Origin of the sequence: Streptomyces sp. NPDC006733 (assembly GCF_040636125.1) — a bacterium.
Classification (GTDB): Bacteria; Actinomycetota; Actinomycetes; order Streptomycetales; family Streptomycetaceae; genus Actinacidiphila.
This window is the reverse complement of sequence record NZ_JBEYJD010000026.1, coordinates 1-112,128: the sequence shown is the minus strand read 5'-3', so window position 1 is coordinate 112,128 and position 112,128 is coordinate 1. Positions and strand designations below refer to the sequence as shown.

At 72.7% G+C, this 112,128-nt stretch carries 108 protein-coding genes (1 of these 108 only partly in view); 59 read left to right on the top strand and 49 right to left on the bottom strand.

Annotated features, from left to right (window positions below; genetic code table 11):
• Positions 1–124: the end of a DUF2306 domain-containing protein gene (locus ABZ721_RS23420; RefSeq protein ID WP_358790627.1), read on the top strand. It extends 1,118 nt beyond the left edge of the window; only the last 124 of its 1,242 coding nucleotides appear in the window; the start codon falls outside the window, past its left edge; its stop codon occupies positions 122–124.
• Between the two features lie 12 nt (positions 125–136).
• A complete protein-coding gene (locus ABZ721_RS23415) occupies positions 137–1,117 on the top strand; it encodes a hypothetical protein (RefSeq protein WP_358790626.1) in 981 nt (326 codons plus the stop codon).
• Here ABZ721_RS23415 and ABZ721_RS23410 read toward each other — a convergent pair.
• From ABZ721_RS23410 to ABZ721_RS23385, 6 genes are all read right to left on the bottom strand, one after another.
• Positions 1,086–1,409: a MerR family transcriptional regulator gene (locus tag ABZ721_RS23410; protein WP_358790625.1), complete on the bottom strand. Its 324-nt coding sequence runs from the start codon at positions 1,407–1,409 to the stop codon at positions 1,086–1,088. The two genes, ABZ721_RS23415 and ABZ721_RS23410, sit on opposite strands and share 32 nt — an antisense overlap.
• A 404-nt stretch (positions 1,410–1,813) precedes the next feature.
• A complete protein-coding gene (locus tag ABZ721_RS23405; protein ID WP_358790624.1) occupies positions 1,814–2,155 on the bottom strand; it encodes an STAS domain-containing protein in 342 nt (113 codons plus the stop codon).
• A complete protein-coding gene (locus ABZ721_RS23400) occupies positions 2,152–3,471 on the bottom strand; it encodes a SpoIIE family protein phosphatase (RefSeq protein WP_358790623.1) in 1,320 nt (439 codons plus the stop codon). Before ABZ721_RS23400 ends, ABZ721_RS23405 begins: the two co-directional genes overlap by 4 nt.
• Positions 3,471–4,280: an alpha/beta hydrolase gene (locus tag ABZ721_RS23395; RefSeq protein ID WP_358790622.1), complete on the bottom strand. Its 810-nt coding sequence runs from the start codon at positions 4,278–4,280 to the stop codon at positions 3,471–3,473. The genes ABZ721_RS23400 and ABZ721_RS23395 overlap by 1 nt, the downstream gene beginning before the upstream one ends.
• 336 nt (positions 4,281–4,616) lie before the next feature.
• Positions 4,617–4,967, bottom strand: coding sequence for a PRC-barrel domain-containing protein (locus ABZ721_RS23390; protein ID WP_358790621.1), 351 nt, complete (start codon positions 4,965–4,967; stop codon positions 4,617–4,619).
• A 112-nt stretch (positions 4,968–5,079) separates the two neighbouring features.
• Entirely contained in the window at positions 5,080–6,003 is a 924-nt protein-coding gene (locus ABZ721_RS23385) for an aminoglycoside 3'-phosphotransferase/choline kinase family protein (protein ID WP_358790620.1), read from the bottom strand.
• Positions 6,004–6,202: 199 nt separating this feature from the next.
• Here ABZ721_RS23385 and ABZ721_RS23380 point away from each other — a divergent pair, with 199 nt between their 5' ends.
• From ABZ721_RS23380 to ABZ721_RS23355, 6 genes are all read left to right on the top strand, one after another.
• Complete coding sequence (locus tag ABZ721_RS23380; protein WP_358790619.1) at positions 6,203–7,489, top strand: serine/threonine-protein kinase; 1,287 nt, start codon at positions 6,203–6,205, stop codon at positions 7,487–7,489.
• A gap of 137 nt (positions 7,490–7,626) precedes the next feature.
• A complete protein-coding gene (locus tag ABZ721_RS23375; RefSeq protein ID WP_358790654.1) occupies positions 7,627–8,166 on the top strand; it encodes a type 1 glutamine amidotransferase domain-containing protein in 540 nt (179 codons plus the stop codon).
• A 107-nt stretch (positions 8,167–8,273) separates the two neighbouring features.
• Positions 8,274–9,386, top strand: coding sequence for a thiamine pyrophosphate-binding protein (locus ABZ721_RS23370; protein ID WP_358790618.1), 1,113 nt, complete (start codon positions 8,274–8,276; stop codon positions 9,384–9,386).
• On the top strand, positions 9,383–9,910 hold the full coding sequence (locus ABZ721_RS23365; protein ID WP_358790617.1) for a DUF6328 family protein: 528 nt from the start codon (positions 9,383–9,385) through the stop codon (positions 9,908–9,910). Before ABZ721_RS23370 ends, ABZ721_RS23365 begins: the two co-directional genes overlap by 4 nt.
• A 50-nt stretch (positions 9,911–9,960) precedes the next feature.
• The gene (locus ABZ721_RS23360) at positions 9,961–10,926 is read left to right on the top strand and encodes an LLM class F420-dependent oxidoreductase (RefSeq protein WP_358790616.1); all 966 of its coding nucleotides are present in this window, start codon (positions 9,961–9,963) and stop codon (positions 10,924–10,926) included.
• 164 nt (positions 10,927–11,090) lie between these two features.
• A complete protein-coding gene (locus ABZ721_RS23355; RefSeq protein WP_358790615.1) occupies positions 11,091–11,354 on the top strand; it encodes a WhiB family transcriptional regulator in 264 nt (87 codons plus the stop codon).
• A gap of 13 nt (positions 11,355–11,367) precedes the next feature.
• Here ABZ721_RS23355 and ABZ721_RS23350 read toward each other — a convergent pair whose 3' ends face one another.
• The 8 genes from ABZ721_RS23350 to ABZ721_RS23315 form a co-directional block, all read right to left on the bottom strand.
• Positions 11,368–12,531 carry an FAD-dependent monooxygenase gene (locus ABZ721_RS23350; RefSeq protein ID WP_358790614.1) on the bottom strand — a complete coding sequence of 388 codons (1,164 nt, stop codon included), beginning with the start codon at positions 12,529–12,531 and terminating at the stop codon, positions 11,368–11,370.
• Positions 12,532–12,718: 187 nt separating this feature from the next.
• A complete protein-coding gene (locus tag ABZ721_RS23345) occupies positions 12,719–13,630 on the bottom strand; it encodes a DUF5829 family protein (RefSeq protein WP_358790653.1) in 912 nt (303 codons plus the stop codon).
• A 173-nt stretch (positions 13,631–13,803) separates the two neighbouring features.
• Positions 13,804–16,623 (bottom strand): hypothetical protein, encoded by a 2,820-nt coding sequence (locus tag ABZ721_RS23340; RefSeq protein WP_358790613.1) that lies wholly within the window; start codon positions 16,621–16,623, stop codon positions 13,804–13,806.
• Positions 16,620–17,732, bottom strand: coding sequence for an AAA family ATPase (locus ABZ721_RS23335; protein WP_358790612.1), 1,113 nt, complete (start codon positions 17,730–17,732; stop codon positions 16,620–16,622). Before ABZ721_RS23335 ends, ABZ721_RS23340 begins: the two co-directional genes overlap by 4 nt.
• Before the next feature lie 12 nt (positions 17,733–17,744).
• Positions 17,745–19,157 carry a VWA domain-containing protein gene (locus ABZ721_RS23330; protein WP_358790611.1) on the bottom strand — a complete coding sequence of 471 codons (1,413 nt, stop codon included), beginning with the start codon at positions 19,155–19,157 and terminating at the stop codon, positions 17,745–17,747.
• Positions 19,154–20,542 (bottom strand): hypothetical protein, encoded by a 1,389-nt coding sequence (locus ABZ721_RS23325; RefSeq protein WP_358790610.1) that lies wholly within the window; start codon positions 20,540–20,542, stop codon positions 19,154–19,156. The genes ABZ721_RS23330 and ABZ721_RS23325 overlap by 4 nt, the downstream gene beginning before the upstream one ends.
• Positions 20,542–21,045, bottom strand: coding sequence for a hypothetical protein (locus ABZ721_RS23320; protein WP_358790609.1), 504 nt, complete (start codon positions 21,043–21,045; stop codon positions 20,542–20,544). The genes ABZ721_RS23325 and ABZ721_RS23320 overlap by 1 nt, the downstream gene beginning before the upstream one ends.
• A 159-nt stretch (positions 21,046–21,204) precedes the next feature.
• On the bottom strand, positions 21,205–21,528 hold the full coding sequence (locus ABZ721_RS23315; protein WP_358790608.1) for a putative quinol monooxygenase: 324 nt from the start codon (positions 21,526–21,528) through the stop codon (positions 21,205–21,207).
• A 204-nt stretch (positions 21,529–21,732) separates the two neighbouring features.
• Between ABZ721_RS23315 and ABZ721_RS23310 the strand changes: the two genes are divergently transcribed.
• The 3 genes from ABZ721_RS23310 (at position 21,733) to pip (ending at position 23,560) form a co-directional block, all read left to right on the top strand.
• Complete coding sequence (locus tag ABZ721_RS23310; RefSeq protein WP_358790607.1) at positions 21,733–22,137, top strand: DUF4190 domain-containing protein; 405 nt, start codon at positions 21,733–21,735, stop codon at positions 22,135–22,137.
• Between the two features lie 109 nt (positions 22,138–22,246).
• The gene (locus ABZ721_RS23305; RefSeq protein ID WP_358790606.1) at positions 22,247–22,522 is read left to right on the top strand and encodes a hypothetical protein; all 276 of its coding nucleotides are present in this window, start codon (positions 22,247–22,249) and stop codon (positions 22,520–22,522) included.
• Between the two features lie 78 nt (positions 22,523–22,600).
• Complete coding sequence (gene pip / locus ABZ721_RS23300) at positions 22,601–23,560, top strand: prolyl aminopeptidase (protein ID WP_358790605.1); 960 nt, start codon at positions 22,601–22,603, stop codon at positions 23,558–23,560.
• A gap of 27 nt (positions 23,561–23,587) precedes the next feature.
• Here pip and ABZ721_RS23295 read toward each other — a convergent pair whose 3' ends face one another.
• The 3 genes from ABZ721_RS23295 to ABZ721_RS23285 all read right to left on the bottom strand — a co-directional run bounded on the left by ABZ721_RS23295 (position 23,588) and on the right by ABZ721_RS23285 (position 26,761).
• On the bottom strand, positions 23,588–24,820 hold the full coding sequence (locus tag ABZ721_RS23295; protein WP_358790604.1) for a cytochrome P450: 1,233 nt from the start codon (positions 24,818–24,820) through the stop codon (positions 23,588–23,590).
• Between the two features lie 73 nt (positions 24,821–24,893).
• Positions 24,894–25,571 (bottom strand): response regulator transcription factor, encoded by a 678-nt coding sequence (locus ABZ721_RS23290; protein ID WP_358790603.1) that lies wholly within the window; start codon positions 25,569–25,571, stop codon positions 24,894–24,896.
• Positions 25,568–26,761: a histidine kinase gene (locus ABZ721_RS23285; protein ID WP_358790602.1), complete on the bottom strand. Its 1,194-nt coding sequence runs from the start codon at positions 26,759–26,761 to the stop codon at positions 25,568–25,570. The genes ABZ721_RS23290 and ABZ721_RS23285 overlap by 4 nt, the downstream gene beginning before the upstream one ends.
• A 266-nt stretch (positions 26,762–27,027) precedes the next feature.
• Here ABZ721_RS23285 and ABZ721_RS23280 point away from each other — a divergent pair, with 266 nt between their 5' ends.
• The 5 genes from ABZ721_RS23280 to ABZ721_RS23260 all read left to right on the top strand — a co-directional run bounded on the left by ABZ721_RS23280 (position 27,028) and on the right by ABZ721_RS23260 (position 33,288).
• On the top strand, positions 27,028–29,241 hold the full coding sequence (locus tag ABZ721_RS23280) for an MMPL family transporter (protein ID WP_358790601.1): 2,214 nt from the start codon (positions 27,028–27,030) through the stop codon (positions 29,239–29,241).
• Positions 29,242–29,355: 114 nt separating this feature from the next.
• Positions 29,356–30,240, top strand: a complete 885-nt coding sequence (locus ABZ721_RS23275) for a class I SAM-dependent methyltransferase (protein WP_358790600.1) — start codon at positions 29,356–29,358, stop codon at positions 30,238–30,240.
• 154 nt (positions 30,241–30,394) lie between these two features.
• Positions 30,395–31,198: an SDR family oxidoreductase gene (locus tag ABZ721_RS23270; protein ID WP_358790599.1), complete on the top strand. Its 804-nt coding sequence runs from the start codon at positions 30,395–30,397 to the stop codon at positions 31,196–31,198.
• Positions 31,195–32,010, top strand: a complete 816-nt coding sequence (locus ABZ721_RS23265) for an enoyl-CoA hydratase/isomerase family protein (protein ID WP_358790598.1) — start codon at positions 31,195–31,197, stop codon at positions 32,008–32,010. Before ABZ721_RS23270 ends, ABZ721_RS23265 begins: the two co-directional genes overlap by 4 nt.
• A gap of 129 nt (positions 32,011–32,139) precedes the next feature.
• On the top strand, positions 32,140–33,288 hold the full coding sequence (locus ABZ721_RS23260; protein WP_358790597.1) for a 3-oxoacyl-[acyl-carrier-protein] synthase III C-terminal domain-containing protein: 1,149 nt from the start codon (positions 32,140–32,142) through the stop codon (positions 33,286–33,288).
• A gap of 64 nt (positions 33,289–33,352) precedes the next feature.
• On the opposite strand, the gene helR is transcribed toward ABZ721_RS23260, so the two are convergent.
• Complete coding sequence (gene helR / locus ABZ721_RS23255; protein WP_358790596.1) at positions 33,353–35,497, bottom strand: RNA polymerase recycling motor ATPase HelR; 2,145 nt, start codon at positions 35,495–35,497, stop codon at positions 33,353–33,355.
• A gap of 223 nt (positions 35,498–35,720) precedes the next feature.
• On the opposite strand from helR, the gene ABZ721_RS23250 reads away from it, so the two are divergent.
• Positions 35,721–37,514, top strand: coding sequence for a protein kinase (locus tag ABZ721_RS23250; protein WP_358790595.1), 1,794 nt, complete (start codon positions 35,721–35,723; stop codon positions 37,512–37,514).
• Between the two features lie 66 nt (positions 37,515–37,580).
• Here ABZ721_RS23250 and ABZ721_RS23245 read toward each other — a convergent pair whose 3' ends face one another.
• Entirely contained in the window at positions 37,581–38,144 is a 564-nt protein-coding gene (locus tag ABZ721_RS23245) for an isochorismatase family protein (RefSeq protein ID WP_358790594.1), read from the bottom strand.
• Positions 38,145–38,378: 234 nt separating this feature from the next.
• Here ABZ721_RS23245 and ABZ721_RS23240 point away from each other — a divergent pair, with 234 nt between their 5' ends.
• Positions 38,379–39,449: a right-handed parallel beta-helix repeat-containing protein gene (locus ABZ721_RS23240; protein WP_358790593.1), complete on the top strand. Its 1,071-nt coding sequence runs from the start codon at positions 38,379–38,381 to the stop codon at positions 39,447–39,449.
• A 102-nt stretch (positions 39,450–39,551) separates the two neighbouring features.
• Here the strand turns inward: ABZ721_RS23240 and ABZ721_RS23235 are convergent, their stop codons facing one another.
• Positions 39,552–39,884: a DUF427 domain-containing protein gene (locus tag ABZ721_RS23235; protein WP_358790592.1), complete on the bottom strand. Its 333-nt coding sequence runs from the start codon at positions 39,882–39,884 to the stop codon at positions 39,552–39,554.
• Entirely contained in the window at positions 39,881–41,110 is a 1,230-nt protein-coding gene (locus ABZ721_RS23230; RefSeq protein WP_358790591.1) for an MFS transporter, read from the bottom strand. The genes ABZ721_RS23235 and ABZ721_RS23230 overlap by 4 nt, the downstream gene beginning before the upstream one ends.
• A 79-nt stretch (positions 41,111–41,189) precedes the next feature.
• Between ABZ721_RS23230 and ABZ721_RS23225 the strand changes: the two genes are divergently transcribed.
• On the top strand, positions 41,190–41,768 hold the full coding sequence (locus ABZ721_RS23225; protein WP_358790590.1) for a CGNR zinc finger domain-containing protein: 579 nt from the start codon (positions 41,190–41,192) through the stop codon (positions 41,766–41,768).
• A gap of 153 nt (positions 41,769–41,921) precedes the next feature.
• Entirely contained in the window at positions 41,922–43,100 is a 1,179-nt protein-coding gene (locus tag ABZ721_RS23220) for a serine hydrolase domain-containing protein (protein ID WP_358790589.1), read from the top strand.
• Between the two features lie 49 nt (positions 43,101–43,149).
• Here the strand turns inward: ABZ721_RS23220 and ABZ721_RS23215 are convergent, their stop codons facing one another.
• The 3 genes from ABZ721_RS23215 to ABZ721_RS23205 form a co-directional block, all read right to left on the bottom strand.
• Positions 43,150–44,088: an AraC family transcriptional regulator gene (locus ABZ721_RS23215; RefSeq protein ID WP_358790588.1), complete on the bottom strand. Its 939-nt coding sequence runs from the start codon at positions 44,086–44,088 to the stop codon at positions 43,150–43,152.
• A 34-nt stretch (positions 44,089–44,122) separates the two neighbouring features.
• A complete protein-coding gene (locus ABZ721_RS23210) occupies positions 44,123–45,046 on the bottom strand; it encodes an NADP-dependent oxidoreductase (protein WP_358790587.1) in 924 nt (307 codons plus the stop codon).
• A gap of 149 nt (positions 45,047–45,195) precedes the next feature.
• The gene (locus ABZ721_RS23205) at positions 45,196–46,134 is read right to left on the bottom strand and encodes an EamA family transporter (RefSeq protein ID WP_358790586.1); all 939 of its coding nucleotides are present in this window, start codon (positions 46,132–46,134) and stop codon (positions 45,196–45,198) included.
• An 83-nt stretch (positions 46,135–46,217) separates the two neighbouring features.
• Between ABZ721_RS23205 and ABZ721_RS23200 the strand changes: the two genes are divergently transcribed.
• The 3 genes from ABZ721_RS23200 to thrS all read left to right on the top strand — a co-directional run bounded on the left by ABZ721_RS23200 (position 46,218) and on the right by thrS (position 49,326).
• Positions 46,218–47,150, top strand: coding sequence for a LysR family transcriptional regulator (locus ABZ721_RS23200; RefSeq protein WP_358790585.1), 933 nt, complete (start codon positions 46,218–46,220; stop codon positions 47,148–47,150).
• Positions 47,151–47,337: 187 nt separating this feature from the next.
• On the top strand, positions 47,338–47,832 hold the full coding sequence (locus tag ABZ721_RS23195) for a cupin domain-containing protein (protein WP_358790584.1): 495 nt from the start codon (positions 47,338–47,340) through the stop codon (positions 47,830–47,832).
• Between the two features lie 225 nt (positions 47,833–48,057).
• On the top strand, positions 48,058–49,326 hold the full coding sequence (thrS, locus tag ABZ721_RS23190) for a threonine--tRNA ligase (RefSeq protein WP_358790583.1): 1,269 nt from the start codon (positions 48,058–48,060) through the stop codon (positions 49,324–49,326).
• A gap of 31 nt (positions 49,327–49,357) precedes the next feature.
• Here the strand turns inward: thrS and ABZ721_RS23185 are convergent, their stop codons facing one another.
• The 4 genes from ABZ721_RS23185 to ABZ721_RS23170 form a co-directional block, all read right to left on the bottom strand.
• Positions 49,358–49,624, bottom strand: a complete 267-nt coding sequence (locus ABZ721_RS23185) for a hypothetical protein (RefSeq protein WP_358790582.1) — start codon at positions 49,622–49,624, stop codon at positions 49,358–49,360.
• A gap of 68 nt (positions 49,625–49,692) precedes the next feature.
• Positions 49,693–50,667, bottom strand: a complete 975-nt coding sequence (locus ABZ721_RS23180) for a hypothetical protein (RefSeq protein WP_358790581.1) — start codon at positions 50,665–50,667, stop codon at positions 49,693–49,695.
• Positions 50,668–50,744: 77 nt separating this feature from the next.
• Entirely contained in the window at positions 50,745–51,563 is an 819-nt protein-coding gene (locus ABZ721_RS23175; RefSeq protein ID WP_358790580.1) for a hypothetical protein, read from the bottom strand.
• Positions 51,564–51,690: 127 nt separating this feature from the next.
• Complete coding sequence (locus ABZ721_RS23170; RefSeq protein WP_358790579.1) at positions 51,691–53,109, bottom strand: MFS transporter; 1,419 nt, start codon at positions 53,107–53,109, stop codon at positions 51,691–51,693.
• A gap of 137 nt (positions 53,110–53,246) precedes the next feature.
• Here ABZ721_RS23170 and ABZ721_RS23165 point away from each other — a divergent pair, with 137 nt between their 5' ends.
• The 3 genes from ABZ721_RS23165 to ABZ721_RS23155 all read left to right on the top strand — a co-directional run bounded on the left by ABZ721_RS23165 (position 53,247) and on the right by ABZ721_RS23155 (position 55,319).
• Positions 53,247–54,143 carry a LysR family transcriptional regulator gene (locus tag ABZ721_RS23165; protein WP_358790578.1) on the top strand — a complete coding sequence of 299 codons (897 nt, stop codon included), beginning with the start codon at positions 53,247–53,249 and terminating at the stop codon, positions 54,141–54,143.
• Between the two features lie 10 nt (positions 54,144–54,153).
• On the top strand, positions 54,154–54,546 hold the full coding sequence (locus ABZ721_RS23160) for a TOBE domain-containing protein (RefSeq protein WP_358790577.1): 393 nt from the start codon (positions 54,154–54,156) through the stop codon (positions 54,544–54,546).
• 143 nt (positions 54,547–54,689) lie between these two features.
• A complete protein-coding gene (locus tag ABZ721_RS23155) occupies positions 54,690–55,319 on the top strand; it encodes a dihydrofolate reductase family protein (RefSeq protein ID WP_358790576.1) in 630 nt (209 codons plus the stop codon).
• Positions 55,320–55,355: 36 nt separating this feature from the next.
• On the opposite strand, the gene ABZ721_RS23150 is transcribed toward ABZ721_RS23155, so the two are convergent.
• Positions 55,356–55,493 carry a hypothetical protein gene (locus tag ABZ721_RS23150; protein ID WP_358790575.1) on the bottom strand — a complete coding sequence of 46 codons (138 nt, stop codon included), beginning with the start codon at positions 55,491–55,493 and terminating at the stop codon, positions 55,356–55,358.
• Positions 55,477–56,490 (bottom strand): hypothetical protein, encoded by a 1,014-nt coding sequence (locus ABZ721_RS23145; protein WP_358790574.1) that lies wholly within the window; start codon positions 56,488–56,490, stop codon positions 55,477–55,479. The genes ABZ721_RS23150 and ABZ721_RS23145 overlap by 17 nt, the downstream gene beginning before the upstream one ends.
• Before the next feature lie 29 nt (positions 56,491–56,519).
• Between ABZ721_RS23145 and ABZ721_RS23140 the strand changes: the two genes are divergently transcribed.
• Positions 56,520–56,849 (top strand): hypothetical protein, encoded by a 330-nt coding sequence (locus tag ABZ721_RS23140; protein WP_358790573.1) that lies wholly within the window; start codon positions 56,520–56,522, stop codon positions 56,847–56,849.
• Positions 56,850–56,878: 29 nt separating this feature from the next.
• Here the strand turns inward: ABZ721_RS23140 and ABZ721_RS23135 are convergent, their stop codons facing one another.
• A complete protein-coding gene (locus ABZ721_RS23135) occupies positions 56,879–57,373 on the bottom strand; it encodes a GNAT family N-acetyltransferase (protein ID WP_358790572.1) in 495 nt (164 codons plus the stop codon).
• Positions 57,374–57,395: 22 nt separating this feature from the next.
• On the bottom strand, positions 57,396–58,061 hold the full coding sequence (locus ABZ721_RS23130; protein WP_358790571.1) for a hypothetical protein: 666 nt from the start codon (positions 58,059–58,061) through the stop codon (positions 57,396–57,398).
• 105 nt (positions 58,062–58,166) lie between these two features.
• Here ABZ721_RS23130 and ABZ721_RS23125 point away from each other — a divergent pair, with 105 nt between their 5' ends.
• The gene (locus tag ABZ721_RS23125) at positions 58,167–58,742 is read left to right on the top strand and encodes an HAD domain-containing protein (RefSeq protein ID WP_358790570.1); all 576 of its coding nucleotides are present in this window, start codon (positions 58,167–58,169) and stop codon (positions 58,740–58,742) included.
• Between the two features lie 98 nt (positions 58,743–58,840).
• On the opposite strand, the gene ABZ721_RS23120 is transcribed toward ABZ721_RS23125, so the two are convergent.
• Positions 58,841–60,121, bottom strand: coding sequence for a family 16 glycosylhydrolase (locus tag ABZ721_RS23120; RefSeq protein WP_358790569.1), 1,281 nt, complete (start codon positions 60,119–60,121; stop codon positions 58,841–58,843).
• Between the two features lie 586 nt (positions 60,122–60,707).
• Here ABZ721_RS23120 and ABZ721_RS23115 point away from each other — a divergent pair.
• Entirely contained in the window at positions 60,708–62,261 is a 1,554-nt protein-coding gene (locus tag ABZ721_RS23115) for a ThuA domain-containing protein (RefSeq protein WP_358790568.1), read from the top strand.
• Positions 62,262–62,342: 81 nt separating this feature from the next.
• On the opposite strand, the gene ABZ721_RS23110 is transcribed toward ABZ721_RS23115, so the two are convergent.
• The 3 genes from ABZ721_RS23110 to ABZ721_RS23100 form a co-directional block, all read right to left on the bottom strand.
• Positions 62,343–63,161, bottom strand: coding sequence for a tyrosinase family protein (locus ABZ721_RS23110; RefSeq protein ID WP_358790567.1), 819 nt, complete (start codon positions 63,159–63,161; stop codon positions 62,343–62,345).
• Positions 63,162–63,222: 61 nt separating this feature from the next.
• Positions 63,223–63,630: a tyrosinase cofactor gene (locus ABZ721_RS23105; RefSeq protein ID WP_358790566.1), complete on the bottom strand. Its 408-nt coding sequence runs from the start codon at positions 63,628–63,630 to the stop codon at positions 63,223–63,225.
• Between the two features lie 350 nt (positions 63,631–63,980).
• Positions 63,981–64,268, bottom strand: coding sequence for a hypothetical protein (locus ABZ721_RS23100; RefSeq protein WP_358790565.1), 288 nt, complete (start codon positions 64,266–64,268; stop codon positions 63,981–63,983).
• A 129-nt stretch (positions 64,269–64,397) separates the two neighbouring features.
• Between ABZ721_RS23100 and ABZ721_RS23095 the strand changes: the two genes are divergently transcribed.
• The 3 genes from ABZ721_RS23095 to ABZ721_RS23085 all read left to right on the top strand — a co-directional run bounded on the left by ABZ721_RS23095 (position 64,398) and on the right by ABZ721_RS23085 (position 69,001).
• Positions 64,398–65,687 carry an EfeM/EfeO family lipoprotein gene (locus ABZ721_RS23095; RefSeq protein WP_358790564.1) on the top strand — a complete coding sequence of 430 codons (1,290 nt, stop codon included), beginning with the start codon at positions 64,398–64,400 and terminating at the stop codon, positions 65,685–65,687.
• Positions 65,684–66,964: an iron uptake transporter deferrochelatase/peroxidase subunit gene (gene efeB / locus ABZ721_RS23090; protein WP_358790563.1), complete on the top strand. Its 1,281-nt coding sequence runs from the start codon at positions 65,684–65,686 to the stop codon at positions 66,962–66,964. The genes ABZ721_RS23095 and efeB overlap by 4 nt, the downstream gene beginning before the upstream one ends.
• A 150-nt stretch (positions 66,965–67,114) precedes the next feature.
• Positions 67,115–69,001 carry an alkaline phosphatase family protein gene (locus tag ABZ721_RS23085; protein WP_358790562.1) on the top strand — a complete coding sequence of 629 codons (1,887 nt, stop codon included), beginning with the start codon at positions 67,115–67,117 and terminating at the stop codon, positions 68,999–69,001.
• Between the two features lie 52 nt (positions 69,002–69,053).
• On the opposite strand, the gene ABZ721_RS23080 is transcribed toward ABZ721_RS23085, so the two are convergent.
• Both ABZ721_RS23080 and ABZ721_RS23075 read right to left on the bottom strand, forming a co-directional pair.
• Positions 69,054–69,566: a cupin domain-containing protein gene (locus ABZ721_RS23080; protein WP_358790561.1), complete on the bottom strand. Its 513-nt coding sequence runs from the start codon at positions 69,564–69,566 to the stop codon at positions 69,054–69,056.
• An 88-nt stretch (positions 69,567–69,654) separates the two neighbouring features.
• The gene (locus ABZ721_RS23075) at positions 69,655–70,539 is read right to left on the bottom strand and encodes an NmrA/HSCARG family protein (protein WP_358790560.1); all 885 of its coding nucleotides are present in this window, start codon (positions 70,537–70,539) and stop codon (positions 69,655–69,657) included.
• 139 nt (positions 70,540–70,678) lie between these two features.
• Between ABZ721_RS23075 and ABZ721_RS23070 the strand changes: the two genes are divergently transcribed.
• Positions 70,679–71,533, top strand: a complete 855-nt coding sequence (locus ABZ721_RS23070) for a helix-turn-helix transcriptional regulator (RefSeq protein WP_358790559.1) — start codon at positions 70,679–70,681, stop codon at positions 71,531–71,533.
• A gap of 32 nt (positions 71,534–71,565) precedes the next feature.
• Here the strand turns inward: ABZ721_RS23070 and ABZ721_RS23065 are convergent, their stop codons facing one another.
• Complete coding sequence (locus ABZ721_RS23065; protein WP_358790558.1) at positions 71,566–72,225, bottom strand: TetR/AcrR family transcriptional regulator; 660 nt, start codon at positions 72,223–72,225, stop codon at positions 71,566–71,568.
• Positions 72,226–72,277: 52 nt separating this feature from the next.
• Here ABZ721_RS23065 and ABZ721_RS23060 point away from each other — a divergent pair, with 52 nt between their 5' ends.
• A complete protein-coding gene (locus tag ABZ721_RS23060; RefSeq protein ID WP_358790557.1) occupies positions 72,278–73,606 on the top strand; it encodes an aldehyde dehydrogenase family protein in 1,329 nt (442 codons plus the stop codon).
• Between the two features lie 78 nt (positions 73,607–73,684).
• On the opposite strand, the gene ABZ721_RS23055 is transcribed toward ABZ721_RS23060, so the two are convergent.
• Together ABZ721_RS23055 and ABZ721_RS23050 are read right to left on the bottom strand one after the other, a co-directional pair.
• On the bottom strand, positions 73,685–73,951 hold the full coding sequence (locus tag ABZ721_RS23055) for a DUF6295 family protein (protein WP_358790556.1): 267 nt from the start codon (positions 73,949–73,951) through the stop codon (positions 73,685–73,687).
• Positions 73,952–73,953: 2 nt separating this feature from the next.
• Entirely contained in the window at positions 73,954–74,697 is a 744-nt protein-coding gene (locus ABZ721_RS23050; protein ID WP_358790555.1) for a dienelactone hydrolase family protein, read from the bottom strand.
• A 98-nt stretch (positions 74,698–74,795) separates the two neighbouring features.
• Here ABZ721_RS23050 and ABZ721_RS23045 point away from each other — a divergent pair, with 98 nt between their 5' ends.
• The 4 genes from ABZ721_RS23045 to ABZ721_RS23030 all read left to right on the top strand — a co-directional run bounded on the left by ABZ721_RS23045 (position 74,796) and on the right by ABZ721_RS23030 (position 81,581).
• Positions 74,796–76,310 (top strand): 3' terminal RNA ribose 2'-O-methyltransferase Hen1, encoded by a 1,515-nt coding sequence (locus ABZ721_RS23045; RefSeq protein ID WP_358790554.1) that lies wholly within the window; start codon positions 74,796–74,798, stop codon positions 76,308–76,310.
• Positions 76,307–78,883: a polynucleotide kinase-phosphatase gene (locus ABZ721_RS23040; protein ID WP_358790553.1), complete on the top strand. Its 2,577-nt coding sequence runs from the start codon at positions 76,307–76,309 to the stop codon at positions 78,881–78,883. Before ABZ721_RS23045 ends, ABZ721_RS23040 begins: the two co-directional genes overlap by 4 nt.
• Positions 78,884–79,017: 134 nt before the next feature.
• A complete protein-coding gene (locus ABZ721_RS23035; protein WP_358790552.1) occupies positions 79,018–79,371 on the top strand; it encodes a DUF805 domain-containing protein in 354 nt (117 codons plus the stop codon).
• 221 nt (positions 79,372–79,592) lie between these two features.
• Positions 79,593–81,581, top strand: a complete 1,989-nt coding sequence (locus tag ABZ721_RS23030; protein WP_358790551.1) for a translation factor GTPase family protein — start codon at positions 79,593–79,595, stop codon at positions 81,579–81,581.
• 40 nt (positions 81,582–81,621) lie between these two features.
• On the opposite strand, the gene ABZ721_RS23025 is transcribed toward ABZ721_RS23030, so the two are convergent.
• Positions 81,622–82,221 (bottom strand): TetR/AcrR family transcriptional regulator, encoded by a 600-nt coding sequence (locus ABZ721_RS23025; RefSeq protein WP_358790550.1) that lies wholly within the window; start codon positions 82,219–82,221, stop codon positions 81,622–81,624.
• 109 nt (positions 82,222–82,330) lie between these two features.
• On the opposite strand from ABZ721_RS23025, the gene ABZ721_RS23020 reads away from it, so the two are divergent.
• Entirely contained in the window at positions 82,331–83,203 is an 873-nt protein-coding gene (locus tag ABZ721_RS23020; protein WP_358790549.1) for an NAD(P)H-binding protein, read from the top strand.
• A 27-nt stretch (positions 83,204–83,230) separates the two neighbouring features.
• On the opposite strand, the gene ABZ721_RS23015 is transcribed toward ABZ721_RS23020, so the two are convergent.
• The 3 genes from ABZ721_RS23015 to ABZ721_RS23005 all read right to left on the bottom strand — a co-directional run bounded on the left by ABZ721_RS23015 (position 83,231) and on the right by ABZ721_RS23005 (position 86,273).
• Positions 83,231–83,989, bottom strand: a complete 759-nt coding sequence (locus ABZ721_RS23015) for a VOC family protein (protein WP_358790548.1) — start codon at positions 83,987–83,989, stop codon at positions 83,231–83,233.
• A gap of 129 nt (positions 83,990–84,118) precedes the next feature.
• Entirely contained in the window at positions 84,119–85,156 is a 1,038-nt protein-coding gene (locus tag ABZ721_RS23010; RefSeq protein WP_358790547.1) for a PHP domain-containing protein, read from the bottom strand.
• Positions 85,157–85,514: 358 nt separating this feature from the next.
• Positions 85,515–86,273 (bottom strand): DeoR/GlpR family DNA-binding transcription regulator, encoded by a 759-nt coding sequence (locus ABZ721_RS23005; protein ID WP_358790546.1) that lies wholly within the window; start codon positions 86,271–86,273, stop codon positions 85,515–85,517.
• Positions 86,274–86,500: 227 nt separating this feature from the next.
• On the opposite strand from ABZ721_RS23005, the gene ABZ721_RS23000 reads away from it, so the two are divergent.
• From ABZ721_RS23000 to ABZ721_RS22965, 8 genes are all read left to right on the top strand, one after another.
• Entirely contained in the window at positions 86,501–87,454 is a 954-nt protein-coding gene (locus ABZ721_RS23000) for an SIS domain-containing protein (RefSeq protein ID WP_358790545.1), read from the top strand.
• Positions 87,447–88,475 carry an ROK family protein gene (locus tag ABZ721_RS22995; RefSeq protein WP_358790544.1) on the top strand — a complete coding sequence of 343 codons (1,029 nt, stop codon included), beginning with the start codon at positions 87,447–87,449 and terminating at the stop codon, positions 88,473–88,475. Before ABZ721_RS23000 ends, ABZ721_RS22995 begins: the two co-directional genes overlap by 8 nt.
• Entirely contained in the window at positions 88,472–89,407 is a 936-nt protein-coding gene (locus ABZ721_RS22990; RefSeq protein WP_358790543.1) for a 1-phosphofructokinase family hexose kinase, read from the top strand. Before ABZ721_RS22995 ends, ABZ721_RS22990 begins: the two co-directional genes overlap by 4 nt.
• On the top strand, positions 89,385–90,224 hold the full coding sequence (locus ABZ721_RS22985) for a class II fructose-bisphosphate aldolase (protein ID WP_358790542.1): 840 nt from the start codon (positions 89,385–89,387) through the stop codon (positions 90,222–90,224). Before ABZ721_RS22990 ends, ABZ721_RS22985 begins: the two co-directional genes overlap by 23 nt.
• A gap of 330 nt (positions 90,225–90,554) precedes the next feature.
• Positions 90,555–92,909: a chitobiase/beta-hexosaminidase C-terminal domain-containing protein gene (locus ABZ721_RS22980; RefSeq protein ID WP_358790541.1), complete on the top strand. Its 2,355-nt coding sequence runs from the start codon at positions 90,555–90,557 to the stop codon at positions 92,907–92,909.
• Positions 92,910–93,140: 231 nt separating this feature from the next.
• Positions 93,141–94,535 (top strand): hypothetical protein, encoded by a 1,395-nt coding sequence (locus tag ABZ721_RS22975; protein ID WP_358790540.1) that lies wholly within the window; start codon positions 93,141–93,143, stop codon positions 94,533–94,535.
• Positions 94,536–94,604: 69 nt separating this feature from the next.
• Entirely contained in the window at positions 94,605–95,867 is a 1,263-nt protein-coding gene (locus tag ABZ721_RS22970) for a MoxR family ATPase (protein WP_358790539.1), read from the top strand.
• Complete coding sequence (locus tag ABZ721_RS22965; RefSeq protein ID WP_358790538.1) at positions 95,864–97,111, top strand: VWA-like domain-containing protein; 1,248 nt, start codon at positions 95,864–95,866, stop codon at positions 97,109–97,111. The genes ABZ721_RS22970 and ABZ721_RS22965 overlap by 4 nt, the downstream gene beginning before the upstream one ends.
• 16 nt (positions 97,112–97,127) lie before the next feature.
• On the opposite strand, the gene ABZ721_RS22960 is transcribed toward ABZ721_RS22965, so the two are convergent.
• From ABZ721_RS22960 to ABZ721_RS22950, 3 genes are all read right to left on the bottom strand, one after another.
• Positions 97,128–97,817 carry a ribonuclease H gene (locus ABZ721_RS22960; RefSeq protein ID WP_358790537.1) on the bottom strand — a complete coding sequence of 230 codons (690 nt, stop codon included), beginning with the start codon at positions 97,815–97,817 and terminating at the stop codon, positions 97,128–97,130.
• 78 nt (positions 97,818–97,895) lie between these two features.
• Complete coding sequence (locus tag ABZ721_RS22955; protein WP_358790536.1) at positions 97,896–100,283, bottom strand: FtsX-like permease family protein; 2,388 nt, start codon at positions 100,281–100,283, stop codon at positions 97,896–97,898.
• Positions 100,280–100,981, bottom strand: a complete 702-nt coding sequence (locus ABZ721_RS22950; RefSeq protein WP_358790535.1) for an ABC transporter ATP-binding protein — start codon at positions 100,979–100,981, stop codon at positions 100,280–100,282. The genes ABZ721_RS22955 and ABZ721_RS22950 overlap by 4 nt, the downstream gene beginning before the upstream one ends.
• Before the next feature lie 239 nt (positions 100,982–101,220).
• Here ABZ721_RS22950 and ABZ721_RS22945 point away from each other — a divergent pair, with 239 nt between their 5' ends.
• The 10 genes from ABZ721_RS22945 to ABZ721_RS22900 all read left to right on the top strand — a co-directional run bounded on the left by ABZ721_RS22945 (position 101,221) and on the right by ABZ721_RS22900 (position 109,762).
• Positions 101,221–102,546, top strand: coding sequence for a histidine kinase (locus ABZ721_RS22945; protein WP_358790534.1), 1,326 nt, complete (start codon positions 101,221–101,223; stop codon positions 102,544–102,546).
• Positions 102,543–103,220 carry a response regulator transcription factor gene (locus tag ABZ721_RS22940; protein WP_358790533.1) on the top strand — a complete coding sequence of 226 codons (678 nt, stop codon included), beginning with the start codon at positions 102,543–102,545 and terminating at the stop codon, positions 103,218–103,220. The genes ABZ721_RS22945 and ABZ721_RS22940 overlap by 4 nt, the downstream gene beginning before the upstream one ends.
• 532 nt (positions 103,221–103,752) lie before the next feature.
• Entirely contained in the window at positions 103,753–103,986 is a 234-nt protein-coding gene (locus tag ABZ721_RS22935; RefSeq protein ID WP_358790532.1) for a hypothetical protein, read from the top strand.
• A 341-nt stretch (positions 103,987–104,327) separates the two neighbouring features.
• Complete coding sequence (locus ABZ721_RS22930) at positions 104,328–105,356, top strand: serine/threonine-protein kinase (protein WP_358790531.1); 1,029 nt, start codon at positions 104,328–104,330, stop codon at positions 105,354–105,356.
• Positions 105,343–105,798: a hypothetical protein gene (locus ABZ721_RS22925; protein ID WP_358790530.1), complete on the top strand. Its 456-nt coding sequence runs from the start codon at positions 105,343–105,345 to the stop codon at positions 105,796–105,798. The genes ABZ721_RS22930 and ABZ721_RS22925 overlap by 14 nt, the downstream gene beginning before the upstream one ends.
• Positions 105,799–105,831: 33 nt before the next feature.
• Positions 105,832–106,560 (top strand): hypothetical protein, encoded by a 729-nt coding sequence (locus ABZ721_RS22920; RefSeq protein ID WP_358790529.1) that lies wholly within the window; start codon positions 105,832–105,834, stop codon positions 106,558–106,560.
• 10 nt (positions 106,561–106,570) lie between these two features.
• Complete coding sequence (locus tag ABZ721_RS22915; RefSeq protein ID WP_358790528.1) at positions 106,571–107,341, top strand: hypothetical protein; 771 nt, start codon at positions 106,571–106,573, stop codon at positions 107,339–107,341.
• 44 nt (positions 107,342–107,385) lie between these two features.
• A complete protein-coding gene (locus tag ABZ721_RS22910; protein ID WP_358790527.1) occupies positions 107,386–108,195 on the top strand; it encodes a PP2C family serine/threonine-protein phosphatase in 810 nt (269 codons plus the stop codon).
• Positions 108,192–109,343 (top strand): hypothetical protein, encoded by a 1,152-nt coding sequence (locus ABZ721_RS22905; RefSeq protein WP_358790526.1) that lies wholly within the window; start codon positions 108,192–108,194, stop codon positions 109,341–109,343. Before ABZ721_RS22910 ends, ABZ721_RS22905 begins: the two co-directional genes overlap by 4 nt.
• Before the next feature lie 89 nt (positions 109,344–109,432).
• A complete protein-coding gene (locus tag ABZ721_RS22900) occupies positions 109,433–109,762 on the top strand; it encodes a thioredoxin domain-containing protein (protein ID WP_358790525.1) in 330 nt (109 codons plus the stop codon).
• Between the two features lie 63 nt (positions 109,763–109,825).
• On the opposite strand, the gene ABZ721_RS22895 is transcribed toward ABZ721_RS22900, so the two are convergent.
• Positions 109,826–110,908 carry a hypothetical protein gene (locus ABZ721_RS22895; protein WP_358790524.1) on the bottom strand — a complete coding sequence of 361 codons (1,083 nt, stop codon included), beginning with the start codon at positions 110,906–110,908 and terminating at the stop codon, positions 109,826–109,828.
• Between the two features lie 328 nt (positions 110,909–111,236).
• Between ABZ721_RS22895 and ABZ721_RS22890 the strand changes: the two genes are divergently transcribed.
• Both ABZ721_RS22890 and ABZ721_RS22885 read left to right on the top strand, forming a co-directional pair.
• A complete protein-coding gene (locus tag ABZ721_RS22890) occupies positions 111,237–111,614 on the top strand; it encodes a luciferase family protein (RefSeq protein WP_358790523.1) in 378 nt (125 codons plus the stop codon).
• Between the two features lie 161 nt (positions 111,615–111,775).
• The coding region (locus ABZ721_RS22885; protein ID WP_358790522.1) for a rodlin at positions 111,776–112,128 on the top strand (353 nt) is incomplete at its 3' end.

Sequence of the window (112,128 nt, the reverse complement as noted above, 5' to 3'; positions counted from 1 at the left end):
CAAGCGGCAGGGTCCGGCCACCGCGCCCAGCGCGCACCGGATCCCGGCGCCGGCCGCGCCGACCGCGTCGGTCACCCCGCACACCGCACCGCACGCCGTGCGCAGTGCCCGAGAGACGATCTGAGACGGAGCGCAGATGCCCGAGGCCATGGACCCGTCCGCACCCGCGGAGCCCACCGTCGCACCCGCGGAAGTCGGCGTCGCACCCGCCGAGCCCGCCGTCGCACCGGCGCAGGACGCCGGCGGACGGGCGCTCACGCCGGCCGTTCCGATGCTGGCCGTCGCCGTGGCAATCGTCAGCCTCCTGGTCGGCGCGCTCATGGCCGCGGTGAGCGTCGCCGGCCACGTCTTCGGGGCCTGGAGGTCACCCGAGGCGCTGACCCCCGGACTGATCGGCGCGGCGATGCTCGGCGTCTCGCCCGGACTGCTGGTGATCGGCCGGGCCCGCGTCTGGGAGGAGGTCCGCACGCTCGCCCTCCCGCTGGCCGTCGTGCTCGTCGGGCTGCTCGCCGTGAGCCTGGGCAACGGCGGCAACCTGCAGGTGGCCGAGGGCGGCTCGGTGGTCCTCGTCCTGTTCAGCCTCGGCTGGATCGCCGTCCTCGGCGTCCTCGCCACCGCCGCGGTCATCTGCGTCGGATGGCAGTACACGAAGCCGGCCCGGCCGCTCGCGGCGCGGATCGCGCCGCTGCCGGGCTGGTCGAAGCCGCTGCTGGCGGTCCTCGGCTCGTCCTGGCTGGGGATCGGGGCGGGCCTGGTCGCCAGGCCGCGCTTCTGGGCCGACTTCGTCCCGTGGACGGTCAACCGGTCGGACGCGCAGGCCCTCGGCGTCTGGGCCCTCGCGCTCGGCGTCGGCGTCCTCGGCGCGCTGGCCGAGGACGACCTGCACCGGCTCCGGCCCGCACTCCTCGCCGTCCCCGGCATCGCCCTCGCCGCGGCGGTCGTCCTGGGCGCCCACGCGTCGGACGTCGACTGGACGTCCGGCCCCGGCCTCTCCCTGACCGTCATGATCGTCGGCCTGCTGGTGACGGGCGCGACCGGAGCCCGGCTGCTGTCCCGCGGCCCCGCCGCACTCGCGGCGGCAGGGCTCAGGGGGAGCGTCGGCGCAGTTCCTCGTTGAGCGCGAGCGCCTCTTCGAGCTGGTCCTCCAGCGCCACGATGCGGCACGCCGTCTCGATCGTGGTGCCCTGGTCGACGAGCTCGCGGGCGCGGGCGGCGATGCGCAACTGGTAGCGGGAGTAGCGGCGGTGGCCGCCCTCGGAGCGCAGCGGGGTGATCAACCGCGCCTCACCGATCGCGCGCAGGAACGCGGCATTGGTGCCGATCATCTCGGCGGCCCGGCCCATGGTGTAAGCGGGGTAGTCCTCGTCGTCGAACCGGTCCGCAGGGGTCGCGGGGGTCTGCTCACTCATCACGCCTCTTCGTGTCTGACGGTCATACGGCCTCCAAGGAAACGCATGGAGGGGCCCCGGGAGCCGTCTCGGCTTCCGGGGCCCCAAAGGGCGGTTCAACACCATCGGCGGCTACCGGCGCGCAAGCACCGGTCCTGCCGTGTCCGCACGGCCGCGCCGGGGGAACGCGGAGTGCGGGGATCGTGAATGCCTGACCGGGGACCACCTTCCAATCCGGGGCCTTGCGAGTACCCGCGCGATACCGTCGCGCGAGCGATCCTGATGGCGTCGCTCCGAACCTTCCTGCTCGAATCCGGCCAGCGGTCTCTGCTGACCTTTGGCTACTACAGGAACAGTACCCAGCCTGAGAATCGAATGTCTACTGCACGCAAGACAGATTTCCCCGTGCAGGAAAACCAGGCAATTCACCCCTCGCCGGTGCCCGCCCCGGCTCCGGGCCGGATGTCGAAGATCTGGTCCAGGCCCAGGAGCCGCAGGATGCGGACGGTGGCCGCGGGGACCTCCGCCAGCGTGATGTCGGCGCCCTGTTCCTGGACCTGGTTGCGGGCGGCGATGAGCGCGGTGATGCCGCTGGAGTCGCAGAAGGTCAGACCGCGCAGATCCACGACCAGCACGTCACCCCGGTGGAGGGCGACGAGGCCCACAGCGCTGCGGAACCGGCCGGCGCTGGCGTGGTCGAGATCACCGGCCACTGCCAGGTCCGCGCCCGTCGGTGTGCTGCGGGTGACGAGGTTCAGGTCCGTCATGGCGCGGTGCCCCTGGGGGTTGCGGTGGCGGGTACGCCGAGGGCGAGCAGGGCGGTGTCGTCGTCCAGACCGTCCCCGAAGCCCTGCAGCAGTCCGGTCAGGGCGGTGATGGTCTGCTGGGCGCCGGCCGGTGCCAGGTCGCCGGCGAAGGCGTGCAGGGCGTCCTCGCTGTAGCGGGGGCCGTCGGCGGTCCGCGCCTCGGTCAGGCCGTCGGTGTAGAGCAGCAGCGTGTCGCCCGGATACAGGACGGCGGTGGTCCGGGTGAAGTTCGGGCGCGGCATGATGCCGACGAGCATGCCGCCGGGCGTGGGCAGGCAGTGCGCGCTGCCGTCGGCGCGCAGCAGCAGTGCCGGCGGGTGGCCGCCGCTGGCCAGCGTGACGTGGAGCGCGCCCTCGTGCGAGGTGAGGGTGCCCGCGATGGTGGTGCAGTAGCGGGGATCGTCCCCGGGGTAGCCCGCGAGCATCGCCGCGTTCAGGGTGCCCAGGGCCTGGGCGGGATCGTCGGCGTGCAGCGACGCGGCACGCAGCGTGTAGCGGATCAGCGAGGTGACCGCGGCCGCCTCGGGGCCCTTGCCGCAGACATCGCCGAGGAAGAACCCCCACCGGCCGTCGCCGAGCGCGAACAGGTCGTAGAAGTCGCCGCCGAGCTCGTCGGCGGAGGCCGTGTGGTAGTACGCGGCGGCCTCCACTCCCGGCACCTGCGGCAGGGCCGGGGGCAGGAGGCTGTTCTGCAGGATGGCCAGCACCTGGTGCAGTCGCGCCCGCTCGGCCTCGGCGACCCGGTGGGCCTCTTCGGCCTCCCTGCGGGCGCGCAGCAGCTCCTGCTCGTAGGCGCGGCGGTCGCGGGCGTCGAACAGCGTGGTGCGGATCAGCAGCGGCTCCCCGTCCGTACCGGTCTTGACCACCGAGGTGACCAGGACCGGCAGCCGGCTGCCGTCGGACGCCTTGAGCTCCAGCGCGATCCCGGAGACCTTGTTCTGCATGGCGAGCAGGGGCGCGAAGTGCGTCTCGTGGTAGAGCTTGCCGCCCACCGTCAACAGGTCCGAGAAGCGGCGGCGGCCCACCAGCTCGGCGCGGGTGTAGCCGAGCCAATCCAGCAGTGTCGTGTTCACCTTGGCGATCCGGCCGTCCAGCAGCGTCGACAGGTATCCGCACGGGGCGTTGTCGTAGAGGTCCTCGATGCTGTCCTCCAGCAGCGCGGAGAACTCCGCGTGCTCCGCGTGCTCCGCGTCGCCGCGCGCGGCGCCCGCCCTCCGGTGCTTGTCCGGGTCCTGTCTGCGGTACGAGCCGTCGGACGCGTCGTCCGTCTCGCACATCACCGGGCGGCGCCGACGAAGTCCGCGATCTCCCGGGCGGTGGCGTCGGGGGCGCTGAGCTGCGGGCAGTGCCCGGTCGCGGCCAGCGTCACCAGCCGGCTGCCGGGGATGGCGGCGTGCACGAACGCGCCGACCTCGCGGGGGGCGATGACGTCCTGCGCGCACTCCAGCACCAGCGTGGGCATGCGGACGGACGCCAGCTCGGCGCGGGAGTCGGACAGGAACGTGGTGCGGGCGAAGACCGCGGCCATGCCCGGGTCGGTGGCGCAGAAGCTGTTGGTCAGCTCCTGCCCGAGCTCGGGCCGGTCCGGGTTGCCCATGATGACCGGCGCCATCGCCGCCGACCAGCCCAGGTAGTTGCTGTCCAGCGACTCCAGCAGCTCATCGATGTCGTCGGCGCTGAATCCCCCGACGTAGCCCGACCCCGGGTCGTCGATGTAGCAGGGCGAGGGCGTCACCATGACCAGCTTGGCGAAGCGCCGCGGCTCGCGGGCCACCGCGCGCACCCCGATCATCGAGCTGACCGAGTGCCCCACGAACGCCACCTCGGACAGGTCCAGCTCGTCGCAGATGTTCAGGACGTCGCTCGCGTAGCCGTCCAGGGAGGCGTAGCGCTGCTCGTCCCAGGCCGACAGGTCCGAGCGCCCCGAGCCGACGTAGTCGAACATCACCACCCGGAACCGCTCGGCCAGCACCGGCACCACCAGACGCCACATGTTCTGGTCGCACCCGAAACCGTGCGCCAGCATGACCACCGGTCCGTCCGGCGGCCCCGTGACCGTGACGTTGTTCCTACCGACCGCGTCCATGCCGAACATCCTTTCACGGGTGGTCGCACCGGCAACCGGCACGTGAGACGCGGCGCAACGAGCCGGGTCGGCCGCCTACCGGTCCGCCTGCCGGTCCGCCGACCCGCGCCGCGGACGCCGCCACCGCGTGCTGCGCGGTGCGGCGGTGCCGCGTGGGCGGACGCGGTTGCTCCGGACGGGTGACCCCGGAGGGACGCCCTGCTCCCCGGGGCGCTGTGCGCGGTCGCCCCGCTCGACCGGAGGTGAGGACGCCTCCGTCCCGCCGGCAGCGAGCGCGACGGGACGGAGGCGGGGGCGGGGGCCGGCGCCGGGCGCTGGCCGGCGGCGCAGGGCCGTTCAGGGGCGCTCGGCCCCGTAGTAGACCTCGACCTGCTCGTGGTAACCCGAGTCACCGGTGTGCTTGTCCTTGTCGAACTCCGGAGCGTTCTTGATCTCGTCCTTGTCGCGGGCGACGTATATCTTGCGCTCCGCGACGTCGATGGCCTGGATCGTCCCGGCCGGGAGCAGGACGTGCTTGCCGAAGATCCACATTCCGGTGTCGACGACGATGTAGGCGGCGCTCACCTCGTCGGAGTGCTTGTCGACCTTGCCGATGCTGCCGTTGGTCGCCTCGACCGTGAATCCGGTCAGGTCCGTGCCGGTCTGGTGGCCTGCGGTTGCCAGGTATCCCCACATGCTGTCGGTCACAAGGACCCCTTCCGTCGTGGTGCGGTGGCGTGAGGTCCCCTGCCGATCGGTTCGGCGGGCCGCCCTCGGACGGCGCCTGCCCGGCGGTCCGGCGGCGCACACGCATTCGCCGTCAGCCGGTGCCGAACCAGGTTTCGGCCAGCGCGTCCCACGTGTCCTCGGGCGGGGCCGGCAGCTCCCGGAAGTACCAGGGCAGGTTGCTGTAGACGTGCAGGAGCGTGTACGCCATCAGCACGCGGGGCGGAAAGGTGCGGCCGTAGGCCGCGGCGATCCGGGCGAACAGCCGCGGATCACCGCGGGACACGAACAGGCCGACGGCGACGAACTCGTAGGCGCCGTCGCCGAGCATGGCCGGCTCGAAGTCGAACAGGCCGCTGAGCGTCCATCGGCCGGGGTCCACCAGCAGGTGTTCCCGCATGACCTCGGTGTGCAGCAGCACCCGCTCCGGTTCCGCGGCCAACGGGACCGAGGCGAGGAAGTCCGGTATCCGCTCCAGCCAGGGTTCGGGCAGCTCGCGCTCGCGCTGGCGCGCCACGGTCCCCGCCCGCTGCCGGGCCAGGAACGCGCTCCAGCCCGGCGGCCCGAGCACCGTCCGCAACGGTTCGGCGTCGAGCGCGTGCAGGGCCGCGAGCGCGGCGCCGACCTCACTGGCCAACCGGTCCTGGTCCGCCCCGGGCACCCGTGGCCACGCCGCGGCCAGCCCTTGGCCGGGGAGTTGCGTCATCAGGACGTAGCGCCAGCCGTTCTCGTACGCGCCGGCGGCGTGCACCTCCGGGGTGGCCACGGGCAGCTTGCCGTGGAGGTGTTCCAGGACGTGTGCCTCGGTGCGGCCGTCGTCGGCGGAGACGGTGGGGTACAGCTTGAGCACATGCCGGTCCCCCACCGCGTAGACCGGGACGGAGCCCTCGGGATAGCGCCGCAGGGGCTGCCCGGCGAGGCCCAGACGGCCCGTCAGATGCTCCGCTCCGGGCCGGATGACCGTCTCGTCGCCGACGACGGCGTCCCACTCTTCGTTCGTGTGCACGGGGGGCAGCATGCGCCGGAGATTACTGAGCCGGTGGCGGCCGGCACGAGTGCTTTTCCGCCGGCACGGCAGACCGGCGGGAGAAAACCGATCGAACGATGGCGCGAGCGCCCGCGCCGGATCACACTGATCGCGTACAACCCGCTGTCTGCATAAGCCATTGAGGGCCGGGTAGACGACGGTCCACTGCAGGACGCGCCAGGGAGACCGCATGACCGCCCACCCCAGCCGAACCCTGAATTCCGGCCCCCACGCGGGCGATGTCATCGGCGGCCGCTACCGCCTGGACGAACTGCTGGGAGCGGGCGGCACCGCGGACGTGTTCCAGGGCACCGACCTGCAACTGCCGCGCGAGGTCGCGATCAAGGTCTTCCGGCCCGGGGCCACGGCGGCGACGGCGGACGGGTTCTGCAAGGAGGCGCTGCTCCTGGGGCGGCTCGCGCACCCCTCCCTGGTCCCGGTCTACGACATGGGCCGGCACGAGGGCGGCGCCTATGTGGTGATGCACCTGATCCGCGGGGTGACCCTGCGCGACCGCTTAAGCGATGGCCCCCTCGACGGCGAGCATGTGGCGCGCCTGGGCGTCCGGCTGGCGTCGGCGCTGGCGCACGTGCACGCGGCGGGCATCATCCACCGCGACGTGAAGCCGTCCAACATCCTGATCGGTCCCGACGAGGCCCCCTACCTGGCCGACTTCGGGCTGTCCCGCCTCGTCGACGAGCCCACGCGCGCCGAACCGGGCACGGTCGTCGGCACCATCGCCTACCTCTCCCCCGAGCAGGTCCTCGGACAGCGCTCGGGGCCCGCCAGTGACATCTACGGTCTGGGTCTGGTCCTGCTCGAAGCGCTCAAGGGCGAGCGCGAGTACCAGGGCAATCCTCCCGAGGTCGGAACCGCCCGGCTGCTGCGCCCGCCGGTGATATCCCCGTGCGTGCCGGAACCGCTGGCGTCCGTCATCGAGGCCATGACCGACACCGATCCCGGCGCCCGGCCGGACGCCGCCCGCTGCGTCCAGCTCCTCGAGGACGCGGCCGCCGTGGGCTTCCCCACGGCGGTGGCCGCGGCCGCCGCGCTGCCGGTGGGCGCCACGGCCCTCGGCCGGGCGCGCTTCGACTCCGACGACACCACTCCCCCGGGCGCGGCGGGGCCCTCGCCCCGGCGGCGGCGCGTGCTGGTCGCGGCCGTGGCCGCCGGCGTGCTGCTGGGCGGCGCGGGAGCCGCCCTGTCGATGCTGGACGACCGACCGGAAACCCCCGACGCGGCCGTCCAGCACCCGCTGCCCAGCAGCAGTGCCCCCGCCCAGCCGTCGCCCTCGCGCGGCACCACCGGCGCGCCGCCCACCGCCACGCCCGCGGCTCCGGCGCACACCACGCGGGACGCGCCGACCGCGGCCGTCCAGGGGACCCGAGCCCCGGCCACCGCAGCCGACGCGGGCGGCAGCGGCCACGGAAAAGGCAAGGCCAAGGACAAGTCGCACGGCAAGGCCGGCAAGTCCTAGCCGCCCCGGGCATCGGTGCCGGACATCTCCCGCCCCGAACGGGCCAACAGGCCACCCCCCTGGTTTTGGCATGGGCCGCTCGGGCAGGCGTGACATGGAAAGGCTGTACAAAACGGAAGAAACGGATGTGAGTGAAGATGAAGGTCGCCTTCCTCGTGGCTCCTGAGGGCATCGAACAGGTCGAGCTGACCGAGCCGTGGCAGGCCGTCACCGCCGCCGGCGGCATCGCCCGGCTGATCTCCACCGAAAGCGGGGAGGTCCAGGCGTTCAACCACCTGGACAAGGCCGACACCTTCCCCGTCGACGAGGTCGTCGGCGAGGCGTCGGTCGACGACTTCGACGGGCTGGTCCTGCCCGGCGGCGTCGCCAACCCGGACGCGCTGCGCCTGGACGAAGCGGCCGTGTCGTTCGTCAAGGCCTTCTTCGACGCGGGCAAGCCGGTCGCCGCGATCTGCCACGCCCCCTGGACCCTCATCGAAGCCGGCGTCGTGCACGGGCGCACCCTCACCTCCTGGCCGAGCCTGCGCACCGACCTCACCAACGCGGGCGCCACCTGGGTCGACGAGCAGGTCAAGGTGTGCACCGGCGGACCCAACACGCTGGTCACCAGCCGCAAGCCGGACGACCTCAAGGCCTTCAACGACACGTTCCTGGCGGTGTTCGGCGGTACGGCGTAGCGGAGCGGCGGTCGCGGTGAGGGTTTGCCCCCGGTAGCGCGGGTTACCCGACCACCCTCACCGCCCCCGCCGCACGGAGGCCGACGACGATCCAGGGGAGCCGCTCCATGAGCACGACGGTTTCGGACCACCTGCTCTCCCGGCTGCGGGAGTGGGGAGTCGAGCAGGTCTCCGCCTATCCGGGTGACGGCATCAACGGCCTGCTCGCCGCCTGGGGCCGGGCGGACGACAACCCGCGGTTCATCCAGGCGCGGCACGAGGAGATGGCGGCCTTCCAGGCCGTCGGCCACGCCAAGTTCTCCGGGAAGGTCGGGGTGTACTGCGCCACCTCGGGGCCGGGGGCGATCCACCTGCTCAACGGCCTGTACGACGCGAAACTCGACCACGTCCCGGTGGTGGCCATCGTCGGCCGGACCGACCGCAGCGCCATCGGCGGCTCCTACCAGCAGGAAGTGGACCTGCACTCGCTGTTCAAGGACGTGGCGTCCGACTTCGTCGAGACGGTCACCGTGCCGGAACAGCTCCCCGACGTCCTGGACCGGGCGATCCGCACCGCCTACACGCGCCGCGCGCCCACCGCCGTCATCATCCCGGCCGACGTGCAGGAGCTGGAGTACGCGGCGCCCACGCACGACTTCACGATGGTGCCCTCCAGCCTCGGCGTGAGCGAGTGGTCGGCCATTCCCGCCGCCGGCGCGCTCGCGAAGGCCGCCGACGTGCTGATCGCCCTGGTCGGTGACGGCGCGATGCAGATGAACGGCCTGGCGGAACTGATCACCGCGGCGAAGTACCGCGCCGAGTGGCAGGACCCGCGCCTGGTCGTCGCCGTGTGGAACAACCAGGACCTCAACCAGGTCGGCTGGGAGATGCGCGCCCTGCGCGGCGCCCCGCGGTTCCTGCCCTCGCAGTCCCTGCCGGACGTGCCCTACGCGGAGTTCGCCGCGTCCATCGGCCTGACCGGGATCCGGGTGGAGAAGCCGGAGGACGTCACACCCGCCTGGGACGCCGCTCTGACGGCGAGCGGCCCGGTGGTGGTGGAGTTCCGTACGGATCCGGCCGTGCCGCCGATCCCGCCGCACGCCACCTGGGAGCAGATGGAGGCGACCGCCGCCGCCCTCCTCACAGGGGACAGCGACCGCGCCGGCATGATCAAACAGGGCGTCAAGGCCAAGATCCAGGAGTTCCTCCCCGGCCGTAAGAAGGCAGGCGAACCGGCATGACCGCGCCGGCGGACAACAGGCAGACGCGCAGCGACGAGGATCCGGAGCAGCGCGCCGACCGGCTGTGGCTGGAGCTGCTGCAGGAGGTGCGGGTCGCCGAGACCGGGGTGCAGATCCTGCTGGGGTTCCTGCTGACCGTCGCGTTCACACCGCGCTTCGTCGACCTCTCCGACGTCGACCGGACCATCTACCTCACGACGGTCCTGCTGGGCGCGGCCGCCACCGGCGCGCTCATTGCCCCCGTCTCCCTGCACCGCCTGGTCACCGGCCACCGGCTGAAGCCCGAGGCGGTGGTGTGGGGGTCCCGGTTCACCCTGGTCGGACTGGTGCTGCTGCTCGGCACGGTCGCCTCGGCGCTGCTGCTGATCCTGCGGGTGGCCGCTTCCGCGTCCACGGCGGGGGTGTGGGTGGGCGTGATGGTGGTGTGGTTCGCAGTCTGCTGGTTCCTGCCCGCCCTCTGGTTGCGGCACCGGGACCGCAGCGACACGCCGCCGCGGGAGGAGCGGCCGGGGTCGAACGGGTGACGGCGGGCGGGGGGCGTTAACCGCCGGTCTGGGCGGGAACCCGGAGACACATGGTGAAAATCGGCTACACGATGATGACCGAGCAGGCCGGCCCGGTCGAGCTCGTCGAGCACGTCGTCCGGGCGGAGGAGGTGGGCTTTGACTTCTCCGTCATCTCGGACCACTACTCCCCGTGGCTCGACTCGCAGGGGCACGCCCCCTACGCGTGGAGCGTGCTGGGCGCGGCCGCCCAGGCCACCTCGCGCATCCCGCTGATGACGTACGTGACCTGCCCGACGATGCGCTACCACCCCGCGGTGATCGCCCAGAAGGCCGCGACGATGCAGCTGCTGGCGCAGGGCCGGTTCCGGCTCGGCCTGGGAGCGGGCGAGAACCTCAACGAACACGTCGTCGGCGGCGGCTGGCCGACCGCCGGGGTGCGGCAGGAGATGCTGGCGGAGGCCGTCGGCATCATCCGGTCCCTGTTCGCCGGCGGCTACGTCAACCACCACGGCACGCACTTCGACGTCGAGGGCGCCAAGCTGTGGGACCTGCCCGACCAGCCGCCGCCCATCGGGATCGCCGTCTCCGGCCCCCGCTCGTGCGCCCTGGCGGGCGAACTCGCCGACCTGGTGATCGCCACCGAACCCGAGGCGGAGCTGCTGGAGGCCTTCGACCGCCACGGCGGGGCCGGCAAGCCCCGGGTGGGCCAGCTCCCCGTCTGCTACGACCCCGACCGCGACGCGGCGGTCGAACGCGCCCACGACCAGTTCCGCTGGTTCGGCGGCGGCTGGAAGGTCAACGCGGACCTGCCGGGCACCAGCGGCTTCGCGGGAGCCACCCAGTTCGTCCGGCCCGAGGACGTCGCCGGCGCCATCCCCTGCGGAAACGACGTCACGGCCTTCGTCGACGCGGTCCGCCCCTACGCGGAGGCCGGCTTCACCGAGATCGCCCTGGTCCAGATCGGGGGCGAGCACCAACTGCCCTTCCTGGAGTGGGCCGAGCACACCCTGTTGCCGGCGCTGCGGGAGCTGTGACGCCCTGCCCGGGCGGCCGCGGATCGGGCGCCCGGGCATCTGCCGGCATCCGATGGAGTCCCGCTGTGTGGATCACAGAACTCTGGGCACGCGTGACACACGGCGGCACCGAGCGGGCCCGACCGGCGAGCCCGCCGCCCGCGACACGCATCGGAGGGATTCCCTTGAACTGGCGACACCGTGCGGCCTGTCGTGACGAGGACCCCGAACTGTTCTTCCCCGTCGGCACCACCGGCCCGTCCCTGCTGCAGATCGAGCAGGCGAAGGCGGTGTGCCACCGCTGCCCTGTGCAGGACTCCTGCCTGAGCTGGGCCCTGGAGTCCGGACAGGACGCCGGCGTCTGCGGCGGGATGAGCGAGGACGAGCGGCGGGCGGCGAAGCGCCGTGCGGCCCGGGGCCGCGCCGCGGCCGCGAGAACCACCCACTGACCGGCGGTCCGGTTCAGTACTCCTTCAGCTCCAGGCCGTTGACCGCCTGGCCGACGTCCTGGAGGTCCGCCCCGACCCCGGGCTCCCCCTCGGCGGTACCGGTCTCGGCCGCCATGCGGGCCTGGTTGGTCAGGGCGAGCCGCTGGTTCTCCGCCACGTAGTCGCGCAGCGCGTCCTGGTAGGCGGGGAAGGCGATCCGGTGATCGCCCTGGGCGGCCTTCAACTCGCCCGCCAGCACATACGCGCCGACCAGGGCCATGCTGGTGCCCTGCCCCGACATCGGCGAGCCGCAGTAGCCGGCGTCGCCGACCAGGGCCACGCGCCCGCGCCACCACTGGTCCAGGTGGATCTGACTCATCGAATCGAAGTGGAAGTCCGGTGCGTCCCACATGTACCGCAGGGCCCGGGGAAACTCCCAGCCGACGTCGGCCATGCGGTCGTGGACCAGCTTCTTCTGCGCCTCGATGTCGCGGAAGTCGTACGCGACGGGCTCCGGTGTCTCGAATCCCGCGAAGACCCGGATCTCGGCGTTGCCGCGAGCGGTCATGATCGCGCCGCCGGCGCCGGCGGCCTGGTGCCAGACCTGCCAGCGGTCGAGGTCCAGGTAGTTGGGGGCGGTGAAGACCGACAGGTAGGTGCCGAGGTGGGTGATGTAGTCGGCCTCCGGGCCGAACGCCAGCCGCCGCGTGTTGGAGTGCAGCCCGTCGGCGCCCACCACCAGGTCGAAGGTGCGCGCGGCGGCCTTCTCGAAGGTGACCTGGACGCCGTGCTCGTCCTGGGTGAGCGCGGCGATGGAATCGTCGAACAGGTGGGCGACCCGGCCGGCGGCGCCGCGGGACAGGACCTGGCACAGGTCGTCGCGGAGGATCTCGACGTCCGCGGTGGCGAAGTCGCCGCCGCTGATGGTGCCCTCCGTGCTGCGGTAGAGCTCCACGCCCGCGGCGTCGACCACCGACATGCCCCGCATGTCGGTGGCCAGCTCGCGCAGTTCGTCCAGCACGCCCATCCGCTCGGCGACCACCAGCGCCGGGCCGCGCACGTCGACGGCCTGTCCGCCGGGGCGCAGGCCCGGGGCGCGCTCCACGACGGTGACGTCGAAGCCGTACTCGGTCAGCCAGTAGGCGAGCGCCGGGCCACCGATGCTCGCGCCGGAGATGAGGACGGTGTGGTTCTGCATCGAGTGCTCCCCGCAGGTGCCGCACGGGCCCTTCCCGTGCACTGCCCACAGGCTGCGTGACGGCGCGCACCGCGCGCTGACCGGATGCTGACCGCCCGCCGAACCGCGAAAGGGCCGGGCCGGCCGGGTGGGAGGTCCACTCGGCCGGCCCGGCCGCGGATGCGTGCGGAGGGGCGCCCGGTCCCGGTTACGGCGTGGTGGGGAAGTTCCACACGGCGCGGGGGCCGGGGCCGACCGTCAGCGTCGATCGGCCGATCCGCTCCACGTGCTGGTGGGCGACGGACCGGTTGAGCGACATCGTGATCTGGCGCAGCCCCACCTGGTCCCGCGCGACGGCGTCGAACCGGATCGTGGTGCCGCCGCCCTGGGCGACGACGCCGCCGGGCACGGAGTGGACGCGGAAGCCGCCGGCCGTCAGCAACGGCACCGTGGCGCCGAGGTCCCGTGCGGTGACTCCGATCCGGATGGCGGCCACGTTCCGCATGAGGTGGTTGCGGTAGTCGTCGGACAGGTAGCGCTCCCGGCCGACGTCGCCGGGGTGGCCCGCCGGTTCGGTGTTGCTGCGCGGGTCCGCGAAGTACTCCGGCCGGTACTCCATCCCCCAGGCGCCGAAGGTGTCGTACTGGTCGGTGGTGAAGACGGCGTCGAACCAGGGGACGGGGACGCCGTCGCCGAAGTCCCGCGTCTGCCGGAACTGGATCGGATCGGGCGTTCCCTGGTCCCGCAACCGCTGGAGCACCGTGGCCAGGTCGCCGGCCTCCTCGACCGAGACCCCCATCCCGGCGGAGCCGAAGGCGGCGTCCTGACCGGGCAGATCGCCGACCCCGAACAGTTCGAGATAGGTCTGCCGGCCCATCAGGTACCGCCCGGTCCAGGTCTGCCCACCGGAGCCCGTCGTGGTGCGGACCTGGAAGTTGGCGAAGTCCCGCAGATAGGCGGAGTGCTCGATGGCGTCGGCGGTCTCCCGGTCGAGCACGCCGTAGGCGTGGTTGAAGAACAGCAATTCCCGCTCGGACGGTGGCGGGCCCTGACCGGCCCACGCCGTCCCGACACTTCCCTGGACCACTCCGGTGAGGACCACCGCGAGGACCATGCACATGCGCAGCATTCGACGAAGCAGCATGCCGGAGATGGTAGGACGCGAACGGCTTCCCCGGCGGTCGGTTCGACCACACACGAAGCGTGGTCACGGGGCTTGACACGGCGGCCCGGTCGATGGTCGTGCCGGCGGGCAGCGTCCGCGAGGCGGGCCGCGCCGCACGGGCCCGCCGCTCACCGGCCTTCCGTGCCCGCCAGCACCGCCTCCAGGGCCTGCGCCGTGTCCGGATGCAGCGCGACCAGGGCCGCTCCGCGCGGCTCGGGGGCGGCGGTCCGCCACGGCTCGTCGCAGCCCAGCAGGTGCGCGACCGCGTCGCACGTCGCGGGATGGGCGGCGAGCAGCGCGCAGCCGCGACCACCCTCCGCGGGCCGCGACGACGGCACGGCCCGCGCTCCCGTCGGCGTCCGCCAGGGCGGCACCCACGCGTCCAGCGCCGCCAGCCGGCCGGGAAAGACCTTCCCCGCCTCGCGGATCAGCAGCGGGGCCAGTTCGGCGCCGCCTGCCCGCAGCGTGGTGATCAGGGTCGGCAGCCACGGCAGGAGCACGGGGTCGGGCAGCCGGCCGAACGCGTTCGACACCGCCTCCACGACGAAGTCCGTCAGACCCGGAACGGGCTCCAGGGCCTGCACGAACCCGCTGAGGTACCGCGGATAGGCGGGTACCACCATCGGGTTGTCCAGCAGCTCGTCGCACCGCGCCCGGAGGTCCGCACGGCTCAGGTGGCCGAGCTGTACCTGCGCCGCCCACAGCAGCGCCGTCCTGGCCGGGTCCCGCGGATGCGACTGGGCGACGGCCAGCTCCAGCTGGGTCCGGTCGCAGCCCAGGGACAGCGCCAGTCCCTCCATGCTGAACAGGAACCCCAGCATCGCCGCCACCTGGCGGACCGAGGCGTCGTCGTCGGTGAACGCCGTCGGCAGCAGGGTGCAGTAGTGCGCGTACCCGGCCTTGACGAAGGACTCGATCCACGCGGGCAGCACCGGCTCGCTGGTGCGGTAATAGGCCAGCAGCCGCCGGACCCGGCGCAGCACCTCCGGCGCTCCGTCCGCGGTGCGCTCGGCCGACAGCAGCTCCAGGGCGCGGGTGCCCAGCTCGTCGGCGATCCGGCGGCTCCGCAGGTACAGCGTGGCGTCCTCGACGGTCTCCAGGGCGGTCGCCGCGGTCGCCTGCGCCCCGTACGCCGTCCGGCGCAGCCGCTGCTCCAGGACCTGTTCGATGCTGACGCCCTCGTAGCCGAGCTCGATGAGCGCCCGCTGGTGGGTGCCCAGCGCCACGTCCCAGGATTCCTGGAGCGGTCGCTCCCCCAGTTTCCGCTCACCCATGATCGGCCGCGCGGCGCCGTGCGGCATCAGCCGGCGCAGCATCCACAGCACGTCCGAGCACGGCTCCAGCTCGGGCCGGGACACGACGTCCAGCAGGGCGCGCCGCACGCCGCGCTGCTGCAGTTCGAGGTCCAGGGGGGCGAGCCGGTCGTGCACGTCACGGGCGAGCGGCGGCAGCGCGTCGTAGCCGACCTGCCCGATCCGGTCGCCGCCCATCATGATCTCCACGAGGCGGCGCACGTCCCGCCGCCCCGGCACGGAGTCCTTCTCGATGCAGGTGACGGCAGCGTCCTGGAAGTCGTACGGCGTCGGCCGGGTCCGGTCGCGCATACCGGCGAGCAGGATCGACGTCTCGAACACCGCGATGGCGTCGGCGGTGGAGGCGAGATAGCCGTTGCGGCGCGCGGCGCGCACGATCTCCACCGACCAGCCGAGCAGTTCCGCCTCGTCCAGCCGGTCCAGCACGGGCGGCTGCCGCAGGAAGCCCGTCAGCCGGTCCCCGGGCGGCACCACCGGCACGGGGGCCGCCGCCGCGCTCTTCTTCGCCTTCGACTTCGCCCCCGCCTGTCCCTCCAGGCGGAACGGCTGCACGCGGGTGCGCCGCACGTTCTTCGCCCAGACCGTCGCCGCGATCGACACCGAACCGGCGGCCAGGCCGAACTGTGCCTCGATCGCCGCGTGGCTGGACGGGATCAGGCCGTGCAGCCACTTGGTGGCGGTGCGCGGAGTGATGGCGAAGGTGTCGGTGCCCTGGACGCCGAACTCCGCGACCCGGCTGGCCGCGTGGAAGGCGCCGCAGACGTAGAGGCAGTCCGCGGGATCGGTACCGGTCGCGGCCAGGTGCTCGCGCATCCTGGTCCACATGAACCGTTCGCGGTCCTCGTCCACCCGCACCCGCGCGGCGTCGCCCGGCGCCAGGCGCCGGAAGAGGCTGCCGATCAGGAGCATGACCTGGCGGTAGGTGTCGTGGTCACTGTCGCCGAGGGGCAGTTCGACGTACTGGTGCCACCACTCCGACCAGTGCCGCACCCGCCCGTTGCGCAGCAGGTGCTCCTCCAGCTCGGCGAAGCGGGGCCGCAGGTCCCCGATCTCGACGCCGACCGCGTCGCCGTGCAGGACGGCCTCCTCCTCGGCGGGCGGCGCGTCCGGCGCTCCGGCGGCGGGAGACGGCTCGTCGCCCGGATCGGCGCCGCGGGTGTCCCACTGGAAGACGTGGTCGGAGGAGCGGTCGACGAGGACGAGCTCGACGCCCGGGGTGTCCAGCGCGTAGGCGATCGCCTGGTACTCGGCCGAGGCCTCGGTGATCGGTGCGACCACCGACAGCGGGGACCAGTCGGCCGGGAACCCGTCGATCTCGGTCGCGAACGACTGGACCGCCACCGGGAGCCTGCAGTTGCGCAGTTCGGTCAGGAGCGGCGCCATGTCCTCGCACAGCTCCAGGTACACGACCTTGGGCTGCTTGTCGCGCAGGCGGCGGGCCATCGCGATGGCGGAGGCGGGCGAGTGGTGGCAGACGGGGAAGATCTCCAGCGGTTCGCGCACGGCCCGGTCGACGTCGTCGACGATGCCCAGAAGGATGCCCTCCAGGGCCCCGGGCCCGTCGGCGAACGTCGCGGCCGTCTCCTGCAGCTGCGTGCGCAGCGCCTCGAACGTCCCCTCGTGCGGACCGCTCATGACAGGGTGGCGATCGCGTCGCGGCCGCCCTCGAGGAACTCGGGCCAGGAGCCGCCCTCCTGCTTGCTGCGCGGCTCGACGACACCGTGCAGGTACTTGTTGAGGATCGCCAGGTCCTCCGGTTCCCGCCGGGCCAGCGACCCGACGAGCGAGGTGGCCAGCGTGTGCGCGGTCAGAGCGCGCTCGCCGAAGAAGTTGCTGTGCAGGATCGCGTCCTCCAGTACACCGATCTGCTCGGCGGTCGACAGCGCGGACTCCAGCTTCTCGTCGTCGCTGCCGGCGGCCGCCGCCGAGGCCCGCAGGTCGGCGAAGCTCTGCAGCAGCACGTCCAGCAGCGTCGGCGGCACGTCCAACTCGAGCTGGTGGCGGTGCAGCAGTTCCTCGGTGCGGAAGCGGACGATCTCCGCCTCGCTCTTCCGGTTCGTCATCACCGGGACGCGGACGAAGTTGAAGCGGCGCTTGAGCGCCGAGGACAGGTCGTTGACCCCGCGGTCGCGGCTGTTGGCGGTGGCGATGATCGAGAAACCGGGCTTGGCGAAGACGATGTTTTCACTGTCGAGTTCGGGAACCGAGATGTACTTCTCCGACAGGATCGAGATCAGCGCGTCCTGGACATCGCTGGTGGAGCGGGTGAGCTCCTCGAAGCGGCCGATCGACCCCGTCTCCATCGCGGTCATGATCGGTGACGGGATCATCGACTGCCGCGACTGGCCCTTGGCGATGACCATGGACACGTTCCACGAGTACTTGATGTGGTCCTCGGTGGTGCCGGCCGTGCCCTGCACCACCAGGGTGGAGTTGCGGCAGATGGCGGTGGCCAGCAGCTCGGCCAGCCAGCTCTTGCCGGTGCCGGGGTCCCCGATGAGCAGCAGCCCGCGGTCGGAGGCGAGGGTGACGATGGAGCGCTCGACGAAGCTGCGGTCGCCGAACCACTTCTGCGTGATCTCCCGGTCCAGGTTGTCGGAGCGCTCGGAGCCCAGGATGAACAGCCGGACCATCTTCGGGGAGAGCCGCCAGGAGAACGGCTTGGGGTTGTCGTCGATCGACTCCAGCCAGTCCAGCTCCTCGGCGTACTTGATCTCGGCGGGGGCGCGCAACAGGTCGGGCATGTGAGGGCCTTTCTAGGCGAGGAACGTCTTGAGTTCCTGGACGAGCTTGCTGATGTGGCCGGAGACCACCGGTGTGCCGAGGGCTTTGAACCGCTCACGGAACCAGGGGTTGACCTCCTGGCGGCCGGAGCTGGTCACCGAGCCGACCGGGATGAACTTCACGCCGGAGCGGTGGACCGCCTCGATGCCCTCGAACAGCGGCTGGGAGCGGTTGAACTCGTAGAAGTCCGAGATCCACACCATCACGGTGTTCCGCGGCTCGGTGATCTTCGGGCGGGCCATGGCCATCGCGACGGGGCCGTCGTTGCCCCCGCCGAGGTTGGTCCGCAGCAGCGTCTCGAAGGGGTCGTGCACCCACGGGGTGAGATCGACGGCCCGCGTGTCGTACGCGATCAGGTGGACGTCCACCTTCGGCAGCCCGGCGAAGATCGACGCGAGGATGGTGCAGTTGACCATCGAGTCGAGCATCGACCCCGACTGGTCCACGACCACGATCAGCCGCTGGGGGGTCGTTCTGCGGGCGGTGTGCCGGTAGAAGAGGCGGTCGACGTACAGCCGCTCGTCCTCCGGACTCCAGTTGGTGAGGTTCTTCCAGATCGTGCGGTCGAGGTCGAGGTTCCGGAACACCCGCTTCGGCGGGATCGAGCGGTCCAGGGCGCCGACCGAGGCCTTCTCCACCTGGGTGCGCAGCACCTCGGCGACCTCGTCCACGAAGCGCCGGATCAGGGACTTGGCGTTGGCCAGGGCCACGTCCGACAGGTTGTTCTTGTCGCGCAGCAGTTGCTCGATCAGCGACATGCTCGGTGTCAGCCGGGCGGCGAGCCGGGGGTCGGCCAGCACCTCGCGCAGGTGCATCCGCTTGACGAGGTCGGCTTCCATGGCGCCGAGCTCCGGTCCGATCGCCGGGATCAGCCCACCGAGATCGGGGGACGCCCCGGCGCGGCCGGAGCGCAGCTCGCCGGGCCGGCAGCCGAGCGCCCGCTCCAGCCAGCCCGCGTCGGACTGCCAGCGGGTCAGCTGCCCGGCGGTGACGGTGCCGGAACCGGAGGCGAACACGTTGAGCAGCACCTTGGACACCAGCGCCGCCCGCCGCACCTCGGCGGCCCGGTCACGCTCGCCGTCACCGTCCGGATCGGGTGTCATCAACCCGTCGAACTCGTCGGCCAGCTGGGGGTGGCGCTGCACGACCGAGTCGACGGAGGCCTGCGGATCCAGCAGGGACGACGGCAGACCGATGTCCTCGACGACCGCCAGACTCGCCGACTCCAGGGCGGCCTGCTCCTCGCCGTCGAAGAGGCGGGCCAGGAGCCGCCAGTACAGGACCTGACGGCGGTTGTCGTCGGCGTCCGCCCCGGGGTGGTGTGCGTCCGGGTGCCGCCCGGTCGCCGGCTCGTGGCCGGCCGTCGGGATCGGGTGTTCCGTCATGAGCGCAGCAACCTTCCGGCCCGCTCCCGCAGCACGGCCACCGCGTCGGTGGCCGCCTTCTCCGCCTTGACGCCGGCCTTGTCGGTCGTTCCTCCGGCCCAACCCCCGGCGTGGATCGCGACGGCCTTCTTGCGCACGGTCGTCTCGACGGCCAGCGGCTGGACGCGGTACGTCCCGGCGTCCCAGCGCAACAGCCCGATGCACGCGCCGGACGCCGCCACGGCGTCGGGGGTCAAGGGTCCCGCGGTCGGGATGCGGTCGGTGTCGACGGGGAGCGGAACTCCGGCCACGGTGAACGTCAACGCGCCGTCGTCCTGCCGGGCGGTGTACCCCTCCAGGAACACCGGGACGGCGATGCGCACCGGGTGCCGGTCCAGGGGCGCGGTCGCCGGGTCCGTCGCGGTGGGCAGGGCGACGCGGGCGGTGGCGAAGGCGTCCGCGGGCCCGCTCGGGCGGGCGTGCTCATCGCTCCAGACGAGGTCCCCCTCGGCGGTGACGGGCATGCCGGCGAGCTCCATCGCACGGCCGTCACCGGCTGCCGCCAGCAGCGACATGTGCGGGCGCAGCAACTGCCACAGGCCGGCCTCCAGGACCGTGTCGGGCTTCGGCGCCGACACCGCGGCCCGCACCAGGCGCGGCGCGGAACCGTCCGCCGGCTCGAACACCGCGTGCACCTGGGCCTGTACGGCCGTCGGGTGTTCCTGGACGTCGATGCCCAGGGGCAGCAGGCGGCCGGTGGCCGTGCCGGTGGCCGGCGTCCCGGCCGCGCCGGGCAGCGTCAGCAGCATCGCGCGTGCCCACAGGTCGCCCCAGCGGCGTGCCGGGATGCGCTCCAGCGCCGAGCCCGGGCAGGATGCGGCGAGTTCGGCGGCGAAGCCGTCCAGGAGCGTGGCCGAGCGGCGCAGCGCCGGGTCGGGGAGCATCGCGGAGACGACCTGGGCGGCTGCCGAGACCAGTTCGTGGTCGATGCCCCGCCATCCGGCGCGCGCCAGGTCGGCGAGCCAGGAGCGGGCGGCCGCGAGCAGGTTCGGCGCCTGCCCTGCGCCGGACACCGGCTCGGTCTCCGCCGCGCGGGGCCGTCCGCAGGCCTCCGTGGCGCGCACCAGCAGCGCGTCGTGGACGGAGCCGAGCAGCGCGGTGCGGGCGGCGGCCAGGGCGACGAGCTGCTCCTCGGTCGCGGTGCCGGCCGCGGCCCGGTCGGCCGCCTCGGCGACCCTGACGGCCAGCGGCGTGCCCGCGACGGCGTCGGCGAGCGCGGTCAGGCCGGCGGCCTCGGCGGGCTGGGGGCGCAGCAGCCCGGCGACGAGGACCCGGTCGAAGGCGTCGACGACCGTCAGTGCCTCGTCCAGCCCCGCGATGTCCTCGGCGAGCAGGTCGGCGCGCATCACGCCGCCTGACGGGTGGGCGGGAACCACTGCATCTCGGGCAACGGCGCGGTGGTCGGAGCGAGTTCCAGGTAGGCCAGATGGCGCAGGAACCGGCTGAAGACGGGTGCCGCGGCCTTGGTGTCGGCCGGCGACGGGCGGGTGTCGGCCATCGCGGCGGTGACGGCCGGCCCGCGCAGCTCACCGTCCGCGACCTCCACCCGCAGGTAGCGCGCGACGCGCTGCACACCGAACTGCAGGGTCGCCTCGTTGACCAGCGTTTGGATGTGGTTGCAGAACGAGCCCCGGGCGCCGCCGCACGGCCGGTTGTTGTTGGTGCTGCAGGCGAACGCGTAACTGCCCGCCGCGACCGACGAGACGTAGACCCGTGCGATGTCCGAGCCGCTCGACACCACCCCCTGCAGACGTCCGTCGGCCAACTCGACGAACGGCACCTTCGCGAGTTTGCGCGGCTGCGAAGGCGCGCTCACCCGCGCTGTGCTCGACCTCTCCCACTCCGACAACGCACCGTCTCCTATGCACCAGAAGGCCTCCCGCGCCACCTCGGCGGGATGCTTCTGAACATAGTGGCGATCACTGACAACGCCGTCGGCGAAGGTCGCGGCCTCGCGTGCGGGACGGGTCGGCAGCGTTCACGGCGGTGCGGGGAGTGCGGACCGCGGTCAGTCGATCGTGAGCTCGCCCATGGCGCTCCAGCCGTCCGCGTCCTCGATCGTGGTGCTCACGATGTCGGGGGTGCGCCGCAGCAGCGGGCGCATCCGCTCCAACGCCGCCCGGAAGTGGTCGGAGTTCACGTGTGCCGCTCCCGCGTCGTTCCGGAACGCCTCGACCAGGACGTACGTGTCGGGGTCCTCGATGCTGCGCGACCACTCGAACCACAGGTTGCCGGGCTCCGCGCGGGTGGCGGTGGTGAAGGCGTCGACGTGTGTCAGCCACTCCTGCGCGTACTCGGGCTTCACCGGGAACTTGACGACGATAAAGATCATTCGCTGATTCTAGGCCATCGCGAATTTCCCGCACCGGGACACGCCCCTACGGAATCCACCCTTCCGCAGCTCCAACGCGGTACCCGCCCGCGAATTCCCCCGGGCGGGCGGCACGCCAACTGCCCCCATGGGAAAGAGGCGTTGCGTGAAGGGAAGGAGTCAGGGCAGGCGCATTGCATCAGCCTATTGAAGGAGGAGCCGACGATGGCCGCCACACACGACTCCCGGACCGCCGCCTACGGTCACCCCGCCGCCGGCGGCCCGGCCCGCAACGGGTTCGGAATTGCCGCGCTCGTTCTGGGTATCTTGTCGGTGCTCATGTTCTGGCTGTGGTTCGCAGCCATTCCGATGGCGGTCATCGCCATTGTGCTCGGTATTCTCGGCCGGCGCCGCGCCAATCGCGGTGAGGCCACGAACAAGGGCATGGCGACCGCGGGCACCGTGCTGGGTGCGGTCGCGATCGTGCTGCTCGGCGTGCTGATGGCCGCCGGGGTGGCCATCCTGAACTCCGACAGCGGCAAGGACCTGCAGTCATGCCTGGACAAGGCCCAGACGCAGGCGCAGAAGCAGCAGTGCCAGCAGGACTTCTCCGACGACATCAGTCACTGACGCCCGACCCGGCTTGAGGGCCGGCTTCCCGGTGCGTCCGGGGAATCGGCCCTTCTGCCGGTGTATCGATGGCGGCGAACGCCCGGGAAGGGTGTCGCTCATGCTCTGGATGAACCGATACGCGCGTGCGGACGGCCCCGTGGTCCGGCGCTACTGGCGCCGCAGGGAAGGGTCCGGCAACGGAACGCTCCTTGTCCTGCTGGCCATCGTGGCGCTGGTGATGTTCCACAACAGTGCGGCGAGCACCGCGAACCAGCCGGGGACGGCGCCCCGGCCCGCCTCGACGGCGGTGTACCCGGTCGTCCTCCCCGGCGCCCACACGGTTCCGCCCGTCCGGCCGGAGCCCAGCGTCTCCTATCCGATCCCCTGGGACCGCAAGAAGTGACCACCCGGGTGGGTAAGGTGTGCGGCTTGTGCCTGTCCGGGTGACCTCGGACGAACGCGCAGGAAAGAGAGCCAACCCATGGCAGCGCCCTACCCGCCGATCGAGCCCCACGACCACGGCCTGCTCAGTACCGGCGACGGCAACCTCGTCCACTGGGAGGTGTGCGGCAACCCCGACGGCAAACCCGCCCTGGTCGTCCACGGCGGCCCCGGTTCGGGCAGCTCGGCCGGCCGCCGCAGCTCCTTCGACCCCGAGCGCTACCGCATCATCCTGTTCGACCAGCGCGGATGCGGGCGCAGCACGCCCCATGCCGGCGATCCGGCGACCGACATGAGCCTCAACACCACGGAGCATCTGCTGGCCGACATGGAGCGGCTGCGGGAGCACCTCGGGGTCGAGCGGTGGCTGCTGTTCGGCAGCTCTTGGGGGTCCACGCTCAGCCTCGCGTACGCCGAACGGCACCCGGAGCGGGTGTCGGAGATCGTCCTGCTCGCCGTCACCACCTCACGGCGCACCGAGATCGACTGGCTCTACCGCGGCGCCGGCCGCTTCTTCCCCGAGGCCTGGGAGCGGTTTCGCGCCGGGGCGGGCGAAGCGGACCGCGACGGTGACCTCGTCGCCGCGTACGCACGCCTGATGAACCACCCGGACCTGAACGTACGCACCAGGGCCGCGCTCGACTGGTGTGCCTGGGAGGACGCGGTCCTGTCCGCGGAACCCCAGGGCGCGCCCACCCCGTACAGCGACCGGCCGCCGCAGGCGATGCTGGCCTTCGTACGGATCTGCGCCCACTACTTCGCCCACGGGGGCTGGCTGGAGGACGGCCAGCTGATCCGCGACGCGGGCCGGCTGGCCGGGATCCCCGGTGTCCTGATCCACGGCCGGCTCGACATGAGCGGCCCGCTGGGCACCGCCTGGGAACTCAGCCGCGCCTGGCCCGGCGCGGAGCTGCGGGTCATCGCCGACTCCGGCCACAAGGGCAGCGCCGCCATGAGCGCGGCCCTGTACGAGACGTTCGACCGGTTCGCGGCACGGTGAACCCGGCCGGATGCCCGGCCGAGCCGCTCAGAAGCGCACCGGGAGGTCGAGCAGTCCCCGGGCACGCATCGAGGGCCGCCGGCGCAGGGCGTCCGGCGGGGTGTCGAGGGCGAGTCGGGGAAAGCGCTCGAGCAGCGCGGTGAGGGCGATCTCGGTCTCCAGACGGGCCAGCGGCGCGCCGAGGCAGTAGTGGATGCCGTGCCCGAGGGCCAGGTGGCCGGTGGCATCGCGGGTGATGTCGAGGCGGTGGGGGTCGGTGAACTGCCCGGGATCGCGGTTGGCCGCGGCCAGGGACAGCAGGACGGTCTCGCCGGCCGGGATGGTGACTCCGCCGACCGTGATGTCCTCCAGCGGGAAGCGGCGGATCGCCAGCGGCGCGGGCCCGTCGTAGCGGGCGAACTCCGCGACCGCGCCGCCCACTCCGCTCAGGTCCGCGCGGAGCGCGGCAAGTTGGCCAGGGGCGGCGAGCAGGGCCGAGACGGCGTTGCCGACGAGGTGGATGGTGTTCTCGTATCCGGCGAACAGGATGAGGAAGACCAGGGACATCAACTCGTCCTCACTGAGCCGGTCCGCACCACCCTGCCCGAGCCCGGCGGCGCCGTCCTCGTCGCGGGCGGCGATCATCGCCGAGAGCAGGTCGTCGGCCGGGTGCTGCCGCTTGTCCGCGATCAGGTGGGTGAAGTACCCCAGCATCTTCCCGATCGCCTCCCGCGCACCGGTGGGCCGGGCGGGGTCCGGGGTGATGAGGGCGTCGGTCCAGGACCGGAAGTCCTGGCGGTCCGCCGGAGCCACGCCGAGCAGGTCGCAGATGACGGTGATCGGCAGTGGCGCCGCGTACGCGGCGATCAGGTCGGCGCGGCCGTGCGGGGCCATGTCGTCCAGCAGCGCGTCGGCGATCCGCCGGATCGGAGCGCGCAGCTCCTCGATCCGGCGGGGGGTGAAGGCCTGCGCGACCAGCCGGCGGATGCGGGTGTGGTCCGGCGGGTCCATGTTGAGCAGGTTCGCGTCCAACGCGGGCGGCAGGGCCAGCCCTTGGTAGCCGCCGGGCCGCGCGTTGCGCTTGTCCAGGGCGAGCCGCGGGTCCGCCAGCGCCCGGCGCACATCGGCGTAGCGGGTGACCAGCCACGCCGGCAGCCCGTCCGTCCCGGTGATCCGGTGGACGGGCCCCGCCTCGCGCAGCCGCGCGTACACGGTGTGCGGGTCGTCGATCAGCTCGGCCGGGTCGAAGGACGGGGCGCTGCCCGCCGTGGAGTTGGACATGGTCCCACCCTAGGTTCACCACGAGCGGTTCGTTCAGGACCGCTGGGCGAGGGGGAGCGACGACGCTGCGGTGCTACTTGTCCCCGGTCTCGACGAGGCCCGTCTCGTAGGCGGCGATCACTGCCTGGGCGCGGTCGCGGACGCTGAGTTTGTCGAAGATGCTGGTGATGTAGTTCTTCACGGTCGAGACGGTGATGTCCAGAGCGCGGGCGATCTCGGCGTTGTCCAAGCCGGTGGCGATCAGGCGCCACACCTCGACCTCGCGGGGCGTGAGGTCGCCCAGAGCGAGCGGAGCCGGTTGTGGGCGGCGCGGGGCTCTGACGTAGGTCGAGATGAGCCGGGTGAGCAGGCGGGGTGCGACGGTGGCCTCACCGGCGTGCACGATGTGGATCGCCGCGACGAGTTCCTCCGGCGAGATGTCCTTGGGCAGGAATCCGTAGGCACCGGCGCGCAGGGCGCCGACGACGTACTCGTCCATGTCGAAGGTGCTCAGGGCCAGCACCCGGCATCCGGGGAGGGTGGCGGCGAGCTGCTCGGTCGCCTGCACACCGTCCAGGACGGGCATCCGGATGTCCATCACGACGACATCCGGGCGGAACCGGTGCGCGAGCGCGACGGCCTGTTCGCCGTCCTCGGCCTCGGCCACCACCTCGAACGCCGGGTCGGGGGCGAGGATCAGTGCCAGTCCGCGCCGCACCAGCGGCTGGTCGTCGGCGATCAGCACGCTGATCTTCGGTGGGGCCCCGCTCAATGGAGAAGTTCCTCTCGCTCGGCCGGCCCCAGGGGCAGGCTGGCCGCCACCCGGAATCCGCCGCCGTCGAGCCCGCCGGTCTCCAGGGTGCCGCCCTGCAGGACGACACGCTCCCGCATGCCGATCAGACCGTAGCCGCTGCGGGCGGCCGCTGCCGACTCCAGCGCTCCCACCGGCACCAGCGCGCCCGCGCCGTCGTCCAGCACCTCGACGTCGATCCGGTCCGGAAGGTACGTCAGCTGCACCGACGCCCGGGCCCGGCGGCCGGCGTGCTTGCGGGCGTTGGTGAGGGCTTCCTGGACGACCCGGAACACGGTGAGCCCGACGGTCGGCGGCAGGGCCCGCTCCGGGCCGCAGACCCGGAACTCGGTGGGCAGGCCCGCCAGCCGGGACTCGGCGACGATGCGGTCGATGTCGCCGGCGCCGGGCTGCGGCGCCTGGGGCGCGAGCTCCGGTTCGTCGCCGGCGCGTAGCACGTCCAGGAGCTGGCGCATCTCCCCCAGGGCCATCCGCCCGGACGACTCCAAGGTGAGCAGCGCGTCCCGCGCGGCATCGGGGTTGCCCGCGAGGTTGGCCCGTGCTCCGCCGGCCATGAGCTGCATGGTCGTGATGTGGTGGGCCACGATGTCGTGCAGCTCGCGGGCGATGCGACGGCGCTCGTCGGCCACCGCCCGGTCGGCCAGCAGTCTGCGGGTCGCCGTGACCTCCTGCTGCCAGCGCTTGACGACGTTCGCCGTGATGACGACGAGCAGGACGGCGGTGACGTTGGCGAGGATGTCCGTCCGCGACATGCTCCGCCCGGAGCTCTGGCTCAGCAGCGTCAGCGCCACCGTCGCCACGGACACCGCCGCTGTCACCGCCGCGGAGGCGACCCGGGCGGCGGAGTACAGGCCCACCGTGATGACCGCGCCGAAGTGGCTGGACTGCGCCGAGGCCAGATTCAGCGCCGAGGTGAGGATCAGCACCGCGCCGAAGGCCGCCAGCGGGTGGGTGCGGCGGGCCAGCAGCGGCAGCGCCGACAGGACGACGAGGATGACACCGAGCGCCGAGACGGAATGGTCGCCGCCCTGGCTGCCGATCAGGTAGCCGAGCAGGTCCACGACCGCGGCCCCGACGGTCATGAGACCGTCGTTGCGGGTCCATGGCACGGCGCCGGAGAGCAGGGGCGCGGTGTAGCGGCGCGTTCGCATGGTGGCTCTCCTCCTCCCGGCGCTCCGGGGTCTCCCGGCGCGGCCGGGCTGCTGTCCGTGATCCATTCTCGCACCGGACCGGCGGCCGGACATTGCCCCAGCGGCTGATCTTCGACCAGGACCACGGTCCTGGTCCGGGCCGCCGGCCGGACCCCGGACCCCTGACGCCGTTCATCCTGTGCACCGATGATCTCGACGGTCCTCGCGTGATGGTCTGGAATTCGGCCGGGAGCCCCCGGCAACGCATTCAATCGCCGGAGGAAACAGTGATCCGCGCCCTGACCGGATTCTCCACCAGAAACCCGTGGAAGGTCATCGCCGTCTGGGCGGTGCTGGGTATTGTCCTGACCTTCGTGAGCTCCACGTTGATCTACCGCGTCACGCAGAACCAGACCGGGGACTTCCTGCCCAAGAGCTACGATTCGGCCGCCGCGCTGGATATCGCCGAGAACCGGTTCGGGGTGAAACCCGACGCCAATACGGTCACCGTGCTGGTCGCCCGACCGGACGGCAGGGCTCTGACCACCGCGGACCAGCGGCTGATCCGCGCCGAGGCGGAGAAGCTGAGCCGGCAGCGGGTCACCATGCCCGAGCCCGCGGACGGCGGGCCGTCGTTCCTGCTCAAGGACTACTCGCAGACACCGCGCATCACCCCGGCCATGACCGCGCCCGACCGGACTTTCGAGCTGCTCTCCGCGGAGCTGATCGGCAACTCCTCCGCCCCCGGCATGCAGGACCTGTACCGCGCCTTCCGCGACGCCGCCCGCGCGCACTTCACCGACGCGGGGATGCGCACCGGGTTCACCGGCGGTCTGGCCGACACCGTGGACACCACCGACGCCGGGGAGACCGCGGCGAAGGTGACGTCGATGCTCGTCATCGGGCTCATCGTGCTGCTCAACGTGCTGGTGTTCCGGAGCGTCCTCGCGGCCCTGCTCCCGCTCCTCGCGGTCACCTTCATCGGCGGGGTGGCCTCGGGTGCCGTGGTCGGCGCCGCGATGCTCACCGGGATCAAACTCGACTCCGGCACACCGTCGCTGATCAGCGTGGTCCTGCTCGGTATCGGCATCGACTACCTGCTGTTCCTGCTGTTCCGCTTCCGCGAGCAGCTGCGGGCTCACCCGGAGGCGAACGCCCGCACCGTGGCCGGTGAGGTCTCGGGCCGGGTGGGCACCGCGATCACCTCGGCGGCGCTGACCATCGTGGCCGCCTTCGCCACCCTCGGGGTCGCAACCTTCGGGCAGTTCCGCGTGCTGGGCCCGGCCATCGCCGTGTCGGTCCTGGTCATGCTGCTGGGCTCGCTCACCTTGATGCCGGCCATGCTGGCGGCTGCCGGACGCAAGATGTTCTGGCCCTCGCGGGCCCTCAAGCGCGCGCCCCGCGCGGGCTCCGCCGCCCGGCTGGGCGACCTGGTCGCCCGTCGGCCGCTGATGATGCTCGTCGCCTCGGTCGCCCTGCTGGGCGCGCTGGCCGCCGGACTGGTCGGGATCCGCATGGACTACGGCGTGGGCGGCGGGGACGAGAGCACCCCGGCGGCCGCCACCGCCGCCGAGATCTCCCGCGCGCTGCCGGCCGGCGTCTCCGACCCGACGAGCGTCTACGTGACCGCGAAGGACGGCGGCACTCTGGCCCCGGACCGGCTCGACGGCCTGTCCCGGGCACTGACCGAGGTCAAGGGCGTGGGCAAGGTGGGCGGCACCACCCTCAACCAGGACCACCGGGCCGCCCGGATCGACCTGTACCTGACCTCGGACCCGCAGACCCAGCAGGCCCGGGATCTGGTGTCCGGACCGGTCCGCGACGCGGTCGCCGCGCACACCCCGGCAGGGACGACCGCACACGTCGGCGGGACAGCGGCGATCTTCGCCGACATCTCGACCGCCGTCGACCACGACCTGAAGATCGTGTTCCCGGTCGCGGCCGTGCTGATCTCCCTGATCCTGCTCGTCCTGCTGCGCAGCCTGCTCGCGCCGATGATCCTCATGCTCTCCGTCGGCCTCGGTTTCGCCGCCACCCTCGGCGCCTCCACGCTGCTGTTCCAGCACCTGCTGGACAAGCCGGGCGTCAACTTCACCCTTCCCCTGGTGCTCTTCCTGTTCGTCGTCGCGCTGGGCACCGACTACAACATCCTCATCAGCGACCGCATACGGGAGGAGATGGAGCGGCCGGGGCCGGCCCGCGCGGCCGTGGCCCGGGCCGTGCGGCACACCGCACCGGCCATCGCGACCGCGGGCCTGGTCCTGGCCGGCTCCTTCGCGAGCCTCGCCGCCACCCCATCGAGCCAGCAGGTCGGGTTCGCGACGGCTCTGGGCATCATGCTCTCCGCGTTCGTCCTGTCCATCGTCCTGGTACCCGCGCTCGCCGCGCTGCTGGGCCGGAGCATCTGGTGGCCGATCCGCCCCGGCCGGCACACCACGCACCAACCGCAGCACAGCGCCGACCTGCCGGCGCAGGAACGGGACCGGGTTCCGACCTACTGACCCGCCCGCCGGTGTCCCCGCACCCGTGGCCGCCGACTCCGGTCGGCGGCCACGCCGTGGAATCATCAGGCCACCGGACAGGCACGCAGCGCTGCGAGAGGTGGTGGTCGGACCGTGGTCCCGGACTGGCGGTGGGACGAGACGTTGTTCGCGGGCACGGCCGCCTACTACGGGCGCGGCAGACTGCCCTACGCCCCCGGCCTCGCGGACCTGCTCGCCGGCGTCCTCCGGCTCGACGGGCGGGGGCGGCTGCTCGACGCGGGGTGCGGTCCGGGCACGCTCGCGCTGCGCCTGGCGCACCTGTTCGCCGAGGTCGTCGGCGTGGATCCGGACGGCGGAATGATCGCCGAAGCCGAGCGCGGCGCCGCGCGGGCGGGCGTGGCTGAAAAGGCGCGGTGGGTGCGGGCCCGGGCCGAGGAGCTGCCCGCGGGGCTCGGCACGTTCACCGTCGCCACCTTCGGCCAGTCCTTCCACTGGATGGACCGGGAGCGGGTGGCGGCCACCGTCAAGGGGATGCTCGGGCGCGGCGGGGCGCTGGTACACATCGCGGAGGTGAAGACGCCCGATCGCCCGGTCGATGCCCTGCCCCATCCGGCAGTGCCCTACGACGCGGTGGACCGCTTGGTCAAGCAGTACCTGGGGCCGGTCCGACGGGCCGGCCAGGGGCTGTTGCCGCACGGCACGGCCGGCGGAGAGGCGGCGGTCCTCACCCGGGCGGGCTTCGCCGGCCCCCGGCATCATGTCGTCCCCGGCGGAGAGCCGCTGGAACGCTCCGCCGACGAGGTCGTCGCGTGGACGTTCTCCCTGTCGTCCTCGGCTCCGCACCTGTTCGGCCCGCGGCGCGCCGCATTCGAGGCCGACCTGCGCGACCTGCTGCGGGACCACTCCCCGGCCGGCCGGTTCTCCGAACGCCAGCCGGGCACCGAGGTGTTCGTCTGGCTGAAAGGCGATCCCGCACCGGTTTCCGGAAATCCGACGCCCGGCGTCAATCAGAGGTGACGGACGGATTCACCGGATCGAGTGAAACAGCTTCCACGTCGACCCCTTGACCCATGGCGGGGTGCCCCATTCGGCCGCAGAGAGCGGATCTTGGTCGGGCTATGTTCCGTGTGCAGGAGAGAAATCTCGCCATTCGCATGCAGGAGGCTGAAACGTGACCTCGATTGTCCAGCAGACCGACCCGCCGGGCAGGACAGCGGAGCGGGCGTCCGACGGGATGCCGGTTCCGCAGGTCCTCCAGGGATTGACCGCCGTCGTCACAGGGGGTTCCACAGGGCTGGGTCGGCAACTGGCGAAAGGTTTCCTCGCCGCCGGCGCCCGGGTTATGTGCGCAGCGCGCAGCGCCGGCGACGTCATGCAGCTGCTGGCCGGAAACGGGGACCGGGCCGCCTTCCTCCCCGCCGATGTCCGTGACCCCGACGCGCTGCGGCAGCTGATGACGGAGACCGCCGGGCACTTCGGGGGCATCGACATCGTCGTGGCCAACGCGGGCGTCACCCGCAACGGCGGGGTCGCGCGACTCAGCGCGCACGACTGGCGCGACGTGATGAGCACCAACGTGGACGGGGTCTTCCACACCGTGCAGGCGGCGCTGCCGCATCTGCGGTCCGGCGGCAGCATCCTCACGGTCTCGTCGGCGATGGCCACGCGCGCGGTGCCCGGCGCGAGCGCTTATGCCACGTCCAAGGCGGCGATCGAGGCCTTCACCCGCTGCTGCGCGGTGGAGTGCGCTCCCCGTGGTATCCGCGTCAACTGCCTGTCCCCCGGGATCCTGAGCGTGGGCATGGGAGAGATCGTCGGCGCGGACGAACGGCTGCGCGCGCTGTACTGGCCGCGGATGCTCGCGGGCCGGGCGGGAACGGCGCAGGAGGCGGTGGACGCGGCCGTGTTCCTCGTCAGCCCGGCAGCCTCGTACGTCAACGGGCACATCCTCGAGGTCAACGGGGGGCTGATGTGACGGTGCGGACGGAGATCCACCGCAACGTGGCCTGGATCCAGCTCGACCGGCCGCCGCTCAACCTGTTCGACAGCGGCCTGCAACTCGCCGCAGAGCGGGCCCTGCGCGCCGTGGACGGGCAGCCCGGCGTCCGCGCCGTGGTCTTCACCGGAGCGCACGGCACGTTCTCGGCCGGTGGGGACCTCAAGGAGATGACGTCGCTGACCGGGGACGCGGTGGCGGAGTACGCCGCCCGCATCAGCCGTCTGACCCGCGAGGTCGCCGCGCTGCCCGTCCCGGTGATCGCGGCCGTGCAGGGCCTGGCGCTGGGCGGCGGGTGCGAACTCGCCCTCGCCGCCGACTTCCGCATCTGCTCCCCCACCGCCCGGTTCGGTCTCCCCGAGACACCCCTCGGACTCATCCCCGGCGCCGGAGGCACGCAGCGGCTGCCGCGCCTGATCGGGACCTCGCGCGCCAAGGACATCGTGTTCTCGGGGCGGCAGGTCGACGCCGACGAGGCCCTGCGGATCGGACTGGTCGACCTCGTCGTCCCCGCCGCCGACCTCCGCGCCGCCGTCACCGAGTGGGCACTGCGCTACACCGCGCATCCCGCCGGAGCGCTGGCCGCCGCCAAGCAGGCGATCGACGCGTCCCAGGAGGGCCCGCTCGCCCAGGGTCTCGACCACGAGCGCGAGCTGTTCGCCCCGCTCCTCGCCGCCGGTGAGCGGACCCGGTGGTTCCACCGTTTCCGCCAGACCCCCGCGTCCCCCGCTTCCCCCGTGACCTCCGCGTCCCCCACACCCCCCGTGTCGTCCGTGTCGTCCGTGTCCTGAACGGACAGCCCCGCACCGCACGCTCACAGCGCCCTGTCACAGCGCCCGAGAACCGCCAGAACCGCCTCCCGGCCCGGTCGCGCGCCCACGCGCGAGCCATCCGTCCCCCACACCGAAGGCACCGCCTTGATGCACGCAGCTCCCGCCCCGTTCCCCTACGCCCTCACCGGCGCCCACACCACGCTGGGACCGGTGATCACCATGGACGCCTGGGCCAAGGTCGCCCAGGTCCCCGACCGCCGCGACCCCGGCAAGGCCCTGGAGGGCTCCTTCATCACCCGCCTTCTCGGCGTCGAGAGCAAGAGCTGGGGGCCGGAGCAGTTCGCCACCCCCGAAACCGTCGCCGAGACCGCCCGGGCCGCGCTGGCCGGCGCGCGCCTCGAACCCCGCGACATCGACGCCGTCATTGTGGTGACCTGCAACCCGTACCAGATTCTGCTCGACCAGGACGCCTTCACCCTGATGCGCCTGCTGGGCATCGCGGACGACGTACCGCCGCTGCAACTGGGCGCGGGCTGTGCGGGCCTGGCCCGTGCGGCCGCCCTCGTGGGCCGGCTGCAGGCCGAACGCGCTCTGGTGATCGCCTACAGCGTGCCCAGCAGGATCAGCACCGGCGCCGACGGCGCCCTCCTGCCGGCCTACCGGGACAACGCCGTCCACCCGTTCGGGAGGAACATGTGGTCGGCGCCCGCCCTGTTCTCCGACGCCGCGTCGGCCATGGTGCTGGAACGCGACGAGGACATCGACGGCCTGGTGCTCTACTCCCGCGACAGCCAGTCCTTCGGCGACGAGCCCGCGATCGACGACCCGCTGATCCACTTCCTGGGCGGCGGCACCGACAGCCCCGCGGGCACCCCCGGTTCGGCGGAACTGGCCTGCTTCGGCATGAACCCGCCCGAGATCACCCGCTACTACAGCGGCGGGATGACGCTCAACCACCAGGCCCTGGAGTCCGCGCGCCCGGGATACCTGGAACAGGTCAGCCGGGTCTACACCCACCAGGCCAACCCCCGCCTGGTCGAGGAGTTCGTCCAGCAGACCGGCCTGACGGCGCAGAAGGCACCCAGCAACGTGCGGCACCTGGGCAACACCGTGTCGCCGTCCACTCTGGCGCTGCTCCACGCGGACCAGTTGGAGGGCAACCTCTCCTACGGCGACCGGGCCTGCTTCTCGGTGGTCGGATCGGGGCCCGAACGCGGCGCGTTCATCACCCCGATCCGCATCCCCGGCCTCCGGCAGCCGGCGACGGCGACGGCGACGGCGACGGCGACGGCCTGAGCGCACACCCGCCCGGCTCGACCGCGCCGCCCGCCCCGAACTCGTTCGTCCTCACGTCCTCCCGTCAGGGGCTCGTGAGGACGACGAGTTGCTGCGTCGCCCGGGTCATCGCGACGTAGCGGTCGACCGCTCCCTCGATCCCCGTGCCGAAGGACGCGGGGTCGACGAGGATGACCAGGTCGAACTCGAGCCCTTTCGACAGCTCCGGGGTCAGCGACCGGACGCGGGGCGTCGCACGGAACGCGGGATCGCCGATGACGCAGGCGATGCCTTCATCATGGGCGGCCAGCCATGTGTCCAGGATCGACTCCAGCTCCCCGGCGGATCCGTGCACGATGGGGATGCCGCTGCTGCGCACGGAGGTCGGCACGTTGGCGTCCGGCAACTCGGCGCGGATCACCGGCTCCGCCTCCGCCATGACTTCCTCCGGCGTCCGGTAGTTGACGCTCAGGGAGGACACGGTGACCCGGTCGAGGCCGATCCGCTCCAGCCGCTCCTGCCACGTCTCCGTGAAGCCGTGCCGGGCCTGCGCCCGGTCACCGACGATGGTGAAGCTGCGCGACGGGCAGCGCAGCAGCAGCATCTGCCACTCGGCGTCGGTCAGTTCCTGCGCCTCGTCCACCACGACGTGCGCGAACGGGCCGGAGAGCAGGTCGGGTTCGCCGCGGGACAGTGCGCTCCTGTCGATCAGGGTGTCCTGCAGGTCCTGTCCGTGCAGCATGCCCAGCGCGCCTTCGTCCTCACCGATCTGCACGTTCTGCAGCATGCCGGTGATGGCGTCGGCCCGGCGCGCACGCTCGGCGGCGACCGCGGCCTCGTTCCGCCGCATGCGTCCGGACGCCTTCGGGTCACCGAGCCGCTGCCGCGCCGCGTCCAGCAGCGGCAGGTCGGACACCGTCCAGGCCTGGGAGTCGGCGCGCCGCAGCTTCCTGACGTCGGCCGGGGCGAGCCACGGAGCACATTTGCGCAGGTAGGCGGGGACGGACCACAGATCCGCGACGAGGTCGGTCGCCTCGACCAGGGGCCACGCCCGGTGCAGCGCCCTGAGCAGCTCCCGGTCCTGCAGCAGGGACCTGCGCAGCAGCTCGGGTGAAGCCTCGCTCTCGTCCTTGTCGATCAGGATCGTGAGCAGTTCCTCCATGATCTGGTCGTGCGCCTCGTTGTGCGGGGTGCCCGGCTCCACCGCGTCGAACGCCGTCGCCCAGTCGCGGGGGCCCAGCCAGATACTGGCCCAGTGTGTCTCGACCGACATGCCTTCGGTGGGCGGCTCCTCGTAGAGGCCGACGGCGGGCTCGATCGCCTTCACCAGGTCGGCCGACGCCTTCAGGAGTGCCACGTCCGGGTCGCTCTCGATCGCGGCGCCGGCCCCTTCCGCGACGAGGTCGCGCAGCGTGCAGGTCTGCACTCCCTCCTCTCCGAGGCTGGGCAGGACGTCGGCGACGTAGGCCAGGTAGGGCTGGTGCGGCCCGACGAACAGCACGCCGCCCCGACGGTGACCGAGTCGGGGGTCCGAGTACAGCAGGTAGGCGGAGCGGTGCAGGGCGACGACGGTCTTGCCCGTGCCCGGCCCCCCGTCGACAACGAGGGTGCCGCGGGAACCCGCCCGGATGATGGCGTCCTGGTCGGACTGGATGGTGGCGAGCACGTCCCGCATCCGCTCGGACCGGTTGCTGCCCAGGCTGGCGATGAAGGCGGACTGGTCGTCGAGCGCGGCGCGCCCTTCGAGCCCGTCCGCGGTGAACACCTCGTCCCAGTAGTCGCTGATCCGGCCGCGGGTCCAGCGGTACCGCCGGCGGCTGGCCAGCCCCATCGGGTTGCCGTGGGTCGCCGCGAAGAACGGTTCCGCCGCGGGGGAACGCCAGTCGATCAGCAGCCGGCGCCCGGTGCTGTCGGTGAGGCCGAGGCGTCCGATGTAGACGGGCTCGGGGCTGTCCGTGGGCACGATGTGTCCCAGGCACAGGTCGAGACCGAAGCGGCGCAGCGCGCGCAGGCGCGTGGTCAGCCGGTGGACCTCGATGTCGCGGTCCATCGCCTGCCGGCCGATGCCGCCGGGTGACCTGAGTTCGGCGTCGAGACGGTCGGACAGTTCGGCGATCGCCTGCGCCAGGCTCTCCGCGATGGCCGCGAAGTGCCGCTCGTCGTCGGCGATCAGCGCTGGGGCGGCCTTGTGGAGGAGGCGGTCGGGCAGGTCGAAAGCGCTGCTGGTCAACTGAGTGGATCTCCTATTTACGCAGGTCCTGGGGTAGGACCGCGATTCTGCCCCACCCCGGGGGCCTTGCCGCAAGCCCCCCGGTGAGCTATAAGTTGAGAGTGGCAAGGAGTGCCTATTCCTCGTTGCCCGCGCCGCCCACTCCCCCTTGGTACCTCGCGCGTAGCGGAGTCCTGGCGGCCCTGGTATGTGATCTTCCTGTCCGTCTCATAGGCTCCGGGCCATGAGTAACGGGGAATCCGGCAGACGGGTCATCGACGGGCGCTTCGAGCTGGAGGCGCGGCTCGGCGTCGGCGGCATGGGGTTGGTGTGGCAGGCACGGGACCTCGTGCTCGACCGGGCGGTGGCGCTCAAGGAGGTCCGGCCCGCAGATCCGGCCCTGGCCGAGTACGATCCCGCCGCCGCGAGCCTGCTGCGTGCCCGCGTGCTGCGCGAGGCCCGTGCGCTGGCCCGCGTCGAGCACCCGAACGTGGTGACCATCCACCACATCGTCGACGGCGGCGAAGGCACCTACCCCTGGCTCGTGATGGAGCTGGTGACCGGCGGATCGCTGCAGGACCGGCTGGCGCGCGGGCCGATGGAGCCCGCTCAGGCCGCCCTGCTGGGCCGCGAGCTGCTCGCGGCGCTGCGGGCCGCGCACGCCGTGGGAATCCAGCACCGGGACGTCAAGCCCCCCAACGTCCTGCTCCGCCCCGACGGACGGCCGGTGCTCACCGACTTCGGTATCGCCGCGGTCCGCGAGTCCACGGTCCTGACCGCCACCGGGTCGATGATCGGCACCCCTGACTTCATGGCCCCCGAGCGGATCACCGGGGACGGCGGCGGGGCCGGCGCGGACCTGTGGTCCCTGGCGATGATGCTCTACGTGGCGGTGGAGGGCCATCACCCGCTGCGCAGGGCGACCACCCTGGCCACCCTGGCCGCGGTGCTCAGCGAGGAGCTCCCGCCACCGCGCCAGGCGGGACCGCTGACCGAGTTCCTCAACGCCGTTCTGGTGAAGGACCCGGCCGCCCGGCCGGACGCCGAGACCATGGACCGCATGCTGGCGACGGCCGCCTGGCAGCCGTCGTCCGGCACCTGGCCCGGCCCGGGGACGGCGACCGGATCCGGGCCCGTGCCGCAGGCGACGTCCTTCCAGCTGCGGCCCCCGGCCGCGCCGACCCCCACGGGCAGGCCCGACGGCTCCGGACCGCCCGCTCCCCAGGACACCCCTCCCCACGGCAACGGGCCCTCGGACTCGCCCCATCCGGCCCCGTACACCACCCCGCACCCCACCCCCTACCCCTCCTCCCATCCGTCGCCCTACGCGACGCCGGAGTCGGGCCCCACGCGCTCGACCGCCGGCACCGGGCCGCGCCGACCGCGCAGTCGGTGGGTGGCGATCGGCTCCGCGGTCTGCGGAACCGTGCTGACGGGCCTGCTGGTGTGGACGCTGCTGCCGGAGTCCCCCGGCGACAACGCCGCGGCCGGGCCGCCCGGTTCGACCTCCTCCGCACCTTCGTCCCCGGGCGCGGCGCCGACGACCGCGCGCTCCACCTCGGAGCCGAAGAACGACCCGGCGACGGGAAACCTGCTGACGCCCGCCGGCATCCGTGCGGCGATCAAGGAGTTGAAGGCGGCGATGGGGACCGACAAGGTCGGCCGCTTCGTGGTGTACCCGGAGTACATCTCCGTCGAAGGCATGGTGAAGGGCAGCGCCACGCACTACGACAGCTACGACTACCGCCTCGGGCAGGGCGTCACCCGCGGCACCAGCAGCGGCACGCTGGCGGGCGGCGACACGCCCGTCAGCATGGACGCCTACAACTGGGACGCCCTGCCCGCGCTTCTCACTCGCGCGCAGAAGGTCCTGAACGTACCGAAGCCCACGTCGCGCTACCTCGTCATCCGCCAGCCCAACAACATCTTCCACACCCCGGCGGCCATGGCCGTCTACCTCGCCGACGCCTACGACGGCGGCTATCTGGAGGCCGATCCGCAGGGCAAGGTCACCAGGACGATGCCCGCCGGGGATTAGGGAATGTGACGCCCCAACCCGTGGTGGGTCACTCGCTCCGGGCGACCCACCACGGGTGACGTACCTTCAGGACGCGCTGCCGCCGAAGTCGACGTCCTTGGCCGCCACCGTGCCGGCCGTCCGCCCGGGGGCCGCCTGGTACGTCCAGTACAGGTTCGTGTGCGCGACGACCTGCCCGGGAGGCGGCGCGCCCCACTGCGACTGGTCCTTGGTCGTGTGAGCGTCGCTGACGAGGAGCGCGTCGTATCCGCGCACCAGGGCGCCGTGCAGCGTCGAGCGGATGCACGCGTCGGTCTGCGCGCCGGCGACCACGAGCCGGCCGACTCCCAGGCCCGACAGCACGGACTCCAGGCTGGTCTCCTCGAAGGAGTCGCCGTAGTTCTTCTCCACCAGCGGCTCGGTCTCGCCCGGCGTCAGCTCGGGAACGATCCGCCAGCCGTCGCTGCCCCGCTCCAGTTGCTCGTCGGAATGCTGTACCCAGACGACCGGCACCTGCTCCTCGCGCGCCTGCTCGACCAGGCCGGCGATGTTCGCGACGACCGGGTCCCGCTCATAGGCCCCCTCGACGACGTCGACCTGCACATCGACGACGAGCAGTGCGGTGTTGGGTCGGCTCTCGAGTGTGGTCATGGCCCCTCCTGATCACGCAACTTCTTCGACACGCCCACGGTAGTCGCCACCACTGACAACGCGGCGGCGGCCGGCGGCCGTCCATCGATCTTCGTCCTGAGCCTTGACGGGGTTTCGTCGCAGCGAACAGGGTGGAGCCCACAACATTAGGAAACTTTCCTAACTACCGATTCCGAGGGGTCCCCCCTGACCACACCCCTCACCCCCACCCCCCACACCTCCGGAGACGCCCAGATGACCCAGCTCCGCACAGCAGCCACCCGGGCAGCGACCACCCGCACGTTCGGCAGCCACCGGCGGCGCGCCCGCCTCCGCCTCGTGGCCGTTTCGGCGATCGCCGCGGCGGCCGGCGGCGCGGCGTTCGCGGCCACCCTGCCGGGCTCCGCCTCGGCCGCGCCCACCGCCACCCGTACCGTCAACGTCTCCTCCGCCGCGCAACTCACCGCGGCGCTGGCCGATGCCAAGCCGGGCGACACCATCAAGCTCGCCAACGGCACGTACCAGGGCCAGTTCAAGGCCACCGCCGACGGCACCACGTCCTCGCCGATCACCCTGACCGGTGGCAGCGGGGCCGTACTCACCTCCAACGGCGGCAACGGCTACGGGCTGTGGCTCAGCACCGCACCGCACTGGAACATCAAGGGCCTCACGGTGGCCGACAGCAACAAGGGCATCGTCCTGGACGCCTCGCCGTACGTCACCATCGACGGCGCGACGGTCCGTGCCATCGGCTACGAAGGCGTGCACTTCCGCTCCGGCAGCCACCACGGGGTCATCAAGAACTCCTCGGTCCGCGACACCGGCACCACGCACCCCAACTACGGCGAGGGCGTCTACATCGGCTCCGCCAACGGCAACTGGGACCAGTACGCCGGCCCCACCGGCGTGGACGCCTCCGACTACGTCCAGGTCCTCAACAACAGGATCGGCCCCAATGTCGCCGCCGAGGGGATCGACATCAAGGAGGGCACCAAGGGCGGCGTGGTCCGCGGCAACATCCTCGACGGCACCGGGGAGAAGAACCAGAACTCCGGCGACTCCACCATCGACGTCAAGGGCGACAAGTACGTCATCGACGGCAACACCGTCAGCCACCCGTACACCGACGGCTTCCAGGTCCACAACGTCTACGACCCCTACGGCTGCGGAAACGCCTTCACCAACAACAAGTTCACCCTCGGCTCCGCGCCCGGCTACGGCATCAACGTGACCGACAACAGCGGCTGCGCCATCAAGAACACCGTCGCCTCGTCCAACACCTCCAGCGGCGGCAAGGGCCTGACGAACATCCCCGTCGGCCGCTGAGCCGCACCGGCCGCCACGGACAGCACCCCGGCTCCGGCCCGCCCGTCCGGGGCGGCTCGGAGCCGGGGTTCTGCCCGTCGCACGGGAGTGGCCCGGCAGGGGTCAGCCCGCCGCGACGACCTCGGTGTCGTAGAAGCAGAAGTGGTCCTTGATCGCGGCCACGTCGTCCTTCGGTTCGGGGTACGCCCAGACGACGTCGGCCGCGCCGGGCACCGACCAGTACGAGGCGTCCCCCTTGAACGGGCAGTGCGTCGTGGTGTCCGAAGCGGCGAGCAATTCCGTGCGCACGTCCTCCGGCGGCAGGTAGTAGCGCACCGGACAGCCCGTCTCGCGCAGTTCCAGCGGGTGGCTGCTCTCCGCCAGGACCTGTCCGTCGCGCACGACCCGTACCGGGGTCGTGCCCTTTTCGATGGTGATGCGGTGTCCATTGGTCATACCCCTTGCAGCGCCGGGAGGCCGCCGGTTCTTCCCTCCCGGGCGGCGAGCACCCGGGCGACCGGGACCTGGCCCGCGGCCAGCGCGAGGCAGACCGCCGCCAGGCCCGACCACAGCGCCGCCGGACCGGCGTGTTCGAGGACCTGCGTGCCGACGACGGGCGCGGCGACGGCTGCGACCCCCCAACTGGTGCCGTACACGGCCAGGTAGCGGCCGGTGCCGCCGGGCGGCGCCAGGTCCGCCACGAGCGCGTAGGACCGTCCGAGGATCACCAGGTCGCCCAGGCTCCAGACGACCGTCGCCACCAGCAGGGCTGTCAGGGTGTGCGCCGCCGCGTAGCCGGCCAGACCGGCCGCGAGCAGGACGTAGCCGAGCGCGAGCGCCCCGGGCGCGGACAGTGCCGAAAGGCGCCGCAGCCGCAGCAGGGGCTGGGCGGCGACGATGGTCAGCGCCGAGGCCGTGAACAGGACGCCCGCATCCGCCGGTCGCATGCCGCGGCGCGCCAGCGACAGCGGGAGCGCCAGCACGACCTGCAGATAGACCAGGGCCGAGACGGTGCCGTACGCGAGCAGGAGCAGGAGCGTGCGATCGCGCCACGGCGTGCCGCCGGCGGCACCGCCGGGAGCCCGGAGTCCCGACGGGGCACGTCGCCGAGGAGGGTCGCCCGGCAGCGCGATCCGGATGATGAGTGCGCAGGCCAGGCAGCTCAGCGCGTCGGCGACGAACAGCCAGCGCAGGTCCCACCGGCCCAACCCCGAAGCGATCAGGCCGGCGCCCATGCCGCCGACGGCGAGGGCGGCGTTCAGCAGGCTGTAGGCGCGGACCCGGTCGGACGGCCCCACACAGTCGGCGATCATCGCCTGACTCGGCGGCTCGTACAGCTCGAAGACGAGCCCGAGCAGTACCGCGCAGACCGCGACCGCCGCCAGGGACCGCGCCGCGGCGATCCCGAGCTGGGCGGCGGCGCAGCCGACCAGGCCCAGGACGATGGTGCGCCGCCGCCCGAGGCGGTCCGCGAGCCTGCCGCCCACCAGGCGTGACGGGATCGTCGCCAGTCCGAAGGCGGCGGAGACCAGCCCGGCGGTGGCGACGCTCGCCCCGAAGTCCGTGCTGATCAGGACGGTGAGGAAGGCCAGGGAGAAGGCCCCGAGCCGATTGATCGCCCGGGCCGCGAGCAGCAGCCAGACGGTGCGGGGCAGCCGGCCGCCGCGCGCCATGAGTCCCATGCCAGACCCCGTATCCCGTCACTGGTGAATCGACTATCGTCAGTGACAGACGCTAATCCGAAATGAGGTAACTGGTCAAGTGCTCTTCGACAGTCACATGGCGGCACTGCTCGACGCCGGCGTCGCGCTCGTCAACGCGCTGACCGACGGTGAGGCGCGCGGCAGGCCGTTCACCGCACCGGCGGGCGACGCCCTCCCCGCGGCCGTCCACGCCGCGCTGCCCTCCCCCGGCGCGCGCCCGAGCCCGATCGAACCGGCGCAGGCCGCCCACCTGGCCGCCACGGCGCGCGAGCTGCGGCAGGTCTTCGAGGCGGTGGCGCACGACCGCCTGGACGACGCGGTCGCGGTGCTGAACAAACTGCTCCGGGCGAACGGCGCCCGCCCGCAGCTGGACCGGGTCGAGGGCGAACCGTGGCAGGTGCACTTCCACGGCGCGGACGACTCGCTCGCGGTGGGCTGGAGCGCCGGCTGCGCCACCGGGCTGGCCATGGTCATCGGCGGCGACCTCGCCGGCCGCCTCGGCGTCTGCCAGGCGGCCCAGTGCGACCGCGTCTACGTCGACACCTCGCGCAACGCCGGCCGCCAGTTCTGCTCGACGGCCTGCCAGAACCGCTCCAAGGCCGCCGCCTTCCGCGCGCGGCGGGCCGCCCAGGCCTGAGCCAGGACCGCACAGCACCGCGCACCGCACCCGGTTGAGGCACTCCCCTCGCCCGGATGGCGCATCGTGAAAGGTGCGGGCGGAGCCGCCACCCGAAGCTGGGCACGTGAGTGCGCGGTCGCACCCGCGCCACGCTCCCCGGGAGGTACGCACGTGCTGTCACGATCGTCCGGACGCCGCCGCACCCGCCGCTCGACGGCGGTCGCCGCGGTGCTCGCCGCCGCGGCGGCCGGCGGGCTCGTCCAGCCCGCGCACGCCGGGGACGGCACCCACCCCGGCCAGCCACTGCAGCACGGCATCCAGCAGCTCGTCGACACCCCGGGCGGACCGCCCGGGGTGATCGCCGTGCTCGGGCGCGGTGACCGGACCGAGGTGTACCGGGCCGGTGCCGGCGACCTCGGGACCGGCCGCCCGCCGCGTACGACCGACCACATGCGGCTCGCCAGTGTCTCCAAGGCGTACAGCGGGGCCGTGGCCCTGCGCCTGGTGGACCAGGGGCGGCTCCGGCTCGACACCACGATCGGCGAGCGGCTTCCCGCGCTGCCCGCCGCCTGGTGCGACGTGACGCTCCGACAACTGCTCCAGCACACCAGCGGGCTGCCCGACTTCAGCGGCTCCGCCGCGTTCCGGCAGATCCTGGGCACGGACCCGCACCACGTCTTCGACTCGCGCAAGCTGCTCGACTTCGTCGCCGGCAAGCCGCTGCTCTTCCCGGCGGGCGCGCGGTACCAGTACTCCAACTCCGACAACATCGCCGTCGCGCTGATGGCCGAGGCGGCGACGGGCCGGCGCTACGAGGACCTCCTCCAGCAGTTGGTGTACCAGCCCCTGCACCTGCGGCAGACCAGCCTCCCGCAGGGTTTCCGGCTCCCCCGGCCCTCCCTGCACGGCTACGCGGTCGACCCGCCCGCCCCGCCCGAGGACGTCACCGAACTCCTCGGCTCCTCGGGGGTGTGGGCCTCCGGCGCCGTCGTGGCGACACCGGACGACCTCACCGCTTTCATCCGCGGCTACGCCGGCGGCGGCCTGCTGTCCCCGCACACCCGCAAGCAGCAGCTGACCTTCGTCCCCGGCGGAGCGTCGGAACCCGCCGGCCCGGGGGACAACGCGGCGGGTCTGGCGGTCTTCCGCTACACCACCCGCTGCGGCGTGCTCTACGGCCACACCGGGAACACCGCCGGCTACACCCAACTGGCCGCCGCGACACTCGACGGCAGGCGCACCCTGACCTTCTCCGTCACCACCCAGGTCAGCAAGAGCACCGAGCCCGCACTGCTCGCCCGGCTCCGCGCCGTCCAGGAGGACTTCGCCTGCGCCCTGCTGCGCCCCTGAGGGCACCGGCCCGATCGACCGGCGACCGGATCGACCGGGTCGACGACGGTCAGGCCGCCTTGGCCTGACGGCGGTACCCGCCGGGAGCCAGGCCGTACTCGCGCTTGAACGCCTTGGCGAAGGCGAACTCCGACCCGTAGCCGGTCCGGGCGGCGACCGTCGTCAGCGGAACGTCGGACTCGCGCAGCAGTTTGGCCGCCGTCGTCATCCGCCAGCGGGTCAGGTACGCCATCGGCGGTTCGCCCACCAGCGCGGCGAACCGCCGGGCGAAGGCGGCCCGGGACAGCCCGGCCCGTTCGGCCAGTGACTCGACGGTCCACTGCGCCGCGGGGTCGTCGTGCATCGCCGCCAGCGCGGGCGCCACCGCCGCGTCGCCCAGCGCCGCCGCCCAGCCCCGCGCGGCCGCCGACGGCTGCTCGTCGAGCCAGGCCCGCAGGATGTACAGCAGCAGCGAGTCGATCAGGGTGGGCACGATGCCGTCCGAGCCGATGCGCGGGTTCTCCAGCTCCGAGCCGAGCAGGTGCACGGTGGCACTCAGCTCCGGGTGCCGGCCGTGCCGGGTCGCCAGGTGCACCACCTCGGGCAGCTGCCGCACCAGAGGGTGCGGACGCCCCTGGTCCAGGTGGTAGTTGCCGCACAGCAGCCTGGTCTCGGGACCGTCGCCGCCCAGCGTCACCGAGCCGATGGGCGAGCCGGGCCGGTACTGCTCGGCCCTGGCCACCTCGGCCGGCGTCTCGGGGTGGTCGGCGAGGATGTGGCCGCGCCCGTCCCGCAGGAAGACCACGTCGCCCGTGCTCAGCGGGATCGCCTTCAGGTGCGGCGACTCCCCGTCGAGCGGGACCAGCCAGCAGGTCCCGTACAGCACGACGTGGAATCCGGCGCCGGCGACCGGAGGCAGTCTCAGGCCCCAGGGGGCGCGGCCGTTGGTCCGTACGGACGCCGGGTGCCCGGTGCGCATCGAGGCCAGCGCCTCGGTGAGGATGTCCATCCGGCCCCGCCCTTCCTGGTGCGGCCCGCCGCGATCAGACCGTCAGGACAATCTTGCCCTGTACGTGTCCCTCGCCGACCAGCTGGTGCGCCTTACCGACCTCCTCCAGCGGGAACGTCTCCTCGACGTACGGGCGGATCCGGCCCGCGTCGACCAGCTCGGCGATCGCTTCGAGCGCGGCGTAGTCCGGCTCGACCGACACCCCGGCGAAGACCCGCCCGGCCGCCCGGACCCGCTCGGCGAGCTCCGGGTTGCCGTGTTCGAGGATGCTGATCAGGACGCCGCCGGCGCGCAGCACGCCGAGCGACAGGTCGCCCTGGGCCGTCGAGTCGAAGACCACGTCGAGGTCCTCGACCGCCTCGGTGAAGTCGGTGGTGCGGTAGTCGATGACCTCGTCGGCGCCGAGACCGCGGACGAACTCGTGCCGGGCGGCACCGGCGACGGCGATCACGTGGGCGCCGCGCGCCTTGGCGATCTGCACCGCGAAGTGGCCGACACCGCCGGCCGCGCGGTGGATCAGCACTCGGTCGCCCTCCTTGACGCCGGCCGCCTGCACCAGTCCCTGCCAGGCGGTGAGGGCCGCGAGGGGGATGGCGGCGGCGTGCACGTGGTCGATCGAGACGGGCTTGCGGGCCACCTGCCGGGACGGCACGGCCACGTACTCGGCGTAGCCGGTGGCGGCCCGGGGGAAGAACGGCATTCCGTACACCTCGTCGCCCACCGCGAACCGGGCGCCGGGGCCGGCCTCCTCGACCACCCCGGAGATGTCCCAGCCCACCCCGAACGGCGGTTCGCCGAGCAGCGGGAAGGCGCCTGCCCTGACGGCGACGTCCACCGGATTGACCCCGCTGGCGCGGACCTTGACGACGACCTCGCCGGACAGCGGCTTCGGTCGCTCGACCTCCACGACCTCGAGAACCTCAGGACCGCCGAAGGACTTCTGGATCACTGCGCGCACGGTAACTCTCCTCGGATTGCGTCCGGTTGTCCCGGCCGTCTGCTTGATGTCCTCAACCCTAGGGAGATCGAATGAGCGGCAGAATGGCCTTCCGTCTCGGCTGCATGTCCCAGCGTCTTGCACGATGTTGCTCACGGCCATACCCGCACTCAGGCCGCGACGGTCTCCCGTCCGGCCGTGCCGTCCGACGGCCCGGTCCGCGCGCCGGCCCGGGTGGCACCGACGCCCGCCACCACGACGAACGCGACGCCGACCGCGGACGCCGGGCCGGGGACCTGGCCCAGGATGACGAGGCCCACCAGGACCGCGATGGCCGGCTCCAGGCTCATCAGCGTGCCGAAGGCCGTGGTGGTGAGCCTGCGCAGGGCGAGGAACTCGAGGCTGAACGGGATCACCGGGTGCAGCGCGGCCAGTGCCAGCCCGACGAGGACCAGCGGCCAGGTCACGTGGCCCAGTTCGGTCGGTGCGGCGAAGAACGTCGTGACGAGCGCGGCCACGGGCATGGACAGGGCGAGGCCCTTCAGCCCGGTGACCTGGTCGCCCACCTTCTGCGTGAACGCGATGTACACCGCCCAGCACAGCGCGGCGGCCAGCGCGAACCCGATGCCGACGAGGTCGGTGCCGCCGTGCCACGGTTCGGTGAGCAGCACCACGCCGACCGCGGCCGGCAGCGCCCAGATCCGCCGCCCGCCCCTGGCGCCGTACAGGGACAGGCCCAGCGGCCCCAGGAACTCCAGCGCGCTGGCGGTGCCCAGCGGGATACGGGTGACCGCGCACATGAACAGCACCATCAGGCCGGCCGTCGCCGCGCCCAGGACGCCGCAGGCCAGCAGGTCCTTGCGGGTGAAGTCCGACCGGCGCGGCCGGACCAGCACGAGAAGGAGGAGGGCGGCCCAGACCAGCCGCAGCCACACGGTGCCGACGGGGCCGAGCCGGTCGAGCAGCGGGACCGACACCCCCAGGCCGAGCTGGACGCAGAGCATGGACGCGACGGCCATGAGCGCCCCGCTCCGGGCTCCGCCGGGCTGCGGCTCCAGGGCGGGGGGTACTGCGGGGGTCGCGGGAGCCGCGAGGTCTGCGGAGGTCATGGCCTCAGTAGACGGCGCCCGCATCGTTACTGTCCACGTGCCGATCATGGACAGTTCGTTCATGAATGCTGAACAATGGCGGGATGGAGACGCGGAGGCTGGAACTGCTGGCGGAGTTGTCCCGGCTGGGCTCGATGCGTGCGGTCGCCGATGTCCTGGGCATCACGACCTCGACGGTGTCACAGCAGATCGCCGCGCTGTCCCGGGAGACCGGCAGCGTCCTGCTGGAGCCCGACGGGCGCAGGGTGCGGCTGACGCCCGCGGGACGCCGGCTGGCGGAGCACGCCGTGACCATCCTGGCCGCGGTCGAGGCGGCCCGCCTGGACCTGGGCCCGGAGGCGGAACCCAACGGCACGCTACGGGTCGCCGGCTTCGCCACCGCCATCCGCGGCTCCCTGCTCCCGGTCGTCACCGAACTCGCGGCGAGCCACCCCCGGGTGCACCTGCTGATCCGGGAGCACGAGCCGGCCGAGGCCCTCGCGCTGCTGGCCGGCGACGGCGTGGACCTGGCCCTGACATACGACTACAACCTCGCCCCGGCGCCCCTCGATCCGTCGCTGACCGCGACGCCGCTGTGGACGGCGGCCTGGGGGCTGGGCGTACCCGCGCCCCCGGACACCGCAACCGGACCGACCGGGAAGCCAGGGACAGCCGGGCCGACCGGGACGACGGCCACGACCGAGGAGGTGTTCGCCCGGTTCAGCACGGCCGACTGGATCGTCAACTCCCGCAACACCGCGGACGAACACGTCATCCGCACCCTCGCCTCGATGGCCGGCTTCAGCCCCCGCATCACCCATCAGGCCGACAGCCTCGACCTCGTGCAGGACATGATCACAGCGGGCCTGGGGGTGGGTCTGCTGCCCGCCGATTCAACGCCCTCCCCCGGCGTCCGGATCCTGCCCCTCACCGCCCCCAAGGTCGCCCTGCGCTCCTACGCCGTCGCCCGCCACGGCCGCCTGAACTGGCCCCCGCTGGCCCTGGTCACCCGCCTCCTGCGCGCCGGCAGGCGGTGAGCGCGTCGTCGTGGGCGAGACTCCCGGACGCGCACGCAGCGGCCTCGGACGACCGGTCCCAGCCTCCGAATTGACCCATGATTCATGCATCGAAATGCACCCCGCTCAGGGTCTATTCGGCTTCTAGAGTAGTACTCACCAGCAACGGAAAAACCCGGAACCACCGCCGGGAGCAGGGAGCATCACCATGAACACCGCCGCACTCACCCCGGTCCTGACGCGCGCCGCCACCGCTGAGACCACCAGCGACCCCAGCAGCGTCATGACCCTGCTCGCCGACTGCGGTACCGACGGCAGCTCGGTGACGAGCTACCGCTCGCAGTTCGCGCAGGGCGCGGTGGGCGCACCGGCCCACTTCCACACGCGGGCCTCGGAACTCTTCTTCGTCATCGGCGGCTCCCTGCAGGTGCTCGTCGACGACGAGGTGAAGATACTGGGCGAGGGCGACCTGCTGCTCGTGCCGCCGCACACCCCGCACGCCTTCGCGGCGGCGCCCGGCGCCGAGGCCGACGTGCTGTTCGTGTTCACGCCCGGCATGCCGCGCTTCGACTACCTGCGGCTGCTCGGCCGGGTGATGCGCGGCGAGGCGAGCCCCCAGGAGATCAAGGACTCCTCCGAGCAGTACGACAACCACTACGTCGACAGCCCCGCGTGGCGCGCCGCCCTCGACGCGGCGAAGTAACCGGAAGCGGCCGGGTGCGGGGGCCGGGACTTCCCCCGCACCCTCCGCGCCCCCGCCCGCGCAACACTCACCGCACATGAAATCAGCAGGACGCTTCCACAGCGCCTCTGTTACCGTTCGACCCATGAAGCGCGCTGCTATGACGACGACGCCGGAGAGTGTCCCGGCGCGCTGACTGCTGTTCGAGTCCGAAGCCCCGGGGCGAGTGCCCCGGGGCTTCGCCGTGTGGTCACTCGCCTCACCGTCCGCGAGGAGACCACCATGTACGACCACCGCAAACTCGGCCGCGAACTGGAGCTGTTCGACACCGATCCGCTGATCGGCGCGGGTCTGCCGTACTGGCTGCCCGACGGCGCGGCCGTGCGCCACGCGCTGGAGGAGTACATCCGCACCGCCGAACGGCGCGCCGGCTACCGGCACGTGTACTCGCCGGTGCTCGGCAAACGCGAGCTCTACGAGATCTCGGGGCACTGGTCGCACTACAGCGACGACATGTTTCCCCCGATGGACCTCGGCGGCGAACAAGTGGTGCTGCGGCCGAGCCTGTGTCCGCACCACGCGGTCATCTACCGCTCCCGCTCCCGCAGTTACCGCGAGCTGCCGCTGCGCATGGCGGAGCTGGGCGGCATGTACCGCTCCGAGCACTCGGGTGTGCTGGGCGGCCTGACCCGCGTACGCGCCATCCAGCTCAACGACGCGCACATCTTCTGCACCCTGGAACAGGTCGCCGATGAGGCACGGTCGGCGCTGGCGATGATCCGCTCGGCGTACGCGGCGCTCGGCATCGAACCCAGCCGCTACCGTCTCTCCCTGCCCGGCCCCGGCGGCAAGTACGTGGCCGCCCCGGAGATGTGGCAGCGGTCCACCGCGCTGCTGACCCACGTCCTGGACGACTCCGGCCTGGCCTACGAGGCCGTCGAGGGCGAGGCCGCGTTCTACGGCCCCAAGATCGACGTCCAGGTCACCGACGCCGCCGGGCGCGAGTCCACCCTGTCCACCATCCAGATCGACTTCCACCAGCCGGAGCAGTTCGATCTGCGCTACGTCGGCGCGGACGGCGCCAAGCACCGGCCGGTCATGGTCCACCGCAGCATCATCGGCAGCGTGGAGCGGGCCGTCGCGCACCTCATCGAGCAGCATGGCGGTGCGTTCCCGGCCTGGCTCGCACCCACTCAGCTCATCGTCCTCCCCGTTTCGGACGACGAGCTGCCGCAGGCCGCCGCACTCGTGCAGCGCTGCCTCGACCAGGGACTGCGCGCGGAGCTGGCGGGGCCGGAACGCGGCTCGCTGGGTGCGCGCATCCGGCTCGCGCGGCTCGTGCCCTACCAGGCGGTGGTCGGCGCGAAGGAGGCCGTCGACGACCACGTGGCGCTGCGCCTGCGGGACGGTCGCCGGCTGCCCGCCCTGCCCGCCGCCGAAGCGCTGACCCGCATCGCCGCGCTCGTCGGCGCGCACCGCACCGCCCTGTGGGACGACGAAACCCCGGCCCCGTAGAGCTGTGGGTCCGGTGGGCCGGCGGTCGGGTCTAGCGGGTGTCGCCCTCCCAGTCCCAGTGCAGCGGATCGCCCGCACGGGGGCCGTAGAGGGCGCGCCCGCCGGGGCCGAACCTCCCGATCTCGGTGACCAGCGCGGCCGTTTCCCGCAGCTGCCGGTCCGTCCAGCCGGTGACGTCGAGGAGCAGCCCGTCCAGGGGGCCGCCGACCAGTTCCCGGTACTCGTGGCCGGTCCGTGGACCCGGATCCGGATCTTCGTGGTCGGCGCCGTAGACCCGGCGCCAGATCAGTTCACCCATGCCCGTCAGCATGCCAGCCACCACTGACAGCGCGCCGGAGCCGGCTGCCCCCTCCCGGCGGGCTGCCGTCACCGCGCGACGAGGCCGATGCGGACGGAGTCGTCGTAGGGGACGACGAGGGTCTCGCTGCTGCCGGCGGTCCAGCGCGCGGGGACGAGGAACAGCCGGCCGTTCGACTCGACCAGCAGGCGCAGTCCCCGGTAGCGGAAGCGGTAGGAGTCCTTCTCCGCGGCGGGGATCTTTGTCTGCTCGACCCCGGCGGGGAGGTCCCGCAGGGGCTCCTTGGTGTACAGCACCACCTCCGGACGGTGCTCGAGTGACGCCGCGTCGTCCAGCGCCCTGCCCCGGCCGTAGGCGGCGGCGAAGCTGTTGGCCGTCCAGAACGACCCGGCGACGACGATGACGGCCACCCAGGCCAGGGCGTAGCGACTGATGCGCCGCACGGCGGGCGACTGCAGCCAGTCGGCGAGTTCACCACTGTGCGGTGGAGGCGGTGGAGGCGGTGGAACGGGCGGAACGGGTGGAGGGTCGGGCGGCGTCGGGCCCCCGGTGGCCGCGCGGCGCCGGTCCCAGCGGATGGCGAAGATGCGCAGCAGCCCGAGGCCGTAGGCGATCGCGAGGGCACCGGCGCCCAGGCAGACCGGGGTGGTCGCGATCGCCTCGGTGCGCGCCACATGCGGTACCAGCAGGCCGACCACGCCCCTGGTGAACGTCAGCAGGCCGAGGAGCACGGTGAACAGCCCCACCCATCCGGTGGCGGCGTCACGATCGGGCGACGACACCATCCAGCGGACGGCGGTGTGGGCGGCGATGACCAGCAGGCTGACGGCCGCGACGACAACGAGAGGCGGATTGACGACCTCCACGCCGTAGAGCAGCATCTCCTGCAACGACAGGTCCACCATGTCGAGGTAGACCCCGAAGTAGCGGAAGCGCGCCGTCGTCGCGACATAGCCGAAGTAGAACAGCAGGGTCGTCAGCGCGGTGGTCGGTGCGATGACGTTGGCCACCGTCCACAGGCGCGCCCAGAGCTGACGGTCCACCAGAGGAGCATCGGGCTCGGGATCGGGATCGGGGTCGGGAGGCGGTGCGGGCGCCGGGGCCGGTTCGGGGTCCGCTGTCACGTCCCGCCCTCGGACGGGGTCCCGGAGTCCGAGGGCGTCACGTCGGAGGGGTCGCCCGTCGGGCCCTGCGTGTCGTCCGAGGACGACTCCGACGGCTCGGGCCCGTCGGTGCTGCCACCGGAGGAGGACGCCGCGAAGGTGAACGTCTGCGTGGTGGTGACGAGGGCGGTGACGGGGTGGGCGGCGGACGGCGTGTACCGGCTTCCGAGCCGGGAGCACGGGCGGGGCGAGCGCGACGCGCACTCCACCGTGACCTCGATGTCGAGGGTCGCGTCCGCGACGCCGAGCCCGTCGGGCCTGGTGAACCGGATGCTGCATCCGTGCCGGGGCGACCGCGACGCGGGTTCCAGCCGGGTGCCGGACGAGCAGGTGTTCACCGGGTCCGTCACGTCGGGCTGCTCGTCGGCGCGGATGTTCCACGACGCGGGCTCGCCGTTCTCCTCGATCGCCCGCACCCCGCACGGCCGGTCGGATATCCGGGCGCGGGCTCCCTGGATCCTGGCCGACTCGAACCGCACGGGGACGTCGGCGTCATTGTTCACCAGGACGAAGCAGGCGTCGGACACGTAGTGGTGGTTGTCGACGGTCTGGCCCAGCGGATAGACGTTGTCCACGGTCGGGCCGGAGATCCGGGCGAAGCCGTTCTGTCCCGACCCGCCGCTCGTACTCCCGCCCGAGGAGCCGCCGGATCCCGAGGAGCCGCCGGATCCCGAGGAACCGCCCCCGCTCGACGCCCCCTGGGTTCCCGGGGACGGGTCGCCGGAGGCGACCTTGGCGATGCCGTAGACACCGGCGAGCAGCAGCAGGGCCGCCACTACGGCAAGTGTGACGTGTGTTCCTCGGTTCGCGGCCATGGAAACTCCCCCCGCCCGGATGATAGGAGCCCTTGCGCCGCGGGTGAAGGGGGCCGCCGGGGGTGGAGCAGGCCGCCCCCGCGACACCTCAGTCCATCCAGCGCACGACGAGCACCGCGGCCAGGGCCACCGCGAGCGCGATGACGCGGAAGCCGTCGTCCATGGCCCCGCTCAGGGCGGCCGCCGAGACCCCGCTGCCCGCCGTGTCGGCGCCGAGCGCGGTACCCATGGCGGCGACGCCGACGGCGCTGCCGACCTCACGTGCGGCACCGTTGACCCCGGAGCCCATGCCCGCCCGCTCGGCCGGCAGCGCCGACATGATCCCGCCGGACAGCGGGGGCAGGGCGATGCCGATACCGGCCAGGGCCAGGGCCGGGCACAGGATGTACAGCGCGTACGGCGTATCGGCACCCACCAGCGAGAACGCCGCCAGTCCCGCCGCCAGGGCCCCGAACCCGGCGGCCACCACCGGCCTGGCGCCCCAGCGGCGCACCAGCTTCGTGGAGGCGCGGGAAGCCAGCCCCATCGCGACCGCGATCGGCGCCAGCGCGATGCCGGACATCGCGAGCGAGTAACCGTGGGCGACGGTCAGGTACTGGGCGTTGACGTAGAACATGGCGAACGCGCCCGCGAAGGCCACGGTGACCCCCAGGGTCCCCGCCCGCAGCGGCCGCAGCGCGAACACCCGGAAGTCCAGCAGGGGATGGCGCCTGCGCAGCCCGAGCAGGACGGCCAGCAGCGTGATCACGGCTGCCGCGGCGAACGACCCCAGGACCCAGCCGGAGGTCCAGCCGCGTTCGCGTCCCTCGATCAGCCCGTGGAGCAGCGCGACGATGGCCGCCGCCAGCAGCACGGACCCGGGTGCGTCGAGGGGTGCCGGGCGGGTCGGTGTGCGCGGGGCCCGCAGCGCCGTGACCGCCGCGAGCAGTGCGCCGGCCGCTCCGAAGACGACGAACAGCCCCTGCCAGGGGAGGTACTGCAGCACCACGCCGCCGACCACGTTGCCGAGGATGCCTCCGGCGGCCAGGGACGCCGTCCAGGTGGCCACCGCGTGCGGGCGGCGGGCAGGCGGGGAGAGCAGCATCAGCAGCCCCAGGGTGACCGGCAGCGCGAGTGCGGCCCCGGCGCCCGCCACCAGGCGCCCGGAGATCAGCAGCGGCACGCTCCCGGCCGCGGCCGCCAGGGCACTGCCGCCGGTGAACAGGCCGAGGCCGGCGACCAGCACGCCCTTGCGGCCGAGCCGGTCCGCCAGCGCGCCGCCCGGGATCAGCAGGCAGGCGAAGGCGATGAGATAAGCGTCCACGATCCACACCAGAGCCGTCGGGCCCGGGTGCAGCGAGCTGTGGGCGAGGGAGGGGATCGCGAGGTTCATCGCGGCCGCCATCGCCTGCAGGGTCCCCACGCACAGGGACATCAGGACGAGCATCTCGCGGCTGCGCGGGTGCTCCTCGAAGGCCGGCGGCGGTGCGGCGTCCGCCAGGTGGTGCTCGGTCTGTCGCGTGGTCACAACGTCTCCCCCAGGTGCACTTTCCATGACCCGGGAAACGGTAGGAGCGGCTTCACATAACGGCAAATGCACTGATCTCACAGATATATTGTGTGGAACACAATCATTGAGGTGAGGGCGGTCGCATGACCCGGAACATGGATCTGAATCTCCTGATCGCGCTCGACGCCCTGCTCGACGAAGGCTCGGTCACAGCCGCCGCCGACCGCCTCGGCCTGTCCGCCCCCGCGATGAGCCGAACGCTGGCCCGGATCCGCGCCGCGTTCTCGGACCCGATCCTGGTCAGGTCCGGGCGGTCGATGGTGCCGACCCCCCGGGCGGAGGCCGTGCACCAGGAGGTCAAAGCCCTCCTGGACCGCTCACGGGCGCTGTTCGCCGAGGGCCGCCCGGTGGACGCCGGGCGACTGGAGCAGACGTTCACGATCGTCGCCAACGACCTGCCGTCGACCGCCCTGGCCACCCGGCTCCTGCCCGCCCTCCAGCACACCGCCCCCGGGGTCACCGTGGTGCTGCTCCCCGAGAGCCCCCAGCCCGACGACTTCGTGCTGCGCGAGGGAACCGCGGACCTCGAGATCCGCATCATCACCGCCCCGCCACCCGAAACCCGCGTCGAGAGCCTGTTCACCGACGAGATGGTCGCCGTCGTGCGGCGCGGTCACCCGCTCGCGGGAAAGCCGCTCACCCCGGCGGGCTTCGCCGGCGCGCTGCACGTCCTCACCTCCCGGCGCGGACGGCTGCGCGGCCCGCTCGACGAGGCGCTCGAGGCGCGGGGCCTGCGCCGGCGGGTGGTCGCGTCGATGCCGACCTCCGCCGCGGTCCTGCAACTCGTCGCCGCGTCCGACCTGGTGGGCCAGACCCTGGCCAGAACCGGCGCGCCCCTGGTCGCCGCGCTCGACCTGGAGATACTGCGCATCCCGCTGCGCCTGCCGCCGATCGAGATCTCCATGGGCTGGCATCCCCGGCACGACAACGACCCGGCCCACCGATGGTTCCGCCAGCAGGTGCGCAGCGCTCTGGGCGGGGTCGCCGACTAGTGTTCGCCTCATGGAGTCCTACACCATTGGTCAGGCGGCGAACCTGCTCGGCGTGAGCGTCGACACGGCGCGCCGCTGGGCGGACGCGGGCCGTTTCCCCACGCACCGCGAGAACACCCGCCGCTTCGTCGAAGGCCCGGATCTGGCCGCCTTCTGCGTCGAGGTCGCCCAGGAGACCGCCGCGGAGAACGGCGAGGCGTACACGTCCGTGCGCAACGCGTTCTCCGGGATCGTCACCGCCGTCAAGCTGGGCGACGTCGCCGCGCAGGTCGAGATCCAGGCCGGTCCGCACCGGCTGGTCTCCCTGCTCACCCGCGAGGCCGTCGAGGAACTGCGCCTGGAGGTCGGCATGCGGGCCACGGCCCGGGTGAAGTCCACCAGCGTGCACGTCGACCTCACCTGAGGCGTGCCGAGGAACTCCCGGAAGGGATTCCGCACGAGATTCCCGGCAGAGATCCCCGGACGCGTGTCGATCCAGCCCCTCCTCGTTCGACGCGTCAGTGAGAGCGGAGAAGCCCGCCCTCGCAACGGACCGAGGAGAACGCCATGCCGAAGCTGCGCGCACACAACATCACGATCACCCTGGACGGCTACGCCACCGGCACCGACCAGCGCCTGGAGGCGCCTTTCGGTGACGGCGTCGACGGTCTGCACGACTGGATGAACGCCGCGATGCGCGACCTCGACGAGGGCAGGGCGGGGGTCGGCGCCGACTACATCGAGCGCGGCGACGAGAACGTCGGCGCCACCATCATGGGCCGCAACATGTTCGGGCCCGTACGGGGACCGTGGCAGGACGAGTCGTGGACCGGCTGGTGGGGCGAGAACCCGCCCTACCACACCGACGTGTTCGTCCACACGCACTACCCGCGGCCGTCGGTGCCGATGAAGGGCGGAACCACCTTCCACTTCACCGACGAGCCCGTCGAAACGGTGCTGCGGCGTGCCTTCGAAGCCGCGGGAGGCAAGGACGTGCGCCTCGGCGGCGGCCCCTCCACCGTCCAGACGTACCTGCGTGCCGGGCTGCTCGACGAACTCCACCTGGTCATCGCCCCCATCGTCGCGGGCAGGGGCGTCCGCCTGCTCGACAACTGGCAGGACGCGGCCGACGGCTACCGGGTGGCCGAACAGATCAGCTCCGGGACGGCCACCCACGTCCGCTTGGTCCGTCGCTGACGGCGGCCGGGGAGCCGGTTCCGCGATCCGATCCGCTCACCTGCGGCGGAAGAGCGCGACCATGACCAGGGTGAGCACCCCGACCAGCAGCAGGATCCCGACCACGGTGAGGACGACATGACCGCCCGACGACGAGGCGGGCGGATCGGGAGCGATGTCAGCCAGTAGAGACACGGGCGGTCTTCCCTTCGACGGAGCCGGGGTTCACGGCCGCGGCCGGCCCCAGTCCCAGGACGAGTATCAGCAGGACGGGGAACTCCAGGTAGGCGTGGTAGCTCGCGACGGCCGCGTACAGCGCCTTGCCCTGCGCGTAGTCCGTGGCGAACAGCGACGCGAGCGCGGCGGCGACGCCCAGGCCCAGCGCCCAGGCGCGCCAGCCGCGCAGCGCGGGCACCCGGCGTTCGAACGAGCGGGACGCGTCGGGTGCGTACCGCGGCAGGAACCAGACCCAGACCACGTAGTGCATGGTCTGCAGGAACGCGAAGACCGCGAGGAAGCGCAGGCTCACCGCCGAGTCCAGCCAGGCCGGCGGGGTGTACGCGGCCGACAACCGGTCCGTCCAGGCCGTGCCGTCGGCCAGCCAGTGGTCGAACGCCCCGGCCATCAGCAGGGCGGGCACCACCAGGACCCACCCGCACTGCACCGCGCGGAAGGTGGCCCGCCCGTGGGGCAGCCGGCGCGACCACTCCCACAGGAAGAGCAGGGGCACGACGTTGTGCAGATGGGTCAGCACCACGAAGTGGTAGGCGGGGAAGGCCAGTGAGGTGCCGGCCGCCACCGCGAGCACGGCGACCGCGGCCGCCAGCAGCGGCGGCCGGGAGCGCAGCGCGTGCACGCACGCGGTGCCCAGCAGCCCGTACGCCAGCAGGATCTCGCCGGTGTGCGTCGCCGTCGACGGCGGCAGCAGCCGGCACACCACGATTCCCGTGATCAACAGACCCAACAGGCGCAGGAACGGCCCGCGCAGCACCCCTTCGAAGCGGCCGGTCACGTACCGCAGTTCCAGCACGTTGTGCAGGATCCCGAAGGTGGCCAGCCCGACAACAGCGGTGCCGGCGGGCAGCCGCAGCGCCGCCACCAGCGCGACGGCCGCCGCGCACACGAACCCGGCCACCGGCGCGGTACCCAGCCCCCGCACGGCGGGCAGGCCCGCCGCGTGCACGCTCGCCATCCGTCCCCTCCCCGTGACACGATCCCGCCGTGCCGTACCTGTCCGCCCTCGCCCTGACGCTGCTCGTCGAGGTTCCCGTCTACGTCGCGGCGCTCACCGTAGCGGGCCGTGTCCGGCCGGCGCGCGCCGGTGCCGCCGCGGTGATCGTCAACGGTGTGACGCACCCACCGCTCTGGTGGTTCCTCCTCCGGATACCGGCCGCGGAGTACTGGGGGTACTTCGCCGCGGCCGAGGCGCTCGTGTGCGGGGTGGAGGCACTGCTCCTGGGCCGCATGCTCCGGCTGCGGGGTCCGGTCCCGTACGCGGCATCCGTGACGGCGAACGCGGCGTCGATCCTCGCCGGCGTGCTGGCGACCTGAGGGCGCCGTCGCGGCAGCGCGTCACCGGGTCAGTGCGACCCCTGCTCCAGGTCCCGCTCCAGGTCCAGTTCCCCGACCGTCTGGTCCCCGCTCGTCTCCCCCGTCGGCCGGAAGCCGAGTCCCAGGTAGAAGCGCTCCGGTCCGTCCTCCCCCGGGTGCCAGCTCGCGGTGAGGCGGTTGCCGCCGCGGCGGCGGATCTCGGCGGCCACGGCCTCCACCGCGAAGCGCCCGTAGCCGCGCCCCTGCTCACCGGCCGCGATGTTCAGCCGCCACAGGCCCGACCGGATGTCGGCGCCTGTGCCGTCACCGGCGAAGTCGATGTCCAGGAACGCCATGAGGAAGCCGACGACCCGGTCGCCGTCCACGATGAGGCGGGGCCAGGCGACGCCGGGGTGGAGGTATGCCTCGGCGAGCGACTTCACGACCGGGGCCACCAAGTGCTCCTGGTCGGGCCGGACTCTCAGGCCGATGGCCGCGTCGAAGTTGTCGGGGGTGATCTCCACCAGGTGGGGCGCAGTCGTCATGCCGGAACCCTAGGACAACCGGTCAACTGATTATCCCGGCACGCACGCCGTCGGCGGCAGTCACCCCCAACCGCACCGCCAGTTCCTCGGCGGCCGCCAGCATGGTTGCGGGCTCGTCGTCGGACAGGTCCTCGTGCGAAGCCAGCAGCTCACTCAGCAGCGCGGTGTCGACGGATCTCGCCGCGACCCGGGCGATGAACGGTTCGGCGAACTCCGTCCGCTCGACACCGCGTTCGTCGAGGCTCTCGCGCAGCGCGGAGTCGCTGAAGAGCCCGGGGTCGCACGAGGCGATCAGCCCGTCGTCCCGGACGAAGTCCGGATACGGCGCCCGATCCCACTTCCCGTCCTCCCACCAGTACAGGTACCCCAGCTCATAGCCGTCGACGAGCCCGCGCAGCATGTCCTTCGGCAGCCACTCCGGGGCGCCGGCCACCACATCCACGGGCTGGCCGCCCTTGTACGTGGTGTCGCTGCAGTCGACGTCCTGCCCGTAGAAGAAGGCTCTCCCGTCCGGCAGCAGGTTCAGCCGCCAACTCCCGTTGGAGTGCCAGCACGTCAACCTGCCGTCGCTCACCGTGTACTCGGGGCCCAGCGCGCCCACGCGGTCGACCAGCGCCAGCACCGCCGCCCGCTCCCACATCCGCTCGGGCCGATCCAGATCCTCCGGACGTCCGGGCCGATCCGCCATGTGCGCCTCCGCTGCTCGTCCCCACCGTTCGCCCCTCACCGTAGTAGCCGCCACCGACACACCGCACAACGGTCCGACCCCTCGGCGAACGGCTATCGTGCCGTGATGACCGGTCCTGACCAGCGCCCCCTCCTCTTTCTCGATGTCGACGGCCCCCTCATCCCCTTCGGCGCGACCCCGCAGCAGCGCCCGATCGGCTATCCGACCTACCGCGCGCCGACCGCGTCGCGGGTACCCGACGCGAATCCGCTGCTGGCCAGGATCAATCCCGCCCACGGCCCCCGGCTGGCCGCCCTCCCGTGCGACCTGGTCTGGGCCACGACGTGGATGGCGGAAGCGAACGAGTGCGTCGCACCCCGGCTGGGCCTGCCGGAGCTTCCGGTCGTCGACTGGCCCGAACCCTCCGAGGAGGACGACCGCCACGGCCTGCACTGGAAGACCCGCGCCCTCGTCGCCCGGGCCGCGGGCCGCGCGTTCGTCTGGGTCGACGACGAGATCACCGACGCCGACCGCTCCTGGGTGGCGGCGCGGCACCCCGGACAGGCCCTCCTCCACCGGGTGGACCCCGGCCACGGCCTGACCGACCCCGACTTCACCGCCCTCGACACCTGGCTGCGCCAGACCGCCACCGCACCTCCGCCGCACGACAGAAAGTTCCAACCGCCCCTGCAGGACGACTGACCCGCTCGCCAAGTCCTGGTTCCTGCCGTGCCCGGCCGGTGTTGTGCTGACCGGCCGGGCACGCGGTGCTGTGGTGTGGCTGTCGGGTGATCAGGCGGTCACGTGGTCAGGTGCCACTGCTGGTTGGCGGCGGCGCTGTTGCAGGTCCAGATCTGGAGGCGGGTGCCGTTGGCGGAGCTGGGGCCCGTCGCGTCCAGGCAACGACCGGAACCGGTGTTGACCAGAGTGCTGCCGGCGCCCACGGTCCACTTCTGCGCGGCGGTGCCGTTGCAGTCGTAGAGCTGGATCTTGGTGCCGTCGGCCGTGCCCGCGGCGGTGACGTCCATGCACTTGCCGAGCGCCCGCAAGGAGCCGTCGGACGCGGACGTCCAGGACTGCGCACCTGTTCCGTTGCAGTCCCAGAGCTGGACGGGCGTGCCGTTCGCGGTGTTCGACGAGGCCACGTCGACGCACTTGTTGCCGTAGCCGGTGATCGGGTGGCCCGTGCCGCCGCCCGAGTCGCTGGTCGTCACGTGCACGTAGTCCACGACGAGCTGCTGCGGGAAGGTGGTGCTGGAGTTGGGGTCGCCCGGCCAGTAGCCGCCCACCGCGAGGTTGAGCAGCAGGTAGAAGGGGTGGTCGAAGACCCAGCGGTTGCCGCCCAGGTCGGCGGGGGTGCGTGTCTGGTAGAGGTTGCCGTCGACGTACCACTTGATGGAGTTCGGGGCCCAGTCCACGGCGAAGGTGTGGAAGGCGTCGGAGAAGCTCTGGCCGCCGGGGAGCGTGTAGCCGGCGCCGATGCCCGCGGCACCGGAGTAGCCGGGGCCGTGGATGGTGCCGTGCACGGTGCCGGGTTCGAAGCCGACGTTCTCCATGATGTCGATCTCACCGCTGTTGGGCCAGCCCGCCGTGCCGATGTCGTTGCCGAGCATCCAGAAGGCCGGCCACATGCCCTGGCCGCGCGGGAGCTTCATGCGGGTCTCGAAGTGACCGTACGCCTGGGTGAACTTGGTCGGCGTGGAGAGCCGTGCGGAGGTGTACTGACAGGTGCCGTACCAGCACTGGTAGTTGGCCGGGTTCTCCTTGCGGGCGGTGATGACGAGATTGCCCTGTCCGTCGAGGGCCGCGTTGTGGTTGCCGCTCGTGTAGTACTGCCGCTCGTGGTTGTTCACGTTGTCGCCGGTCTCGTAGCCCCATTTGGAGCTGTCGACCGCGCTTCCCGCGGCACCGTTGAAGTCGTCGGTGAACGTGGCGGCGGCCGCCGCGGGAGCGGCGTTCTCGGCGCCGGCGGCCTGGGGGGCGAGCGCCTGCTGGAGCCAGCCGCAGAGCAGGAGCACGGCGGCGGCGAACAGGGCGAGAGGGCGGGGGCTTATGCGTCGGGTGGGGGGTGACGCCGACATGACGGGCTCCTCAGTGGGGGTTGGGGATGGCCGAAGGACCGTCCGGCTCCTTCCGGACGGAGGTGCGGGCTGGGAGCGAGAGCGCTCTCAGAATGGTCGGACGCGCGGACACGCGTACGCGAAGGATCGGCCGGGACGACTGTCGTACCACTTCCGGCGCCCCGCAGCGCCGGATCCATCGGTACACGACAAAGCAGCGTCCTGAAACGCCGCACGGCCACGACCATGCTTGGACTAGACCATGGCGCTGTCAAGACCAATGGCGGACCCTTCCGAGGTTCGGGTGCGCATCGGTGCAGGACAACGGCCCTTCGAAGGGCGCGGGCCGCCGGGAACCACCGGCGAGGGGCAACTGCCCTCTGTGCGCGAAGCCTTGACGGGGTCCTGGCACGTCGGTTAAATCACCGTCTGGATTAAGTCGTGAAGTAAGTGGAACCCGTACGACTCGCAGGCCGCGACCGACCCGCATCGGCCCCGGCCACCCTCCTTTCCGTCCGGTGTGCCCTCCATCGGCGCGCCCGCGCTCCGTTCTCTCCGCACGATCCCCCCACTGCCCTTCCGCCGTGCCCAGGAGGAACCCCGTCCCATGCTGCAAACCCGCACGGCACGCCCCGTGCACCGCGTACTGATACGGCTGCTCGCCCTCTGCACGCTCCTGCTCGGACTCGCCGCCGTCCCCGACACCGGCACCGCGCACGCGGCGCCCACCTTCAAAGTGCTGGCGTTCTACGACGGCACGTACGACGCGGCGCACATCAGCTTCGTCCGCGAGGCCAACCAGTGGTTCCCGCAGCACGCGGCGGAGAACGGCTTCTCGTACACCGCGACCAGCGACTGGAACCAGCTCAACACCGCGAACCTGGCCAACTACCAAGTCGTCCTGTTCCTGGACAACCACCCGCAGAGCGCCGCCCAGCAGAGCGCGTTCAAGACGTACATGGACAACGGCGGCGGCTGGATGGGATTCCACGTCTCGGCCTACAACGACGCCGGTTCCAACAGCTGGTCCTGGTACCACAACACCTTCCTGGGCACCGGCACCTTCAAGAGCAACACCTGGGGTCCCACCGCCGAGACGCTGAAGGTCGAGGACCGCGCGCACCCGTCGATGGCGGGACTGCCGGGCACCATCGCGTCCTCGGTCAGCGAGTGGTACAGCTGGAACAACGACCTGCGCCAGAACCCCGACATCGACATCCTGGCCTCCCTCGACCCGTCCACCTTCCCGGTCGGCACCGACCCGGCCCAGACGTGGAACAGCGGCTACTACCCGATCATCTGGACCAACCGCCAGTACAAGATGCTCTACGCGAACTTCGGTCACAACGCGATGAACTACGACACCAACACCGCGCTGTCCTCGACTTTCGCAAGCGCCCAGCAGAACCAGTTCCTGCTCAACGGCCTCAAGTGGCTCGGCGGCGGCGCGGCCAACCCGGGCACCGGCTTCACGCTCGGCGTGACGCCGGCCGCGGGCACGGTGGCGCCCGGCGCCTCGGTCACCGCCACGGTCAACACGGCGGTCACGTCCGGTGGCACGGCGCAGAGCGTGGCGCTGACCGCGAGCGGCGCGCCGTCGGGGGCGACGGTGTCGTTCAGCCCGGCGTCCGTGACGTCGGGGAGCAGCTCGACGCTCAAGGTGACCACGACCACGGCGGTCGCGCCCGGCACCTACCCCATCACCGTCAAGGGCACCGGCACGTCCGGCGCCCAGACCACCACGTACAGCCTGACGGTGTCGGGCACCGGCGGCGGCTCGGGCGCGATCACGGGCTACGGCGGCAAGTGCGTGGACGTGGCGGGCGCCAGTTCGACGAACGGCGCCGCGGTGCAGTTGTACGACTGCAACGGCACCGCCGCGCAGAGCTGGGCAGTGGGCGCGGACGGCAGCGTGAAGGCCCTGGCCAAGTGCATGGACGTCACGGGCGCCGGCACGGCGAACGGCACCAAGGTCCAGCTCTACGACTGCAACGGCAGCGCCGCGCAGAAGTGGACCGTGGGCGCCGGCAGCACTCTGGTCAACACCGGTTCCGGTCGTTGCCTGGACGCGACGGGCCCCAGCTCCGCCAACGGCACCCGCCTCCAGATCTGGACCTGCAACAGCGCCGCCGCCAACCAGCAGTGGCACCTCCCCAGCTGACCGAGCGGTGATCCCCCGGGCAACCGGGGGATCACCGGTTCCGCTTCCGGCGCGGACCCGCACGAACCGGATCGGATCGGATCAGGCGTAGGTGTAGCGGGAGGTGTGGTCGAGGAGGTCGGCCGGGGTGGTGTCGTTCCAGGGTTTCATCGGCTCGCGCAGGTCGACGACGTCCGGGGTTCCCGCCGCCGGCAGGTACGGCGAGGTCGGGTGCAGGCGCTGCCAGTCCGCCCACAGCTTGTCTATGAAGCAGTGGTGCAGCCAGAACACCGGGTCGTTGGGCGACACGCCCGTGCCCATCTGGCCGCCCACCCAGACGTGGACCCGGTTGTGCAGGTTCACCCCGCGCCAGCCCTCCAGGTGGTTGCGGAAGCCCTCGGAGCGGCTGTTCCACGGGGCCGTGTCGTAGACGGGCATGGCGAGCACGGAGTCGGCCTCGGCCCTGGTCGGCAGGGGGCGGTTACCGCCGCCGAGGCTGCGGCGCAGGAACGCGCGGGAGTCGAGGCGGACGTTCACGGTCCACCGCCCGGCGCTGTGGGCGAACGGACCGGTGGTGACCTGGGCGTCACCGGCGCGGCCGTCGCCGCCGAGGAAGTCCGCGCTCCACAGGGAGGCGGTGGCCGTACGGTCCTGGGTCCAGTCCCAGTACGGCAGCATGACCTGCGGGTCGACCGACTGCAGCGCCTGCTCGAACTCGAGCAGGAAGCGGCGGTGCCACGGCAGGAAGGACGGCGAGCGGTGCCCGACGCGCTCCCCGTTGTCGATGTCGGACATGATGAACGCGTTGTGCGTGACGACGAACCGGTCGTACCGGCCGGTGCGCTTGAGTTCCAGTACGGCGTCGACGAAAGCGCGCTTCTGCGCGGTGCTGAGGTTCGCCTGGTTCTGACGGACTGCCATGAGACGTCTTCGTCCTCTTCGGGTGGCTCGGATGATGCGGGTGGCGCGGGCGGTGCCCCGGTCAGAGAACCGGTTCGAGTGCGGCGCCCTGCAGCTCCAGCACCGCGGCCCGTGCCGCCGCACGCGGCGTGGCGAACGTCTCGTAGTGGTTCACGACGCTGATCCAGGAGGAATCGGCGTTCTGCATCACATGCAGTTCCCTGCCGTCGACGAACACGGCGTAGCCAGGGCCTCCGCGGTGGTGTCCGCCGACGGTCCGCGGCGCCCCCTGTATGCGCCGCCCCCGGTAGGTCTCGTCGAACGCCTCTGCTCCGGAGTGCGCGACGGTCCCGGCGGCAGCGTTGGCGTCAGTCGCGGGGCGCCGGGCGGCCAGCGCCACCGGCAGGCCCAGCGCGAGGCCGGTGAACGTGACGGCGGCGGCACCGGTGACGGCGCCGCGCAGCACGCTGCGGCGGTTGAGTTCGGACATGTACGACCCCCATCGTGTCGCCCTCGGGCACAGCGGCCCAGAAGGCAAGATCCCCATGGGTGGTCACCTTTCGTGACCTCCCGACGGGGATGTTCGCAGGGGTGAGCGCGGGCGGAAAGGAGTGTCGGCAAGGTTGGCTCCTTACCGGACATTCCCGCGCAAGACGTCAAAAATTGAACGAGATGGATCTTGTCGAATATCCCGCCCCCTGGCCCTTACAGCGGGAGTTCTTACTGTTAATCGCTTTACGTACAGCGAATTTTCCTGTCGTACGGGGATTTTGGTGACCTCTCCCACTCAAAGATCACGACGCAAAACCCCACCGACAGCGGGCCGACGACCGCGTCGGTTCACACCACGAGGCGGGCCGGCATCGTCCGGTCGACGTCGCCCAGACTCAGGACGCACTGCGGCACGCTGGAGCCGAAGCGCGGCTGGTGGACGCGGATCTGGAACGGCTGGGCAGGGTCGTCGGGCAGTTCGGCGGTCAGCACGCTCAGCCCGTTCCCACGCACCCGCTCGTGGTCGACCTCGTGACCGTCGACCAGCACCTCGATGTCACGGTGCACGCCGGCCCGGATGTTCACGGTGATCGAGTGACCCAGGTGGTCCAGGTGAAAGTGATGACGTCGGACCACGGCGCACCTCCGGAGCTGGGCTTCCCACCAGCGTAAACCCGTCCTGCGGAGCCCGCGCCCCGTGTCGGCGGCCCGGCCGGAACGGGGGGTGCCTAGCATGTACCGTCGCCGACATTCCGGGAGGCCGCTGTGTCCGGCTCCGTCTCCGATCCCGGCCCGCCGACCGCCGGCCCCTCGGCCAGCACTTCGGCGCAGGCCGCGTCCTCACAGCGCCACCGGCTGAGGCGGGCAGCCGTCGTCGCCGCCGCCGGTGCTCTGATCGCGGGGGTCGCCCTCTGGGCGGGATCCCCCGACGGCCCGCGGCCACCGGACGATCCGGCCCCGCGACGCCCGGCCGACGCCGACGGCCTGCCGCACATCTCCGTGGAGGTGTCCCGGAGCAGCTGCGGTCAGGGATGGGAACGCCCGCGGCCGGGGCCGCAGGTCTTCGATCTGCACAACACCTCCAGCGGTGCGACCGAGGTCGAGCTCCTCGATCCGGCCACCGGCGCGATCCACGGCGAGGTGGAGGGACTGGCACCCGGCACGACGCGGCCGCTGCGCGTGGCGCTGGGCAGCGGGGTGTACGCGTTCCGGTGCCTGCCCGACGACGCGGACGCCGTCACCGGTCCCACGGTTCGGGTGACCGGAGGCTCGGCCCCTCGGGGGCCGGCCGCCGTGCCCGTGACGGCACACGACCTCATCCCGCCGACGCTGGCCTACCAGCGGTGGATCCAGGCCAGAACCGTCGAGCTGGCGCAGCGGACCGATGCGTTGTCGGACGCCGTCGACGCCGGTGACCTCCCGGCGGCCCGGCGCGCGTGGCTGCCCGCGCACCTGGTCTACGAGCGCATGGGCGCGGCGTACGGGACCTTCGGGGACGCCGACTCGGCGATCAACGGCACGACCGCGGGACTGCCCCGCGGCCTCGCCGACCCCGGCTTCGCCGGGTTCCACCGCGTCGAGTACGGGCTGTGGCACGGCGAGTCCGCGACCTCGCTGCGCCCTCCGGCGAACGCTCTCGCCCGAGCTGTACGAGCGTTGCGCGACCGGTGGCCGCAGGAGCGGATGGACCCCGCGGACCTGGGACTGCGCGCGCACGAGATCCTGGAGAACACCGTGCAGGCGGAGCTGACCGGGCGCACCGACTACGGCAGCGGCAGCAATCTCGCCACCGCCCGCGCCAACCTCGACGGCACGCGCGAGCTGCTCAGCCGGTTGCGGCCGCTGCTGGTGACCCGAATGCCGGAACTGCCGCGCCTGGAGGCCTGGTCGGACCGCACCCAGCACACTTTGGACTCCTTCGACCGGAACGGGGCCTGGGCCGCACTGAACACCGTGACCCGTGCGGACCGGCAGCGCATCAACAGCGACGTGGGCGAACTGGTGGAGCGGCTGGCACCGGTGGCAACCCTGTGCGAGGTGCGGAGAACGTCATGAGCGGTGTGCGGAACGAACGATGTGCGGAGGACGGCATGAGCACGGTGCGGCGACGCGGCTTCCTGCGCGGTGCGGCCGCCGGCGTCGGGGCCGCGATGGCTGCGGGCACGCTGACCGGGGGCGCGATGGCCGGAGATGCAGCCTCGTCCGACGCCGGCTCCACGGACACACCCCCGCCCGCCGCCGGTTTCCACGGCGCGCACCAGAGCGGCATCCTCACGCCGCCCCGGCGCGCGACGGCGATGGTCTCGTTCGACGTGACCGCCGAGGACCGCAGGGAGCTGACGGAACTCCTGCGCACGCTCACCGACCGGGCCCGGTTCCTGGCCACCGGCGGCACACCCCCACCGCTGGGGATCACCGCGCCGCCGTCCGACTCCGGTGTGCTCGGCCCGCAGGTGCCCGCCGGTGACCTGACCGTCACGGCCGGGGTGGGGAGCTCCCTGTTCGACGCCCGCTTCGGGCTGACGAGCCTCAAGCCGTTGCGCTTGGGCGCGATGCCGACCTTCCCCGACGACGATCTCGACCCGGCCTGGTGCCACGGCGACCTGAGTCTGCAGCTCTCCGCGTCCAGCCCGGACGTCGTGCTGCACGCGCTGCGCGACATCGCCCGCCACACCCGCGGCGGCATGCAGGTGCGCTGGCGCCTCGACGGCTTCACCAGCCCGCCCCGCCCGAGCGGCACCCCCCGCAACCACCTGGGGTTCAAGGACGGCACGGCCAACCCGGACACGTCGCGGGCGGCCGAGGCGGACCGGCTGCTCTGGGTGGGCGCGGGGGCGGAGCCGGTGTGGGCCACCGGCGGCACCTACCAGGTGGTGCGGCTGATCCGGACGCTCGTCGAGTTCTGGGACCGGGTCTCCATCACCGAGCAGGAGCGGATGATCGGCCGTAGCCGGGACAGCGGAGCGCCCCTGGACGGCTCCGCCGAGTTCGACGCCCCCCGGTACGCCCGGGATCCCCAGGGCGACGTGATCCCCCTCGACAGCCACATCCGACTCGCCAACCCCCGCAGTCCGCAGACCGAGGGACAGCGCATCCTGCGCCGCGGCTACAACTACGACCGCGGCATGGACATCAACGGCAACCTGGACATGGGGCTGATCTTCTGCTGCTACCAGCAGGACCCGGTCCGGCAGTTCGAGGCCGTGCAGCGGCGCCTCGCGGGCGAGCCGCTGGCGGACTACACCACGCCGTTCGGCGGCGGCTACTTCTTCGTCCTGCCCGGCGTGCGGGACCGCACCGACTGGCTGGGCCGGGGGCTGCTGCTCGCTTAGGGGTCAACGGCGCGTCAAACCTTGCCCGTATCCCCTCGAACGGAAGTTCTCCGGAGTCAGACTGAGAGGCAGTCAGGGTGTCGCGGGCCGCACGCGGCGTCGCGTTCCGTAACCTACGTCGACCGGTCGACAGCGGAGGCTGACCACACCATGGGCAACGCAGGAAGAACGACCGAGCCGGGACGCCGGACCGCGCGCTGGGCAGCGTTCGCCGGTGCCGCCGCGCTCGCGCTCCTCGGCGGCGCGGGCCCCGTTCTGGCGGACGCGCCTGACCAGCACCCCGGGGGCCACGGCCCGACCGCCACCCCGATCGAGCACCTGGTCGTGATCTTCCAGGAGAACGTCTCGTTCGACCACTACTTCGGGACCTACCCGGTCGCGGCGAACACCGACGGAACGCCGTTCACGGCAGACCGGCGCACGCCGCGCGGCATCGACACCCTGCGCACCGCCGGGCTGCTGACGCGGAACCCGAACCAGTACCTGCCCAAGCGCCTCGGCCCGCAGCAGGCCATGACCTGCGACCAGAACCACAACTACGGCCCCGAGCAGTACGCGGCCGCCGGCGGCAGGGCCGACCAGTACGTCCAGAACACCGACTCCGGCACGTGCTCCGGCACCCTGTTCGGCGAGCCCGGCCTGGTCATGGACTACTACGACGGCAACACCGTCACCGCGCTGTGGAACTACGCGCAAGCCTACTCGCTCGGCGACAACTCCTTCGGCACGACCTACGGGCCGTCCACCCCCGGCGCCATCAACCTCGTCTCCGGCCAGACCCACGGAGTGATCTCCGTCGACCCGGCCTCCGGCACCGAGCACCCGCGGCAGACCGCCACCCCCGACCCGTACACCGTGGTCTCGCCCGACGCCCACGGTGTCGGCACCATGATCAACGACCCGGACCCGGCCTTCGACGACTGCTCGAACGCGGACCACAGCGGCAAGAACGCGCTCGCGGTCATGCGGGGCCGCACCATCGGTGACCTGCTCAACGCGCGCAAGGTCAGCTGGGGCTGGTTCCAGGGAGGCTTCCGCCCCAGCACCGCCTGGGACGGCCGGCCGGGCCACTACGCGAAGTGCGCCGGCAGCACGCACACCAACCTGGGCGGCGCCCCGGTCATCGACTACAGCCCGCACCACGCGCCGTTCCAGTACTACCGGTCGACGTCCAACCCGCACCACCTCGCGCCCGCGAGCGTCGCCGAGATCGGCCACGACGGGCGGGCCAACCACGCCTACGACCTCGCCGACTTCGACAGCGCGCTGCGGGCGGGAAGCCTGCCCGCGGTCAGCTTCCTCAAGGCGCCGCAGTATCAGGACGGCCACGCCGCCTACTCCGACCCGATCGACGAACAGCACTTCCTCGTCGAGCAGATCAACAAGGTGCAGCGGGCCCCGCAGTGGAGGCACACGGCCGTCGTCGTCGCCTACGACGACTCCGACGGGTGGTACGACCACGCGTACGCCGAGCCGGCGAACGGCTCGAAGGACACCACGATCGGCTCCAACGGCAAGTCCCTCGACAGCCCCGCCTGCCAGGCCGGGCCGCCCGCGGCCGGGGGCTACGCCGACCGCTGCGGCCCCGGCACGCGCCAGCCGCTGCTGGTCATCTCCCCGTACAGCAAGGTCAACTCCGTCGACCACACCCGCACCGAGCAGGCCTCCATCACCCGGTTCATCGAGGACAACTGGCACACCGACCGGATCGGCGACGCGTCCTTCGACACCCGGGCCGGGTCGCTGCTGGGGGCCTTCGACTTCCGGCACCCCAACGGCAAGCAGGTCCTGCTCGCCGCGGACGGGTCGGTGCGCTCGGTCCGGGACATCCCCCGGGCCTCGGCCCCCGCGCCCGTACCGTCCCCGGCGCCCGCGGCGCCGGGCGGCGGTGACCGCGTGTCGACGCAGACGCTCGCCGACTCGGGTCCCTCGGCCGCTCTCCCCCTGGGCATCACCGCCGGCGTCCTCGCAGCCGGCGCCGCCGTCCGGGCCCTCCTGCTGCGCCGCCGCAAGGCGCGGACGGCCACCACCCGGTAGCGGCGGGCGGGGGGAAGCCGGCCTGGCGACCGCGCGGGCGGCCCCGGACCGCTCAGCCGGTGCGCGGCCCCACGGTGAGCGGGGTGAGCTGCTGGATGTCGTGACGGGCCCGTATCGCCGCGATCGCCGCCTGGTCGGGCGGCCCGCCCGCGCCGAGCACGTCGGCGATCTCCCGCAGATACTCCTCGTGGCCGGAGGGCGAGACCAGGAAGAGCATCCGGGCCGGCTCCGAGGTGGGGTTGAAGAAGGCGTGCGGGCAGCCGGCGGGCACGAACATGAAGCTCCCCGGCCCGCCCCGCATCACCTTGGCGCCGCTCTCCGACTCCCAGGAGCGCCAGTCGCCGCCGGCCCGCGTGGCCGGTTGGAAGGCGAGGAGGTCGAGTTCGCCCTCCAGGACGTAGAAGACCTCCTCGGCCCGGTCGTGCAGATGCGCTCCGACGTCGAACCCGGGGGCGATCTCCGCCTCGAACGTCGACCAGACCGTCGACTGCTCCGCTCCGGCCTTCAATGTCATGTTCTGGATCCGCCGGCCGCCGCCGGGCGGTAGCAACAGTCCATCGGTCATGGCTCCTCGATTCCTCACGTCAGGTGGGGTGGTGCGGCGTGGGCCCGCGGTGCGGCCTGGGGGTCGAACCGTTCGGGGAAGCCGGACCTCAGGGCTTCCATTGCGTCGTGCGCAGCCAGCTCTCCAGCGTCAGCAGGTCCGGGTGCTCCGCCCGCAGCGCGTCGAGATCGGGGGAAGCGGCGGGGTGCTCGTCGAAGAACGCGAACATCTGGCCGAGTTGCTCGTCGAAGGCGCGGATCTGCTCGACGGGCACCTGCCGGAAGCGCGCGGGCAGCCCGCAGTGCCGGCCGAATGTCTCCGCGATCTGCGCAGGGGTCAGGGTGTCCCCGGCGATCACGACCGTCCGGCCGAAGAAGCGGTCGGGCCGGTCGAAGGCGATCGCGGCGAACGTGCCGATGTCGCGGACCGCGATCAGGGACATCGGCGCCTCGGGCCGGACGGCGAGGCCGACCGCCAGTTCCCCGTCCAGCAGGGCCGGCCGGTTGTAGGTGGCGAAGTTGTCCATGAAGGAGACCGGGCGCAGCACCGTCGCGGGCACCGCCAGCGAGGCGAGGTGCTCCTCGATCCGCCGCTTGCTCTCGTAGTAGGGGATGCCGCTGCCGGCGTCCGTGCCGTTGAGCGAGGTGTACACCAGATGCTCGATGCCCAGTTCCGCCGCGAGCTCCGCGACGGCCCTGCCCCGCCGCTCCTCCGCCAGCACGCCTTCGGGGCTGATCCGGGGACCGGCCATCATCGTCAGGACGAGGAACACGCCCCGCACTCCGCGCAGGGCGCTGCGCAAGGACGCCGGATCGTCCAGATCGCCGACGACGAGGTCGGCTCCCGCGCCGGCCAGGGCCTGGGCGGGGTGCGAGGCGGGGTCGCGCACCAGGGCGCGGACCGGCCGGCCGCGGTCCAGCAACGCCCGTGCGGTGGCGCCTCCTTGCTGACCGGTGGCGCCGATGACCAACACGGATCCCTGCTGACCGGCCATGGCGAAGCTCCTGGTGATCTCCGGCGATCGATGGGCTGCGCTCGTTACGATAGGGCGGTCGGCGGGGCCGGTCCTGGTAGTGATACTGCTACCCAGTGGCCGGCCGGACCGCCCAGGGCGGTCGGGGGGCCAGGTCGGTATGAGGGATGGTCAGGGGAATCCGCAGACGGCCCGGCGCGCCGAACTCGCCGCCTTCCTGCGGGCCCAGCGGGCACGGCTGCGACCGGCCGACGTGGGGCTGCGCGAGTACGGCGAGCCGGGGCTCCGCCGGACTCCCGGCCTGCGGCGGGAGGAGGTCGCCGAGCTGTCCGGGGTCGGGGTCACCTGGTACACCTGGCTGGAGCAGGGGCGGGGGATCACGGCGTCGGCCCAGGTGGTCGACGCCCTGGCGCGTGCGCTGCTGCTCGACCCCGACCAGCACCGCCACCTGCGGCGCCTCGCCGGGCTGACCGCCCCGGCGGTCGGCACACCGGCCGACGGCGACCTCGCCCGCCTGCAGCGGCTGGTCGACGCGGTCGCCCCGACGATCGCGTGCCTCTACGACGTCCACTTCGACTACGTGGTGTGGAACACCGCCTACGCGCGGGTGCGGCACGACCCCGCGTCGTTCTCCGGCGACCGGCGCAATCTGCTGTGGATGATGTTCACCGATGCGGAGAACCGGGCCAGGATGGTGCGCTGGGAGGCGGCCGCGCGGTCGGTGCTGAGCCAGTTCCGGGCGGCTGTCGGGGAGCGGCCGGACGATCCGCGGTTCGCGGAGATGGTGGCGGAGCTGACCGGGGCCAGCCCGGAGTTCCGGGCCTGGTGGGCGGAGTACCCGATCCGCTACTTCCGGCCGGCGACCACGGCGATCGACCATCCCCGGGCCGGGCGGCTCGACCTGGAGATCTTCCAGGTCCGCCCGGTGGAGGACCCCGAGTTGCTCCTCGTGCTGCAGGTGCCCGCGGACGACGACTGCCTCCGGCGGGTGCGCGCACTGCTCGACGAGGTCTGACGGGAGGGTCCGGCGGCGGGCCGGCCGGCGGATCAGGCGGGGCGGGCGCCGAGGGCGCGGAGCAGGAACGGGCGCAGTTCGCGCACCAGCGCCTCACCTGTGGGAGCCGCACCCGCGGGTCCGTCGGCCCTGCCGGACGGATCAGACGGATCGGGCGGCCCCGGTGTCAGGAAGACCCGGCTGACCATCGCCCCCACCACCAGGTCGGCCAGCACGTGCGGGTCGTCCAGCGGCGGGATGTCGCCGCGCGCGACCGCGCGGGCCACCAGCGCGGCGGCCCGGTCGCGGACGGGCTGGACGACGGCTTCGTCCAGGACGCGGGCCAGCGCCGGGTTGTGGGCCGACTCGCCGATCAGGACGTGCAGCAGCCGGCCCCCCGGCCCGTCCAGTGTCCGGGCCTTGTCCCGCAGCAGGGCGGTCAGGTCGCCGTCCAGGGTGCCGGTGTCCTCGCCCGGCCCCAGGTCACGGGCCCACTGGGTGGCGGTGCCGATGACCAGGTCCTGCTTGGAACTCCAGCGGCGGTAGAGCGTCGCCGTCGACACGCCCGCCCGCTTGGCGACCTCGGCCGTCGTCAGCGCGCCGTAGCCCTTCTCGTACAGGACCTCCAGCGTGGCTTCGAGCAGGACACGGTCACGGCCGACGTCACGGCGCCTGCCGCGTACGGGGGAATCGTTCTCGGTGTGCTCGGTCACGTCACCAGGCTATACGAAACGAAAGCTTTTCGTTTTGTGTACGTTGGATCCCATGACACACCGAGACGAAACCCCGGACCTGGACGCCGCCGCCGTCGTCGGCCGCCTGCGCGCCACCTTCGCCACCGGCCGCACCAAGGCGACGACCTGGCGCCGTGCCCAGCTCACAGCCCTGCGCACGCTGCTCGCGGACAACAGCGACGAGATCACCGCCGCGCTGCGCGCGGACCTGGGGAAGGGCGTGAAGGAGGGCTACCGGACCGAGGTGGGCTTCACGATCAACGAGATCGACCACACCCTCGAGCACCTCGAGACCTGGCTGGCCCCGCGCCCCGCCGCGCTCCCCGACAAGCTCCTGCCGGCGCACGGGTACGTCGTCCGCGAGCCGCTCGGCGTCGTGCTGGTCATCGCCCCGTGGAACTACCCCCTGCAGCTGGCCCTGGCGCCCCTGGTCGGTGCCCTGGCGGCGGGCAACTGCGCCGTCGTCAAGCCCAGCGAGCTGGCACCCGCCACCTCCGCCACGATGGCCAAGCTCCTCCCCCGCTACCTCGACACCGAGGCCGTGACGGTCGTCGAGGGCGCGATCCCCGAGACCACCGCGCTGCTGGCGCAGCGGTTCGACAGCATCTTCTACACCGGCAACGGCACCGTCGGCCGGATCGTCATGACCGCCGCCGCCAAGCACCTGACGCCGGTCACGCTGGAGCTGGGCGGCAAGAGCCCCGCCGTCCTCGACCGGGACACCGACCTGGCCGCAGCGGCGCAGCGGATCGCGTTCGGCAAGTTCCTCAACGCCGGCCAGACCTGCGTCGCCCCCGACTACGTGCTGGCCATCGGGGACACGGCCCGGTCCATCGAGCCGCTGCTCACCTCGGCCGTGCACGATCTGTACGGTGACGACGCGGCCGCCTCCAGCGAGTACGGGCGCATCGTCAACGAGCGGCACTTCGACCGGCTGACCGGCCTGCTCGACAGCGGCCGCATCGTGACCGGCGGCACCCACGACCGGGCGACGCGCTACCTGGCGCCCACCGTGCTCGCCGACGTCTCCCCCGACTCCCCCGTCATGAAGGAGGAGATCTTCGGGCCCGTCCTGCCCATCGTGTCCGTCCCGGACCTCGACGCCGCGATCGCGTTCATCAACGAGCGCGACAAGCCGCTGGCGCTGTACGCGTTCACCTCGTCCGACGACACCAAGCAGCGGCTGCTGACCGAGACCTCGTCCGGCGCGCTCACCTTCGGCATCCCGGTGGCCCATCTCACCGCCCCGGAACTGCCCTTCGGCGGCGTCGGCGAGAGCGGCATGGGCCGGTACCACGGCGAGTACTCGATCGACACCTTCAGCCACAGCAAAGCGGTCCTGGACAAGCCGCTGGCCTGACGGCCCCGCGGCCGCAGGGCCGTCAGCACGGCGGACCGCCGGCGCGTCAGACTGCCAGCACGTCAAACCGTCAGGACGTCAGGCCGCCAGCTCGGCCGGGACCGATGCCAGCGCCTCCTGGATCGCGGCGATCAGCCGGCGGCCGGACTCCGCGGTCAGTTCCAGCGCGACCCGCGCCGAGGGTCCCTTGGACGGGTCGGTGAAGTCGATGTTGAGGGTGTGCTCGGCCATGGCGTGCACCGGGTGGTCGAAGTACACCGTCACGTCGGTGACGTGGAACCAGGAGCCGTTCGGCCCCTTGGCGCTGCCGTCGACGCAATCCTTGACGGTCGCGTAGGTGCACATGCTCAGGCCCCCAGGTGTTCGGCGTAGAAGGCGGCGATCCGTTCCCAGCCGTCGTTGGCCGCCGCCACGTCGTAGGCGGGGCGGTCCGCCGAGAAGAAGCCGTGACCGGCGCCTTCGTAGCTGTGGAACGTGAAGTCCTTGCCGTTGGCGGTCAGGATCTTCTCCAGTTCGGCCACCTGTTCGGGGCCGGGGTACTTGTCCTCGGCCCCGAACAGCCCGAGCAGCGGAGTGCGCAGCCGGGGCAGCTGGTCGACGAGGTTGGAGATCCGCATCGGGAAGCCCTCGGGCACGGTGCCGGTGACGAACGCCCCGTAGCAGTCCACCGCCGCGTCCACCGCCAGGTTGCAGGCGACCAGCACGCTCTGCCGGCCCCCCGAACAGTGCCCGATGACGCCGACCCTGCCGTTGGCGCTGGGCAGCGCCCGCAGGCGGGTCACAGCGGCGTCGATGTCGCCGAGCACGCGCTCGTCCGGTGCCCCGCCGCCCGCCCGGGCCGCCGCGGCCGCGTCGTCGGGCGCCGCTCCCGGCGCCTCGCGGTAGAAGAGGTTGGGGCAGATCGCGTCGTAGCCGAGCTCGGCGAAGCGGCGGACCATCTCCTTGGTGCCCCGGTCGTAGCCGGGCATGTGGTGGATGACGACGACGCCCCCGCGCCGCTGCGGGCCCTGGGGCCGGGCCAGGTACGCCTCGATCTCGTCGCCGCCGTGCCCGGTGAGCCGGATGGTCTCCGCAGTCAGGGAATCACTCATGGAACAGCTATACCAGCCCGGCGGCCCGGCGGCGGCGGGCCGGGCTCTGTGACCAAAAATGCCTGGTGGTGGCGGGTGAACCCGTCAATACTCGGCGTGTGTTCCTGACGATATCCCTCACCGGCGACGACGAGCTTCCCGCAACGGACCTCGGCTTCCTGCTGCACAAGCACCCGGAGAAGGCCCAGGCCTTCTCGACCTCCTACGGCGACGCGCACGTCTTCTACCCCGAGGCGTCCGCGCGGATCTGCACGGCCGCGCTCCTGCTGGAGGTGGATCCGGTGGCGCTGGTGCGCCGCGGGAAGGGCAGGGACCAGGGCGCGACGCCCGACGCGGCGCTCGCGCAGTACGTCAACGACCGGCCGTACGCCGCCTCGTCGCTGCTGGCCGTGGCGCTGCGCACGGTGTTCTCCAGCGCCCTGCGGGGCGAGTGCCGCACCCATCCCGAGCGCGCCGCGGCCCCGCTGCCGCTGCGGATCGAGGTACCGGTGCTGCCCGCCCGTGGCGGCGCCGCCCTGGTGCGGGCGCTGTTCGAACCGCTGGGCTGGACCGTCGGAGCCGAACCCGTCACCCTGGACGCGCAGTTCCCCGAGTGGGGCGACTCGCGCTACGTACGGCTGACGCTGGAGGGTGGGCTGCGCCTGTCGCAGGCCCTGCGGCACCTGTACGTCCTGCTGCCGGTCCTGGACGACTCCAAGCACTACTGGATCTCGGAGGACGAGGTCGACAAGCTGCTGCGCTTCGGGGAGGGCTGGCTGGAGAACCACCCCGAGCAGCAGCTGATCGCCAGCCGCTACCTGTCCCGCCGCAAGGCGCTGACGCGCCAGGCCATCGAGCGCCTGGAGCTGGCCCGGCTCGCGGACGCCGACGACCTCGAGGTCGAGGAGATCGACAACGCGGTCGACGAGAGCGCCGACACCGAGGAGAAGCCGGCCCCACTGGCCGCACAGCGCCGCGCCGCGATCCTCGAAGCGCTGCGCTCCGCGGGCGCGGGCCGGGTGCTGGACCTCGGCTGCGGCCAGGGACAGCTGGTCGGCGAGCTGCTCAAGGACGTCCGCTTCACCGAAGTCGTCGGTGTCGACGTGTCGATCCGGGCGCTGAACGTGGCCGCGCGGCGGCTGCACCTGGAGCGGATGGGCGAGCACAAGGCCGCCCGCGTCAGCCTCCTGCAGGGCTCGCTCACCTACACCGACACCCGGCTGCAGGGGTACGACGCCGCCGTGCTCAGCGAGGTCATCGAACACCTCGACCTGCCGCGGCTGCCGGCCCTGGAGTACGCCGTGTTCGGCTCCGCGCGCCCCGGGACCGTCATCGTCACGACGCCGAACTCCGAGTACAACGTGCGCTGGGAGACGCTGCCCGCCGGTCACGTCCGGCACGCGGACCACCGCTTCGAGTGGAGCCGGGCGGAGTTCCGCGCCTGGGCGGAGCGGGTCGCCGCGCGGCACGGCTACGACGTGGCGTACGTCCCGGTGGGACCCGACGACCCGGAGGTCGGGCCGCCGACGCAGCTGGCGGCCTTCACCCGGAGCGGCTCGCCGCACTCGCAGGACCCGCGGACCACCCGCCCCGCCCGTACCGCCCGGACCCCGAAGGAGGAGTCGGCCGCATGACCAGCAAGCGCACGCTTCCCGTGACCGACCTGTCCCTCGTCGTCCTCATCGGGGCGACCGGCTCCGGCAAGTCGACCTTCGCCGCCCGGCACTTCAAGCCCACCGAGATCCTGTCCTCCGACTTCTGCCGCGGCCTGGTCAGCGACGACGAGAACGACCAGGCCGCCAGCCGGGACGCCTTCGAGGTGCTGCACTACATCGCGGGCAAGCGGCTGGCCGCCGGCCGGCTCACCGTCATCGACGCCACCAGCGTGCAGAGCGAGAGCCGCAAGGCGCTCGTCGACCTGGCCCGCCAGTACGACGTGCTGCCGATCGCCGTCGTCCTCGACGTACCCGAGCAGGTCTGCGCCGAGCGCAACGCCGCGCGCCCGGACCGGGCCGCCATGCCCCGGCACGTCGTCCAGCGCCACCAGCGCGAACTGCGCCGCTCGCTGCGGGGCCTGGAGCGCGAGGGGTTCCGCAAGGTGCACATCCTGCGCGGCACCGAGGAGATCGACGGCGCCGAGATCGTCATGGAACGCCGCTACAACGACCTGCGGCACCTGACCGGACCCTTCGACATCATCGGGGACATCCACGGCTGCCGTTCCGAGCTGGAGACGCTGCTGACCGCGCTGGGCTACGCCCTGGAACGGGACGCGGCCGGACGGCCGGTGGGCGCCGCGCACCCGCAGGGGCGCACCGCCGTGTTCGTCGGCGACCTCGTCGACCGCGGCCCCGACAGCCCCGGCGTGCTGCGGCTCGTCATGGGCATGGTCGCCGCCGGCTCGGCGCTGTGCGTGCCGGGCAACCACGAGAACAAGCTCGGCCGCTACCTCAAGGGCCGCAACGTGCAGCACACCCACGGCCTCGCCGAGACCATCGCGCAGCTGGAGGGGATCGCGGGCGAGGAACCGGAGTTCAACGCCCGCGCGCTCCGGTTCATCGAGTCGCTGGTCAGCCACTACGTCCTCGACGAGGGGAAACTCGTGGTCTGCCACGCGGGGCTGCCGGAGAAGTACCACGGCCGCACCTCCGGCCGGGTCCGCTCGCACGCGCTGTACGGGGACACCACGGGCGAGACCGACGAGTTCGGCCTGCCCGTCCGCTACCCGTGGGCGGAGGACTACCGGGGCCGCGCCACCGTCGTGTACGGGCACACGCCCGTGCCCGACACCGCGTGGATCAACAACACCATCTGCCTCGACACCGGTGCGGTGTTCGGCGGCAGGATGACGGCGCTGCGCTGGCCCGAGCGCGAGCTCGTCGACGTGCCGGCCGAGCGCGTCTGGTACGAGCCGGTGAAACCCCTCGTCACCGAGGCACCGGGCGGCCTGGACGGCCGGCCGCTGGACCTGGGGGACGTGGCGGGCCGGCGCGTCGTCGAGACGTCGCAGCACGGCCGGGTCGCGGTCCGCGAGGAGAACGCGGCGGCCGCGCTGGAGGTCATGAGCCGGTTCGCGGTCGACCCGCGGCTGCTCGCCTACCTGCCGCCGACGATGTCGCCGTGCGCGACCTCGCAGGAGGAGGGGTACCTGGAGTACCCGCGCGAGGCCTTCGCGGCCTACCGCGCGGACGGGGTGCGCCAGGTGGTGTGCGAGGAGAAGCATATGGGCTCGCGCGCGGTGGCGCTGGTCTGCCGTGACGCGGAGGTGGCGCGGGCGCGCTTCGGCATCACCGAGCCGGACGTGAGCGGAGCACTGCACACCCGTACCGGGCGGCCGTTCTTCGACGACCCCGCGGTCACCGAGCAGATCCTGGCGCGGCTGCGCGAGGCCGTCACCAGCGCCGGGCTGTGGGAGGAGCTGGAGACGGACTGGCTGCTGCTGGACGCCGAGCTGATGCCCTGGTCGCTGAAGGCGTCCGGTCTGCTGCGCCGGCAGTACGCCGCCGTGGGCGCCGCGTCGGGCGCGGTGCTCCCGGGCGCGATCGCCGCCCTGGAGGCGGCGTCGGCACGCGGCAGCGCGGTGGCGGACCTGCTGGAGCGCCAGCGCGGCCGGGCCACCGACGCCGCCGCGTTCACCGACGCGTACCGGCGCTACTGCTGGCCGACCGAGGGCCTGGACGGGGTGCGCCTCGCCCCCTTCCAGATCCTGGCCGTCCAGGACCGCAGCCTGGCCGCGCTGCCGCACGACCGGCAGCTGGCGCTGATCGACCGGCTGGTCGCCGACGACCCGACGGGCCTGCTGCAGGCGACCCGCCGGCTCGTGGTCGACACCGGCGACGAGCAGTCGGTCGCGGCGGGCACCGAGTGGTGGCTGGAGCTGACGGCCGCCGGCGGCGAGGGAATGGTCGTCAAGCCGCTCCAGGCGCTGGTGCGCGGCGAGAAGGGGCGGCTCGTGCAGCCCGGCATCAAGTGCCGGGGCCGCGAGTACCTGCGGATCATCTACGGTCCCGAGTACACCCGCCCGGACAACCTCGCCCGCCTGCGCTCGCGTTCGCTGGGCCACAAGCGCTCGCTCGCGCTGCGCGAGTACGCCCTGGGCCTCGAAGCGCTCGACCGCCTCGCGGCGGGCGAACCCCTGTGGCGCGTCCACGAGGCGGTCTTCGCGGTCCTGGCCCTGGAGTCCGAACCGGTCGACCCCAGGCTCTGACCGCGACCCCGGTCAAGGGGACATTTCCCCTTGACCGGGGCACACCCCGGCTTTACTGTTCTCCCCGTCTGCCTTGATCCATTGGGTCGGGCCTTCAAGTCCTATGGGGGGACGCGGTGCATTACTACGTCGAAGTGCTCAAGAAATACGCCGTATTCAGCGGGCGGGCGCGGTGCCGCGAATACTGGCAGTTCACGCTGATCCACCTGCTCCTCCTCACCGCCTTCATCACCCTCGACGCCGTGGTGGGATCGCGTCCGTGGATCGCGTTGGCGTACCTCGTGCCCACGTTCCTGCCCAGCCTGGGAGTCACCGTCCGCCGGCTGCACGACACCGGCCGCCGCGGGTGGTGGGTGTTCCTCTTCCTCGTCCCGCTCGTGGGGCTCCTCTTCATGCTGGTCATCCTGAGCGGTGACAGCGAGCAGGAGACGAACGCCTACGGCCCGGACCCCAAGGCCCTCCCGGTGCGCGACGCCCACGCCGTCTGACCTCACGCCCTTCCCGACTGCCCGCCGGCCCCCGCCGGCGGGCAGTCGGCGTTCCGGCCCCTGGGGCGCCCCCTAAAGCGGTTGCCCTTCCGGGCGGGAATCTGGTGCACTTTTCCATGCCGGCCCCGGCAGCCCCGTCGATCCAGGAGTTCTGATGATGTGCGGACCGTTCATGTCCATCCAGGAGGGAATTTCCGTCTATCTCAAGGACATGACCGCACGTGCATACGCTGAACCTGGGAATCCTGGCGCATGTTGACGCCGGAAAGACAAGCCTGACCGAGCGCCTGCTGCACACGGCGGGCGTCATCGACGAGATCGGCAGCGTCGATGACGGGAGCACCCGCACCGACTCCCTGGCGTTGGAACGGCAGCGCGGCATCACCATCAAGGCCGCCGTCGCCTCGTTCGTCATCGACGGCGTCACCGTCAACCTGATCGACACCCCCGGCCACCCGGACTTCATCGCCGAGGTGGAGCGGGTGCTGGACGTGCTCGACGGCGCCGTGCTGGTCGTCTCGGCCGTCGAGGGCGTGCAGGCGCAGACCCGCGTGCTGATGCGCACGCTGCAGCGCCTCGGCCTCCCCACCCTGATCTTCGTCAACAAGATCGACCGCGGGGGTGCCCGGTACGACGCCGTGCTCCGCGCCATCGCCGGGAAGCTGGCTCCCGCCAGTGTCCCGATGACCCGGACCACCGCACTGGGCACCCGCGGTGCGACCGCCCACCCCTGCACCGCCGCCGACACGGAGTTCACGACCCGGCTCGTCGATCTCCTCACCGGTCGCGACGAGGCGCTGCTCGCCGCGTACGTCGCCGACGAGGCCGCGCTCTGCTATCCGCGGCTGCGGGCCGAACTCGCGGCGCAGACGCGGCGGGCGCTGGCGCATCCGGTGTTCTTCGGCTCGGCGATCACCGGCGCCGGGGTGGACGCGCTGGTCTCCGGCATCACCGAGCTGCTGCCCGCCGCGGCGCACGACGCCGACGGGCCGGTCTCGGGCACGGTCTTCAAGGTCGAGCGCGGGCCTGCCGGAGAGAAGATCGCTTACGTCCGCCTGTTCTCCGGAACGGTGCGGGTACGCGACCGCCTGCCGTTCCGCGGGAGCGAGGAGGGCAAGGTCACCGCGCTCAGGGTCTACGAGCACGGGGCGGACGTCCCCGCCGACGCCGTCGCCGCGGGCCGCATCGCCAAGGTGTGGGGCATCGGCGACATCCGCGTCGGCGACGCGATCGGCATGCCGCGCGGGACGCGGCCGGAGGGCCGGCACTTCGCCCCGCCGTCCCTGGAAACGGTCGTCGAGCCGGTGCGCCCCGCCGACCGGGGACCCCTGCACGTCGCGCTCACGCAACTCGCCGAACAGGACCCGCTGATCAACCTCCGGCACGACGATCTGCGGCGGGAGACCTCCGTCTCGCTCTACGGCGAGGTGCAGAAGGAGGTCATCCAGGCCACGTTGGCCAACGAGTTCGGCGTCGACGTCTCCTTCCGCGAGACGACGACCCTGCACATCGAGCGGCCGATCGGGACCGGGGCGGCGGTCGAGATCATGCACGCCGACCCCAATCCGTTCCTCGCGACCGTGGGGCTGCGGGTCGACCCGGCGCCGGTCGGCAGCGGCGTGGAGTTCCGGCTGGAGGTGGAACTCGGCTCGATGCCCTACGCGTTCTTCAAGGCGGTCGAGGAGACCGTCAGGACCACACTGCGGCAGGGCGTCCACGGCTGGCAGGTCACCGACTGCACGGTCACCATGACGCATGCGGGGTACGCGGCACGGCAGAGCCACGCCCACGCCGTCTTCGACAAGAGCATGTCGAGCACCGCCGGGGACTTCCGCAACCTCACGCCCCTGGTGCTGATGAGCGCGCTGCAGCAGGCGGTGAGTCAGGTGTACGAGCCGATGCACCGGTTCGCCCTGGAGATCCCCGCCGACCTGTTCGGCCTGGTGCTGCCCGTGCTCGCGCGGCTGGGGGCGGTGCCGTACGACTCGGCGGCGCGAGGGGCGTCGTACGGGGTGGAGGGGACGCTCCCGGCCGCCTCGGTGCACACGCTGGAGCGGCAACTGCCGTCGCTGACCCGCGGCGAGGGCGTGCTGGAGTGCGCCTTCGACCACTACCGGCCGGTCCGCGGCACGATCCCCGTCCGCCCGAGGTCGGACCACGATCCGCTGCACCGCCGGGAGTACCTGACGCGGGTCGCGCGCCGCGCCTGAGGGCGACGGCGAAGGGCGACGGCACCGGGGGCGCCGCCCGTCAGGGGCGCCGCCCTCCGTCCCCTGCCCCCAGGACTCTGGCGGTGTACGCCGCCAGGTCGGCGCGCAGCCGCTCGCGCGTCGCGCCCTGCCGGCCGACGAGGTGCTCGACCAGGTCGGCACGGGTGGCGGCGAGCAGCGCGTGTGCGGTGAAGTCACTGTCGGCGTGGCCGGGGATCCGTTCCAGCGCGCTGCGGAGCGTGGTGTGCCAGCGCGCGTAGTGCTCCGCCGCGTAGGGGCTGTTGCCGCCGGTTCCCTCCAGCGCGAGGGCGAGGTGGCGGTGGTCGAGCTTGAAGCACAGCACGGCGTCGAGGAGGGCGGGCACCCGCTGCAGCGGCGGGGTGGCGGGCCCCAGCGGCGGCGCCCCCTCCTCGGCGGCGCGCCGGATCGGCGCGAGCCGCAGTTCGTACAGGGCGTGGATGAGGCCGGTGCGGTCGCCGAAACCGCGGAAGAGCGTCGCCTTGCCGACGCCCGCGGCGGCCGCGATGTCGGCCATGGTGACCGACTCGGGGCTCTCGCACCGGGCGAAGAGGGCGTCGGCGGCGGCGAGGACCGCCTCGCGGTTGCGCGTGGCGTCCGCGCGGGGCTTGCGCTCGGTCATGCGGCTCCTCCGGTTGCGAAACGGACCGCGGGTCCGTATCGTCCTCCACGGGAAACGGACCCACGGTCCGTATCGTACGGGAACGCCACCGACCTCACAGGAGCACCGGATGACCGCGTCGCAGCAGCACACCCTGGTCATCGGCGCCTCGGGCACCACCGGCAGCCGCGTCGCCGCCCGCCTGGCCGCCGCGGGCCACCGCGTCAAGGCCGGCAGCCGTCGCCCCGGCACCTCGCAGGGGACCGGATCCGCGCAGGGGACGGTGCCCGTGCGGTTCGACTGGGACGACCCCGCCTCCTTCGCGGGCGCCCTCCAGGACGTGGACCGCGTCTACCTCATCCCTCCGCTCGGCGCCGCTGACCCGGCAGCCGTCATGCTGCCCTTCCTCCGCCGGGCCCGCACCGCGGGCGTCCGCCGGGCGGTGCTGCTCAGCTCGTCGGCGATCCCCGCCGGGGGCCCGGCCGTGGGGCAGGTGCACCAGGCGCTGCCCGGCCTGTTCGCCGAGTGGGCGGTCCTGCGGCCGTCGTGGTTCATGCAGAACTTCACCGGCGACCACGCGCACGCCAGGACCGTGCGAGCCGACGGGACCATCCGCACGGCGACCGGGCACGGCCGCGTCGGATTCGTCGACGCCGACGACATCGCCGCCGTCGCCGTGCACGCGCTGACCGCGGAGCAGGCGCCCAACACCGACCTGGTCATCACCGGACCCCAGGCCCTGGCCTACGACGACATCGCCGCCGTACTGACCCGGACCACCGGCCGGCCCGTCACCCACCACCGGCTCACCTACGAGCAGCAGCGCGACCGGCTGGCCGCCGACATGCCCGCCGAGTTCGCCGCGCTGCTCGCCGGCCTGGACCGCGCCATCGCCGAAGGCGCCGAGGACCGCACCACCGACACCGTCCTGCGCCTCACCGGGCAGGCACCCCGCAGCTTCCGCGCCTTCGCGGAGCGGGAGCTGACGCGACCCGCGAGCTGATCCCGGCCCCGCCGGGGCGGGGCGGGACTACGGCTCCTCCGGCCCGGCGGCGGCCAGGGCGGCGACGCTGAACAAGGTGCCCTCCGGATCCCGCAGCAGGGTCGCCACGCCCGACGCCGTCTCCTCCGGGCCGCTGACGACCGCGCCGCCCGCCGCCTCGGCGCGCTCGGCGGCCAGATGGGCGTGCGGGGAGCGGAAGACGACCTGCCAGCGCGGGCGCACCTTGGGGTCCGGGGCCTCCTCCACCGCTCCGCCGTGCAGCACGGCGACCGTGCGGCCGAGCACGTCGACGAAGACCTGATCGTCCTCGTAGCGCAGGGTGCAGCGTTCGGGAGGTTCGGTGTCCCAGCCCAGCGCCTGGCTGTAGAAGATCGCCGCCGCGAAGACGTCGCGGGTGCACAGTTCGATCCCCACATGGCGGCCACCGCCGCCACCGGTGGACCAGCGCGGGTCCCGGGGTCCCTCCCACAGGGCGAACGGCGCGCCCGCCGGATCGACGGCCCAGGCCACCCGGCCCGGGCCGAACGGGAGCGGACCGACGGCGACGGTGCCGCCCCGTTCGCGGATCCGCGCCGCGGCGCGGTCGATGTCGTCCACCGCGAAGTGCACCGCCCAGCAGGCGAAGATGCCGAACGAGCGCCCCTTCACGCCGAGCCCGGCGATCGGATCGCCCTCGGCGAGCGCCACGGCGTAGTCGTCGAGCTGGAATCCGGGGCGGTACTCCCAGCCGAGCACACGCTGGTAGAAAGCCTGACTGGCGGGCAGGTCGGCGGCGGTCAGGCTCACCCAACACGGCGCTCCCTGGACCGCGCGTTCCGAAGGAGCCATGTCTGCAGCCTCACCTCACGCCGGGGGGACTCTGATCACTGTGCCACCGTTCCCCCCGGTCCGCTCCCGCGGCGACCCGCGGGGGCGTCACGCGGGGCGGTCGCCCGCCGGTGCCTTCCGGGTGCGGGTCCACTCCGCCAATCGGGGGGCCGTCCAGGTGTTGACCACGCGCTCCGGCGGCACGCCGCAGGCTTCGGCGCGCGCGCAGCCCAGGATCTGCCAGTCGAGCTGCCCGGGCGCGTGGGCGTCGGTGTCGATCGCGAAGAGCACCCCGGCGTCGACGGCCTGGCGCAGCAGCTCGTCCGGCGGGTCCTGCCGTTCGGGGCGGCTGTTGATCTCGACCGCCGTTCCGGCCTCCGCGCAGGCCGCGAAGACCGCCTCCGCGTCGAACTGCGACGGCGGGCGCTGCCGCCCGGACAGCAGCCGGCCGGTGCAGTGCCCCAGGACGTCCGTCAGGGGGTTGCGGACCGCGTTGATCATGCGGCGGGTCATGGCGGGCGCGTCCATCCGCAGCTCGGAGTGGCTCGACGCGACCACGACGTCGAGCCGGTCGAGCAGCTCTGGCTCCTGGTCGAGGGAGCCGTCGGAGAGGATGTCGCACTCGATGCCCGTCAGCAGGCGGAAGGGGGCCCACCGCTCGTTCAGCTCGGCGACCACCTCCAGTTGCCGCCGCAGCCGCTCGGGCGACAACCCGCCCGCGATGGTCAGCCGGGGCGAGTGGTCGGTGAGCACGGCCCACTCGTGCCCCAGCTCCGCGGCCGTCCGGCCCATCGCCTCGATGGGGCTGCCGCCGTCCGACCAGTCGGAGTGCAGGTGGCAGTCGCCGCGCAGCAGGGCGCGCAGCGCGCTCCCGCCCGCCACGAGCGGCTCCGCCGCCTCCGCCTCCAGCTTCTCCAGGTAGCCGGGCACCGCTCCGGCCAGGGCCTCCTTGACGACCTGCGCCGTCTTGGGGCCGATGCCCTTCTCCGCCTGCAGCGTGCCGGCCGCCGAGCGGGCGGCGACCTCCTCGGGCGGCAGCCCGGCGACCACGTCCGACGCCGTGCGGAACGCCTCCACCCGGTAGGTGGCCGCCTGCGCGCGCTCCAGCAGAAAGGCGATCCGGTCCAGCGCCGTCACCGGTTCCACAGTGGCCTCCTCGGGCCGGCCTCCTGCCCCACCCGGCCGCCTCCGGAGAAAGGGGACGGCACGGTACGCCGGCGGACCGCCGCACGCACCGTCCCACTGTCGCCCGCCCCCGCCACCGGCGCACCTCGAACACGGCCCCCGCCACCGCGTGGCGCACCGCACCCGGACAGGCGGACGGACGCGGTGCCACCCCGCCGGGGGCGCCGCGTCCGCCGTCGGCTGGTCGGTGTCAGCGCCCCTGCAGGGCCTTGACGTTGTTGCCGAACGTCCACCCCTTCGAGCCGTCCCAGTTGATCGGCCAGGTCATCAGTTCCGGACCCAGTGCGATCCGCCGGACGGTGCCGGCAGCGGCTCGGCGTCAGGCCCGCAGCACCCGCACACCGCACTCGGCGACGGCCTGCTCCCGCACCGCGTCGAGGCCGTCGTCGGTGACGAGGTCGTCGATGTCGGCGAGCGGGCAGATCTCCGCGAAGGTCACCCGGCCGACCTTGGTGCTGTCCGCCACGACCACCGAGCGCGCGCTGCTGCGCAGGAACGCGCGGTCGGTGTGGGCCTCCATCTCGTCGTGCGTCGTGCAGCCCTCGCTCGCGGTCAGGCCGTCCACCCCGATGAAGGCGATGTCCAGGTTGTACTGGGCGAGCATCCGCTCCGCGGCCGGACCGACCAGTTCGTAGCTGGCCGTCCGGGCGTTCCCGCCGACGACCACGAGACGGATCTCGGACCGGGCGATCAGGTCGGCGGCGATGTTGACCGCGTTGGTGACGACGGTGATGCCGCTGCGCTCGGCCAGCGCCCGGGCGATCTCGGTGACCGTGGTGCCTCCGGTCATGCCCACCACCGCGCCCTCCGGCACCAGGCGGGCGGCGGCGAGGGCGATCCGCCGCTTCTCGGCCTGCTGGCGTCCCGCCCGGTGGCGCAGCGGCAGCTCCAGGTTGAACGTGCCGGTCACCGCGCCACCGCGGGTGCGGTGCAGCAGCCCCTGCTCGTGCAGCGTCTGCAGATCGCGCCGGACCGTCGCCCCCGACACCCCGAGCAGCTCGGTGAGCACGTGGACGTCGGCACTGCCCTCCTTGGACACGTGATCAAGGATGCGGGCGATTCTGTCAACTTTGAGCATGGGGGGAGTGTAGCTCCAGGCCAGAGCGGCCGGAGGGGCAATTCCCGCTCCCCACTGGAACGGATCGGCGTCTTCCCGGCCTCGGCGACTGGACCCGGCGGCCGGAGTCGTGAATACTCCGCGACACAACGAGTGCGCTCACATTTGCTCGATGAGCGCATGATTGAATCAGTTTCGATCAAACTTGTTGCGAGAGCCGTCGTCACCGCGTCCGAAGGAAGCGTCGTATGCCCAGCGCCACGCCCTCCCGTACCTCCGTCGAGATAGCCACCCAGCCCGCCTGCTGGCGGCAGGCGGCCCGCTCGCTCCCCTCCCACAGCGCCGCACTCCCCCGCCGGGGTGAGCGCGTGGCCGTCGTCGGCTGCGGCACCTCCTGGTTCATGGCCCAGTCCTACGCGGTGCTGCGCGAGAGCGGCGGCCACGGCGAGACCGACGCCTTCGCCGCCTCGGAGTTCCCCGCCGGGCGCCGCTACGACCGGATCCTCGCGATCACCCGCTCCGGCACCACGACCGAGGTGCTGGACCTGCTCGGCCGCGCCCGCGACGCGGGAGTGCCCACGACGGCGATCACCGCCGACCCGGCGACCCCCGTGATGACGGCGGCCGACTCCCTGGTGGTCCTGGACTTCGCCGACGAGGAGTCGGTCGTGCAGACCCGCTTCGCCACCACGGTGCTCGCCCTGCTCCGCGCCCATCTGGAGGCCGAGGGCGGCCTGCCGGCGGGGGTGCGCACCCTCGACGAGGCCGCGCAGGACGCCGAGCGGGCCGTCACCGAGGAGCTGGCCCCCGAGGTGCTCGGGGCCGAGCAGTTCACCTTCCTGGGCACCGGCTGGACCTACGGTCTGGCCCTGGAGGCCGGGCTGAAGATGCGCGAGGCGGCCGGCGCGTGGACCGAGGCGTACCCCGCCATGGAGTACCGCCACGGGCCGATCAGCATCACCGGACCGGGCCGCGTGGCGTGGATGTTCGGCTCGCTCCCGCAGGGCCTGGCGGACGACGTCGCCCGCGTCGGCGGCACGCTCCTCGACGGCTCCGGGACCGGAGCCGGGACGCTCGACCCGCTGGCCGACCTCGTGCGCGCCCAGCGGCTGGCCGTCGCCATCGCCGAGGCCCGCGGCTACGACCCGGACCGGCCGCGCAACCTCACCCGGTCCGTCGTCCTGGAGGGCCGCCATGCGTGAGGGCCGTGACGCGGGCGAGTGCGTGATCGCCGTGGACGTCGGCGGCACCGGCATCAAGGGCGCGCTCATGGACCGGGAGATGCTGCTGGCCACCGTGCGCCGGCCGACTCCCCGGGCCGCGGGGCCGGAGGCGGTGGTGGACGTCATCACCGAGACGCTGCGCGCCCTCGCCCAGCAGGCCCGCGACGAGGGCCTGAAGGTCCGCAGGGTCGGGGTGGTCGTGCCCGGCCACGTCGACGAGGACCTCTCCAACGCGGTGTACTCCGCCAACATCGGCTGGCGGGACCTCCCGCTCGCGAACCTCCTGGAGCGGCGCACCGCGCTCCCCGTCACGCTGGGGCACGACGTGCGGGCCGGCGGGCTCGCCGAGTGCGTCCTGGGGGCGGCCCGCGGCGCCCGCGACGTGCTCTTCGTGGCCATCGGCACCGGCATCGCCGCCGCCGTCATCAGCGACGGGCGGCCCGTCCGGGCCGGCGGCCACGCGGGCGAGCTCGGCCATGTGGTCGTCGACCCCGACGGCGCCGCGTGCCCGTGCGGCGGCCGCGGCTGCCTGGAGACGGTGGCCTCCGCGGTCGCGGTCAAGGCCGCCTTCGCGGCACGCACCGGACGCTCCGTCCAGGGCGCCGACGAGGTGGCGGCGCTGGTGGCGCAGGGCGACGCCGACGCCGTGGCGGTCTGGGAGCACGCGGTCGACGCGCTCGCGTCGGCGCTGGCGACCGCGTCGTCGCTGCTCGGCCCCGAACTGATCGTCCTGGGCGGCGGCCTCGCCCAGGTCGGCGACACCCTCCTGAAACCGGTCCGCGACCGCCTGGCCCGGCGGCTGACGTTCCAGCGCCGGCCGGCCGTCGTCCGGGCGGCCCTGGGCGACATGGCAGGCTGCCTGGGCGCCGGGCTCTACGCCTGGCAGGCCGTCGACTGCGCGACCCGCGGTAGTGGCGCGGGCGCGGCGGCCGGCGCGGGCGAGACGGAGTTCACCATGCGCGGTGCCACCGCCGGCTCCGCGGGGGTCGGGTCGCGGTGATCCTGACCGTCACACTCAACGCCGCCCTCGACGTCACGTACGTCGTCGACGAGCTCGTACCCCGCACCTCGCACCGCGTCGACAGCGTGCACGAGCGCGCCGGCGGCAAGGGCGTCAACGTCGCCCGGGTGCTCTCCGCGCTGGGGTGGCAGACGGCCGTGACCGGGCTGTGCGGCGGTGACACCGGTGACCGGCTGCGCGCCGAACTGCGCACGGCCGGTCCGCGGGACGAACTGGTGCCCGTCACCGGCGAGTCACGGCGCACCCTGACGGTGGTCTCCCGTGCCGACGGCGACGCCACCGTGTTCAACCAGGGCGGACCGGCGGTGACGGCCGGCGAGTGGGAGGCCTTCACCGCGCGGTACGCGCGCCTGCTGGGCGACGCCGACGTGGCGGTGCTGTCGGGCAGCCTCCCGCCGGGCCTGCCGGTCGACGTGTACGCGCACCTGGTCACCCTGGCCCGTGAGGCGGGGGTCCGCACGATCCTGGACACCAGCGGATCCGCGCTGCGCGCCGGGCTGGCCGCCGGCCCCGACGTGGTCAAACCCAACGCCGACGAACTGCTGGACCTCACCGGCCTGCGGGACCTCGCCGCCGCGGCGGCCGCCGTGCGCGCGCTGGGCGCCCGCGACGTCGTGGCCTCGCACGGCCCCGACGGGCTGCACGCCCTCACCGCACAGGGCACCTGGCGCGCCGCACCGCCCGAGCGGCTGGCCGGCAACCCGACGGGAGCGGGCGACGCGTGCGTCGCGGCGCTCGCGGCCGGGCTGGCCACCGGGGCGCCATGGCCCGCCGTGCTGGGCGAGGCCGTCGCGCTGTCGGCCGCCGCCGTCCTCCGTCCCACGGCGGGCGACTTCGACGCCGACGCCTATCACCGTTTCCGTACCGCCGTTTCCGTGGAGGAAGTCCATGCCGCTCGCAGCCACCCATGACATCGCCGACGCCGCGGCCGCGACGACCGTGGGCGTGGGTGCCTTCAACGTCGTGCAGTTGGAGCACGCCCAGGCCATCGTCGCCGGTGCCGAGGCGGCCGGGCGGCCGGTGATCCTGCAGATCAGCGAGAACACCGTGCGCTACCACGGCGCCCTCGAACCGATCGCGCTGGCGTCGCTGGCCATCGCGAGGTCCGCGCGCGTCCCGGTGGCCGTCCACCTCGACCACGCGGAGTCGGCGGACCTGGTGCGCGAGGCGGTGGAACTCGGCTTCACCTCGGTCATGTTCGACGCGTCCACGCTCCCCTACGCCGACAACGTCGCCGCCACCCGGGAGATCACCGCCCACTGCCACGACCGGACGGTGTGGGTGGAGGCCGAACTCGGCGAGATCGGCGGGAAGGACGGCGCCCACGCCCCGGGCGTGCGCACCGATCCGGACGAGGCGCGGGACTTCGTGGCCGCCACCGGCGTCGACGCGCTCGCCGTGGCGGTGGGCAGCTCCCACGCGATGCGCACCCGCGACGCCGTCCTCGACTTCGAGCTGATCACCCGGCTGCGCGACGCCGTCGGCGTCCCCCTCGTCCTGCACGGCTCCTCCGGGGTCGGGGACGACGACCTCGTCCGGGCGGTGGCGGCCGGGATGACGAAGGTCAACATCTCCACGCACCTCAACAGGACGTTCACCCGGACGGTGCGGACGCGCCTCGACGCCGACACGGCCGTCTCCGACCCCCGCAAGTACCTCGGCCCGGCCCGCGACGCGGTCGCCGGGGAGGTCGCCCGCCTGCTGCGGGTACTGGCCTGCGAGGGCTGAGTCCCCGCCCGTTCCTGACGTCGCCCGACATCGCTTGACGGCTTCACCTCATGGCCCTCTCTCCGCAACTCGTCGCGGAGAGAGGGCCGTTTGTGTTCAAGAGTTGAATTCTGCGTAACTTCTTGACGACGCGCCGCCACCAACCCAACACTGCCTAAGCAGCTCCTCCATCCTCGGCGATCCGCAGATTGAGAGCGTTTTCAGACGGTTGAATCGAAGGTTTAGGCCCGCGACTCAACCCCCAATACGAAGATTCGAGCCCGTCTTCGCCTTTCTTCCACGCCGACTCGGTGTTCACTTCACGAATCCAGGCGAAAGGACCCCCCACCCATGCGCAGTACCGCCCCCTCCGGCTCCATGCGTCCTCCCCCACGCCTGCACCACCGCACCGTCGCCCTGCTGAGCGTGCTCGTGCTCGCCCTGACCGGGCTGCTCGGACTCAGCCGGCTCACCGGGCCCGCCTCGGCCGCCGCCGCCGACTACACCCAGAGCGTCACGCAACTGAGCGCGACCCAGGCCCAGATATCCTTCACGCCGACCACGAGCGCGCTCTACGTCGACGTGCACTACACGGTGGGCGGCGCCGGCCAGCAGAACTTCCGTATTGCCAACAACGCCGGCACCTGGACCAAGACCGTCGACTCCCTCAGCAACGGCTCGCTCCTGGACTACTGGTTCACCTACGAGAAGAGCGGACCGCAATACGACACCCCGCACTTCACGTACACCCAGGGCGGGGGCGGCACCGGCACGGTGGCCACGCCCACCTTCAACCCGGCGGGCGGCAACTACACGTCGGCCCAGAGCGTGACGATCGCGGACGCGACCGCGGGTGCGAGCATCCACTACACCCGGGACGGCTCCACCCCCACCGCCTCGTCCCCCCTGTACAGCGCGCCGATCAGCGTGACGGCGACGACCACCGTCAAGGCCGTCGCGGTGAAGTCGGGCCTGGGCGACTCCGCCGTGGCGAGCGCGACGTACACGATCGGTGCCTCCGCCGGCTGCCCCACGCAGTCGGACACGCCGAACTTCGGCCCGAACGTGCACATCTACGACCCGAGCATGTCCAGCGCCACCATCCAGGCGCAGCTGGACGCGCAGTTCGAGCAGATGAAGGACACCAACACCGCGCAGTTCAGCTCGAACCGCGTGGCGCAGCTGTTCAAACCGGGCACCTACAACGTCAACGACAACGTCGGCTTCTACACCTCGGTGGCCGGCCTCGGGCAGAACCCCGGCGACGTGACGATCAACGGTCACGTCACCGTGGACGCCTTCAACGCCTCCGACGCCGGCAACGCGACGCAGAACTTCTGGCGGTCGGCCGAGAACCTGGCGATCAACCCGGTCGGCGGCAACCGCTGGGCCGTGGCCCAGGCGGCCCCGTTCCGCCGGATCGACGTCCGCGGCGACCTGCAGCTGTACCCGGCCAGCTACGGCTGGGCCAGCGGTGGCTACATCGCCGACACCAAGGTCAGCGGCCAGACCGCGTCCATCTCGCAGCAGCAGTGGTACACCCGCGACAGCAACCTGGGCAGCTGGTCCGGCGGCGTGTGGAACATGGTCTTCTCCGGCACCACCGGCGCCCCGGCCAACACCTTCCCCAACCCGCCCGAGACCACGCTGGCCACCACCCCCGTCTCCCGTGACGTGCCCTACCTGTACGTCGACGGCGCCGGCAAGTACCGGGTGTTCCTCCCGTCGCTGCGGACCAACGCCTCGGGCGCGAGCTGGGCGAACGGCAGCACCCCGGGCACCTCGCAGCCGATGAGCCAGTTCTACGTGGTCAAGGCCGGCGACACCGCCGCGACCATCAACAACGCGCTCGCCCAGGGCTGCAACCTGTTCGTCACGCCCGGCGTCTACCACCTGAACCAGACGCTCAACATCAACCGGGCCAACACCGTCGTGCTCGGCATCGGCTACCCGACCTTCGTCCCGGACAACGGCGTCAACGCGATCCAGGTCGCCGACGTGGACGGAGTCCGTCTCAAGGGCCTGCTGATCGACGCCGGGACCACCAACTCGGCGGCGCTGGTGACCGTCGGACCGGCCGGCTCGTCGGCCGGCCACGCGGGCAACCCGACCACCATCCAGGACGTGTTCTTCCGGATCGGCGGGCAGATCGCCGGCAAGGCGACCACCAGCCTGATCGTCAACAGCAACAACACGATCATCGACCACATCTGGGCCTGGCGGGCCGACCACGGCACCGCGGGGACGGTCGGCTGGACGATCAACACCGCGGACACCGGTGTGATCGTCAACGGTGCCGACGTCCTGGCGACCGGCCTGTTCGTCGAGCACTACCAGAAGCACGAGGTCATCTGGAACGGCCAGAACGGCAAGACCATCTTCTTCCAGAACGAGATGCCGTACGACGTGCCGAACCAGGCCGCGTGGAAGAGCTCGGCGAGCGTCAACGGGTACGCCGCCTACAAGGTCGGGGCGGGCGTCACCACCCATGAGGCGTGGGGACTCGGCAGCTACTGCTACTTCAACGTCAACCCGGCGGTGAACAGCTACCACGCGTTCGAGGTGCCCAACACCCCGGGCGTGCGGTTCCACAACATCCTGACCGTCTCGCTCGGCGGCAACGGCACCATCACCCACGTCATCAACGACACCGGGGCGGTGACCCCGGCGGGCACCGCGCCCAGCAACGTCGTCTCCTACCCGTGACCGCACGGCGGTGACCTGACCGGCACACCGGCCTCGGGGCCCTTCGCATCCGGCGAGCGGCCCCGACGCCGCGTCCGCGCGGACCCGACCGGACCGCACCGGACCTGACCGCAACAGAACGGAACGGAACGTAAACCGCTGGCAGATCGCGCGCGGGGGAGCTACGATCGCCGCGATGACCACTCAGTGTGTACAGAGATTGGGGGTCCCCACCGCGCAAGGTGAGTGCTGATGCTCACTCAGTTCGCGAACGGGGACACCCGCCTTTCCTTCTGGCGGCGCGTACGGGAGTACGCCGTACCGCCCTCCATGATCCAGACCGCTACCGCCCGCCGCCGTGCCGGTGACTGGGCAGGGGCCTGCGCCGCCGCGGGCGTCGACGTCGACTTCCGGCTGCGTTCGCTGGCGCGGTCGCACGGCCCCGACCTCGCGGCCCGCGTCCGGTCCGATCTCCGCCATCTCGTGCCCGAACTGCTGCGCTGGCACATGCCCCGCATCGCCCCCAACGGGCTGCTGCGTCCGGGCCTGACCATCGCGCTGGCCCGGTACGACGACCCGGAGCGCGGCGGGGCGAGACCGGTGCACCTGGTGGCCCGCACACCGCCCGCCTGGGCGGACGCCGGCCAGCGCATCAGCCTCGCGCTGTGGGACGGATCCCCCGCGGCGGCCGGCACCGGCCGCCATCCGCACCCCCACCCCGACCGCCGGTTCCGCCTGGACCTGCACCGCCACCTGTGGGACGCGCGCAGGACCGACGAGCTGCGGCGACGATCCGGGGCCGAACACAACCCTCCGGACGCCGGGTTGCTCGGGGCAGAGGTGCTGCGGACGGTTCCGGGGCTCCCCTGCGCCGCCGACCGGTGGGCGGCCGAGGCAGGGATCCTGCTGCACGCCGACGGGCTGCCCGCCGGCCCGGTCGCCGTACGCTTCGGCGCCCGCCACCGACTGGTCCTGGACCCGGTCGCGGGCGGGAGCGGCACGGGGCCGCCGGCCCTGCGGATCACCACGGCCCCGCGCGGCGGCGGCGCCGCGCTGCCCGTGCTGCCCGACGCGGCGGCCTGGGTGCCACCCGACCTGGAGCTGCTCCGCACCGGTTCGATCGAGGCCGACCGGCTGCATCCGCTGGTCGCCTCGGCGCTCGTGCCGGATCGCCCGCCGCGCGAGCCCTCCCCCGCCCCGCACCGGCCGGGACAGCCGCGCCTTGTGGAGTGCCGGGGGGCTCAGCACCGGATCGCCCTGGTCGACGGGGTGCTGGCCCCGTTGGACCACGCCCCGGACGAGATCCGGCGCGAGGAGCTGCTGGTCGCGCTGACCGGCACCCCGCTGCCGTGTCTGCGCGCCATCGACGAGGCGCACCGGCGACCCGACTGCCTGAGCGGCGTCCGTGAACGTCTGGACCACGGTGACACCGCCGGGGCGCTGGCCGTCGTCGAGGGTCTGCTGGGACCCGACGCGCTGCTGCGCGCCGGGGCGCTGCGCGACGAGCTGGAGACGGCCGCGCAGCGGCGGATCACCTACGGGCTGTACCGGTCGGGACTGATCGGAGCCGGACCCGACCGCGTCCCCCCGACGAGCCCGCGCCGCCGCGCCGACCGCTCCCGCCCGTCCCACCCGCTGTTCTGCTGAGTTCTGCTGACCCGGGGCCTTCCTCCCGGCATCCCGCTCGACCACCCTCGAACCCACAGGTGATCCCTCATGTCCTCATGCACCCTGCCCACGCCCACCGACGCCGCCTGCGAGCCCGTCCCCACCGCACAACTCGACGTCGCCGGCGCATTGCTGGCGCTGCTGCGCGACACGGACACCGAACCGCGCCCCGACACCCAGCTGGAGGCCCTGACGCTCGCCGTCGCCGCCGACCTGCCCGTCCTGCTGTGGGGTGAGCCCGGCATCGGCAAGACCGCGGCCCTCACGCAGCTGGCGTCGGCCCTGGACCTTCCGCTGACCACGGTGATCGCCAGCGTGCACGAGCCGTCCGACTTCTCCGGCCTGCCGATCGTCGGGGACGATCCCGCCGAGCAGGGCGTGCCGATGGCGCCGCCGGAGTGGGCCGTGCGGCTGGTGCGCGCGGGCCGGGGGCTGCTGTTCCTGGACGAACTGTCCACCGCTCCCCCGGCCGTGCAGGCCGCCCTGCTCCGCCTCGTGCTCGAACGGCGGATCGGCTCCCTGCAACTGCCGCCCGGGGTCCGGATCGTGGCCGCCGCCAATCCGCGCTCCTCGGCCGCCGACGGCTGGGAACTGAGCCCGCCGCTGGCCAACCGCTTCGTGCACCTGCAGTGGACCCACGACCACGACGTCGTGGTCCGCGGCCTCGCCGGGACCTGGCCGCGGGCGACGCTGCCCCTGCTCGATCCGCGGAAGCTGCCGGAGGCCGTGCACTTCGCCCGCCGCGCGGTGTGCGGGCTGCTCTCCGCCCGGCCCGCCCTCGCGCACCGGCTGCCCACCGGCGAGGCCCGTCGGGGCGGCGCCTGGCCGTCCCCGCGCAGCTGGGAGATGGCGCTGTGCCTCATCGCCTTCGCGACCGCGGCCGGCTCCTCCAGGGAGGTGCTCTCCCTGCTGGTCAGGGGCACCGTGGGGGACGGCCCCGGGCTGGAGCTGCTGGCGAGCCTGGACCGGATGGACCTGCCGGACCCGGAGACGCTGCTCGCCGATCCGGCGGCCGCCGTGCTGCCCGAGCGGGGCGATCTGCGCCAGGCGGTGCTCGACGGGGTGGTGGACGCCGTCCGCAAGCGCCTGGAGAAGCCCCGCTGGGACGCGGCGTGGGCACTCCTGGTGAAGGCGGTGGAGACCGGAGCGCCGGACCTGGTGGTGGTGCCGGCGACCACCCTGGCGAGTCTGCGCCACGCGGACTGGGACGTCCCGCCGTCGATCGAGGGGCTCGCCGGCGTCGTGACCCTGTCCCGGCGGGCGGACGAGGCCGCGGCCCGGGCGGCGGCCGGCGCGGAGGCGGGCCGATGACCCCCGACGCCACGGAGTCGCTGGACGTCGGCAAGCTGTTCGCGGCCCGGCTGCAGGCCGCCCGGGCGCGGCCCTATCTGGCGACCGCCCTGTTCGCCCTGCACACCGTCGCGTCGCGGCGGGTGCCGACCATGGGCGTCGACCGGTACTGGCGGTGCTACGTCTCGCCGGGATTCGTCGACCGGACGCCGGTGGAGGAGCTGGCCGGAGTGTGGGTGCACGAGGTGTCGCACCTGCTGCGCGACCACCACGGGCGCAGCGACCGGATCGCGCGGGAGCTGGGACTGAGCGGTCCGGGGGAACAGCTGCGGATGAACATCGCCGCGGACTGCGAGATCAACGACGACATCTACGGTGAGGGACTGGCCCGGCCGCGGGGGGCCGTCGACCCGCGGTCCCTGCGGCTGCCCGCCGGGCAGCTCATGGAGGAGTACCTGCGGCAGTTCAGCCTCACGCCGTACACCCATGACGCGGCCTGGCTGGACTGCGGCAGCGGCGCCGACGGGCGCGACCGGGAGTGGGACCTGGGGCCGGACGGCGCCGACGGCCTCAGCGAGCAGGAACGCGACGCGGTCCGGTTCCGGGTCGCGCAGGGCATCACCGGCCGCCCGGGCAGCGCCCCGGCGGGGTGGAAGCGGTGGGCCGAGGAGGCCTTCCATCCGCCGCTGCCCTGGCGGGAGTTGCTGGGCGCGGCGGTCCGCTCGGCGGCCACCGGCTCCGGCGCGGGCGAGGACTACAGCTACGGCCGGCCCTCCCGGCGCTCGGCCGGGGTACCGGGGGCCGTGCTGCCGAGTCTGCGCCGGCGCCCGCCGCGGGTCTCGGTGATCGTCGACACGTCCGGGTCGGTCAGTGACGCGGAGCTGGGCAGCGCGCTCCTGGAGGTCGCCGCGATCTCCCACGCCGTGGGCGGCCGTCGCGACCTGGTCACCGTGGTGCCGTGCGACGCGGCGGCCCGCATCGTGCACCCGCTGTGCCAGGGCGAGGGGATCCCGCTGCTGGGCGGCGGCGGGACGGATCTGCGCACCGGCTTCGCGAAGGCGCTCCGGGCGCAGTACCGTCCGGACGTCATCGTGGTGCTGACCGACGGCCAGACGCCCTGGCCGAGCGTCCGGCCGCCCTGCCGGACCGTGGTGGGGCTCTTCCCCCGCGGGCGGGCGGCCTCGTGGGACGAGGACGATCCCGACTACGTGCCGGACGTGCCGCCGGAGTGGGCACGCGTGGTGACGATCGGGTCCCCCGCCTGACGTGCGCGGCGGGCGCTCAGCCCCTGGCGGCCGCCTCGGCGCACGCGGCGTGGCCCCAGCCGCCCGCCACCTTGGCGATCAGCTCGCCCTTGGCGTAGGAGCCGGAGCAGTGGCACCGTCCGGGGAACTTCGCCTGGATGGTGCCGGACGTGCCCTTGCCGGTCCGCGCCTTCGACGCCGCGGCCTTGCGGGCCGGGCGGGCGCCCTCGGCGGACCGGACGGGGTCCGGGACCGGCAGTTCGGCGCCCGTGCCGCTGCTCGCCTGCTGGCTGACGGCGGCGTCGCTCGCGGCCTTGTCGGCGATCGCGTTGAGCGGGTCGCCGTTCACCTGGTGCGCGGGAACGTACACGAACTCGACGTCGCGGCCGGTCAGCAGGGCGTCGATGCGCTGGATGAGCTCCCGGTTCGCCACCGGCTTCCCGGCGGCGGTCTTCCAGCCGTTCTTCTTCCACGCGACCAGCCACTTGGTGGCGGCGTCGCGGGTGTACGTGGAGTCCAGCCGGACCTCCAGCGACACCGCCGGGTCCGTCGCGGTCAGGAGCTGCTCCAGGGCCGTCAGCTCGCCGACGTTGTTCGTCGAGTGTCCCAGCGGTCCCGCCTGCCAGCGCTGCGGCCGGCCCTCGGCGTCCGCGACCACGAAGGCCCACGCCGCCGGGCCCGGGTTTCCCTTGGCGGCTCCGTCACATGCTGCGATAACGCGTTCCATACCCTGATGATGTCAGGTGCCCGGCCGCCCGCGGACCCCGTGCTCCGCGGACGGCCGTCCCGCCCGGTCCAGCGGCGGCTACTCGGTGCGCAGCGCGGTCGCGGTGCGCGTCCCGGCGGCCCAGCCGGCGGGCAGCAGGGCCCCCGCGGTCGCGATGACCAGTCCGCCCAGCAGCAGCGGGACCAGCACCGGCAGGTGGTAGACGGCGAGGTCCGCCGCCGGAAACCGCGTGCCGGCGGCGTCGCCCATCACGGGCAGCACGTAGCCGTGCAGGGCGATGCCGGCCGGGACGCCGACCAGTCCGGCGACCAGGCCGATGCCGGCGACCGAGGTGAGGACCATCGCGATCGTCTGCCGCGGGGACATGCCCAGGGCCTTGAACACCCCGAAGTCGTGGACGCGTTCGCGGGTGTCGAGCACGACGGTGTTGAGCACGCCCAGCCCCGCCACCGCGACCAGCATCAAGGTGAGCAGGGCCGCCAGCGTGTCCATCGCGATCACCGTGCTGCTCGTCTGCGGGGAGTTGACCTCGGCGCCGATGCCGAGCGGGGCCAGGACGGTGTTGAGCGACGTCCGGTAGCTCTGCGGGTCGGTGCCGGGTGTGAGGTCGACGCTGAACTGGACCGACTCCGGGTCGATGACGGCGGCCAGACCGGCCAGGGACGCGCTGTCGGTCAGGATGGTCATGCCCTCGTCGTGCAGGTCGAGGGCCTCGCCGACGATCCGCACCGGGGCGCTGCGGCCCTCGTTGGTCAGGGTGATGGTGTCCCCGACCCGGGTCCCGGTGGCGTCGAGGAAGCCGGAGGGCACGACCGCCTCGCCGCGGCCGGTGAACCAGGACCCCTTGATCATGCGGTAGGAGCCCCAGGACGAGTCGCCCCGGAACGCGATCACGTTCGTCCGGCCGGCGAGCCCCGCGACGGCGACCTTGGTCTGGGCGGTGCTGAAGTAGCGCCGGGTCCCCGGCTGCGCGCCGACCTTCGCGGCGATCACGGCGGCGTCGACCGGGGCCGGGGGTCCGGGCGCCGGCGGCCCACCCGGGCCGGCCTCCACGGGCGGCCCGCCGATGGACCGGACCAGGACGGCACCGGCCGTCCGGCGGTCGAGGCCGCTCTGGATGCCGTTGAGCGACAGCGCCAGGCCGACGCCGAAGGTGACGCCGACCGTACCGAAGATCACGGCGGCGGCCATGGTGCCCGACCGCCCGGGGCGGGCGAAGGGGTTGGCCAGGCCGAGGCTGACCGGGCGCGGCAGCGGCAGCCGGCCCAGCAGGTGCCGGACGGCGCGCCCGCGCCCGGCCCGCGGCGACCGGCCGACGGCGAGCGCCTCGACCGTGCGCAGCCGCCCGGCGCGCAGCGCCGGTGCCAGCGCGGTGGCGACGACCGCGGCGAGCGCGGCGGCGGGCACGGCGACGTCGATCCACGGGGCGACCGTCATCTTCCCGGTGCCGTAGGCGGTGCCCTCGATCGCCATGACCGGGACCGCCAGCAGGTTGCCGAGGACGACACCCAGCCCGGCGCCCACCGCCGCGGGGATCAGTGCCTGGCCGACGTAGGCGCGCACGACCTGCCCCGGGGTGAAGCCCAGCGACTTCAGGATACCGATGCGCCGGGTGGCGGCGCCCACCGCGCCGCTCACCACGATGCCGATGATCAGGACCGACATGAAGAGCCCGAGCACCCCGAAGGCGACCACGAAGGGCACGAACGTCGCCGCCGTCCGCTCCGCGGCCAGCTTGATCGTCAGGTACGACACCACGCCGGTCATCGCCCCCGGGGGCACCGCGGCCGTGACCGCGGCACGGTCGGCGCCGATCTGGGCGTCCGTCGCGGCCTTCGAGAAGCGGTAGAGCATCTGGTACTCGGACCGGGCGCCGAGCGCGGTCAGTTGCGCGAGCTGGGCCGGCGACACCCACGCCCCTGCGCTGTCACCGACCGAGGTGGCCAGGCCGACGACGGTCAGCGTCGGACTGCCCGGCAGGTCGGGGAAGGTCACCTGGGCGCCCACCCCGAACGGCGCGTCCATCGCGCGCAGCACGGCCTCCCCCGGCGCGGTGGCCCAGCGGCCGTCGACCACGTCCAGGGCGTCGACCGCCCCGCCGGCCTGCGCGCGCCCGACGACCGCCAACTGCGGCAGCTGGACGTCCGAGCGCCCCCCGGAGAGTTTCGTGCTGACGAGCGGGCGCAGTTGGACCACGGAGTACGGGCCGGCTGCGGCCGTCACCCCGGCGGCGTGCGCGGTGCCGGCGAGCTGCGCGGGGGTCACCTTCGCCGTGTCGAACCCGGCGGTCAGGTGCGCGCCCCGCTGCCGCGCGAAGGCGTGGTCGAACGGTGCCGACGACGCGACGACGAGCCCGGCCGCCAGCACCGACGCGGTCACCGCCATCATCGTGGTCAGCGTCATCACCAGGCTCTGCACCCGGCGCCGTCCGACGCCGGCGCGCACCACCTTGCCCAGCGCGCTCATCGCACGGCCTCCGCGCCGCTGCTGCTGCGGTCGAGGGCGACGTGCCCGTCGACGAGGTGGATCGTGCGGCTCGCGCACGACTCGGCGAGGTCCAGGTCGTGGGTGACCAGCACGATGGTCTGCCCGCCCCGGTGCAGGTCGACCAGCAGTTCCCGCACGTCGCGCCCGGACGCCATGTCCAGCGCGCCCGTCGGCTCGTCGGCGAGCAGCAGGGCCGGGCGGTTGATCAGCGCCCGCGCCACCGCGACGCGCTGGCGTTCACCCCCGGACAGCCGGCCCGGGTAGGTCCGGGCGTGCCGCTCGATGCCCAGCGTCTGCAGCAGTTCGTGCGCGCGGTGCGCCGCCTTGCTACGAACGGTTCCGGCCAGTTGGGCGGGGAGCACGATGTTGTCGAGGACGGTGAGGTCGTCCAGGAGGTTGAAGAACTGGAACACCATGCCGATCCGCTCGCGGCGGAAGCGGGCCAGCCCGCCCTCCCCCAGGTCGTCCAGGCGCGTGCCGCCGACGGTCACGGTGCCCTCGGTCGGCTTGTCCAGCCCGGCCACCAGGTTCAGCAGCGTGGACTTGCCGCTGCCCGACGGCCCGGTGACGGCGACCGCCTCGCCCTCCTCGACGGTGAGCGTCAGCGGGCCCAGCGCGGGCCCGTCCGCGTTGTCGTAGCGTTTGACGGCGCCCCGCAGTTCGATCACATTCCCCATGGGGAGGTCGGTCCTTCCGGTCGCGGCGGCCGCGTCCCGGAGACGCTCCCCGGGCGGCCCGCCGGCAGCACCGAAGCTAGGTGCGCCCGCCGCCGCGGCGCGTCGGCCGGTGCGCCGACATCCGGTCGCCCGCGAGGAGGACCCGGCCGCGGCGTCATCCTCGCGATGTACTCCGCCCGGCAGCGACCCTGATCGCTCAGACCGATGTGCGGCGCGCGGGCGGCGCCGACAATGTGCTGGTGGAAACGGACGAACGACCCGGATGGCGCCGGCAGGTGCGGGACGCGCTGCGCCCGGACGGCCGGACCCCCCGGCTGTCCCGGCGGGCGGTCGTCACCGACGCCGTGCTCGCACTGGTCCTCACCGCGATCGTGCTGATCGCGGTGGCCCGGCTGCACGTCGACGCCGGCCTGCCGGTTCGGCCCCTGCCGCCCTGGGAGCCCTGCCCCGTGACCGAACCCGCCCCGCCCGACTGGCCGCTCCCGCCCGGTCTCCCCTCCGGGCAGGGCGAGTTCTCCCCGGCGATCCAGGCCTACGTCCTCGGGGCGCTGACCGCGCTGCCGCTGGCGGCGCGCCGGCGCTTTCCGCTCGCCGTCTTCTGGGTGGTGATGTGCGCGACGCTGGCCGCTCCCGACTACACGACCACGATCACCCCGCTGGTGTGCTTCGCGGCCGCCTGCAGCGCCCTCGTGCACAGCCGCAACCTGACCTCCACGACGGGCAGCTTCGCGCTCGCCGCCGTGCTGGCCGCCACCGTCAACTGGAACACCGAGCCGGAACTGCCGTTCTGGTCGGGCCGGCTGTTCGTCCTGCTGGTCGTCGCGCTGATCGCGAGCATGGTCCGCTACTGGCAACTGCGGCTCAAGGACACCCAACTGCGCTTCGCCGAACTGCAGGCGGCCCAGGAGCGGGCGATGCGCGCGGCCATCGACGAGGAGCGCGCCCGGATCGCCCGGGAACTGCACGACGTGGTGACGCACAACGTCAGCGTGATGGTGATCCAGGCCGGTGCGGCCCGCAAGGTCATGGACGCCTCTCCCGAGCAGTCGAAGGAGGCCCTGCTCGCGGTGGAGGCGAGCGGCCGGGCCGCGATGGGCGAACTGCGCCACGTCATGGGCCTCATCGCGGCCTCGGGCACCGGGAACTCCACCGCCACCGGGGAGGCCCTCGAACCGCAGCCGGGCCTCGACCGGTTGGACGACCTCGTGCGGCGGGTCCGCGCCGCCGGGCTGCCGGTGACCGTCGCCCTGTCGCCCCCGCCGGAGCCGCTGCCGCCGGGGGTGGACCTGACCGCCTACCGCGTCGTGCAGGAGGCGCTGACCAACACCATGAAGCACGCCTCGGGTTCGACGGCGACCGTCACCATAGGCCACGCCGAAGGGTGGCTGGAGATCCAGGTCACGGACACCGGCGGGGCGCGGGGGACGTACGCGCAGAGCGGTGAGGGCCGCGGGCTGATCGGCCTGCGCGAACGGCTGGCCGTCTATGGCGGAACCCTGGTGGCAGGACGCAGAATCGGCGGCGGATACAAGATCGAGGCCCGAGTCCCGTGGAGAGCCGTATGAGCCAGCCGCCCCTGCGTGCCGTCATCGCCGACGACCAGGCGCTGGTGCGCACCGGCTTCCGGATGATCCTCGCCGCCGACGGCATCGACGTGGTGGCCGAGGCCGCCCATGGTGCCGAGGCCGTGGCGGCCGTCCGGCGCACCCGCCCGGACGTCGTGCTGATGGACATCCGGATGCCGCAGATGGACGGTCTCGAGGCCACCCGGCAGATCATGGGCGACGGTGCGGCGGAGACCCGCATCCTCATCCTGACCACGTACGACCTCGACCACTACGTCTACGCCGCGCTCACCGCGGGCGCCAGCGGCTTCCTGCTCAAGGACGTCTCTCCCGAGCACCTGGTCGCCTCGGTCCGCCTGGTGCGGTCCGGCGACGCGCTGCTCGCACCGGTGATCACCCGCCGGCTGATCGAGCGCTTCGCCCACCGTGACGAGGCCAGGTCCGCGGTCCACCGCGACCTGTCCGGCCTGACACCGCGCGAGCTGGAAGTGCTGCGGCTGCTCGCGACCGGTCTGAGCAACGCCGAGCTGGCGGACCGGCTGACCCTCAGCGCGACGACGGTCAAGACCCACGTCGCGCGCATCCTGTCCAAACTCGGGCTGCGCGACCGGGTCCAGGCCGTCGTGCTCGCTTACGAGACCGGACTGATCTCCCCGGGCGCGGCCTCCTCGTGACAGGACGCGGGAGCGGGCGGACGTCCGCTCCCGCGGTGCTGCATGTGGTGGAGGTCCCGCACGTCCTGAGGAGGAGGACGGCACGGCCGAACTCCGCTGCAACAGAGCCCGGCGATTCCCCTGTTGACGAGTGGCAACGGCCGGGGTCAGCCACAGAACAACCGCTATCGGCCTTCGGCACCGGATCGGACGCCTTACACGGCGCGGATCCGGTGGACCCCGATTCAGCGCGGTCTCATCAACAATGTCAGCAGATAATTTCGCTTCACGCAAGCCCTTAGGCGCGGGGAGAGAATTGCCCATCGACCAGCGCGACCAGGGCCGTTGACGGTTCGATCTTCACAGTGCCTTCCTGAATGGCCGAAAAGGCCTCCCGCCTGTCCGACGATCTGCGCAATTTCGCGATATCCGGTGGACGGCCCTTTCCCCGACGCTCCATTCTTCTGACAGGCCCCCGGGACGAAAGGCTGCAACCTTCTGTCCGCTGTTTTCGGGCCGACGAGTGGCAACGAGCCAGGGAGGTACCCGCCCAGTGCCCACACGCAGGCACACTGACCAACAGAGCTGCGAACACCGTCACCAGCCCCGCCACGGCATCCGGCTGCGAGGAGCGCTCGTCCTGCTCCTCGCCGTCGCCATCCTCGGCGCCGAGCTGGCACCCCGCGTCCACATCGACATCGTCTGCCCGGCGCCGACCCTGCCCGCCCTGATCGCCGCCGAACTGATCCGCCGGTTCGTCGGCGCATTCCTCACCAAGGACCCGTGAGCGCGAGAAGACGTCCGACAGCGCCGGCCGGGACGCTCCCCGGCCGGCGCCGCGGCGCTCCCGGGCCCTTTCCGGTCGATCCCACGATTCCCCTGAGGTTCGTGCGAACCGTGGGACGTCCGGGGCGGAGGAGAAGCGGAGGGAATGGTCACGTGTTCGACCGGAGGGGACCGTCGCCGCCACCGAACGCGAATGCCGTTTCGAACACCGCGAGATCCTGAGAATATCCGACTGTTCCCATAACTTCCGGATGGATTTTGCGGGACACTCTGAGCAACCACGACGGCGGGGCGCGGACCGCCCGTGGCGAGCCAGGGACGTATGCCGTGACAGGGGGCGGAGTGCGGACTCCGATCAGTGATCCGCTCATGGTGGGCCCGTACCGCATCGTCGGTCGGCTCGCCTCCGGCGGCATGGGGTGGGTGTACCTCGGCAGGTCGGCGAGCGGCCGGGCACTGGCCGTGAAGGTGGTGCGCCCCGAGTTCGCCTCCGACGGCGACTTCCGCCTCCGTTTCGCCCGCGAGGTCGAGGCCGCGCGGGCGGTCAGCGGCGCCTTCACCGCGCCCGTCGTCGACGCCGACACCCGGGGCGACCCGCCCTGGCTAGCCACCATGTACGTCCCCGGCCCCTCGCTCGCCGAGGCGGTGCGGGCGGACGGGCCGCTGCCCGAAGCGGCGGTCCGGCTGATGGCCGCCGGCCTGATCGAGGCGTTGCAGGCGATCCACCGTGTGGGCGTCGTGCACCGCGACCTCAAGCCCGCCAACGTGCTGCTCGCCGAGGACGGGCCTCGGGTCATCGACTTCGGGATCTCGCTGTTCGGCGCCGCCGCGAACACCATCACCCAGGTCGGAACGGTGATGGGCACGCCGCCGTTCATGTCGCCCGAGCAGTTCCGGGGCGAGGTGGCGCAGCAGGCCAGCGACGTGTTCTCCCTCGGGGCGGTGCTCGCCTTCGCCGCGACCGGGATCGCGCCGTTCGGCTCGGGCGTCGGCGTGATGTACCGGATCACCCATGAGCCGCCCGCGCTGGACGGGGTCCCCCAGGGGCTGCGCCCCGTGCTGGAACGCTGCCTCGCCAAGCGCCCGCAGGACCGGCCTGAGCTGGCCGCGCTGCTGGACGAGGTGCTGCCGCGCGAGCCCGAACCGCAACCGCCGGATCCCGATCCCGAACCGACCGCCGTCACCTCGTGGCCGCCGCCGGCCGTCGCCGAGGGCATCAGGGTGCGCACCGACGACCTCAACGCCCGCAACCACAGCCGGGGATCGGTGCTGTCCGTACCGTCCTGCCTGCTGCTGCACGCCCAGACCCTCCTCGACGCCGGGCTGACCGACCGCATGGTGGCAGAGGCGGTGGGCCGTGGCGGACTCTGAGGCCACGCCCACCGGAGAGATGGAGCTCGCGGCGAGCTGGCGTCCGCTGGTGCGCGCCTGGGCGGAGCGCAGCCACTACCGGTCGGCGGAGGACGACGCCGCGATCTCGCTGGAGTTCGACCTGGCGGGATCGGACCAGCCGGTGACCGTGCGGTTCATGGCGACCAGGGACCTGCTGGTGGCGTTCATGACGGACGGCCACATCCTCAAGCCCGACCAACTGGCGCTGGCCGCGGCCGCGTCCAACGCCTGGAACACCGAGCAGCTGACCCCCATGCTCTCGGTCTGGGACGTCCGCGGTCCGGGCCCGTGCCTCGCCGGCGTGTGCACCCTCCCGCTCACCTGCCGGATGACACACCTGCAGTTCGGCCTGCTGGCCACGAAGTGGGCGGAGCACGCACGGCAGATGTTCACCCGGTGCCACCGCGTCTTCGAACTGTGAGTCCGCGAGAAGAAGGAGCAGGGGGAGCCTGACGTGCCATCCGAACCGGCGCAGCGCGGTCGTCCGATCGCCCTGGTCCTCGCAGCGGTGCTGCTGCTCGGCCTGCCGGCCGCCGTGCCGGCGGCAGCCGACCCGCCGCCACCGCCGACCTGCGCGACGGCCGACCCGAAGGCGAACTGCCCGACCACGAACCCGACCTGTGTGACGCCGACCGCCGGGGGGATCAAACCCGGGAAGACGGCCCCGGCCGGACAGCAGCCCACGGTCAAGCCGACCACCGGCAAACCGGCTACCGGTACCAGCACCTGCCCCGGGGAGCAGCCGTCCGGAGGTGCCGGCACCGACTGGGCGCTCTTCGGCTCCATCGCCGCACTCCTGCTGCTGCTCCTGGTCCTGCTCGCGCTGGCCGTCCGCCGGTCGGGCCCCGGCCGCCACACCGCCCACGTCCGGCCGCACCGGCACGACGCCGAGCCGGCGGCGGCCCGCACCCCCACCGTGCCCGCCCACCTGCCGGGGGCGCGCCGCGCCCCGCGGCCGGAGCGGCTGCGCCCGGCCACGGTCGCCACCGACCTCCACCCGCAGGGCTACGTCGAGGTCGACGGGGGCCTCTTCCGCGCGGTGTGGTCCGAGCCCTCGCAGCCCCCGCCGGGGGCGGGCGACCCCGTCGACGTGGGCCGCCCCGACTCCCGGGACGGGGCCCACGACCCGCACGTCCTTCTCGCCTTCCCGGCCGACATCCGACGGAGAGACCATGCGCGATAACACCCACCCCATGACCGTGCGCGTGAACCAGCAGGCCAGCACCCTGCCGTACCAGTACGCCGACATCGAGATCGAGAACAACGCGCAGCGCCTGCCGCTGGTGCTGTGCCTGGACACCTCGCACTCGATGCTGGGCGCGCCCATCGCGTCCCTCAACGAGGCCCTGCGCGACTGGACCCGGGAGCTGCACGACGACGTCAGCCTCAGCTACAGCGTCGAGGTCGCCGTGCTGACCTTCGGCGACGCCGGGGTGAGCGCGTGGCAGGGCCCCAACCTGCTGCCGTACAACAGCCCGGTCAGCCCCTTCGTCCCCGCGCACCTGTTCCAGCCCCCGGTGCTGCGCGCGGCCGGCGTCACGTTGATGGCCGAGGCGCTGGAGCTGTCGATGCAGATCGTGGCCGCCCGCAAGGCCGAGCTGCGCCAGCTCGGGCTGCAGTTCTACCGTCCGCAGATCTGCCTGGTCACCGACGGCCTGCCGACGGACACGACCGGGCACCCCACCGACGCCTGGCGGCGCGTCGTGCCGGTGCTCACCGAGGAGCAGCGCGCGCGGCGGTTCCGGCTCTACGCGATCGGTGTCGGCGGCATCACCGACCGCGGCGAGGAGGTCCTGCGGGCCTTCGCCCCGACGTTCAACGCCCGCCTCCAGGGATTCCCGTTCCGCGAGCTGCTGCAGATGATGTCGGCCAGCGCCAACGCCGAGCAGCGCGGCGCGGGGGACGAGGTCTTCGAGAAGATCTTCAGCCAGTTCAAGACCCAGCGGCCCGCCTGGGAATCCTGATCCGACGGGAGCGACAGGACCCGACAGGCACCGGGAGACGACACATGGACGATGACAGCAGCGGCGGCCCCGGAGCGCAGTGGCGGGTCCGCGGCGTCAGCGTCGAGGGCTACCGCCACCGGCGTACCGGCACCCCGTGCCAGGACGCCTGGCTGTACACGGTCTCCGGACCGCCGGAGGCCTCGGTGACGGTACTGGCGGTCGCCGACGGAGCCGGCAGCCGCACCCGCTCCGACGAGGGCTCCGCGCTCGCGGTCCGACTGGCCGCGGAGTGCTTCACCCGCCGCGCCGCCGAACTGCCCTCGACCGCCTCCGACGTGCGCGCGGCACTGCGCGAGGCGTTCGTGGACGTGCGCGAGGAGTTCCTGCGGCGCACCGGCGACGAGTCCAACGACTTCGCCACCACGCTCACGGTCGCGGTGCTCGCCCCGCGCTGGATCGGCTACCTCAGCGTCGGCGACGGCTTCGTCGTGCTCAGGGCCGGGACCGTGGACGGCGTGCGCCAGTTCCACCTGCTGCCCCAGCCGGCCGCGGCCAGCGAGTACAGCAACGAGACCGTGTTCCTCACCTCGGCGGAGGCGGAGCGCTCGGTGCGCACGGCCTGCGTGCGCGACCCCGACGTCGACGGGGTGCTGCTGTCGACGGACGGACTCGCCCAGATCGCCCTGACGTGGGTGGACGGGCAGCCGCAGCAGCCCCGCGCGTCCTTCGTCGCGGCGATGCTGCGGACGCTGGACTTCCCCGGCGCGGACCCCGACGAGGACGACGAGGCGCTGGCCGAGCTCCTGCGCTCGGACAAGCTCACCGCGGTCAACGCCGACGACAAGACCCTGCTGAGGGCGGTGCGCCCATGACCGGGCAGACGATCCTGCTGAACGGTGTGCCGGTTCAGTTGTCCGAGCAGCCGCTCAAGAGCGGCGGCGAGGCGGCCGTGTACACCGTCGTCGGCAACGACGGCATCGTCGTCAAGCTCTACCGGGACGCCCCCGGACCCGAGCAGGAACGGCGCCTGGCCCGGATGCTGACGATGACGCCGCTGGGCGGCCGGCCCACCGACCGCGCCCAGCCGCCCGAGCTGGCCTGGCCGACGGCCCCGGCCCGCAGCCCCGGCGGGGCCTTCGTCGGCTACGCCATGAACCGGTTCGGTGAGCCGGAGCACATCCGCCTGGTCGGGCTGTTCACCCGTGCGCAGCGGCTGCGGCTCTTTCCCGAGCGGGTCGACTGGCGCTTCCTGTTGGGCGTCAGCTGGAACCTGGCCTTCATGACCGCCCGGATGCACCACGAGGGCCTGGTCGTCGGGGACTTCTCCAGCAACAACGTCGTCGTGGACGCGAACGGCTTCGTCACCTTCCTGGACTGCGACTCCATCGCCTTCACCGACCCCGGCTCCCAGGAGTACTTCCCCTGCCTGATGCAGACCGCCGACTACTGCGCCCCCGAACGGCAGAAGGGCGGGCCCGCCACCCCGGCCAGCGACGACTTCGCCCTCGCGGTGCTCGTCTACCAGCTGCTGACCGTCGGCAACCACCCCTTCGGCGGGGTGCCGCACGACAGCGACTCGCAGTCGACGGTCAAGGACAACATCGCCGCCAGCTCCTCCTACGTGGTCCATCCGGACCGGATCATCGTCCCGCGCGGCGTCATCGACCCCGCCGTGCTGCCGCCCACGCTGCTGGCGCTCGCCCGCTCCGCCTTCGGCCCCGGTGTGACGAACCCGCAGGCCCGCCCCTCCGCGGAGGACTGGCTGCGGGCGCTGGACCACGAGCGCGGACGCGTGCAGACCTGCCCCGCCCGGCCGCGCCACACCTACAGCTCGCACCTGCCGTTCTGCCCCTGGTGCGAGCGCGCGAGCCGTACCGGCCAGGACGACTTCAACGTCGTCCTGCCGCCGCCTCCCCCGCCGCCGGTCGAGCCGGAGACGTCGCACGCCCTGCGCAACGCCATCATCGTCGTGGCGGCGCTCATCGTGCTGCTGGTCGTGCTGCAGGTGGTGGTCCACTGAGGCCGTGATCTGATGTGACGCGGCAGGGGGTCCCGCGGGAGCGGGCCCGGACGGTCGCTGCCGCGCTGATCACGACGCAGGGAGAGCCGATGGCAAGCCGGGTCCACCAACCGATGGAGGACGGGGAGTTCGACTTCATCCTCGCCCGGTCCGACGGGCCGGTGCTCGCGTACTTCTGGGGGATCTGGTCCGAGCCGTGCAAGGCGCTGGACCCCGCCGTGCGCGAGATCGCCGGCGCGTACGGGGACCGCGTCACCACGGTGCGCACCGACATCACCCGCTGTCCCGCGGCCACCCGGCGCTACGGCGTGACCGGCGCGCCGACCTTCCTCCTGCTCGTCGAGGGAGAGGTGACGGCGACCGCGGCGGGCCCGATGAGCCGGGAGCAGCTCGAGGCGTTCCTGGACGCGCACCTGTGAGCGGCCGGGCACGGCCCGTCCGCCCGGGAGCGCGCGGCGCGACCGGGCGGACGTGGCGTCCGGCTACTGGCGGCGCTTGCGCCGGGTCGCCGCTACGAAGACACCGCCGGCGACGAGGCTGACGGCCGCGGCGATCTCGAGGCCGAGTTCGTTGCCGCCCAGACCCGTCTCGGCGAGCCCGCCCGTGGTGTTCCCGGTGCTGCCACCGGTCGTCCCGCCGTGCGTGCCCCCCGTCGTCCCGCCGCTCGTACCGCCGCTCGTACCGCCGGTGGTTCCGCCCGTGGACGTGGTGCCGCCGGTCGTGCCGCCGTGGGTGCCGCCCGTGGTCCCGCCGTGCGTACCGCCGGTGGTCCCGCCCGTGGACGTGGTGCCGCCGGTGGTCCCGCCGTAGGTACCGCCGGTCGTGCCGCCGGTGGACGTGGTGCCGCCGGTCGTGCCCCCGTGCGTACCGCCGGTCGTGCCGCCGTGCGTTCCGCCGGTGGTCCCGCCGTGGGATCCGCCCGTGGTCCCGCCGTGGGTCCCGCCGGTCGTGCCCCCGTGCGTACCGCCGGTGGTCCCGCCGTGCGTTCCCCCGGTCGTGCCGCCGTGCGTACCGCCGGAGGTGCCGCCCGTCGACGTGCTGCCCCCGGTCGTGCCGCCGTAGGACCCGCCGCCCGACGACCCGCCCGTGTCGCTGCCGCCGGTGGACGAGGACCCGCCGGTGGACGACGAACCGCCGTGCGTTCCGCCGGTGGTGCCGCCGTGCGAGCCGCCGCCCGTGGTGCTGCCGTAGCCGCCGGTCGTCGAGCCGCCGTGGCCGCCGGAGGAGCCGCCGGTGGTGCTGCCGTAGCCGCCCGAGCCGGAGCCCCCGGTGCCGCCGCCGGATCCGCTGCCGTAGCCGCCCTTGCCGGGCTCGTCCTGGTGGCTGTCAGGTGCGTGGCCGGCCGAACCGCACGGGCCGCGGCCGCAGTCCTTCCAGATGCTCCAGTCGCTCCACTGCCTCCAGTCGGACCAGTCGGTCTCGCCGTTGCCGAGGTGAGGGCGCGTGGTGGTGCCGTGCCGGGCGGAACCGGAGTCGGTGACCAGGGGTACGGCGATGGCCACGGTGGGGGCCATCACCACCGCGGCCGTGAGACCCAGGAAGAGGGCGCTTCGAATCTTCTGCATGCCAGACCTTTGCTGTCGTGCCGTATGGGCTTCGGCGCGGGACGGCGCATCGATACGGGCCGTCGAGCGGGCAACCTTCCACCGGCAGACACACGCGGACCGTCCGCGGGGCAAGGCGCACCCGCATGCAGGCACATTTCACCCGGACAGGTCAGCCCTCGTGACACTGGACGGAACCCCGGGGCTGTCCGCCCCGGCGCCGCCGTGGCCAGAATTCCGAACTCGTCGCGCGGCTCTGACCAGTGACGACGCGTCCACCGGCGGGCGGGCGGCCGGATGTCGCTCCCGACCCCTGTGCGGGGAGCGGAATCTGCGCCAGGCTGGCCCCATGAACTCTGCCAGACATGCCAGGGAACGGCTGATGAGCTGGCCTGGACTCACCGGTGGCCGGGCCAGTTGCGGCAGCGAGTACTGCGTGCGCACAGGCGTCCAGGAGATTGTCCACTTCCACGGCGAGCAGGAAGCCGACGTGCACCTGTCCCGCACCATGGTCGCCCGCATGCTGCCGGCCCTGAGCGAGTCCACCGCCCTGCGGACCCGCGACGGCTCCGGCTGGGTGACCGTCCGGCTCGACTGCGGTACCGACATCGATCTGCTCATCACGCTGGTCAGCGCCGCACTCCAGGCCGGCCCCGCCGTCGCCGAGGAGGACTCCGCAGGCCTCGCCGCGGACCTGTGCACGCATCAACGCCAATACGCCGCCTGACGCCTCCACCAGTACCCCTGGGCCCCCGGGACGCGAATCTCCGCGTCCCGGGGGCCCTTTCGTCTGCCGCCGAACGGGTGAAGCCCCATAACCAAATCGGCGCGGGCCCGTTGATCAGGCAGACCCGGTACCAGGTCAATTTCGTACAAAAAGGATTTGTCATGATGAAGAAGTTCCTCGCCACCGCAGCCGTCGCGGTGTCCGCTCTCGGCGTCTCCGCCGCGGTGGCCTCGCCGGCCATGGCGATCGGCGACTCGGGCGGCGCCAGCACCACCAACGGCAACGGGTCCGAGCAGTCGTACGGCAACACCTACACGAGCGGCTACATGAGCCCCTCGTTCGGCCTCGTCCAGGGCTCGCTCAACAAGCCCTGCATCGGCCTCCCGGCCAAGGCGAACGTCGGCTCCCTCGTCGGCCTCGTGCCGATCACGGTCCAGGACATCAACGTCCTGTCCTCGCCGCAGAACCAGCAGTGCACCGAGAACTCGTCGCAGATCAAGGGCGACGAGCCGCT

Bases quoted from the DNA above. Each gene is read 5' to 3' on its own strand.
- ABZ721_RS23415 (WP_358790626.1), top strand. From the start codon at position 137: ATGCCCGAGGCCATGGACCCGTCCGCACCCGCGGAGCCCACCGTCGCA.
- ABZ721_RS23410 (WP_358790625.1), bottom strand. From the start codon at position 1,409: ATGAGTGAGCAGACCCCCGCGACCCCTGCGGACCGGTTCGACGACGAG.
- ABZ721_RS23405 (WP_358790624.1), bottom strand. From the start codon at position 2,155: ATGACGGACCTGAACCTCGTCACCCGCAGCACACCGACGGGCGCGGAC.
- ABZ721_RS23400 (WP_358790623.1), bottom strand. From the start codon at position 3,471: ATGTGCGAGACGGACGACGCGTCCGACGGCTCGTACCGCAGACAGGAC.
- ABZ721_RS23395 (WP_358790622.1), bottom strand. From the start codon at position 4,280: ATGGACGCGGTCGGTAGGAACAACGTCACGGTCACGGGGCCGCCGGAC.
- ABZ721_RS23385 (WP_358790620.1), bottom strand. From the start codon at position 6,003: ATGCTGCCCCCCGTGCACACGAACGAAGAGTGGGACGCCGTCGTCGGC.
- ABZ721_RS23380 (WP_358790619.1), top strand. From the start codon at position 6,203: ATGACCGCCCACCCCAGCCGAACCCTGAATTCCGGCCCCCACGCGGGC.
- ABZ721_RS23375 (WP_358790654.1), top strand. From the start codon at position 7,627: ATGAAGGTCGCCTTCCTCGTGGCTCCTGAGGGCATCGAACAGGTCGAG.
- ABZ721_RS23370 (WP_358790618.1), top strand. From the start codon at position 8,274: ATGAGCACGACGGTTTCGGACCACCTGCTCTCCCGGCTGCGGGAGTGG.
- ABZ721_RS23365 (WP_358790617.1), top strand. From the start codon at position 9,383: ATGACCGCGCCGGCGGACAACAGGCAGACGCGCAGCGACGAGGATCCG.
- ABZ721_RS23360 (WP_358790616.1), top strand. From the start codon at position 9,961: ATGGTGAAAATCGGCTACACGATGATGACCGAGCAGGCCGGCCCGGTC.
- ABZ721_RS23350 (WP_358790614.1), bottom strand. From the start codon at position 12,531: ATGCAGAACCACACCGTCCTCATCTCCGGCGCGAGCATCGGTGGCCCG.
- ABZ721_RS23345 (WP_358790653.1), bottom strand. From the start codon at position 13,630: ATGTGCATGGTCCTCGCGGTGGTCCTCACCGGAGTGGTCCAGGGAAGT.
- ABZ721_RS23340 (WP_358790613.1), bottom strand. From the start codon at position 16,623: ATGAGCGGTCCGCACGAGGGGACGTTCGAGGCGCTGCGCACGCAGCTG.
- ABZ721_RS23335 (WP_358790612.1), bottom strand. From the start codon at position 17,732: ATGCCCGACCTGTTGCGCGCCCCCGCCGAGATCAAGTACGCCGAGGAG.
- ABZ721_RS23330 (WP_358790611.1), bottom strand. From the start codon at position 19,157: ATGACGGAACACCCGATCCCGACGGCCGGCCACGAGCCGGCGACCGGG.
- ABZ721_RS23325 (WP_358790610.1), bottom strand. From the start codon at position 20,542: ATGCGCGCCGACCTGCTCGCCGAGGACATCGCGGGGCTGGACGAGGCA.
- ABZ721_RS23315 (WP_358790608.1), bottom strand. From the start codon at position 21,528: ATGATCTTTATCGTCGTCAAGTTCCCGGTGAAGCCCGAGTACGCGCAG.
- ABZ721_RS23310 (WP_358790607.1), top strand. From the start codon at position 21,733: ATGGCCGCCACACACGACTCCCGGACCGCCGCCTACGGTCACCCCGCC.
- ABZ721_RS23305 (WP_358790606.1), top strand. From the start codon at position 22,247: ATGAACCGATACGCGCGTGCGGACGGCCCCGTGGTCCGGCGCTACTGG.
- pip (WP_358790605.1), top strand. From the start codon at position 22,601: ATGGCAGCGCCCTACCCGCCGATCGAGCCCCACGACCACGGCCTGCTC.
- ABZ721_RS23295 (WP_358790604.1), bottom strand. From the start codon at position 24,820: ATGTCCAACTCCACGGCGGGCAGCGCCCCGTCCTTCGACCCGGCCGAG.
- ABZ721_RS23285 (WP_358790602.1), bottom strand. From the start codon at position 26,761: ATGCGAACGCGCCGCTACACCGCGCCCCTGCTCTCCGGCGCCGTGCCA.
- ABZ721_RS23260 (WP_358790597.1), top strand. From the start codon at position 32,140: ATGCACGCAGCTCCCGCCCCGTTCCCCTACGCCCTCACCGGCGCCCAC.
- ABZ721_RS23250 (WP_358790595.1), top strand. From the start codon at position 35,721: ATGAGTAACGGGGAATCCGGCAGACGGGTCATCGACGGGCGCTTCGAG.
- ABZ721_RS23245 (WP_358790594.1), bottom strand. From the start codon at position 38,144: ATGACCACACTCGAGAGCCGACCCAACACCGCACTGCTCGTCGTCGAT.
- ABZ721_RS23240 (WP_358790593.1), top strand. From the start codon at position 38,379: ATGACCCAGCTCCGCACAGCAGCCACCCGGGCAGCGACCACCCGCACG.
- ABZ721_RS23235 (WP_358790592.1), bottom strand. From the start codon at position 39,884: ATGACCAATGGACACCGCATCACCATCGAAAAGGGCACGACCCCGGTA.
- ABZ721_RS23230 (WP_358790591.1), bottom strand. From the start codon at position 41,110: ATGGGACTCATGGCGCGCGGCGGCCGGCTGCCCCGCACCGTCTGGCTG.
- ABZ721_RS23215 (WP_358790588.1), bottom strand. From the start codon at position 44,088: ATGGACATCCTCACCGAGGCGCTGGCCTCGATGCGCACCGGGCACCCG.
- ABZ721_RS23205 (WP_358790586.1), bottom strand. From the start codon at position 46,134: ATGACCTCCGCAGACCTCGCGGCTCCCGCGACCCCCGCAGTACCCCCC.
- ABZ721_RS23200 (WP_358790585.1), top strand. From the start codon at position 46,218: ATGGAGACGCGGAGGCTGGAACTGCTGGCGGAGTTGTCCCGGCTGGGC.
- ABZ721_RS23195 (WP_358790584.1), top strand. From the start codon at position 47,338: ATGAACACCGCCGCACTCACCCCGGTCCTGACGCGCGCCGCCACCGCT.
- ABZ721_RS23185 (WP_358790582.1), bottom strand. From the start codon at position 49,624: ATGGGTGAACTGATCTGGCGCCGGGTCTACGGCGCCGACCACGAAGAT.
- ABZ721_RS23165 (WP_358790578.1), top strand. From the start codon at position 53,247: ATGGATCTGAATCTCCTGATCGCGCTCGACGCCCTGCTCGACGAAGGC.
- ABZ721_RS23160 (WP_358790577.1), top strand. From the start codon at position 54,154: ATGGAGTCCTACACCATTGGTCAGGCGGCGAACCTGCTCGGCGTGAGC.
- ABZ721_RS23155 (WP_358790576.1), top strand. From the start codon at position 54,690: ATGCCGAAGCTGCGCGCACACAACATCACGATCACCCTGGACGGCTAC.
- ABZ721_RS23145 (WP_358790574.1), bottom strand. From the start codon at position 56,490: ATGGCGAGCGTGCACGCGGCGGGCCTGCCCGCCGTGCGGGGGCTGGGT.
- ABZ721_RS23135 (WP_358790572.1), bottom strand. From the start codon at position 57,373: ATGACGACTGCGCCCCACCTGGTGGAGATCACCCCCGACAACTTCGAC.
- ABZ721_RS23130 (WP_358790571.1), bottom strand. From the start codon at position 58,061: ATGGCGGATCGGCCCGGACGTCCGGAGGATCTGGATCGGCCCGAGCGG.
- ABZ721_RS23125 (WP_358790570.1), top strand. From the start codon at position 58,167: ATGACCGGTCCTGACCAGCGCCCCCTCCTCTTTCTCGATGTCGACGGC.
- ABZ721_RS23120 (WP_358790569.1), bottom strand. From the start codon at position 60,121: ATGTCGGCGTCACCCCCCACCCGACGCATAAGCCCCCGCCCTCTCGCC.
- ABZ721_RS23115 (WP_358790568.1), top strand. From the start codon at position 60,708: ATGCTGCAAACCCGCACGGCACGCCCCGTGCACCGCGTACTGATACGG.
- ABZ721_RS23110 (WP_358790567.1), bottom strand. From the start codon at position 63,161: ATGGCAGTCCGTCAGAACCAGGCGAACCTCAGCACCGCGCAGAAGCGC.
- ABZ721_RS23105 (WP_358790566.1), bottom strand. From the start codon at position 63,630: ATGTCCGAACTCAACCGCCGCAGCGTGCTGCGCGGCGCCGTCACCGGT.
- efeB (WP_358790563.1), top strand. From the start codon at position 65,684: ATGAGCGGTGTGCGGAACGAACGATGTGCGGAGGACGGCATGAGCACG.
- ABZ721_RS23085 (WP_358790562.1), top strand. From the start codon at position 67,115: ATGGGCAACGCAGGAAGAACGACCGAGCCGGGACGCCGGACCGCGCGC.
- ABZ721_RS23080 (WP_358790561.1), bottom strand. From the start codon at position 69,566: ATGACCGATGGACTGTTGCTACCGCCCGGCGGCGGCCGGCGGATCCAG.
- ABZ721_RS23075 (WP_358790560.1), bottom strand. From the start codon at position 70,539: ATGGCCGGTCAGCAGGGATCCGTGTTGGTCATCGGCGCCACCGGTCAG.
- ABZ721_RS23070 (WP_358790559.1), top strand. From the start codon at position 70,679: ATGAGGGATGGTCAGGGGAATCCGCAGACGGCCCGGCGCGCCGAACTC.
- ABZ721_RS23060 (WP_358790557.1), top strand. From the start codon at position 72,278: ATGACACACCGAGACGAAACCCCGGACCTGGACGCCGCCGCCGTCGTC.
- ABZ721_RS23055 (WP_358790556.1), bottom strand. From the start codon at position 73,951: ATGTGCACCTACGCGACCGTCAAGGATTGCGTCGACGGCAGCGCCAAG.
- ABZ721_RS23050 (WP_358790555.1), bottom strand. From the start codon at position 74,697: ATGAGTGATTCCCTGACTGCGGAGACCATCCGGCTCACCGGGCACGGC.
- ABZ721_RS23040 (WP_358790553.1), top strand. From the start codon at position 76,307: ATGACCAGCAAGCGCACGCTTCCCGTGACCGACCTGTCCCTCGTCGTC.
- ABZ721_RS23025 (WP_358790550.1), bottom strand. From the start codon at position 82,221: ATGACCGAGCGCAAGCCCCGCGCGGACGCCACGCGCAACCGCGAGGCG.
- ABZ721_RS23020 (WP_358790549.1), top strand. From the start codon at position 82,331: ATGACCGCGTCGCAGCAGCACACCCTGGTCATCGGCGCCTCGGGCACC.
- ABZ721_RS23005 (WP_358790546.1), bottom strand. From the start codon at position 86,273: ATGCTCAAAGTTGACAGAATCGCCCGCATCCTTGATCACGTGTCCAAG.
- ABZ721_RS23000 (WP_358790545.1), top strand. From the start codon at position 86,501: ATGCCCAGCGCCACGCCCTCCCGTACCTCCGTCGAGATAGCCACCCAG.
- ABZ721_RS22995 (WP_358790544.1), top strand. From the start codon at position 87,447: ATGCGTGAGGGCCGTGACGCGGGCGAGTGCGTGATCGCCGTGGACGTC.
- ABZ721_RS22985 (WP_358790542.1), top strand. From the start codon at position 89,385: ATGCCGCTCGCAGCCACCCATGACATCGCCGACGCCGCGGCCGCGACG.
- ABZ721_RS22980 (WP_358790541.1), top strand. From the start codon at position 90,555: ATGCGCAGTACCGCCCCCTCCGGCTCCATGCGTCCTCCCCCACGCCTG.
- ABZ721_RS22975 (WP_358790540.1), top strand. From the start codon at position 93,141: ATGCTCACTCAGTTCGCGAACGGGGACACCCGCCTTTCCTTCTGGCGG.
- ABZ721_RS22970 (WP_358790539.1), top strand. From the start codon at position 94,605: ATGTCCTCATGCACCCTGCCCACGCCCACCGACGCCGCCTGCGAGCCC.
- ABZ721_RS22965 (WP_358790538.1), top strand. From the start codon at position 95,864: ATGACCCCCGACGCCACGGAGTCGCTGGACGTCGGCAAGCTGTTCGCG.
- ABZ721_RS22960 (WP_358790537.1), bottom strand. From the start codon at position 97,817: ATGGAACGCGTTATCGCAGCATGTGACGGAGCCGCCAAGGGAAACCCG.
- ABZ721_RS22955 (WP_358790536.1), bottom strand. From the start codon at position 100,283: ATGAGCGCGCTGGGCAAGGTGGTGCGCGCCGGCGTCGGACGGCGCCGG.
- ABZ721_RS22950 (WP_358790535.1), bottom strand. From the start codon at position 100,981: ATGGGGAATGTGATCGAACTGCGGGGCGCCGTCAAACGCTACGACAAC.
- ABZ721_RS22940 (WP_358790533.1), top strand. From the start codon at position 102,543: ATGAGCCAGCCGCCCCTGCGTGCCGTCATCGCCGACGACCAGGCGCTG.
- ABZ721_RS22915 (WP_358790528.1), top strand. From the start codon at position 106,571: ATGACCGTGCGCGTGAACCAGCAGGCCAGCACCCTGCCGTACCAGTAC.
- ABZ721_RS22910 (WP_358790527.1), top strand. From the start codon at position 107,386: ATGGACGATGACAGCAGCGGCGGCCCCGGAGCGCAGTGGCGGGTCCGC.
- ABZ721_RS22905 (WP_358790526.1), top strand. From the start codon at position 108,192: ATGACCGGGCAGACGATCCTGCTGAACGGTGTGCCGGTTCAGTTGTCC.
- ABZ721_RS22900 (WP_358790525.1), top strand. From the start codon at position 109,433: ATGGCAAGCCGGGTCCACCAACCGATGGAGGACGGGGAGTTCGACTTC.
- ABZ721_RS22895 (WP_358790524.1), bottom strand. From the start codon at position 110,908: ATGCAGAAGATTCGAAGCGCCCTCTTCCTGGGTCTCACGGCCGCGGTG.
- ABZ721_RS22890 (WP_358790523.1), top strand. From the start codon at position 111,237: ATGAACTCTGCCAGACATGCCAGGGAACGGCTGATGAGCTGGCCTGGA.